Below are 98,824 nucleotides of genomic sequence, written 5' to 3' on the forward strand. Positions count from 1 at the left end.
GTGCCAAAGGTTTTATAAAGATCCTTGATTTCTATAACAGTTTCATTTGTTGCAGCAAGTGGAGCTTGGGGTGTTGTTTCTTGTATCATTTTAAAGAAATAAATCAGTTATTTGAACCGCTAACATATCAATAATAAATATTGTTAACGATGCAGTCACAACAGCTGAATTTGCTGCTTTTCCAACACTTTCTGTTCCATTTTCTGCATTAAATCCCTTGTAACAGCCAATCATTCCTATAAAAAAGCCAAAGAAAAATGTTTTGATCGTAGCTGGGAAAATATCTAAAAACGTAATAGATTCTAAAACTTGTGAAATGTACCGAAACATATTAACATCACTGTGAATATTTATTCCTACGTATCCGCCTACGATCCCAATACCATCGGCATAAATTACTAAAAGTGGTACCATAAGTGTAGTGGCCAAAATACGTGTAACTACTAAATATTTATAGGGGTTTATAGCTGAAACTTCCATAGCATCTATTTGTTCCGTAACTTTCATAGATCCTAATTCGGCACCTATACCAGAGGAAACTTTACCTGCGCAAATCAGTGCGGTAATAACTGGAGCAATTTCCCTTATTAAGGATAGTGCAACCATACTTGGCAACCAGGATTCTGCGCCAAACTTGGCTAATGTTGGTCTTGATTGTAATGTGAGTACTAAACCCATAATGAATCCAGTAATCGTTACTAATGGTAGGGATTTATACCCTATTACGTAACACTGTTTTACAAATTCTTTGAATTCATATGGAGTTTTTAATACTTCCTTGAAAAAACGCGCACCGAATATTGTGATTTTGCCCACATCATCGAAAGTTTCTTTCAGGTAGTTGGTTACACTTTCTTTTCTGACTGTTATTGTTTTATTCATTAAGAATTTTTTTTGAATGCGTATTAATTATCAATAATCTCCTGTTACGCTATTAGTACTACTCTTTGATATTGTATGCTATTGAGCTAGTATGTACAATAGTCTATAAAGTATTATTTTTAAAGGTCTTTTTGCAAATTTAATTAGGAATACCCCTATAGCTGTTACATAACTCTTGTCTATAGTTTCAATATTCACAGATGCAAAAAATGAAATTGTAACAGTACTATCAAGCCTAATGCTTTTTGCCAAAAAGTAATAACAAAAAAAAGGCTATTGTTAAAACAATAGCCCCAAATAAACAAAACCAAACTAACCTTTTATTTTTCGCAAATCATGAAATCTTTTCATTGTGAAAAAATTATTATGCTACAAGCATCTGTATTTTCTAACTTAAGAACTATGTTCTTGTATTGTGGTATTTTTTAGTAGTGAAAAAGAAAAAAATAAAACCATTAAAAAAATATTTATAGACTGTTTTTAACAACAGTTTCAAAAAGTGTTCAAATGGTTCTATTCAATAAAAAAACAGGGTAATTATTTCAGGAAAACACTATTTTTTGGTATTACTTAAAATCGGCCACTTAAATTAATTGTTACTTTGAGTTTCTGATTCTAGTACTAATCTTGGTACTTCAAAATTTCTTTTTGGAGTAATTTTACCTACTCTGCAATAACTTCTGGAAGCAATACATACTTCGTTTGTTGAATTTTCCATATAATTTTTATTATTATTCTAAATATCTTCTTAGTGTCCATGCCATTGTTTCGTGTGCTTCCATCAAGCCAGTCAAGAAATCAGCGGTACCGGCATCCTTATTTTCATCGGTGCTAGTATCAACATCTTTTCTTAAATGAACGATAATAGTTTCATGATCTCCTAATAATTCTTTTACCATCTCTTTTTGAGTTGGGTAGTGATTAGGCGACTCTTTAATGATTGTTAAATCGGCAAACTCTTTCATAGTTCCTATGGATTTTCCACCCAGCTTGCTTATACGTTCAGCAACATTATCAATTGATGCTTCAAGTTCTGTATATTGAGCTTCAAATAATTTATGAAATTCCATAAAACTCTCCCCACAAACATTCCAATGAAATTTTCGTAATTTTACGTATAATGTCATTTCATTAGCTAAAATCGACGATAAGATAGCAATACTGTTATTTAAATGTTCTTGTGTAATTCCTATTTGTAATTTCATAATTTCTGAATTTTATTAATGTTTAATTTTTGTCCTTAAATACGATTTAGTGTAATTCTTTTCTTTTGAATTCTCAAAATAGGGTATTGCAATTAAGACTAAAATTTTACATTACAAAGTTCATTTTATTCATCTGAAAAAAATTATAAAATTTATATAATAAGTTTCATTATTCACACACTATTTTTTTTCTTAAAAGACAAATATTCAATATTTATTAGGTGTGATCATTCTACTACAGTGTATTATGAATCGGATAATCAGTATATCCTTTTTCATCTGCCGAATAAAATAAATCCGTTTTAAGATCTTCGGATAAAGGCCAATCATTTTTAAATCGTTCTACCAAGTCAGGATTATTAATAAAAGGACGTCCAAAAGCAACAAGGTCGGTAAGCCCACTTTCAATGGCTGCCTCGGCGCTTTCTTTATCATAACCGCCACAAAGAATCAACGTATTCTTGAAATTATGACGAATCAGTTTCTTGATTTCCCTAGGAACAGCAGGTGCTCCCATTGCAGAATGATCTACAAGATGAATATAGGCAATGTCCAGTTTATTAAGTTCTTTAGTAAGGTAATCGTATGTTTCATGAATTTCTGGATAATGCGGCATATCACTGGCTACTCCGTAGGGAGATAAACGAATGCCTGTTTTTTCCTTTCCAATAGCTTGTGCAACTGCGGCAACTACATCAAGTACAAAACGGCATCGATTTTGAATGCTACCGCCATATTGATCCGTACGGATATTGCTTACAGGCGAAAGAAACTCTTCTAACAAATACCCGTTGGCACCATGCAATTCGACACCATCAAATCCTGCAAATAAGCCATTTTCAGCTGCAGCCACATATTCAGTTTTTGCATGTAAAATATCTTGTTCGGTCATCTCTTTCGGTACTGAAAAATCTTGTAAGCCTTTCAAGTCGGTCCACATTTGTCCAGCAGCTTTCACTTGAGAAGGAGCAAGAATTTGAGATTCTACAGGCATATTCAACGGATGACTTATTCTTCCGGAGTGCATTAATTGGATAATTATTTTCCCACCGTTTTCATGAACGGCTTTGGTTGTTTTTTTCCAACCCTCTACTTGTACTTTACTAAATATACCTGGAATTCTGGCATAACCAAGCCCATTTGGAGATGGAGAAGTACCTTCAGTTATGATTAATCCGGCATTGGAACGTTGTTTGTAATATTCGGCCATCAAGTCATTGGGAATATTGTCAATAGCTCGACATCTTGTCATTGGTGCCATAACAATTCGGTTTTTCAAATCAATAGACCCCAGTTTTTTTAATGTAAATAGCTCGTATGTTTTCATGTCTTTTTTTAATTATTTATTACTATCAAAATACTTGTGTTTTATTAAGTAAAAATACCGTCTAAATAAATTGAGGTATTGTAACAACACTATTAATTTTTATTTTTTTTGGAAAAACATTTTTTTAAAAATCTAATGCTACAGTTTTCTTTCTCTTTATTTGCATATTATTTTTACTGTTCATTTTAACGTCGCTAATTTCTCTACCAAAGATGAAATGTTGAACTAGCATGGTTTTTATTAAAAATAATTAAAACGAAATCTGTGTTAAATTTTATATTTCAAAACTTTAGTGATAAAATTATGTTAGGCAACATTCCTTTTTTATTCTGATTAACGGGTATCAAGCTCGTGTACCGCTTCGTTGGTCATAGGCGGAAGATTGGAAAACCCCTATGTTCTTGATGCCGTTACGCCAATCTGGCAAATCAGAAAAACGCTACCTAACAAAATAATTTTATATTCTTATAAAAACTACATAGGATTTGAAAGGCCGCTAATGCGAATGAGTTTCTTGTTTACAAATTCATGAATTCCTAATTCAGATAATTCTCTGCCGTAACCAGAATTTTTAGTCCCTCCAAAAGGCAGATCAGGTTGGGTGGAAGTTGGCTGATTAATAAATACCATTCCAGTATCAATTTTATCAGCGATACGTTTCCCTCGTTCTATATCTTGCGTAAATATGGAGCAACCTAGCCCAAAACTGGAATCATTTGTCAATGTTATTGCTGCTTCTTCATCGATGACTCTGTAGAAAGAAGCCACAGGACCAAATATTTCTTCATAATACGCAGGAATTTCTGGATTCAAATCTGTTAAAATAGTAGGTTGAACAAAAGCCCCAGGAAGATCAGAGCGAGTTCCACCAAGCAAAATGGTTGCTCCAGCATCAACAGATTTCCTAATTTGATCTACAATATGTACAGCAGCAGCTTCGCTGCTCATCGGTCCTAATTCTGTCTTGGAGTTCATCGGGTCACCAACAATTAAGTTGGACATTTTTTCTTTGAATTTTTCAAGGAATTCATCTGCAATTGCTTCTACAGCTATAAATCTTTTAGACGCTACACAACTTTCACCATTATTATTAATTCGACCTACAACTGCGCATTCTACAGCTTTGTCAATGTCTGCATCTTCAAGAATAATGAAAGCATCATTACCACCCAATTCCAATACTGATTTCTTTAAATATTTTCCGGCTTCAGATGCTATACTTGCACCAGCCTCCTCACTTCCGGTTAGTGAAACTCCCTTTATTCTTTTGTCTGCAACTAAAGCTGTTGCTCTTTTTCCAGAAATCAAAAGATTAGTATAAAGACCATTTGGCGCTCCAACTTCGTTAAACAAATCTTCAATAGCAATGGCGCATTGAGGAACCATTGATGCGTGTTTTACAACAATTGTATTTCCAACCATAATATTTGGAGCAGCAAAACGTGCTACTTGATAAAACGGAAAATTCCATGGTTGAACGCCCAATAGTACACCGATGGGACTACAACGGACGAGGGCACTTCCAAATTCAGGTTTTAACTCTTTGTCTGCTAAAAATTCTGAGGCGTGCGTGGCATAGTAATCAAAAATATCAGCACTCAATAGAATTTCACCCTCGGCCTGAGCAATTAATTTACCCATTTCCAGTGTTATTATTTTAGCTAGATATTCTTTTTTTTCACGCATCAAAGCAGCTACTTTGTGCAATATTTGAGCTCGTTGCTCATAACTAGTTTCTTTCCATGAATTGAATGTTTTTGCAGATTGTGCAACCAACATATCAACAGCTTTATCAGTCATTTCCTCAAAAGAGCGTACAACTTTATTGGTGAATGGATTAACGGTTTGAATAGCCATTATTTATTATTTGAAAGATTAATTGAATTTTTTTCGGGAGTTATTAAACCATACATTGCTTCATATTGTAGCATGATATGTTTTTCGCCAATGGAATTAAAAAAATCTTCCAAACGTTTGATATGTTCTATTGTAAATCTCAGATGCACTTTGAGTGCATCAGCTAGCTCATCAGTAACAGCATTTTTAATCAGTACGGGAATAGAGATAAGTAGTGCTTTTTCTGTAAAGTAAATTTCTTTTAGTTCCTCTACAAAAATATTTCGACAACCTTCACTTGTTTCAGGGGATGTTGTATTTGAATTTCCTTTCCCTTTTTCTAGCCTGACATTTTTGTCCGTTTTGGTTATGGTACTTTTCATTTGTTTTTAATTTATTAAAAAACATTAATTCTATAGTGTAAAGTTGGGATTATATTACTTTTAAGCTATTACACAATTACTCGTATGTATTACATCTTTCACATATTATTAAACTAATCTTTTAAAATTAATCAGCATGAAAACCTAACTATTTCATAGCTTGTCAAAGTATTTAGTTCATTTATATTTACTAAAATAATAAGAACAATTTTAGTGATACAACTTATAAAAGGGGATATATAAGTAAGTTTTTTTTAGAGGATTTTAAAAGAAAAGTTCTATAAATCTGGTGAGTTTATAGATTATTTTGAAATGTAATTAGTGTTCAGGGAAAATAATCTAGAAATAAATAAATAAGAGTAGTTGTAGGCGATAAAACAATCCGCTAAGAGTTATAAAAAATAGACTCGATATTTGATATTTTAAGGTCTGTAATGCAAAAAAAACGATAATTATATAAATAAAAAAACTTCCTTTTACATAGTGAAAAGGAAGTTCTAGATTGTAATCAATTTATTTGTGCTCGAATGGACTATTGCTTTAAAGAAAAAGAATCATTCAAGTGCTAATATAATTTATGACTCATCTTTTGTAGTACGTACTAAACTAATTCCAGATACAAAGAAAATAATTCCTAATATACCGTAGATAATTAGTGATTTGACATCTCTTGTTTCACCTGATGTTCCAGCAAATATAACCGCTGTATAAATAAGACCTCCTATTCCAAGAGCAGTTAGTAACGCTCCAAAGATTCGTTTTAAATTCATGATTTTTAGTTTTTATGATTTATATTTATTTTCATAAGTTTCTTATTATTAGCTAATTGTTTAATAATGAAACTTTCTAAACTATTAGAACCACCTTTTAATGTGGTACTAATTACATGACAAATGTATTCCGATTCGCTTTTGAAAGTCTTATACAATTGTTAATAAAACTTACATCTTTCACACTCTTTGCTAGGCAATACTAGTTATGAATGGATTAAATATAGCAAAATAGTTTTTTGCATTAAGCAAGAGATGCGTTGGATTTCTGCTTAATTTTATACTTTTTATTGTATTTTTATCACGAAGCAAAAAAGTAGAATAGGAGTGTATGAAGTTAAATTTCTTTGTTCAATATGAAAACTTGGTTAAGTAGCTCCTAGAGTTATTTCAAACTATTTTGTAGGGTATTAAATTCTTCTTGTAATTCAGAGCAAGCTTGCGTACAAATTTCATCTAATTGCGTTACTAAACTATAAATAGTATTGTTTTTATCTTTTGTTATTGTAAAATCATGAATTTTTTTGGCAACGTTTTCATGATCTGGATGGATTCCCATAATTGTAAAAGAAGGTAGCATTTTATGAACAGCAGCACCTAATAAGGTCCAATTCTCTTCTTTCAAACTTTGTTTAATTGTATTTAATAGGTGAGGAGTTTGTTCTAAATAAATTGAAATCATTTCCATCATTAGCTCAGGATTTGATTTGGTACGTCGGTTTAAGTACGTTAAATCAACATATCTTATTTCTTCTTTTGAATTTTCATTTTCTACTATGTCATCAATAACTTCTATAATTTTTGGCTTAGATAAAAAGCTCACTATTTTGCTGTGTAGTAGTTTTTCATCAACTGGTTTAACAAGATAATCATCCATTCCTGCTAATTTACATTTTTCTAAATCTACTGTCGTGACATCAGCTGTTAATGCAATAATTGGGATCGAAGATTTCATTGTATTTCTAATGTATTCAGTAGCTTCAAATCCATTCATTACTGGCATTTGCAAATCCATAAGTACAACATCAAACTCTTTTTCTTTCAATTTTTCAACAGCTATTTTACCATTTTCGGCAATCTCACAATCAAATCCAAAGTCATCTAATATGGTTTTCATCAACATCTGATTCAAAGTAATATCTTCAACAACTAATATCTTCACATTTTTCATTTGCGAATCGAGCTCCATGATTTCATTTTCTAGTTCTGCTACAGCGTTAGTTTTTTTGAAACTCAACATAAAACTAAAAGTAGATCCTACATGTAAAGTACTTTCAACACAAATGCTACCACCTTGTGCTTCGAGCAATTGTTTTACTATTGCTAGTCCTAAACCCGTACCGGCATACAATCTAGAAGTTCCGCTAGTTGCTTGTTGAAAATTTTCGAAAATACTTCCAATTTTATCCTCAGATATTCCGATACCAGTATCCTTAATAGAAAATTTTAAAACAACATTGTGTTCATCTTCTTGAAATAAATCTACAGCGACAGTAACTTTTCCTTTGCTGGTAAATTTAATAGCATTACTCACAAGATTTAGAATGATTTGGTGTAACCTAACAGGATCACCAATTATGAAATCGGGTATTTTATTATCGTATTCTTTAATTAATTGTAAGTTTTTTTCTAAAATTTTAGGTTCAAATAGTTGTAGCATTACGGAAACAGTCGACTTGATTTTGAAAGGAATTTTCTCAAATGTCATTTTTCCAGAATCTACTTTAGCAAGATCGAGAATGTCATCAATTAGTACAATTAAAGCATCACCACTCAGTTTGATAGCATTAAGGTATTCATTTTGTTTTGTCGTCAAATCAGTCCTCATAATCACCTTTGTAAATCCAATGATGGCATTCATTGGAGTACGAATTTCATGACTCATATTAGATAAAAATTGTTGCTTTGATTGCATGGCACCTTCTGCAACTCTAGTTGCTTTTTCTGCTCTAATTTTTGCCTGTTCAGCATGTCCTCTAGCAGATTCAGCCGAAATTTTAGCTTCAATTAATTCATTTGCAATGTGTTTTTGATCGGTAACATCTCTTGCAACAAGGACTACACCCAATACCTTTTCTGCATCATTTTTATATACAGATCCATTGAATAGTACATCAATCAAGTCTCCTTTTTTTTGTTTTAGAATTAGTGGACAATCTGTTACAAATCCTTTTTCAAATACAGTTTGATACACTTCACGGCCTTTTTTTGAATCAGTAAAATAATCATAAAAATCGGTCCCTATTAATTTAATTCGGGCTATTCCTGTTATTTGCACAGATGCATTATTTACATCCGTTATTTTCCCTTCGGGACTAACTGCAAATAGTGGATCATGACTCGCTTCAATAAGACTGATTGTATATTCTGAAAGTAACTTTTCTTGAGTAAGATCGGTATTTAATTTTTTTAGTTGTTCTGCTTGAACCAGTAGTTCTTGTGTTTTTAAATGTAAATCTACAAAAATAGCCACTTTAGCCTTTAAAATTTCTGGCGAAAGCGGTTTAATCATATAATCTACTGCACCTGCCTCGTATCCTTTAAAAATTTGTAACGAATTATCATTACTTGCTGTTAAAAAAATAATAGGTACATGTTTGAGTTTATCAATCTGGCGGATTAGATCTACCGTTTCAAACCCGTCCATTAAAGGCATTTGAACATCAATTAGTATGATGGCAAAATCTTGTTGGTGTATGAGTATCTTTAAAGCCTCATTTCCCGAGTTGGCTTTAACGCATAAATAATTTTCATTAGAAAGTATTACTTCTAAAGCAAATAAATTTTCGGGTAAGTCGTCAACTATTAAAATTTTGACAGGGCTGTTTATTTTCATTTTTAATTGTAAAATAAAAGTTTTGTTCTTAACTAATTCACATTGATTTTGTAAAATCAATTCTATATTAAATGTAGCAATAGTAGTAAATAAAGACTTTTTAAGGCATTTAAATTATTTACTTAACCAAACACGCATTAATGATAAAAGTCGGTCTACATCTATTGGTTTTGTAATGTAATCGTTTGCTCCGGCGTCGATACATTTTTGTTTGTCATCTTTCATTGCTTTTGCAGTTAATGCAATTACAGGTAATCTTTTGAATTTAATTTGAGAGCGAATTCGTTTCATAGCTTCATAACCGTCCATTTCTGGCATCATAATGTCCATTAATACGAGGTCTATATCTGGATGTAGCTCCAACATTTCTAGTGCATTCTTACCGTTTTCTGACTTGATCACTACGATTTCACGTTCTTGTAAAATTTTTGATAACGCAAAAATATTTCGCATGTCATCGTCTACTAGAAGTATTTTTTTAGCATGAAATATAGCATCCTTGTCGTGTATGCTAGTAATCATTTTTTGTTTGGATTTTGGTAAGTTGTTTATTGTACGATGCAGAAAAAGTGCCGTTTCATCGAGCAAACGCTCCTCTGATTTTACCCCTTTTATAATTATACTTTCAGCATATTTATGCAGTAAATCATTTTCTTCTTTAGAGAGTTCTTTTCCTGTGTAAACAACAATAGGAGGCATGTTATGCCCTTTTATAGCCTCTAATTTTTGAATAAGCTCAAAGCCACTCATATCTGGTAAACCAATGTCCAGAATCACACAATCTATTTCATGTTTCTCATATAGTTCCAGAGCAACTGCACCAGTTTCAGCTTCGAAACATTGTACGTCACCAGTACCAATGAGTATTTTCATGGCTTTTCTAGCATTCTCATTATCTTCGATGATTAATAGATTTTTTATTTTTCTATTAGCGAAATTTTCTATGCGATTGAAGGCGTCATCAAGGGCATCTTTAGATATTGGTTTTATTAAATATTCTACAGCTCCCTCGCGTATTGGCTCTAGCGATCGATCATTTGCAGAAATAATATGTACCGGTATGTGTCGTACGGATGTATTTGATTTTAGCTCTTGCAACACCTGTTTACCTGATATTCCTGGTAAACCCATATCCAAAATAATGGCTTGCGGATTGAATTTAGAGGCCAGTACAAGCCCATCTTCACCAGTAGCAGCTGTCAAGCATTTAAAACCTTTTATATTGGCTTGTTTTAAAAGTATGTGGGCAAAATTTGGATCATCTTCAATAATTAGCACCACTTTATCTGTAGGACTTAGGTTTGCCCTATCGTCTGGAATGGTAGCATAATTCAGAAAAGTAGTTTCATTTTTATCTATCGGAATATACTGTCTTGGTTGTATGGGTAAAGAATTAGATAGTTCCATTTCAGGCTGAATGGCAAGTGGAAGCACCAATGAGAAAGTAGCACCATGATTTAGACTACTAGAAACAGTAATCTTACCTTCTAATAATTTTGCTAACTCGCGTGATATAGAAAGTCCTAATCCTGTACCACCATATTTTCTAGAAGTTCCTCCTTCGGCTTGCTGAAAAGCTTCAAAAATGGCTGCTTGTTTGTCCTTAGCGATACCAATACCAGTATCAGTAACTGAAATATTTATTGATTTGTCTGTATCGGGTTTTACATGAATGGTAACACTGCCTTTCTTTGTAAATTTGATCGCATTAGAGAGTAAGTTTTTTAATATTTGATTTAAACGTTGCGAATCAGTTGTAATGAATTCGGGTACATTTTCAGCTATCTCACAACTAAGAAGCAATCCTTTTTGCTCTGCTAAATGTTTAAAATTTTGAAGTAGTTCAGCAGTGAGATTTATAATTGGTATCCTTTCAACATTTACAGACATTTTTCCAGCCTCAATTTTAGAAAGATCTAGTACTTCATTAATTAAAATTAGAAGATCATGACCGCTTTTATAAATAATTTCAGCACTTTCTACCTGTACATCATCTAAGTTTTTCTTCCTGTTTTCTGATAAATCTTTGGATAAAATAAGCAAACTATTGAGTGGTGTTCGCAACTCATGTGACATGTTTGCCAAAAATTCTGATTTGTATTTGCTGCTTATTTCAAGTTGTCTTGTTTTTTGTTCAATACTACTTTTTGATGCTTCAACTTCTTTATTTTTTTCTTCTAGGGATTGAGTTTGTTCTTCTAACTCGTCATTCGTCATTTGCAATTCCTCTTGCTGTTGCTTCAAATTTTGTGTTTGTTGTTCTAGTTCTTCATTCAATTGTCTAAGTTCCTCCTGTTGAATCTGAAGTTCTCCCGCTTGATTGGATAGTTCTTTATTGGCAGTATGCAATTCAGCGGCTCTTTTTTCTTTTTCTTCATTTTGGAACGCAAGTTCTTTAATAGCAATTCCTAATTCAGCAGCTCTTTTTTCTTTTTCTTCATTTTGGAACGCAAGTTCTTTAACAGCAATTCCTAATTCTGAAGCTCTTTTTTCTTTTTCTTCATTTTGAAATGCTAATTCGCTGTTGGCTATAGCTAATTCTGCAGCTCTTTTTTCTTTTTCCTCTGATTGTAGAACGGTATTTACACTAATTGCAATGCTACTCATAGAAACTGTGACAAATTCCTTTTCGGTTTCGCTAAAATCAGTAAACTTACCTATTTCTATAACACCTATTGTTTTATTGTCTAATATAAAAGGAGTAATCAATATACTTTTGGGTTGGGCATCTAGTACTGTAGAGGTAACACGAATTTGATCCTCTGCGGTAGTGTCAAAAACAATTTGTTTTTGTTCCCATGCAGCTTGTCCTATTAGACCTTCATTCAATTTAAAATATTCTTTAGTTTTTTTTGCAGGAGTAAAAGCAAATTTCCCACTTAACACAAGTGTTTTTTCTGTTTCATCTAGTAAATATAGAGCTCCTATATTGGCTTTCAGGTAAGTACATAAAAAGCTGATGGTATTATTGGCCAATTCAGTTATGTTTTGGGTTCCCAAAAGCTTTTCATTCAATGCTGCATTACCTAGAAGAAACCAGTTTTTACTATCATTTTCTAGTTGAGAGGCTTTAAGTGCCTTTAAATTTGCACTTACTATATTGTAAATTACAATCAGAATTAGTGCTATTATTAGTAACAGAATCACAAAAACAAAATTGAATTTACTAGCTTCTTCATCAGTGGCTTGTATCCTCTGGCTAAGCAAGATGGTCTCACTTTCCTGTGCTTTATTTACTATATTTCTTATTTCATCTTGAATTTGTTTTCCTTCACCTGATGCTACAAATTGCTGTGCTTTTTCATAATCTATTCGTCGAAGTGTAATGCAGTTTTTAAGATTAGCAAAACGCATTTTAATTTCATTGTTAAGCTCTGCAACATTATTTTGCTGTGAAGGATTGTCCTTTGTTAGTTCCTTTAATTTAGCAAGTTCCTCATTTACTTTGAGGTTTGATGTTGTAAAAGTTTCTAAGAAATCATCATTACCTGTAATAATAAATCCTCGTACACCAGTTTCTGCATCAACGGTTAACATTAAAATTTGTTCAAATTCGTACAATACTGAATTAGAATGGTTGACCAAGATAGTAGAGGCAATAAATTTTTCAGTATTTTTAAAAGAGAAAATGGCAACACCTAAAAGTACCATTGCGCAAGCAATAAACCCTGTTGCTATTTTTTTATCAAGAGTCATATTCATTTTTTGATGTAATTTATTAACTTTTTTGTTGTGCAATTTGTATTATATAATCTGCTATACCTTCTATTGTTCCCAAATAATCAGGAGTAACGGCTGCAATTGCCGATCGAGGCATGTAAGCTGATTCAGCTGTTTCTGGATCTTGAACAACTGCAAGACCTCCATAATCCTTTATCTTTTTAAGACCTTTTGCGCCATCATGATTAGCACCTGTTAAAATGATACCAATCAATGTGTTTTTATAGGCTTCGGCAGCAGATTCAAACAATACATCAATAGAAGGTCTGGCAAAATTTACGCGTTCATCAATAGTAAGCGAAAAAGTTTTGTTTTTTTCAATGAGCAAATGGTAATTGGGCGGTGCGATGTAAATAGTTCCTTTTTCAATTTTTTCTTTTTCATCTGCTTCTTTAATTTGAATTAGATATTTTGAATTCAAAATTTTAATCCATTCGCTATCGGAGTGTGGTCCTAAATGTTGTACTATAATTATTGGTAAACAAAAATCAACAGGTAAAGCTGAAAATATAATTTTCAAAGCACTCATACCACCCGACGAAACGCCTATTACAATTGCTTGGTACTGCATTTTAGTATTTTTTTTTGAAAATACGTTGCTTGGGGTCTAACTCACTGTAGTGCGCAAAGTAATCTGTAAACTGGATACTTTCCTTAGAACCTAAAGCTAAAATACCTCCATTAATTAAACTATCATAGAAAAGTGTCTGAACTTTATTTTGCAAATTTTGATTAAAATAAATTAACACATTCCGACACAACAATAAATTCACTTCAGCAAAAACGCTGTCTGTTACTAAATTATGATTGGCCCAAACAATATTTTTTTTTAATGATTGGTTCATAATTACATTATCATAATGAGAAGTATAATAATTTGAGAACGATTCTTTACCGCCAGATAATTGGTAATTTGCTGTATATTCTTTTATTAATTTATTAGAAAAAATACCTTCTTTGGCACTATTCAAAGCTGATTGGTTAAAATCAGTAGCGTATATTGTAGTTCGGTCATACAAACCTTCTTCTTGTAATAAAATAGCCATAGAATATGCTTCTTCACCAGAGGCGCAACCTGCATGCCATATTTTTATGAATGGGTATGTTTTTAAGATGGGAATTACTTTTTCTCGCAAAGACTTGTAAAAAACGGGATCCCTAAACATTTCGGTTACTGTAATTGATAAATCCTGCAAAAGTTCTGAGACGAATAGATCATCATTTAAAACCATTGATTGCATTTGAGCTATATCTTTAATACCCGAAATATTCATTCTATTGGTAATCCTTCGTCTAATATGAGCTTGAGAATATTCTCTGAAATCATAACCATATTTCCTAAAGATGGCTTCTAACAACAATGAAATTTCGAGATCTGATGTATTTGTATGGTGCATTTATAAATATTTTTGGTTTTATTTCAACCAAATCCCGGGATGATATTCATCTAAATAAAATTAAAATATGCTTTTTGTATAAAGCCTATTTTACATGCGATCCATGTACCAGTTCAATTCTTTTTGCATTTTTTGATACTGAAAAATTGAGGTTATAATTTTTTGTAAACGAACAAAAGCAGTTTCACTCTTTACCACATAATCAAAAGCTTTATGATGCATACAGTTAATAGCAACTTCTATTTTATCCTGAGAGGACAGCATAATTACAGGAATTTCAGGATTAAACTCTTTCACCTTATCTAAGGTTTCAAGTCCATTCATTGCATTGACTACAATTCCATCAAGTTGATAATCTAATATGACAACATCTGGATTATTTGATAAATTCGCAATACATAATTCTCCAGTGGGGTATGTTTCAATTAAAAAATCGGCATTGTCTAAAAAATCAATTTCTAAAGATTTTAAAAATAGTGCGTCATCGTCTACTAGGAAGATCTTTACTTTAGTTTCATTTTCCATTATATGGTATTTTTATTATAAGTGTATTTTTTTTGCTAATTATGCAACTTTTGTTTGTTTTCAATATAATTATAGAAGTACTAAAATAAAATTTCGACAATTTTGAAATCTACGAAATTAATGAACCTAGTTATCTACTTTGTAGTAAATACGAAATCGAGCATTTTTGTACTTAAATATCTTTATAGTTTAATGATTTTTTACTTTTCCATAAAAAAATCAAACTATTTTTTAAGACCAATTTCCTCTATTGGATTCCGTCTTTTGTCTTTTAGTTGTTTAAAATGTGACGGAGATAATCCAGTAACTTTTTTAAATTGGCTTGATAAGTGCGCTACACTGCTGTAGTTCATTTTCCAAGCAATTTCAGTAATGTTCAATTCACCATAAATAATCAATTCTTTTATTCTTTCCGTTTTATGAGAAATAATAAATTGCTCGATTGTAGTACCTTGAACTTCTGAAAATAAGTTGGAGAGATAGGTGTAATCATGATTCAATTGTTGACTCAGATAATCAGAAAAATTAATTTTTATATTTTCTGTCGAGTGATGAACCATTTGAATGATTACATTTTTGATCTTCTCGATTAGCATGGATTTTTTATCATCCATTAATTCTAATCCAGAGTCTAAAAGAGCCGATTTTAATTGAAGACGTTGATCCATAGTTATGTTTTCCATGATTTCAACCTCGCCTAAATCGACAACCATATAGTGTAAATGGAGTTTTTTTAACTCTTCTTTAACCGCCATTTTGCAGCGATTGCTTACCATGTATTTAATGTATAGTTTCAAATTTATTTTTTTAACAGATTATGTAAATTTCTAAAATAAGGCATTAAAATGACTTACATAACTTTAAGAATAATTTACAAAATTCACAGATTGTTAACAACAGAATTGTACCAATAGTATTAAGATTTACTAACGAAATGCAACTGCTTTTGATAAACTATTTTAAATCAAGATGAAACATAAGCGGTAAATACTTTGACAACAAAACAAGGCAGATAGCATTTAATAGAATTTAGTGTTGCATCAAGAATGTTTTTTAACAATTAAAAATAATTATTTATACAATTACTAATCAATACGTTGTTTTGCACTCGTATTTTATAGTACAGTATTTATTTTGAAAAAGAATCTACCCAATCGAGAGATTTAATAGCTGTAACTTTATTTTCTACATTCATTGAAACACGAAGTTCTTTATTGGCTACTTTTTTTGAATACATCGCTTTGTATCTAAAAATTGTTGTTTTATCGTAATTGTTTTTATACACTTCAACGAGTTCTAAATCTTTGAAAGTGCCATAATATTGACGAAATCGAGTACAGGTTTTTGTCAAGCGTTCCTCTGTTGTGTTTTGTATAACGGATGCTGTTGCCTCAGTTGTATTAAACGGTTTAAACTTTGATGTATTACAAGTCATCAAAACTCTCTTACCCAAGTCGTACGCTTTATCTTTTTGTAAATCATCTATTTCTGTAAAACTAATTTTTTCAAAATTAGCTTTTTTGGGTTCCTCTACGGCTGTTTTTTTTGATTTACAACCAATAAGCAGTAACAGACTGAATACAATAAGTATTTTTTTCATTTTAAGTAATTTTTAATAATAAGTTAGGATCTGGACAATTTTTTAGATAAAATGCCAAATTACTTTTACTACAAACTCCAGGATAATCTCCAAATGAGTTTGAGATGTCGGCAATAATTTGAAAATGCAAATGAGGCGCGTAATCTCCATTTACCGATGCATCACCTAAAGTCGCTATTTTTTGACCTTTTAGAAAAACGGTGCCAATCTCAATTCCATCAATACTTTCTAACGACAAATGCCCATATAAAGTATAAAATTTATGATCTTCAATTTTATGTTCTAAAATAATTGTAGGACCGTAGTCTCCTAATCCAGTATTATAATTAAAACTATGAACAAAACCATCTACAGCTGCTAGAACGGCAGTACCTGCTTTTATCCATAAGTCTAATCCAATGTGTATGTTTCGCTCTTCAGTTGTTGTATCGTTGAAAATCCCACTTCGTTTGTACAAATTTCTAATTTCATTGTACCCCCCAAAAGCCACTTTTGCATTATTTTCACTTAAATAATTTTCTATATAAGTTTCAAAATCAGTAGCATTATCTATGTTTTGTTTTTTAAAAATTTCATTATTTATAGAAATATCCAATGGAATATATTGATTATAATCAATTGTAGCATCTATAATTTTAACATTTTCAAGGTTTTGTAATATATTTTCTAGTACTTTCATTTATAATTTATTTTTTTAAAACACTAAATTAAAATAATAATGCCAACATAAAGAGATTACGTTGGCATTATTTAGTTAATTTACTTTTCTAATCTATCATTTTTCTCCTTTTTAAGTGAGAACGTTATTTACATTTCACTTTTCAAAAAAAAGCTAGCAGTTATTTTACAGCTAATAACGCTACAAATTCAATTACTGGATCTTTAGAGAGTAGGGTGCCAGCATTTGCCATCAATGCCTCAGCAATTTTGCCCTCAAGATGTGCTTTTCTTCCTTCTTCTGTTTCAAAAGTATCAAAAATTCCAAAAGTAGAAGTTCCTATTTGCCAACCGTACCAATTTACTGTTTCTGGCTCGTCCAAAACTAGTGGTAACGCGCTTTTTAAAAATGCAGCAACTTCCTCTTCTTTTCCAGGTTTAGCTTCTAGTCGAGCTAATAAGGCATATTTTTCCATTGTGTTTTTTTTAGAACTTAAAAATACAATTAATCCTTATCAGATTGAAATAGTTTAACTTTTGTTTACTACTATATTTATGCTTTATATGACTCCAAATCAGATAGAGGTAGCCATAAAAAATCCTAACTGTTGCCAGTTAGGATCATTCATTATTAATGTGGTCTAAACTAATATAAACTAGGAAACTTAACAGGATTTACTTCATTCATCATTTCATAAACTTTTTCAAAAATGTCTTCAGATGAAGGTTTAGAGAAATAATCTCCGTCTGTCCCATAAGCAGGTCTATGGGCTTTTGCAGTCAAAGTTTGTGGTTTGCTGTCTAAATAATTGTAGGCGTCTTGTTGTTCTATGATTTGTTGTAAAATATAAGCTGAAGCTCCACCAGGAACATCTTCGTCAATTACTAATAGGCGATTTGTTTTAGCAATACTTTTTACAACATCTTGGTTCACATCAAATGGGAGCAATGATTGTAAGTCGATAATCTCACAATCGATACCTACTTCTAAGAGTTCATTTGCTGCTTGCTGAACTAAGCGCAATGTAGATCCATAGGAAACTAATGTAATGTCTGTTCCTTCTTTTAGTGTTTCTACAACACCAATTGGCGTTTTAAACTCACCGTAGTTCAATGGCATTTTTTCTTTCAATCGGTACCCATTCAAGCATTCGATTACCAAAGCCGGTTCATCACATTCGAGCAAACTATTATAAAAACCAGCTGCTTGCGTCATATTTCTAGGTACTAAGACATGAATCCCTCTTATTGCGTTGATGATCATTCCCATAGGAGATCCAGAATGCCAAATTCCCTCTAAACGATGGCCACGTGTTCGTATAATTAATGGTGCTTTTTGTTTGCCTACAGTTCGGTATCTGAGTGTAGCTAAGTCATCACTCATGATTTGTATCGCATACAATAAATAATCTAAATACTGTATTTCAGCAATTGGTCGCAAGCCACGCAAAGCCATACCAATTCCTTGTCCTAATATAGTAGCCTCACGTATTCCCACATCGGCAACGCGTAACTCACCGTATTTTTCTTGCATTCCTTCCAGTCCTTGGTTTACGTCACCAATAGCTCCTGCATCCTCACCAAAGATTAGTGTTTCGGGATATTTGGTAAAAATAGCATCAAAATTATCGCGTAAAATCATACGTCCATCAGTATCTTCTTTTGCATTTTCTGGATATTCAGGTAATACTTTTTCTACAGAAAAAACATTTAAATCGGTTTCTGAAAAAAGATTGCTGCTAAATTTTTCTTGTGTTTTTGTAGTGTACGAACTAATCCATTGAGATAGTTCTTCTTTACCGTTTTCATTTTGAATTAATCGCAATACTTTACGTGCTACAACCAAAATTTCCTTTTTCAAAGGTGATTTAATCCCTTTTAAATCGGTGATAAATTGTACAATACGATCTTTATTTTTACTTGTTGCAGCTAGCTTTTCTAGCAATCCAACTAGTTGTTTTTGTTCTTCAACAATAGGTTCTATAAATGCATTCCATGCCGCTTTTTTAGCTTCTAAAACTTCTTTTTTAGCATTAGCATCAATAGCATCAATTTCCTCGGGAGAGGCAATGTTGATGGCGATCATCCATAGTTTCATTTGGCGAATACAATCGAAATCTCTTTCCCAAGCCAAACGATTGGCATCTTTATATCGTTCGTGAGATCCAGAACTTGAATGTCCTTGTGGCTGGGTTAATTCGTTGACATGGATCAAAACAGGAACGTGGTTTTCACGAGCAATTGCAGCTGCTTTCTCATAAGTAGCTACTAAGTCTGCGTAATCCCAACCTTTAACTCTCAATATTTCATAACCATTGGTCCCATCTTCTCTCTGATATCCTTTTAGAATCTCTGAAATATTTTCTTTGGTTGTTTGGTGCTTTGCATGTACAGAAATTCCGTATTCGTCATCCCAAACACTCATAACCATTGGTACTTGTAATACACCTGCAGCGTTTATGGTTTCAAAAAACAATCCTTCGGATGTACTGGCGTTACCTATGGTTCCCCAAGCAATTTCATTTCCTTGATCAGAGAAATTTGCAGCATTAGGAATTCCAGAAATTTGTCTGTATATCTTGGAGGCTTGGGCAAGTCCTAATAATCTTGGCATTTGTCCTGCCGTTGGCGATATATCTGAACTTGAATTTTTTTGTTGTGTCAAGTTTTTCCAGCTTCCATCTTCATTTAAACTATGAGTAGCAAAGTGGCCACCCATTTGCCTTCCTGCAGACATAGGTTCTTGTACCACATCAGTATGACCATACAAACCAGCAAAAAATTGTTGCATTGTCAACTCTCCAATTGCCATCATAAAAGTTTGGTCGCGGTAGTAACCAGATCGGAAGTCACCATTCTTGAAGGCTTTTGCCATGGCTAGTTGTGGTACTTCTTTCCCATCACCAAAAATGCCAAATTTAGCTTTTCCAGTCAATACTTCTTTACGTCCCAAAAGGCTGCATTCTCTACTCGTTATTGCTAACGTGTAGTCACTCAGTACTTCGGTTTTGAAATCTTCAAATGTCAATGTAGTATTGGTTTGTTCTTTTATCATAATTGAAAAGTATAACTTATTAAGGCAAATTTACTTAAAAACTAGTTATTTTCATAATTCTCTAAAAAAATAAAATTAAAATTTAGTAATTAATTCTAATAAAATGAACTGTATTTTTTTTACATGTGTAATTTTTATACCGTATTAATGAGAATAATTTAAAAAATAATTAAAATCTATATTGAATTAGAACCATTTTCGATTAAAAAGATTGATTAATGTTTTAGGAGAGAACGTTACTATGAATCGTATTTTCTCGTTGTAATTATTTTGTGCTATTTCCCATCCATTGGAAGAATATACCGGAAAATACAGCTCAAAGTAGTCTGTTACCAGATTCAGTCTTACGCCACTGTCGTAAATAAACTGCTCTTTTTGGTTTTTATTTTTTAGCAATCCAACATCTCCATAAATTTCAATCCAATTCCAAATACTCACACTAGCATTTAAACTGCTAATCCATTGATTTGCATAAGGTGTTTTTATTTTTGATTTAAAACCACCTTCTGCCAAAATGAATTGTTGACTATATAAACCAGTACTTTCTGAACGTCCTAAATAGTTATAATCAAACAAGTAATCAGTAGGTCGGTCTGCTGCATAACTAAAAAAATCAGATGCAGTTTTATTGTACAAGAAACTTCCAGCATAGAAGCGTAAATTAATTTGGCGGTTGTTTTCAAAAAGCTTTCTGTATTCAATTTCGCCATTTATTTTTCCAAACTCACCTGATATTTGAACATCAGTATTAAAATTAAAATGATTTGTAACCTCGGTTTTGGTGTTTAAATACCGCGCATTAAAAATAGAGTAGTTGGCAGGTCCGTTGTCAATTACAAAAGCGCTCTTTTCCCGATTTACTAGCACTTGTCTAAATAAAATTAATTGTTTTCTATTGTCTCTAAAATTAGGCTCTCGGATGCGCAATTGAACCATTGGATTTAGTTTAAGATAGGAAGCATCTTGTGCATAATGAAAGTAAGAACCACTCATGGAATACCTCACATTAAATAAGGTACTGTTTCGATAATTTTGATTTACTGCAATTGAACCTGATCCTGATACGTTATTAGACCTAGTAGAATAGGATGGATTAATATCAAAAGTAAAGGGTTTATCGAGAATTGTTTTATTATGCAATCGCAATCCGGGTGTTATTCCATCATACAAGTTATAAGAAATGGAGGGGACATACAATATTTGATTGTAATAGGGATCTTCTAAATCCTTCATAAAAACAAACTTTATGGGTCTATTATTCGGAAAAAAACCATTTAGTTTTTTCCAGTTATTTCTTAAATTAAATTCGGGAACCTCATTTTTTAGATTCAAAATTATTTTATCTGCCCCATTTCTCTTTAGCGTAAAAGTGCTATCACGTGTTGTTATATCCAACCATTCTTTAAAAACTACAGTACCTTTTTTTGTACCATAAACGGGGATTGGAATTAGAGTTCCTGTACGATTTTTTATTGAGAAAGTGATGCTGTCATTGGTTTTTGCTACACTAGAAAATTTATAATCTATAATGTCTCTGGAATCAATAATCGTTTTAAAAAACCAATTAATATCTTTATCTGTATTTGATTTTAGTATGGTTTCAAAATCTATTCTAGAAACTTGTTTGACCTGATTTTGAATATAAAATTGTTTGATGCTGTTAGGTACAACATTTTTTTGTGCATAGGAATCTAGAAATCGCAAACTCAAACCAGATCTATATTTACTGGCTATTTGTTCATTGAATTTGATCAAAGTATTCTTTGAATCTCCAAGTGGCTGATCCAAATTTCTTCGCGCCATTAACATATAAAAATAACTGTATTGCTCATTAAAACTAATATTAGCAATATTAAAACTATTTAAAAGACGCATATTAGATAGGCTGCCCATCATTTTAGCTTCAGGGTGATTTTCATCCATATATTTCATCATGGCATATACCTGCAAACCATCATAGATCCAGTTGTCTTTTCTTGGGTCTAATTTTAAACTAGTTTTAAGATATTCATTAAGATAGGTTTTCAGGAATTTAATTTCAAAAATAAATTCATCTGGAAACGGACTGATAAACGCTGGCAATTGATTCAAACCATAAAACGGATTTCTGTCATAATCTGTCTGCGAAACGATAATTTTGTCGTGAGGATATTTGCCTATTAATTCGTTTGCAAAATTCACAACTCGATCTATTACAATTGCTTTTTGAATGGCGTCTAACTTATTATTTTTTAAATTATTCAATACTTCTACACTGCTATTTTTAAAACTTTCAAAATTTAATTTAGGTTCAATGATAAGATTGAAATTGGTTCTATTTTCGCCTGATAATTGACAACTTGTAAACGTTGCGTAATTAACTGATTTACTGATATTTAAATCAGAAATAGCTTCTAAGTTTTTAGGAATATTTAATTCAATTTGAAAACTAGTGGTAGCATTAGCAATATCATCTAAATTAATATTGCTGTATCTTATAAATTGATGATTTTCATAACGGGCTGGAGTCAAAAACCAGTTTTTTAGAGTAATAACTCCATTAGAACTATATCCGTATTTTGTAAACTTATCACTAGGAATTTTAGTCAAGTACGAGAGAAATAAGGTGATTTTCTGATTGGGAAGTAGTTTTTCTTTCAATTTAATTTCAATTAAATCGGGATTTTTCTCGGTTCTTTCCCAAGATAAATCCATTTTATTTGCATCCAAAATAGAGATATTTGTGGTACTTCCTCGTTCTTCCTCTTTGGCCAAATGGAAACCTCTATAAAATTCATCCGAAAAACGTTTGGCTAGTGGTGTGTTTTTATTAGAATAGGCGTTGTTCCAATCGTTTAAAACAATCGACGTCAAAGTGTCATTCGATTGATTAAAAAATGTAATTTCTTGCTGTGTACGTATTGTTTTAGTACTGGAATTCAGTTCAACTACCATTTTAGAATGATGTTGTGCTTGCATTTTTATTGAAAATAATACAAGAAAGATATATATCGTAATTTTAAAAAGTAGATTCAAGTGCTTGGATAAATTATATTAAAAAATAAATATACTTTTTTTTAGATTAGAATTGGAAAAAAAATTACCACAAAAAAAAGCTGTCGATTGAGACAGCTTATTTGTTAGAAATTTGGAGATAAATTATACTTTTTATAAAACTTATCGAGGACGTCAACCACTTCATCTTCAGTATCTACAATTTTAAATAAATTCAAATCCTCGGCACTTACGGTGTGTTCTCTTTCTACCAAAACGGTTTTTATCCAATCCATTAATCCAGACCAAAAACTGGATCCGACTAATATAATTGGGAATTTAGCAATTTTTTTTGTTTGTATTAAGGTCATGGCTTCAAACAATTCATCCATAGTTCCAAAACCTCCGGGCATCACCACAAATCCTTGCGAATATTTGACAAACATTACTTTTCGAACAAAGAAATAATCAAAATTTAAATTTTTATCGTTGTCAATATACGGGTTGTAATGCTGCTCAAACGGCAGTTCAATATTCAATCCTACCGAAGTTCCGCCACCTAGATGTGCGCCTTTATTCCCGGCTTCCATAATTCCCGGTCCACCGCCGGTAATCACACCATAACCAGCTTTACTGATTTTATAAGCAATTTTTTCTGCTAATAAATAATATTTATCTTCGGGTTTTGTTCTAGCAGAACCAAAAATACTCACACACGGACCTATACGTCCCATACTTTCATACCCATTAACAAACTCGGCCATGATTTTAAAAATGGCCCAACTGTCATTGGTTCTAATCTCGTTCCAAGTCTTTTGTTTTAATCGGTCTTGGATTACTTTATCCTCGTCATTGTCAAAATCTTCTAATCTCATATGCTGTATTTTAATTATCTATTCTATTTTTTTTGGAGCTTTATCCTGCTGTCCGTTTTATCTTTTTATTTTTTAAAGAAAAAAATAAAAAGGATGCCACTTCCATCAGGGCTAAAAATCAAGCCTACTAAAGTAATCCTTTTTTATAACTGTAAAGAACGGTTCATGTAGTTTTTTATCTAAAGTTACTATTGCGACAATTTTCTAACTTTTTATTCCCCTCTTTTGGAGGGGTGCCCGCAGGGTGGGGTGGTTTTTAGTCCTACATTTTCAAAAGTTAATAGCTTAATTACCAAATTCTACAACAATATATTGCTCTAGCTCCTTCATCACATTATTCAAATCATGTTTTATCCTTAAATCAGATATTCGATACACCTTTAATCCTAAAGATAGTAGATATTCTTCTCTTTTTTGGTTGTATTGTTCTTTATTGTCATGGCTTGAACCGTCAATTTCGATTACCAACCCTAAGGTTTTTACATAAAAATCTACTATGTAGTTACCTATAATTCTTTGTCTGTCAAAATCTATTTTCCAAAATATACCTTTATGAACTTGCAACCAAAAAATTACTTCTGATAGCACTCCTGCTTTGCGCAGTGCTCTAGCCCTAGATTTTAAGTTTATGTTGTAGGGTAAGTTTTCGATGAAATTTCTATAAATGGGTTGTGAATTTATAGATGCAGTTATCTCGCGAGTACTTTCCATACGATTTGCTTTTTTCACATTCCCTTGATAGTAAAGGTTACAATTTAGTTGGTGCCATTACAAGACGTCAATTTATATAAAAAAGCTATTTTTTGCAAAAATTAAAATATTTAAAAACCACCCCGCCCGCCGCGGCGGGCACCCCTCCAAAGGAGTGGAATTACAGCAACTCTTTCTTTAAAAATTGTGCAGTATAGCTTTTTTTATTTTTTGCAACTTCCTCAGGAGTTCCTTTGGCAATTAGCTGTCCGCCACCTTTTCCACCTTCAGGACCGATGTCTATAATGTAATCGGCTAGTTTAATCACATCCATATTGTGCTCGATAATTAATATCGTATTGCCTTTATCGACCAGTTTGTTAATCACTTCCATTAAAACTCTAATATCCTCAAAATGCAATCCCGTTGTGGGTTCGTCTAAGATGTAAAAGGTATTTCCAGTATCTTTTTTAGACAATTCTCCAGCCAGTTTAATTCGTTGTGCTTCACCTCCAGAAAGTGTGGTACTTTGTTGGCCAAGTGTAATGTAGCCCAAACCAACATCTTGTATGGTTTTTACTTTTCTATATATTTTCGGAATCATTTCAAAAAACGGAACCGCTTCATCAACCGTCATATTCAACACATCCGAAATGGATTTTCCTTTGTATCGAATTTCCAATGTTTCTCTATTAAAACGTTTTCCTTGGCACGTTTCACATTCTACATACACATCTGGTAAAAAGTTCATCTCAATTGTTCGAACACCAGATCCTTCGCAGGTTTCACAGCGTCCGCCTTTTACATTAAAACTAAAACGTCCCGCTTTGTATCCCCGAATCATACTTTCAGAGGTCATCGTAAACAGATTTCTAATTTCTGTAAAAACTTCGGTGTACGTGGCAGGATTAGAGCGTGGCGTTCTACCAATAGGGCTTTGGTCAATATCAATAACTTTATCAATATGTTCCAATCCTTCTATTTTTTTGTACGGTTGCGGTTTTTTGACACCATTAAAATAAAAGGCATTCAAAATAGGGTAGAGCGTTTCATTGATCAAAGTCGATTTTCCACTTCCTGAAACTCCCGTCACACAAATCATTTTGCCCAAAGGCAATTCTATTGAAACATTTTTTAAGTTGTTTCCTGTTGCTCCGGTTAGTTTTAGGAATTTTCCATTTCCTTCACGGCGCTTTGCAGGAACTTCAATTTTCATTTCGCCATTCATGTACATCGCTGTAATAGTATGGTGTTTCAAGATTTCCGCAGGTGTTCCTTTACTGATGATTTCACCACCGTATTTCCCGGCTTTTGGACCAATGTCAATCACATAATCGGCGCGTTCAATCATGTCTTTGTCATGCTCGACTACAATTACCGAGTTTCCAATATCACGTAATTGTTCCAGCGAATGAATTAATTTTTCGTTATCTCTTTGGTGTAAACCAATACTTGGCTCGTCCAAAATATATAAAACACCTACCAACTGCGAACCAATTTGAGTTGCCAAACGAATACGTTGTGCCTCACCACCAGAAAGAGATTTGGAGCTTCGGCTTAAAGCCAAATAATTCAAGCCTACATTCATCAAAAAGTTTAGTCGATCCTTAATTTCTTTGATTACTTCCGTCGCAATACGCTTCTGTTTATCAGATAAATGACTGTCTAAATCATGAAACCAAGCCGTCAAATCCGAAATGTCCATATCGCACAGTTCGGTAATATTTTTTTCATTGATTTTAAAGAACTGCGCTTCTTTTTTCAAACGGGAACCTTCACAAACCGGACATTTTATTTCGTCCATAAATTCCTTTGCCCAACGTTTTATGCTTGTGGAACCACTTTCATCATGTTGGTTTTTTATGAAATGCGAAATCCCTTCAAAATCAATTTTGTATTCTCTCGCAACTCCTAAATCTTTAGAATTAATGGTGAATTTTTCTTTGCCACCATTCAAAATCATTTCCATAGCTTCCTCCGAAATGGTGTTAACTGCATCCGTCAATTTGAAGCCAAATTTTTCACCAATAATTTCTAATTGCTTAAATATCCAAGAGCTTTTGTATTCGCCCAATGGAGCAAAACCACCTGCTTTTATAGATAATTTTGGATTTGGAATAATCTTCTTTGGGTTTATTTCATTTACCGTTCCCAAGCCGTTGCAATGGTCACAAGCGCCTTTTGGTGAATTGAAAGAAAATAAATTGGGTTCCGGATTCTGATACGATATTCCAGTACTTGGACACATCAAATTCCGACTAAAAAACCGAACTTCATTAGAATCTTGGTCTAAAACCATCAATACATTTTCACCTTGATTCATGGCCGTATTGATGCTTTCTGTTAACCGTTTTTCGTTTTCTAGAGTATCATCAATCACCATTCTATCCACAACAATTTCTATATCGTGTGTTTTGTAACGGTCTAATTTCATTCCTAAAGTTATATCCAATACATCACCGTTTACACGAACTTTAAGGAAACCCTGTTTGGCAATTTGTTGAAAAAGTTCTGCATAATGTCCTTTTCTGGCTCGAATCACAGGCGCTAGTATATTGATGCGTTTTCCTGAAAAATCCTGAATAATCAAATCTTTGATTTGCTCGTCAGAGTAAGAAACCATTTTCTCGCCACTGTTGTAACTGTACGCATCGGCACCACGTGCATAAAGCAAACGTAAGAAATCATAAATTTCAGTAATCGTTCCTACAGTGGAACGCGGACTTTTACTAGTCGTTTTTTGTTCAATAGCAATTACAGGAGAAAGTCCGTCAATTTTATCAACATCTGGTCTTTCTAAACCACCCAAAAACTGACGCGCATAAGCCGAAAACGTTTCTACATAACGGCGTTGCCCTTCGGCATATATGGTATCAAAAGCTAAGGAGGATTTCCCAGAACCCGAAAGACCGGTAATTACAACCAGTTTTTCTCTTGGAATGGAAACATCTATATTTTTTAAGTTGTGCACGCGAGCGCCTTGAACTTCAATGGTATTGTCTTTGTCTAGCATAATTTTTTGCAAAAAAGCAAAGTTACCATTTTGAATTGTTCTTTTGATGTAACAGTTTAGAAGTTTGTGTTAAAATGGGAGATTAAAATTTATTCAATAGTCATTGATCTTAATTTTGTTCTATACGCTTCAAGCGCAACAGATTTAGAAATAAAGCCAAAATATTTTCCCTCTTTAAGCACAGGTAAAAAAGCTTTTTTTGATTTTTCAAATTTATTCATGACCATTTCCATACTGTCATCAGGAGAAATGATTTCTGTAGGTTCTGTCATTATTTCTCTGACCAAAGTGTATTTTACGCGATAAGTATTGAATATTATTTCTCGAATATCATTAAAATGAACAATTCCTAATAAGTTCTTTTCAGAATCAACGACTGCAAATATCACTTGATTAGAGTGAGATATTAAATCGACCAGTCTCTCTAAATTTTCAGTAGGGGAAACCGTCAAATAGTCGGTTTGTATGATAGAAGTAGTCTCTAAAGTCGAAAGGATATTGGTATCTTTATTGCTGGTAAACGCATGACCTTTTTTGGCTAAATTCTTAACATCCATCGAATGTTTTTCAAATCGTTTTGAAATTGCAAAACTAATGGAAGCCACAATCATCAAAGGAATCATCAAGTTATAGCCACCTGTAATCTCTGCAATTAAGAAAATTGCAGTCAAGGGTGCGTGAAACAAACCACTTAAAATCCCCGCCATTCCAACCAATGTAAAATTACTAACAGGCAATTTAGTAAGTCCTGTCAGATTTATAAATTTAGAGAAAAAGAAACCAACGTAAGATCCTAGAAATAGGGAAGGAGCAAAATTACCTCCGTTTCCACCGCTGCCTAAAGTAATTCCTGTTGCAAAAACTTTCAGCATCATAGTCAATCCTACAAATACCAATAAAGCCCAGCTGTTGTCTCGAAAACCACTAAATAATGTGTTCTCCAATAATTTCCCCGGATCGTTATCAGATAATGTTTTGATACTTTCATAACCTTCTCCAAAAAGCGTTGGAAAAATAAAAATAAGAATGGCTAAAATCGAAGAACCAAACAAGGCCTTTTTATAGGGTGATAATTTAAGACTTTCAAAAAATTGTTCCACTTTCTGGAAATTACGGGAATAATAAACAGATATGAATCCAGTAAATAAACCTAATAAGATATAGAAAATAATATTATGATAATCAAAATTTTGTTGCTGTTTGAACGACAATAAAATTTCTTCATCTAATGCAATTACAGAAACCAAAGCACCTGTTGCAGCAGCAATCATAATGGGGGTAAAGGCTGCAATACTCACATCTACAAGTAATACTTCGATAGCAAATAAAACCCCGGCAATAGGTGCATTAAAGGCTGCGGCAATTCCTGCAGCAACACCACAACCTATGAGAAGCGTTCGGTCCTTATAGCTTAATTTATATTTTTGGGCATAATTCGATCCAAAAGCGGCTCCTGTAATTACAATAGGGCTTTCTAAACCCGCTGACCCCCCTAAACCAACAGTTAACGAACTGGTTACAATTTGGGCATACATTTGTTTTTTTGGAATTATACTTGCTTTTTTGGCAACAGCATATAAAATCTGAGAAGTCCCTTTTTGGATCGTCCCTCCCAGAACTTTTTTGACTACCAATACAGTCAATACAATACCAATTATCGGCAAAATACTATTAAGGAATCCTAATTTTAATATTCCACTGACATACGTAGCAAACGAAAAAACCCAATGCGCAAAAGTTTTTAAAACAATTACAGCAAATGCCGCCGAAATTCCAACTAAAACCGCTGATAAAAAGATAAATTGCTTCGGCGTCAACATGGATTGCGCAAAAGCTATTATGGTTTCTAATTTGGAAATATATTTTTTGAACATGATACTTTTTAAAAGGGGTGCAAAACTACTATTATTTTAATTTCAGCAAATATTTTTCAACGCTTCTTTTGTACTTAATGGTTTTAAGGTATTCTTTTTCACAAATGCTGTTACAGCTTCTGGATTTGATTTGGCATATTCCCGTAATGCCCAGCCAATTGCTTTTTGAATAAAAAATTCTTTAGAATGCGCTTGTTTTAAGCATTCGGAGAATAAGAACTCAGCATTCGTTTTTTGTTTGTAACTCAATTGAAATAAAATAGCACTTCGGTTCAACCACATATTCTGTGAATCTGAAAATCGTTCTATTACATTTTTGGTTTCCAATGGAAATTCCAAAAGGTATTCACCTAAAATATACTTTGCAATCGTATCGACGCTATCCCACCAAGAATTGTCTCTTATCAATTTTTCAATCAGTTGGATGTCTTCTTTTATATAATTACCCTTAAGTTCTTTTATCAAAATTTCAATAGCACAATACTGAAATTCTCGTTCTGATTTTGAATAAAAATCTAATGCAATTCTCCTTGCGTTTGCTGAAACGGCTACTTTGTTTTCTTTCCAAATTTCCTTAAAAATGCGTCTTCGTTCCTCGGTTTTTATACCAAAAAACGGAAAATTATTTTTCATGTATTTTGCCATCGCAAAAGCATTTTCAGGATTTTTATTTGCTTTAAAAGCGTTTTCTAATGCAAGTGTAAAGTTCATAAATAGTAAATTTCAATGGCAAAATTCAAGTACAATATCAAAAAACAAAATTTAATCGTAAACATAAAATCTGCTTCTTAAATTTTATTTTTTCTATTTTCTAAAGTCTTATAAATGCTCTAAAAACCAATCGCTTTATCGTCTCCTCTAAAATCTGCACCACCTTCAAGTTTTTTATTTGGTAAAACCAAAATCGCATCTACTTTTCCTATTACGGGAGTCGTTTTTTCATTAATAATATATCCTTTCGATTTCAAGGTTTCAAAGGTTTTAGTGTCAAAAGTATTGGGTTCAAAAGTGATTAAATCAGGAAGCCACTGATGATGAAAACGGGATGCGTTTACCGCTTGTTGCATACTTAAATCGTGCTCATAAACATTTAATATGGTTTGCAATACTGATGTGATTATTGTAGAACCACCAGGAGAACCCACAACCATAAATAATTTTCCGTTTTTCTCTACGATAGTTGGCGTCATAGAGCTCAACATTCGTTTTTGTGGCGCAATGCTATTGGCTTCGTTTCCTACTAACCCAAACATATTGGGTTCACCAGGTTTGGCACTGAAATCATCCATTTCGTTGTTGAGGAAAAAGCCCAGTTCATCACAATAATATTTAGAACCATAGCCGTCGTTTAATGTTGTTGTTGACGAAACGGCATTCCCAAACTGATCTACAATTGAATAATGGGTCGTCTCCGTACTTTCATTATACGTTACTTTTCCTTCTTTGATATTCGATGATAAAGTGGCTTTTTCAAAACTAAAATTCGACATTCGTTGTTTCAAATAATCATCATCCATTAAAGCTTTTAACGGAATTTTTACAAAATCAGGATCGCCTAGATAATAACTTCTGTCGGCATACGCTCTTCTTTCGGCTTCTACAATAACTTGAATGGCTTCTGTAGAATTGTGTCCCATTTTTGCTAAGTCGAAAGGGGCAATCATTTTAAATATTTCTGCCAGACAAATTCCCCCACTGCTGGGCGGAGACATTGAGATTATCTTTAAATCCTTGTAATCAAAAGTAAGTGGTGCTCTCCATTTAGCTTCATATTTAGCTAAATCTTCTAAAGTAATTATGGCTCCTTTTTCCTGAAGGTATTTGACTAATATTTTAGCAGTTTCTCCTTTGTAAAATTCATCTCTGCCATTTATTGAAATTCTTTTTAAGGTAGTTGCCAATGCAGGATATTTGATGACATCATTTTCTTTGAAAGCAGTCGCAAATAATGTTTTATTGCCATTTACTTGTATGATTTTGTCTCGATACTCAGCTAATTTATCTTCTTGTTTTTTGGTAACGATAACTCCTCTTTCGGCTAATTCAATTACGGGTTTCAGAATTTCTTCGATAGGTAATGAACCCAATTTTTCATGAACTGCAAAAACGCCGGCAATCGTCCCGGGAACACCAATAGCCAGCGGAGATTCGGTGCTTTTTCCTTTTATTACATTTCCTTTTTCGTCCAGAAACATATCTTTAAAAGCTGCTAACGGGGCCTTTTCTCGATAATCCAAAGAACCAATTTCTCCGTTTGCTTTTCGATACACCATAAAGCCGCCACCGCCTATATTTCCTGCATACGGATAGGCTACAGCCAAAGCCAATTCGGTTGCAACCATTGCATCAAAAGCATTCCCACCTTTTTTCATAATTTCAACTCCAATTTTTGAAGCTTCTTCACGAGCTGAAACTACCATTGCTTTTGAAGTGACTAGACCAGTCGGTTCAAGCGTTTTTAAATTTGATTTGCAGCTAATAATGGCTAATGGAATCAGAAAAAGTATTTTTTTCATAAAGTGATAATTTTAGTTTTTGAGAATAGGATTAATTCTTGAAAAAAATTACTGAATTCATGTTCAAATTGAGAATAGAATTCGGAAAGTTCGTTTGTAGCAAATCGCATTTGAGATTGATTTTTAGTGCGACTATCCATTTGCGTTAAAATACGATGGATTCCCTCGATAGTTTGATAACTTACTAACCAATTGTGCGCTATCATGTAAGGCATTATATCTTTGGTTCTATCAGAAAGAATTTTGTTGTTATCGTACAAGGATTGGTAAAATCGTTCCACAAAATCTTCCAATTTTTCATCAGAATATTGATTCCAATTTTTAGCCAGAAAATGGTCGTAAAGTACATCTACAATTACACCCGAATAATGATGGTATTTCTCATGTAGTTTTTTAGTACTTTGTCTAAAAATGGGATGCGCATCGGTAAAAGTATCAATGGAACGATGCAATATTATTCCTTTTTGTACATCCAAAGGATAATTTTCAAAATGCTTCCCCCGAATGCCATCGGCCATGAAATTGCCAATTTTAATTAAATCATTATCCCCAGAAAGATATATGTGTGCTAGAAAATTCATTCGTCTAATTTAGGAATTTAAATGATGAATTTGAAATCGAATTGACTTTTATAAACCGTCAATTATTATATTTGTCAGCAATTTAAAATTTATACTTCAAAAATTAAAATAATAATCAATGACTTTAATAAAATCAATATCGGGAATTCGAGGGACAATAGGAGGGAAAGTAGGGGATAACCTTACACCTGTTGATGCAGTAAAATTTGCTTCGGCCTACGGGACTTGGTTGAAAAAATATAGTGGAAAAGAAAAATTGACTGTAGTTGTTGGTCGTGATGCTCGTATATCGGGGCCAATGATACATAATTTGGTGGTCAATACCTTAATTGGTCTAGGAATAGACGTAATCGATTTGGGACTTTCAACAACGCCAACTGTTGAAGTTGCTGTTCCGTTAGAAAAGGCCGTCGGTGGAATTATCCTTACCGCTTCGCACAATCCAAAACAATGGAATGCCTTGAAATTATTGAATGAAAAAGGGGAGTTCTTAAATGGAGAAGAAGGACTTAAAATTCTTGAAATTGCAGAAGCGGAAGCTTTCGATTTCTCGGATGTAGATGATTTGGGATCCATTATGATAAACGATGCCTACATGGACATTCATATTGATGAAGTGTTAAATTTGCCTTTGGTAGATGTTGATGCTGTAAAAGCTGCAAAATTTAAAGTAGTAGTAGATGGTGTAAATTCTTCGGGTGGAATTATTATCCCGAGATTGTTGGAATTAATGGGCGTTGAAGTAGTGGAATTGTACTGCGAACCAAACGGACACTTTCCTCATAATCCAGAACCGCTGAAAGAACATTTGACAGATATTTCAGAATTGGTGGTTAAAGAAAAAGCAGATTTAGGAATTGTGGTTGATCCAGATGTAGATCGTTTGGCTTTCATTTGCGAAGACGGTGAAATGTTTGGTGAAGAATACACTTTGGTGGCTTGCGCCGATTATGTTTTGAGCAAAACTCCAGGAAACACGGTTTCTAATATGTCCTCGTCTCGCGCCCTGCGTGATGTGACCAATTTACACAACGGAAGTTACGAAGCCAGTGCCGTAGGTGAAGTGAATGTGGTTGAATTAATGAAAAAAAATAATGCAGTAATAGGTGGCGAAGGAAACGGCGGAATCATTTATCCAGAGCTGCATTACGGACGCGATAGTTTGGTAGGAGTAGCATTGTTTTTGACACATTTGGCTAACAAAAAAATGACGGTTTCTGCTTTGCGTGCTTCGTATCCGGAATATTACATGAGCAAAAACAAAATCGAATTGACGCCACAAATTGATGTGGATGCTATTCTTGTTGCGATGACCGAGAAATACAAAAATGAAGATAGTACGACAATTGATGGCGTAAAAATTGACTTTGCTGATAATTGGGTACACTTACGTAAATCGAATACGGAACCAATAATTCGTATTTATACGGAAGCATCTTCACAAGAAAAAGCAGATGCTTTGGCACTCCGAATCATTGACGAAATAAAAGCAGTGGCTGGAATATAAGAGTAGTCTAAAAGATTAAATATAGCAAGCCTGTTCGATTAATTGAACAGGCTTGTTTTTTTGGTAATGTACTTAAAAATAGTTGGTAGATTTTACTAGAACTATTAATTCGTTATTTTCGTTTCATCCTCTTAGGTCCATACCAGAGCCAGAATCCTGTGATTGTAAATACTAAAAGTGCTAATCCCATTACGGTTGTATAAAATAATTTGAAGAAACCATTACCGGTTTTGAGGTAATCGTCGACAATTGATCCATCGTGTATTTTTTCAATAATATCAGATCTTCGTCTTTCAATATGCAATAATTTTCCTGTTGCTCCGTCTAGTTGAATGCCCCAATAATTCTCAGCAAAAATAAATTTCACCATTCCTTTATCTTTTTTTATTTCAATGCGCTCTAGTTCTAGAGTGCTATTTGCTGAAATAGAATCTTGTACAATTTTGCAAGCATTTTTATGCAAACTATCAATAGGAAGCCAGTCTTCTAATTGCACCGAAGTACCTTGATACGATTTTGATTGCAGTAGTCCGCCACTATTTTTTTTCCAACCTAATAGTAGTCCTGTCACAGAAACAATAAAGAAAAACACGAACAAAAAAGCACCAGTTGTTCGGTGCACTTTTCTAAAAATCCGGAGTAATTTAGCTTGTTGTTTTCTTGAATTATTTTCGGTCATTTTAATGCAATATTTTTTATGGTCATTTGTATTTTATTTTTCTATCAGCACATGATAAATAAATAACTATCATCTAACTATTGTGGTAGTTAATCCTTAAAAATTCACTCTGAAACTTATATTTGGCGTTAAGCCAAGGGATTTATTGTCTACTTGAATGGCATCATTCTGGTCATTTGGATTTACTTTGTAATAGCGATTGATATCATTATCTTGATTAGTAATATTCATTACCCCGGCAGTTAAGGATGCTTTAATAGATTCCGACAGATTAAAATTATAATTGAGAGAGGCGTCTAAACGCATGAAATCATCTAAGTTTTCACTGTTTGGTGAATCATAATTTACCATCGTATTATTTCCGTTTTGAACGGTTTCATTCCCTTCAATTGGTTTTGTATACGGTTGCCCATTTCTCCAAATACCACCAACGGCTATTTTTAGATTTTTAAGGATGTCATAATTAAAACCTAGCGAAACAGAGTGTCTTATGTCTGCATTATTAGGGAAAGTTGACGGGGTAAAAGTATCAAATGTATAGTCATTTTTGCTAAATGTGTAACTCACCCAAACGCTATATTGACGCGCTGTTTTATTGGCCAAAAATTCTAAACCTTTGGCTGTGTAACTGCCATTTGCGGTCTCATACTGAAAACTGTTATAGAAACCCTGATTAGAAGCTGTAATACCATCAACAATTTTATAAAAACTTGTAGCCTCGATATTTAGTTTGTTTTTATTGAATTCGACACCAAAAGAACCTTGTTTACTGGTGGCAATTGGAATGTCTTTATTGGTGACTAAAACCCAACGTCTTTTTTCGACACCAAGAAAATCATCTTCAAAATCCACGATTTGAGTAGTCGATTGATTTTTGAATTCCCCTTCTAATTTTAAAGCAAATTGATCTGATAATTTTTGTCGAATGTTTATTCTTGGTTCAACCAAAAACTTTTCGAATTTTTGAAAATAATTCAAACGCAATCCAACTCGTAAATATGTATTGTTTTTATTGTATTCTACTTCAGAAAATAAGGCGTGGTTCAACAAAACATCTTTTTTGGTACTAGAGTAAAATGGAGCACTAACGGTAGTTTGATTCAACATTCCTGTTTCATTAAATTGGTAGCCAAATAAGAAATTTAAGTTGTCATTTTTTTTATAATTAGTATTGATTTTAGCGCCAGTTTCCAGTACTTCATTAGCTTCTGTTAAGCGCTGATCCGTTTCTATTCTGTAATCAATAGCGTCAATATTGTATCTGGAAAAGTAAGTGATAAAATTTGAACTTAGTTTTGAATTCCACTGTGCCTTCCAATTTCCGCCGTAACCCATGTTTTTCTGAGATAAATTACTGGTTTTAGATTGGGTTTGGGTTGTATTGATGCGACGTTCCGAATAATCCAAAGCGTTATTGATGCCAATGACATTTGCTCTGAATTGATGTTTTTCGTTTAAATCAAAAAGTAATTTAGCGGTATAATCATAAAAATAAAAATCAGATGATGTGTCATGTTGGTCGCTATCTGCGTTGATTTCAGTGTCCTGAAAACTACGTTCAAAGTATTTCGCGTATGTAGGTGATTTCACCAAATCAGTAAGGGAACGACGTCCCGAAATATGAAGTTCTAATTTTTTAGTTATCGGAATTTCCAAAAAGGCATCGGCGCTAATGGAGTTAATTCCTGCACCACCAGAAAAGGTATTACTAATTAAATCTTTTGTATACATGTTGATAGTACTGGAAACGCCATCACTATACTCAGCACTTGTTCCGTTTTTGCTAACGATAACTTTGTTAGTTAGATTAGGGTTGTAAGGAGATATTAACCCGAAAAAATGACCAGAATGATACATTTTGATATTATCCCAAACTACTAAATTTTGATCGTTGGTTCCACCACGAACGTTTATATTAGCAATGCTTTCGTTAGTACTTTCCACACCAGGAAGTGCTTGAACTGATTGCAGAATGTCGGGTTCAATTAATCCGGGAAGAATACCAAATTTTTTAGTGTTTAAAACGGTACTTCCATCTAGATATTTTTGTAATCCTGACGTTAGATATACTTGAATCAAAACCTGATTCAACTCTTCATTTTTTGTATGAAGAACAATTTCCTTGCAATTGTTTTGTGCAGAAAATAATTCGTTAGCCGAAAATTGTCTGGATTCAAATCCAACATACGAAATGGTCAGCGTTGCATGTATTGGTATATTTTGTAATTTAAATGTACCATTTCCATCTGTAATTGTACTTCTTCCAATATTGTTTACAAAAACCGATGCGCCAACTAAACGAGATTTCTTTTCATCAGAAACAATTCCGCAAACTGATATTGTTTTGTTTAGCACCGATACAGTAACATACCTGTCGTCTAAAGCTTTAAAGTTCAAAAGCGTTTTCGAGTTTAGATAAGCAATTGTTTCTTGTAATGTAAAGGAAGTATTCGGCTTTTCAATTGTAATATTTGCCACATCTTCAACGGCATACGAAAACTTGATGTTGAATTGTTTTTCGAGGGAAATAATGACCTCAGTCAAAGGTGTTTTTTTAGTTGTATTTTGTCCAAAACAAAAACAGCCAATACAAAGTAATAGAAAAACCAGCCATTTATTTAACACCATAGTTGTAAAATATAATAGTTTTACCTTCAATCTTGTAACTTAATTTCAATGGAATTGTAACTGCTTGAAGCGCAATTTTTTTGTCGGTATGAGTAAAACTTCCTGTAAAAAGTTTTGAAGTATCGACACCTTCCACTTTAATTCTTATATCGTATTGACGCTCTAATTCTGCAATAACTTGTTCTAATGGAATCTGCGTAAAGCTCGATTCTTGTTGAATCCAAGAAGGGTTTTGGGCATTAAAATCTTCAACATTTTCGATGGTGCCATTTATAACTCGAAATGTTTTCCCGGGAGGTAATTTGATGGTTTTATTGTTATATGTAACACTCACCAAGCCTTCATAACAATGCACTTCAAAAAAGTTTTTACGTTCTTTTACATTAAATTGTGTTCCTAAAACCGTAACAACTCCAGCCGCGGTATTCACACTAAAAGTTTGCCCTTTCTGCACCTTGAAAAAAGCTTCTCCTTCTAGAGATAAAGCTCTTTGGTCAGCCCATTTTTTTTCGTTAAAACTAAGTTTTGAAGCAGCGTTCAATATCACTTCAGAATTATCTGGAAGCGTGACTGATTTTGTTTGTGCTATTTGAGTTTCAAAAGAGGTAATGTTATTAAACAACAAAAAATAACTAGATGTTAACAAAACGGCCACAACTGCGGCAACTTTATAGAATGCTTTGAAGTTTAAAGTTCTTATTTTTGTTTTGTTTTTAGAATGGTTTCTGGCCTTAAAAGCTTCCAAAGCAGCTTGCGCATCAATTGTTGGTGCCTGTAATTGTGATGCATAATGAGCAATCTTTTCCAGCGTTTGTAAATCTTCAGATTGTTTTAAATCCTCGATTTCTTGGCTTGAAAGCTCATCATTGAACCATTTTAATATTTCTTTTTCGTTTTCCATTTTCTATCTCTATGTTTATAAGACAACTAACTTTTAAATTACCCTATAGCTAAATGATTATTTATATATTTTCTATTTGGGCTCTCAATAGTTGTAGTGCTCCAGACATTCTTTTTTCAACGGTTTTTTGAGAAATATCGAGTAACTCAGCAATTTCTCTGTATTTTTTTCCATCTATTCGATTCAATAAAAATACTTCGCGCTGTGCTTCACTTAATGATGCGATCGCGTTGGTGAGTTTTTGTTTGAATTCTTCTTCTTCGAATAAATATTCGGGACTTTGATTATTGGTATCTAAGTTGGGCGCATCTTTGGCATATCTCAATACCACTTTTTGATGTTTAATGGTATTCAGGAATAAATTATTAATGCTGGTAAACAAATACGTTTTGACTTTACTAAAGTCAATCTTAGAACAATTTTCCCAAATCTTGGTAAACGCATCTTGTACCAGATCTAATGCAGCTTCATCGTCACCACATTTGTAATAGGCAAAATTAGTTGCTGATTGCACGTGCTTTAAGTAAAAGTCTCTAAAGTGATTTTCTTCGCAAAGGGTACTTTTTTCGTCGCTCATGGAGTAATAATTCATTTTTTGTAGGTTGTAAATGTAAAATATTTTTTCAAAAAGCAGTTGTGTTGCCGATGATTGCTTTTTGATTTAAAATATTTTATATTTTAATATATTGATTTTGAGTATTTTGAAATTTTTTTTAAATTTTTTTTAAAATTTACGTAGGGTAAAAATAAGCGTAGTTGTCTTACTAACAGAAAGGCGTTAAAAACATCGCTTGTAAATATAAAAATATATTAAATTTGAAAATTATGAAAAAATTAAAAATTGTTACCGGAATTGCATTGATGGCTATCTTAAGTTTTACATCATGCCAAAGCGAAGTTGATGAAGTAGAGGGAGAAAATCCAAATACAAACACTGCTAATTCAACGACAACGACTAATTTGAAACGTACTTCAATGTACGATGGTTCATTTGATGATTTCTTGGATGGAGCTTCATGCTCATCTATTGTCTTGCCTGCTACTGCAAAAGTTAACGGAGTTCAGGTTTCTATTTTAAGCCAAGTAGATTATCAACAAGTACTTTCTATTTTTGCTAAATTCAATGACGACCAGGATACTGTTGTTTTACAATTTCCTTTAAAAATTAAAACCAGTAATTATACAGAGGTTACTGTTACGAATCAAACCGAATATAATGCAATTCTAAATGCCTGTTCCTCTGCAGAAGCTTCTGGTCAAGATGCAATTTCATCTGTCAAGTTTTTCTTTCCTATTACAATTTTAACGTACAATCTTAGTTTACAGCAAACAGGTAGTGTTGTCATCACATCCGAAATGCAATTGTATACGTATATGACAAATATTAGCGCGTCAGAATTGTATTCAGTAAAATATCCTATTTCAGTAACAATTGCTGATGGAACTAAAACAACTGTTACAAGTGATGCCGAGTTGCAAGCCGCAATAAGCGCGTCTTTAAAAACAGAAGAGACAATTGCCTTAGCCGCTCAAAATAGAAAAAAAGTAGAAACAATTTTAGTAAATGGTAAGTTCAAAGTAGACTCCTATGTGAATGCAGGAGTTAATTCAGCAACGAATTACAAAGATTTCACGATTGATTTTGCAAATAATTTATCGGTAACTGCTGTAAATCTAGTGAATACAACAGTAAATGGAACTTATGCGGTAAGCTCGGAATTAAATGTTTTTCTAAAACTAAATTTTTCAGGTAACGCTTCGTTTACTTTATTGAATAATACATGGAAAGTAACTAGTTTTACTGCTTCGACTATTACATTGCAAAGTTCTACTAATGCAGCAGTAACATTAGTATTGAAACAAATATAGCTGGATTTAAGTTGGTAGTTTAGTAAGAACAGCTACCTTAAATTGTGTAGCTGTTTTTATATAAATAAACTTAATAACAAATATAATAATGAAAAAAGTACTTTCTCTACTCACGATTGGTTTGTTCCTTTCGGTAGCATCCTGTTCAAAAGAAGATGATCCCTTAGATAATCCAGTTGCTGTAAATCCGAATACGAATAAACAGCAAACAGGAAGCTCTGCTAACGATTTGTTATCGGATAAAAAGTTTAAGAGCATGGTAATCGAAGTGGTATATGTAGCTGGTTTTGAACCAAGCGCTCAATCGATTACCAATTTCGTGAATTTTCTTTCTGCACGAACTTTTAAACCAGGTGGTATTAGTGTGATTAAACGGTCTATTGCATCGCCGGGAAGTTCCCCTTATACTAATGAGGAGATTGTAAGTATTGAAGATGCTAATAGAACCAAATACAATACAGCAGACCAAATTGCAGTTTGGGCATTTTTTGCAGACGGAAAATCTTCGAAGGATACGGATACTTCGGTTATTCTAGGGACAGCTTACAGAAACACTTCTTTTGTTATTTATGAACAAACGGTTCATGGTTTGAGTGATAGTGCTTTTGAACCTAACAGAAGTTTATTAGAAACTACAGTAATTACTCATGAATTCGGACATATATTAGGTTTGACTAACCTTGGTACAGCTTTACAAAGCAATCACGAAGATGCAGAACATCCTAAACATTGTATTGAAAAGACCTGTTTAATGTTTTGGTCAGCAGAAATTGGTGGTGGTATCGGTAATATGGTTTCAAGCGGTTCAGCTCCACAATTAGACGCGCAATGCATTGCAGATCTTCGTGCCAATGGTGGGAAATAAAAGTATAATAAGATTAATTAAAACAGGATAAAGATGAAAATTAAACAGATAACAATAGCTTTATTTTTTGGTGTACTAGCAACAATGAGTGCACAAGACAAAGGAGCTCTCAAATCAACAGGTGGAATAAAAGGAGGTTATAATTTGGCTGCAGTACGTTTTGATGGAGACGGAGAAACAGAACAGCGAAGCGGTTTTCATGTAGGAGTTTATGGCGAGTCCTTTATTAGCGAAAGCTTTTCTATTCAACCTGAATTACTGTATTCTCAGCAAGGATATAAAATTACAAATAGCAGTGGTACTTTTACTCAAAAGTTGGATTATATCAATTTACCAATAATGTTGAAAGCGTATCCATCAAAAAATTTCTTTTTGGAAGCTGGTCCACAAATTGGATTAGCGATTATACACAAAGAGGAATATTCAGGCCTTTTTAGTGGCTCGCAAGAGTATGATCCTAATAATTTTGATTGGGGATTAAATTTTGGAGGTGGTTTAAAATTTGATTCTGGAATAAGTTTAGGAGTCCGTTATCATTTAGGATTAGGAGATTTGTACGATGAAGGCAAAGCTCAAAACAGAGTATTGCAATTTTCAGTAGGATTCGATTTATAATCTTAATTAGCTTTAGAAACAGAATGCCCAAGAAAATTTCTTGGGCATTTTTTTATGTGTTATCGAAAGTAAAAAATATAATTTATCGTTTAAAAAGAGACTTTGTAAATTATTCCAGCGGTGAATTCCCGCGTTAATCCGTCAGGGCGAACTTCTCGGACTACAAATGGTGTGGCTACAGATAATTCGATACTGTTTTTAGTGTTAATTGTATACACGCCAATTAGGTTTCCGTTTATGGTCAATCCATCTGAGTTTTTTATCGTTTCTCTCTGTCCAAAAGTATTCTGAAAACGATCTTCCCCTAAGTGATAAATGAATAATACATTGGGTTTAAAAGTGAACTTTTTATTAGAAGTTTGAAACGTATATGTAGTTCTAAACAAAGCATCTGATTTTCTTTCGAATAAATTAGTGGAAGGAAAATCATCAGTCCCAGAGAATTCTTTGAAATACGAATTTTTATTGTTGTTAAAAACAGGAATTTGAACGGCCGTATTAAAATCCCATTTTTTATAATTAAAATTCAGTCCTGCAATCAAATCAAAAGTTCCCAAGCTTGATTGATAGTCTAAAGGAAGTGAAAACTCATTTATTTTAAGATTTGAACTTGTAAAAGGGACTTTAAAACCCACAAGAGAACTCCATTGTGTATTCGTTTTTGGTTTCCAATTGTAATTTCCAATTAAATAAGCATCACCAAAAGCACCCCGTTGACCAAAACTGCCACTTGCAACTGAATACGTAATTTTAGAACTTAACGACAATCGTTCGTTTATAGTTCTGATGTAGGTGATGTAAGGTGAAATATAGGTGACATCAGCTTCGCCAGCACCAAAAATACTTCCTATTTCAATCCCGTTTTTTAATTCTTTATCTGTAGTTTGAAAACCGTTTCCAATGGAACAAATTCCGGCATCGCTGCAGCCTTGCGCAAAGGAGTGAGAGAATATCCCAATAGCGATAATTAGCAATAGATTTTTCATAAATCAGATTTTAATTTTGAGATAATTGTGCTACAGCAAAAAGATGACTGTATTGCTGGCAGTAAATCAGTACATATTTATAAGCTGAAACATTCACTTGTGTTGGAATTGCATACACTTTTGAAGATGTTAAATTGCCTAAATTCACAAAATCTGTTGGGGTAGCGTTTTTTGATAGGTATACTTTCAAATCAGGACCACTGGAAACACTAAAGTTTTCTAAACGAACTTCATTCTGATTTCCATTCAAGTAAATTTTAGCAGAACCGGTAACGTTAATTCCTGATGTTGGTATAAAATTACCTTCAGCAACAGGAGGAGTGTTTTCAGGAATTGGTGTGCTTAACACGGCATCACGGGTCAAATCGCCTTCAACTTCACACGATAGTAAAAGCAAGAAAATGGGTAGTATAAAAACAATTTTTTTCATGATGGAAATGTTTTTTGATTCGTTATCCAAATATAAAATGAATGAAAATTATAGTTTGTCAGCTACTTTACATTTGGAGCATGTTTATTTATAAATCAGTATTAACAAAATTTGAAAAAGACTATTTAGTAAAAATCAATATCTTTGAAGTCAAATTAGATATGATATGATCACCAAAGAAGCGCCAACACAATTAGAGCAATACTTTCAACAGTTTCGCGATAATATAATCGGAATAGATCAAGAATTTGAATCTCCTTACGGTCATAAACAAATCATTTACACAGATTGGACAGCAAGTGGTCGTTTATATCGTCCTATTGAAGAAAAATTAATGAATCAGTTTGGTCCTTTTGTGGCCAATACCCATACAGAGACCACCGTTTCTGGGACAGCGATGACAAAAGCCTATCATCAGGCGCGTCATATTATAAAACATCATGTGCATGCAAGTGCAGATGATGTTTTAATTACTGATGGTACAGGAATGACAGGCGTTGTCAATAAATTTCAACGAATTTTGGGTTTGAAAGTGCCCGAAAATTTAAAAAATTTCATCACTATTCCAGCCGAAAAGAAACCAATTGTCTTTATTTCTCACATGGAACATCATTCGAATCAAACGTCTTGGTTGGAAACTATTGCTGATGTTGAAGTTATTCCTTCTTCAGAAGATGGTTTATTCAGTATAGAAAATCTTGAACTTTTATTAGAAAAATATAAAGAAAGGCCTTTTAAAATAGCTTCCATTACCTCTTGTTCTAATGTTACGGGAATCAAAACGCCGTATCATGAAGTAGCAAAAATAATGCATCAGCACAACGGACTTTGTTTTGTAGATTTTGCTTGTTCAGGTCCTTATGTTAAAATTGACATGCATCCTGAAGATGGGGAGAGTTATTTGGATGCTATTTTCTTTTCGCCACATAAATTCCTTGGCGGACCAGGAACTTGCGGAGTTTTAGTATTTAATAAAAAATTATATCAAAATTTAGTTCCTGATAATCCGGGTGGTGGAACGGTAAGTTGGACAAATCCTTGGGGCGAACACAAATACATCGATAATATCGAAGATAGGGAAGATGGAGGTACGCCGGGCTTTCTTCAGGTGATAAAAACCGCATTGGCCATTCAGTTGAAAGAGCAAATGGGTATTGACAATATCTTAAAAAGAGAACACGAAATTGTAGATTACATTTTCTCGAAATTAGGATCGGTTCCAAATATTAAAATTCTTGCAGGACAGCATCAGGATAGGCTAGGAGTGATTTCTTTCTTTGTAGAAGATTTACATTTTAACTTGGGTGTAAAATTATTGAATGATAAATTCGGGATTCAAACGCGTGGTGGTTGCAGTTGTGCCGGAACATACGGACACTTTTTATTGCATGTGGACCAAGAAACTTCTCATCAATTAATTGACGAAATTACTCTTGGCGATTTAATCAGAAAACCGGGTTGGATTAGAATGTCTATTCATCCTACAACTACAAATGCCGAAATTGAATTTGTATGTAACGGAATCCTAGCTTTGGCAGAAAATCATAAATTTTGGGCTTTAGATTATGATTACAACCCAATTAGTAATGAGTTTGTGCATAAAAATGCAGCACCTTTAGAGGATGAACTAGTAAAAAGTTGGTTTTCTTTGTAATAAGATACCTTTTTGTAACTACCATTGTTTAAAAGCTAGTTTTTTTGTTAGTTTATGAAGACTACACTTGATTTAAAGAATTACTGTGATGTATGACTTAATTCCCTTTTTATGTCTTCTAAAGATGTATTGGTGAATATTAATTCATCAATAATCTGTTTTCTCAAAAGATCTAAATCATCGTATTCAAAATACTTTGCCCATGAAGTTAGATTAAGCAAATTACGAACTTGTTTGATTCGTTTTGTAGTTTCAAAAGTGGTTCTCAGTACTGCCAGATTATCATAATTTGGATTCAGTTTGTGTTGGTAAAGGACTGTTTTACTGCTGTAATCTACTTCTAGATAGTACAATTCCTCCTCTTGATTATCTGGATAAAAATTTGACCATGGAGCAAAGCCTAATTTTATTTTAGAATTTGTCTCTGGTTCTAGAGGCACTAAACGCCATTTACTGTTAGCCAAGCGTCCCCAGTGATTGGATACCCGATACATACCCATTTTTGTATAATAATACTTGCTTCCTGCCTTGCTATCATATTGCAATTCAAGTCCATCAATAGTGTCTAGAGACATTTCTTGAAAAACACAAAATGTATTTTTGAAAGATTTTGGACTGGGACGAAATATTTTTTCCATAAAACAAAGGTAATCAGAAAGTAAAAAAAGAGCAAGACAAAAATATATTTGACTAACTTTGTACTTTAGAATCAGTAAAAAAATAGGATTATGACTAAAGCATCTGAAGAAAGAATGTTACAAAAAGGAGTTTACACTGGAATTATGGAAAAAGATGAGAACAACAACTTTTTTTGTGGTGTTTATCTCTTAGACTATAAAATGGCTCAAAAACACGCACTTGGTGATTGGATAACAATTAAATCTATAATTGAAAATCCGAGTGATATCAGTTATAATAAATATCAAAAAAAGTCTAAAAACTTCGATAAAGCAAACAACAAACCACAGCAATAGTAGTTTTACCTTTTAATAAAAAAATAGCAACTAATTTCTTTTTTTGAATATTTTTTAGTCTCAAACAAAAAAATTAAAAAAAAGTGTACCTTTGCAAAAAATTTGTCGATTTTGAAATCAAATTATATTGATTAATTACTAAAAGACAAGTAGTTACCTTATTTATGAAAAAAATAGTTGAATACCGAAAACTGCTAAATGTAGATAAAACTGCAGAGCTAAAAGATTTGAAAACAATTTATCGCAACGCCATGAAAGAGGCACATCCTGATAAATTTCAAGGTGATGAAGCCGGATTAAAAGCTGCTGAAGAAAACAGTAAAAAAATAATTGAAGCCTACCATTTCTTGGTAAGCATCAATCCAGAGACAATCAAGCAAAATATGCCTGAGTATACTGAAACTATAGCTACTGCGACAATTACAGATTACAAGTTTGTAGAAGGTAGATTGATAATTAATTTTTCTAATGGTAGTGTTTATGAATACATCAGTGTGCCAAAAGCTACTTATGTAAAAATGGTAAACGCTGATTCACCTGGAAGATTTGCAAAAAGACACATCTTAAATGCTTTTGTTTGGAGAAAAACAACCAACCAAGACTAGTTTTGAAGTACATATCTTAAAAAGAAAAGCATCCTTATTACGGATGCTTTTTTTTGTTTTAAAATATATAAAAACTTCAAAATAAAGGTTTTAAATAAAAGGTTAATCACATTAAATTTGCATAATATGATGATTAAAAAGGATTTATATGGTTTAATCTCAGAATAGTTTTAGCGCGGAAGGTCCAGAATAACTCATCGTCTAAAATTTTTTAAAGATTTTTTTAGATTTAAATTTTTAAGAATAGTTACTATTTAATAGCATCTCTAAGTAAGGTGTTATTTACTCGTATTTATTTTTGATACTTCTTCCTCTAGGTTCATCTGCTTTGTGAAGTACAATTTCAGAATGTAGAAATGTTGCAGCATCTGCTGAATCTTTTACTTTGGAAGCACTACGTTCTATCATTTCAGCTTCAAATTTTTTTAACAGACTTTCTCGAATTCCAACTGTTCTCCATTGCGATAAAAGTCTGCATTCACTTGAAATGGATCGTGCTAAAGCTAGTGCATCTAGCAACGCTTGGTTTGCTCCTTGTCCTTTAAACGGACTCATGGGGTGCGCTGCATCTCCTATCAAAGTTACTTTTCCAGCATTTTTTAACAACCCTGAGTGTAGTAATTCGCGATCATATACAGGATATCCTGAAACATGCACTTCTTGTGTTGCAAGTAAAATTTGTGGAATAGGATCGTGCCATTGCGTTCTACGAATTGCTTCTTCTCTTAGCGCTTTAGGACCTTTTGCACTTAATTCTTTAGCCTCTTTTTCAGTCATTGGAAAACTCAATTGCCACATAACTGAATCTTCTTTGTAAGGCATAATATAAATTCGTTCCTTGCCATTGGCAGTTTGAAATACTGTAGCCGAATCCAATAACGAACTATTCATTTCTGCTAAAGCACTTAAAGGACAAATGCCCAATATTACGATACATCCTAAATACCGTAAAGGACTCCGCTCATCACCAATTATTAGCCTCCGAACAGTACTTCGAATTCCATCGGCTCCAACCACTAGATCGGCGTTTATAGTTTTTAGTTCTCCATTTACTTGAAATCTTAGTGTAACACCTTTACTTTTATCTTCTTTAAAATCCATTAATTGGTGACTCCATTTCACCCGTTCTGGATCACCCAATTGGTTTAATAATTCCATCCGTAAAGATTGTCTTGCAATATGGATATTGGATCGTTTTGTTTTTGTATTGTCGTCTCCCTGTATCCACTTTCTCACGCCCCATTCACCTACTACATTTCCATGAGTAGTATGAACCAAATGCCTTGTTGAATGTACTCCATCTTTTAATGAAAGTAGACCTAATCCCTCAATTGCTTTACTAGCTTGTTGTAAAGTGAGTCCGTATCCTTGAGAGCGAGTATCAAAATTTGCATCACGTTCGTATATAGTAAAAGGAATCCCCCGATGCAAACAAGCAACTGCTAGGGCAAAGCCGCCAATACCTGCGCCAATAATAGCAAGGTGCGGAAAGTTTTCAGTATCAGCTGCTGGAGGATTTACAGCTGGAATTAAACCCAATCCTGAACATTTTAAGCAGGAGTGAAGGTGTCCTTTAGGACGTATAGGAGCAGCTTCTTCACTATTTGTATTTTTAAAGTTGTCTAATGTTAGCTGGTATTGGAGTCGCGCTTTTTTAGTTAGCCCCCGACTTTTTTTTCCTCTACCTTGGCACGCTAAGCACATCGTCCAAGTTGCTTCTTTATTTTCCAATTTTTACTTCTTGTTTATTATAATTCAACAAATAATATCCTTACTAAAAAACGGAGCTGGTACAGTTGATGCCGTATTAAAAACTAAACTATTGATCATGGTCTTGGGTATTTCTGGGTAATCGAACTAAAGATATATTCATTTTAAGCATTTTAGTGCTTGTACTATTTGCATTATTTTATGACAATAGAATAACTGCGCAAAACTACTTTTTAAATTACAATAAAAAGACCTGCAAAACGCTATTTTTTAAAATTTCATGCAACTGTTCGAAAATGGTTTACATAAAGCGCAAACACATCAAAAGATCTTTGTTTACGATTTTTAAGTACGTTACAATTCCAAGTAATTACAACTATACAAGCCTTAAACTAAAATGCTTTATCGGCATAGGATACAAATGACAGCTATTTTATAACTACCTGTTTGATGAAATTTATCAATGTCTGTAATTATTTTCATCAGGTATGGAGCGGCAAAATGTAGTATTGCTTTCTGGAATTAAAAACCAAAGTGTTTTGCTATACAGTCGCTTTTACCTCAATATTTTATCAACTAAAGAGGTTTGTTGATGGGTAAAGTAAAATAAAAAGACGATCCTTTGCCTTCTTCACTTTCAACCCATATTTTACCATTATTTTTTTCTAAAAATCCTTTGACAAGTAATAGACCAATACCCATTCCTTTATTTTCTTTTACCGCTTTAGAAAGTGCTTTGACCTTAGGAGCAAAAAGTTGATCGATTATTTCTTTTGACATGCCTTTTCCTGAGTCTTTGATCACTATGATCATCATGTCATCACTTTGCTTAGCTGATAGCGTAATTTGGCCTCCATTATGCGAATGCTTGATCGCATTCGAAACTATATTTTGCAGTATAGAAAGCAACATTTTCTCATCGGCATACACACTACAATTTTTTTCAATTTCGTTTAGAAGGTTTATGGTATTGATGGATGCGGTTTCTTTTAAGGAATCAAAAACTTTTTCCACACAGTGTATCAATTCAATTGCGGCAGGTTTAAATGCTTCGGCAGCATACTTTATTCTTGCCCATTCGACTAGATAGTCTAACATGTTCAATTCATTTACCGCTGCTATGTGAAATTCTTTTAACAATTCTTTTGCTAAAGCTGGTTGTAGCGTGTCGAAATTTGCTTCTAAATATTGAGCACCCTGAATAATACCCGCAAGTGGGCTTCTTAAATCATGAGACAAAATCGCGAGTACATTTTCCTTGTGGGCATTTAGTTCTTCGAGCTCTTTTGCATATTTTTTTATTTCGTCCTCTGCTACTTTTTTGGCAGTGATATCGCGCAATATTTTCACAAATCCTATACCAACCTCATTTTCATTTTTTAATGGAAATACCAATCCATCTGCAAAAAATGTTTTCCCGTCCTTGCAGACATGCCATCTTATATCTACAGATCTCCCTGTTTTTGAAGCAATATCAATTTCCTTTTTCGGAATTCCAGCTTTTTTATCTTCTTCTGTAAAAATGGTTTCAAAAGGCTTTCCTATAATTTCATCTGTTTCATATTGAAATATATTTGTGGCCCCAGAATTCCAACTGTTTATATTTAAATCTGTGTCAACCGTAAAAATAGAATATTCCTCCAAACTGTCAATTATTTGGCTATAAAATTCTGCTGTAGGAACGTACTGTTTTTTTAGACTTTTCTTGTTTTGTGATGTTGACATTTTTTGGATTTTAGCGATAAGGGGTAAAAATTCTAAAAGCAAATATCTTTTTTTAACTGTAAAATTTGTTATACAATTCCATATAAATGTTATATAATTCATTTCCTATACTGTTGGTCTTTAAGGTATGTTTCATAAAATAAATGACACGTATTGTAGCCTTTTTCTATTTGTAAAAGCAAGAATTCAGCTATACGAATTTCTCTTTGGTACAACCAAACAAATAGTCAGATAAATAGTATGTCACTAATTGTAGTTGTCCTTTTTTAATAGTAAGTTTGGTAATTACCAATTCTGAAATAAACGCATGAATACACTACTGCTGGAACCGCGCAAAGCACTTAATAAAGCTTTTCTTAAAATCAAACCAAACCGTACTCATATTGAGGACTTTAAAATAAATTTGATTCAGATTTTAGATTCCATCAATGAAAAAGAAACCGAAGAGTTTCATAAAAACTTAGTGATTAATTTCCTCAAGAAAACCTATTACGATCCTAACTATTCTGTGAATACAAAGGGACGTAACGATTTAGTGATTCACAACGGGAAAGATGCCAAAACAAATGTAGGCGTTATCATTGAGGCCAAAAGTCCCAGCAATAAAAACGAAATGATTACCGTGGCCAACCTTAACGGCAAAGCCCTGCAGGAACTTGTTTTGTATTATATGCGCGAACGCATTACACATAAAAACACCGAATTAAAACACCTGGTTGTTACCAATATTTACGAATGGTTTGTTTTTGACGCGCAACTCTTTAATAAAGTTTTTGCAGAAAATAAGGCGTTTACAAAACAATTCACTGATTTTGAAGAAGGTCGCGCCTCAGGAAAAGACACCAAGTATTTCTACAATGATATCGCAAAACCTTTTATTGAAAGCATTCAAAACACCATAGAATTTGCACATTTCGATATTCGGAAATACGATAAACCGTTGCGCAATGCCAATAAAGAAGATGATAAACTCCTTGTGGCGCTGTTCAAATTACTATCGCCAGAGCATTTACTAAAATTGTCTTTTGCCAATGACAGTAATTCCCTCGACAAAAACTTTTATAGTGAATTACTGCACATCATTGGTTTAACCGAAGTAAAAGAAGGCGGCAAAAAACTAATTGAACGACATAAATCAGGCAAGCGAAACTCCGGTTCTTTACTAGAAAACGCCATTGAGCAGCTGGATAGCTTAGATAAAATATCCCGATTGCAAAACCCAAAACAATACGGCGAAACTAATGACGAACGGCTGTTTACCGTAGCACTGGAATTAACGATTACGTGGGTAAACCGTATTTTGTTCCTTAAATTGCTGGAAGCGCAGCTCATTACGTACCACAAAGGAGACAAAAGCTATTCGTTTTTGAATTCTGATTTGATAAAAGATTACGATAATCTCAACAGTTTGTTCTTTCAGGTTTTAGCAAAAAAACCAGACGAGCGCAACGATAGAGTGGCTACCGCTTTCGCAAAAGTGCCGTACCTGAACAGTTCCCTTTTTGAACCTACTGATTTAGAACATGAAACCTTGTTTATCTCGCAACTCGAGGACAACAACACCCTGCCGCTGCTTCCGGCAACGGTAATCAAAGACAATCAGGGTAAGAAAAATACGGGTACAAAAAAGGCATTGGATTATTTCTTCTCCTTTCTGGATGCGTATGATTTTGCCAGTGAGGGAAGCGAGGACATTCAAGAAGACAATAAAACGCTGATTAATGCCTCCGTTTTAGGATTGATTTTCGAAAAAATAAACGGCTACAAGGATGGTTCGTTCTTTACTCCCAGTTTCATTACCATGTACATGTGCAAGGAAACAATCCGGAGAGCGGTGGTACAAAAATTTAGTGCGCTGTCGCCAAATGGTGGCACGTTTGAAAATTTTGACGATTTAAAATCATTCTGTTTTCATCATTATAAAAAGGAAGTAAAGCCAAATTTAATGCGGTGATCAACCAAATAAAAATATGCGATCCTGCGGTGGGTTCCGGTCACTTTCTGGTTTCGGCATTGAATGAAATTATTGCGATAAAAAATGAACTGGGTATCCTAGTCGATAAAGATGGTTTGCAATTAAAAACCGATGTAGAAGTCGTAAACGATGAATTGATGATCACGGATGAGGACGGAATTCCCTTTTCCTACAATCCTAACAACAAAGAAAGCCAGCGCACACAAGAAACCTTGTTTCATGAGAAGCAAACCATCATAGAAAACTGCTTGTTTGGTGTGGATATTAACCCAAACTCCGTCAAAATATGCCGTTTGCGTTTGTGGATTGAGTTGCTTAAAAACGCGTATTACCGTGTTCCCGAAGGTGCAGTTAAAACCACCCCGCCCTACGGGCACCCCTCCAGCGGAGGGGAATTAGAAACGTTGCCTAATATTGACATTAATATAAAATGTGGCAACTCGTTGATTTCACGTTTTGGACTGGATACGGATCTAAAAAAAGCGCTCAAGCAAAGCAAATGGAATATAGAAAGCTACAAACTGGCCGTTGCTACGTACCGAAATGCCGAAAGCAAGGAGCAAAAACGACAAATGGAACGCTTAATAGGCGATATAAAAAGCAATTTCAGGAGTGAAATAGGCACAAACGATCCCAAGAAACTCAAACTAGAAAAACTAAAAGGCGAACTTTTTAATTACACCCAACAAGTAGGACTTTTTGAAAGAAGCAAAAAAGAACAAACCGAGTGGAACAAAAAAGTAAACGTGCTGGGCGCCGACATAAATACGCTGGACACCGAAATTGAAGAAATAAAAAGCAACAAGATTTACGAAAATGCTTTTGAATGGCGTTTTGAATTTCCTGATGTGTTGAATGATAATGGCGATTTTGTGGGATTTGATGTGGTGATTGGGAATCCGCCGTATATTGGATTGCAAAATAATAAGGTTGAATCTGAGAGCTTATCAAAATTAGGTTATGAAACATTTGATAAATCAGGAGATTTATATGTACTATTCTGTGAAAGAGGAAACCAAATACTTAAAGAAGATGGAGATTTATCTTTTATTATACCTAATAAATGGATGAGTGCCGGATACGGCAAGAATTTAAGGAAATATCTCGTTTCAAAAACAAATCCAACTAAAATAATTGATTTTGAAAAGGTTTTTGTTTTTAATGAAGCTGTAGTCTTTGTTTGTATTCTTGGTTTTATTAAGCAACCATTCGCTAATAATTTGAAAGCTGTCAAAATAATTGATAATTTACAAATGCTTGATTTTGAAAATCAATTTAATAATAGATCAATTGAAATCCAAAAATTTGATGATGGTGGACTGCAAATTGCATCAGATGAAATTAATGCTATTTCTGATAAAATCGAGAGAATTGGCGTAGCATTAAAAGATTGGGAGAATATTGAATTTTTTAGAGGAGTTACAACAGGATATAATGAAGCTTTCCATATTGATTTTGATACTCGAAATGAAATAATTAAAAATGATCCATTCAGTAATGAAATTATAAAACCTTTATTAAGAGGAAAAGATATTAAACGATTTATTTACACAGATCCAAATTTGTATATTATTTTTTCAAATAAAGGAATTGATATTGATAATTATTATGGTGCAAAGTCCCATCTAGCTAAATTTCAAGAAGAATTAACACCAAAAACAAATTTCAATATTGTCAAAGGAAGAAAGCCTGGAAATTATAAATGGTATGAAATTCAAGATAACACAGCTTATTTCAAAGAATTTGAAAATGAAAAAATAATTTGGATGGAAATTTCAGATAAAGGAAACTTTACATTAGATACAAATAAAATGTTTTTAACAAATTCAGCATACTTTATTTCGGGCAAAAATCTAAAATATTTATTAGCAATTTTAAATTCAAAATTATGCGATTTTTATTTTTTTCAAAAAACTGCTTTAATTGCAGGGGGTAGAAAACGATATACAAAACAATATGTTGAACAAAATCCAATTCCAGTTATCTCAAAAGAAAATCAACAACCGTTCATCGATAAAGTCAACGAAATCCTTTCTTTGAAATCCCAAGACCCAAAAGCAGACACCCAAAACCTAGAACAAGAAATTGATGTTATGGTTTATGAATTGTATGGCTTAACTGCCGAAGAAATTACAATTGTAGAGAATAGTTAAATTTGCGAAAGCGATAGAAAAAATTGCAATAAAGTTCAAGGTCATTTACTAGTTAGGAGATATTTTATGAAGACACCTATAATTCAATCATTAATGCAACATGGTACAAATTTAAATAGCAATGACATATTAGATTTATACGCTGATACTCCATTTGGTAATATGACACTAAAGTGGTTTGATATTGTTCAAAGAATGGATTGTTTAAACGACACAATTGTAAGTTTGTATGAAAACTTTACTAAACGAAATGACATTAGAGTTAATCAATTTAATTCAGGTATTTTAGTCAATCCGAAGTTATCATATATTCAAATCTATCAAACCGAAGAAATTATTTATTGGCTTCGTAAAACAATCGATGAATTCATTGGATTACTATATTTATCAGATTATAAAAAAACACGTGACAAATATCCGAGTAAAATAAAAATATCTTCTATTGCTGAATTTTTGCATTCTAATCAATCTTTTGATAATATATTAGATTCACATAAACCTTTTTTGGAAAATTTAAACAATATATCAAACGCTTACAAACATTCCTTTATTAATCATGAAGTTTTAAATTATTATGGTGAGAACGAGCCTCTTGTTATTGCATTAAGACTGGATTACAACAAGTTAAACAATGATCATCAATTTTATACTCTCTCATTGACAACGATTCTAAATGAGTTTGACATAATAATTGGAAAATTAAAACAAAAATTAGCTTCTGAATTTACGTATAGATAAAAACAGTTTCTATCAGGTACTATAACGGATTTGGGCAATAAGCTTAATGGAAAGTTGGTTTTGTATTTGGGTAAATTTGCTTCGCTTCTTCGCTACGGCTCGGGTGGCAAATCTTACAATAGGACTTAATCTAGTCCATAACGCACTATAATAACTTGAATAAAGAACTTATACCGCCAATGAACAAATCAAAGTAATTTTCAGATATTACTTTAATTTATTAACTATTTTCTCTTTTGTAATAACCACGTTGTTAAACCTTCTTTTGTTTCGATTTCTAAAACTTTGTCTAACTTTTCTTCCAAAGCTTGTAAATTTATCATAATTGAAAAATTAAAAGTTAATACTCTTCTCCTTTTTTAAGATTGCAAAGTTATTGATAATATTTGATTCATGTACTGCGAAAGTTTGCGAACGTTTTGCACCACAATAAAATTGAAATTCTAAATCGGTTTTTTGATCGATAAATTGTGCTGCTTTTTGGTACAAAAAAACCTGTAAGCAATTTGAATGTTGGATTTTGAATTTTTTATCAATCCAACGTCAATGCACCAAGAATTTCTTCGGACATAAAAGGTCCGCCGGGATATTTGGCAGTATAATCTAGATTCATCCAGATTTGTCCGCGCTCGTCAACGTGATAATGCAGTTTGTTTTCTTTACTTTCATTAACAAATAATACATTTTTTATAAGAAAGTTTACTTTTTCTAAATCAGTCTGAGTGCCTATGAGTATTTCTGGATAAATATGTCCTGTAGTATGAATCAATCGGGGAGTTCCACCAATAGACTTAATTGCGGCAGCCATTAATATGGAATGATCATCGCAATCGCCAGAGAAATAGAGTAGGGATTCTGAGGCAGAAGCAATATAATCTCTTGCTTTTGGATCACTTACATAGTTCCATTTGCTATTTATTTCTTTAAAAACAGCAAAGCATTGTATAATAGTCCTGTAATCAGAATAGCCTTTTACTTTTTTAAAATGTTTAGTTGTTGCCATAATCGCAAAATTCCTAATTTTTGGATTTTGATATTCAATTGCATTTACAATCTTAGATTTGTTTGGAAACGGAAGCAACTTGGCAATAATAATATCTTGTGGATAAGGATTATCAGACATGGTGTACATGATGGAATTATAATCTTCAAAAACACTATTAAATCCATAGTTTCCTATAGTTGATCCATATACTAAAACCAAAAAATAAAGGATGATACAAAAGAGAATTATAGTTCTTAAAAATCTAAGGATGATTTGAATACCTACAATCAACACCAAAAATAAAACTACCCGATCGATGTTCAGAAACCAATTTGGATTAATTAGATTTTGATGGATGATTATAAAAAGAGGAATTGCAATTAAAATGTTTAGTATAAAAATAATCACGTCATCCCAAGGTTTTTTTACCTGAAATCGTTGTTTTATACTTTGAAAATTAATTTCTTTTATTTTTATCATAGTAAAGATAAAAACAGCAATCTAAACTGTTTCTACAAGATCTTCAAAAGTACCTTTTTTATCGATAATTTTAAGTTGAATCAATTGATTTTGAATTTTGTTTAACATTTCTGCTTTTAATTGGTTTTGCGACCAATGAGTTACAGATAACCACTCTTGAATATCTTCAATTTTTTGATGGTATTTTAATGCTAATGTGGTATCAATACTTGGAATATCTTTAAAGTCAAAAGTAGTTTGATTTATAATGGATAAAATTTTTGAAATAACATCCGCTTGTTTTTCAAGAGCTTCTTTACGAACCGCAATCACAAAGCAAGGCCAAGGTGTTGGGCAATCACCAATACGTCTAAAAATACCTTGGTCTACTAATGGCTTAGTCATAAAACGTTCCCACATAAAATAATCTGCGGTTTTGTTTGTTAAGGCTTTAACGGCACCGTCAATGGTGTTTACAATTTCAAACTGAAGATCATCCGTTTTCCATCCCGAATGCAAACGGGACTGATTATCGGCATTGACATACGCCATTAATTGTGAGCCAGAACCCAATCGAGAAATGGCAGCTGTAGTGCCTTTCAAGTCAGTTAAAGTATTGTATTTTGAATTTGCTGCTACATGAATTCCCCAAATTAAAGGACTTTCAACGTATACTTGAACAATTTTGCTGGGATTTCCTGCAGTGATATCTTTTACAATTCCTTCGGTTAATATGACTGCAATATCAGTTTCGCCATCACGCAGCAATTGGCACATTTTACCGGTACCTTCGGGAACATCAGTCCATTGTAAATCGATATTTTCTTTTTCGAAATCGCCGCTTTCTATGGCTAAATGCCAAGGCAAATTGAAATGTTCTGGAACTCCGGCTATTTTTATTGTATTCATTATAGATTTGGATTTTTTAATTCGTACCAATTCCAAGAAACGCCATCCTCAAGATAGGTTTCAGTCATTTCTAGTCCAATTTTTTGTAAAATTCGATTGGAGGCGATGTTGTCTGTATGCGCAGCTGCTTCCATTACAGGAATTTTCATCACATTAAAACCATAATCCAACCAAGCAAAACTGGCTTCACTTGCATATCCTTTGCCCCAGAATTTTTCGCTTAATCGGTAACCAATGTCGTAAAAATGAATTTTGTTATTGACCATTTCGGTGTTGTATTTTAATCCAGCCCAGCCTATAAGCTCTTGTGTTTCTTTTAAAATAATAACAAAGCGACCTATATTATTCTGGGTGTACTGCTTTTTAACAGACTCAATAGTAGCGTAGACTTCGCTAATTTCTTTTACAGGTTTGTTCCAAAGGTATTGATGTACCTTAGGATTTCGATCCATTTCGAATAAAGCTTCAGCATCTGAAACGAGCATTTCTCGTAAAAGTAATCGGTCAGTTTCTAAAATAAGATTCATGGTGTACTAAAAATTTCATAGTTAACGATTTAGCCCTGATAGCGGTGGTTTTCTGTCATTGCGAGGAACGAAGCAATCACACATTAATATCTTTAAAATTATTCAATTTTGCATAACGTATCATATTAGTGAAAGCTTCCTGATCTAGTTTTGGTATTTCCAGAATGGAGTTCAATAAAGTCGTGTCATATTCGTTGGCAGCCGTTGTAAAATAAGGACTTAAATGCTTACCAATACTTTCATAATACAGTTTTTCAATGACGTTTCTATATGTGAAATTTAATTGATTTTGAATTAAAGTAAAATTAGTGTAACCTACTTCCTTCATAATCAATTGCAATCCTTTTATCATATTGAAGCTTTTAGTATTTACAATATTAAGCTGTTCAATATCGTCTCTTTCAAAGGTATTGACAATCACTTTTGCCACATAATCAACGGGAATAATATTCAAAACAGTGTCTTCATTGATGATAAAACGCACATTTTCTTGTTCCCCTTTTCGTTGAGAAGTAAAGTGAAAGAATTTTGCCAAAAGATAAAAAACCATATATTTTGAAATAAAATATGGATTTTCTGTTCCTAACATTTTTCCCCCAATAACACTTGGACGCAGAATTTGAAAAGGCAAATTTATTTTTTTACATTCTTGTGCTATAAAATTTTCCGAGTGAAATTTTGCGTTTTCATACGCATTGCGATGCTCTGGTTTGAATTCTAAACTATGAAAGTCATTGTCAATTAATCCTTTTCGGTTTCCAGATGAAAAAGCAGTTCCAATGTAAATAAACTTTTTTATGAAAGGATGAAATAAAGTGAAGAGGGATTTAGTGATTTTGGTATTTTCATCAAAAATCTTTTCCCGTTGTTTTTCGTCGGTAGATAGATTAACAAATCCAGCTGAATGAATAAAATAAGCATCTTTTATTTGGCTTGAAAAAGTATCTTGAATTTCAGCCAAATCAGTATCGATTATTTCAATGTACTCGTGCAGTTTTTCTATGCCTTTGTTCTTTATGATTTGTGGGGTATAACTACTCGATAATAGTTCGTTTATGCGATCTTGAGCAGTTTTTTTTCCTTTGTTTCGGGCAATTATAAAGAGTTTACCATCAATTTTAGTGTTGATGAAAAGCTCCAGAATTTCATACATAATATGAGATCCCAAAACTCCTGTTGCTCCTGTAAGTATTATTTTCATTATCGTTTTGTTCTAAAAGTAAAGGTAGTTTTAAATAGTAAATAGTTTAGGTTTAAGTATCATCGCGTTTTTGAAGTCACCAACCAATAATTATCAATCTTTTGCTTTCAAATCGGAAATAATAATTCTGAATCCATCGGGATCCAAAAACATTTTGCCTCTCGAAACTTCGGGATCATTCCAATATGGATTTTTTGAAGTAATAATAGAAGTGTTTGAATATAAAAGTTTGTTAATCATTGAATTATACTCCTTTCGCGTTTCGGGATAAAGAACTAGAATATCATCTTCATCAAAGTGATGTTCTGCGTTTTCATTTGATTGTGTAAACTCAAAATGCCAATCTAAGTTAGAATTACCTATTAAGATACCATCGTACAAATCATGATTATTAAAGCTGCCAAGCAGTTCAAATTCTAGAATAGAAAGGTAAAAAACCTTAATTTTTTCTAAATCATTTGTATGTCTGGCAACTCTGAGCTTCATGTTAGTTTTTTTTTTAGCCCTGATAGGAGCGGCATCCTCTTGTGGTAGCGCTAGCGAACACAAGAGATATAGCGGATAGCAGGAAATAGCTCCTAATCATATTATTTCTGTAATTGATTGGCCAGTTTATCTAGCGTATACGCTATCAATTCATCCACCGCTTTATAAGGATCTTCACTAAATGTTCCCGAAGCACGATTGGCAATTATCGCGTTTAATGACAAGGCTTGATGTCCTAAAAGTGCCGACAGCCCATAAATTGCTGCAGTTTCCATTTCAAGATTTGTGATTTGGTTGTCACCAAATTTAAAATTATCCATTTTAGAATTTAATTCTTCATCTTGAATATTCAGACGCAATATGCGTCCTTGTGGTCCGTAAAAACCTCCAGCAGTTGCTGTGATTCCCTTATGCATTTGGTCACTTTCTATGATTTTTTCTAATTTTTCAGAACAAGCAATTACATAAGGCTTTCCTTTTTTTAGATCCCAATTGGTATGTTGTACAAAAGCATCTTCCATTTCTAGATTCGAAACTTCGTCAATCAAATAGGAGCGGAGCATGTTGTCTAGTCCTAATCCAAATTTAGATAGTACAAAACTGTCTACAGGAATATCCGCTTGCAAAGAACCCGAAGTTCCGATACGAATAATGTTCAAGGAAGTCAAATTTTCTTTTGGTTGACGCGTTTCTAAATCGATGTTTACCAAAGCATCTAGTTCGTTGATTACGATGTCAATATTATCGGGACCAATTCCTGTAGACATCACGGTAATACGCTTTCCTTTGAAAATCCCGGTTTGGGTTTTGAATTCTCTTTTTTGAGTCGAAAATTCAATACTATCAAAAAACTGCGTGATTTTCTCTACTCGATTTTGATCTCCTACAAAGATGATATCGTGCGCAATATTTTCTGGTTTTAAATTCAAATGGTACACGCTACCGTCTGGATTTAATATTAATTCTGATGATTGTATCATTTGTTTTTATATTTTTTCCTCTCCCTTACCCTCTTCAAAGGAGAGGGAGCTAGTTGCTGATTTATATTCTATTTTTATATTTCAATTTGATTCCTCCCCTTTGGGGAGGTTAGGTGGGGATTATCCTCCCACACGTTTTACTTTGAATCCTTTTTCTTTTAAAATAATCATTATTTTATCGCGGTAATCTCCTTGAATGATAATAGAATCATCTTTGAAGGTGCCGCCAACACTTAGTTTTGTTTTGATTTCTTTGGATAGAATTTTAAAATCGGCGTCGGTGCCTTCGTAACCTTCAATTATGGTGGTCGCTTTTCCTTTTCGTTTTTCAAATTTACAAATCATTGGCTCTTTTTGAACGTATAATTCGTGTGCCGCCGCCTCCGTTTGCTCTTGTGGCAAAGGTTCATGATCTGGGAAAAGGTTTTTTAATTGGTCTTGTAAGTCCATCTTTTTTAATATTAATTTATTATAAAACCATTAAGAAGTTAAGGAAATTAAGTTTTTACTGCTCTTAATGCACCTTAATTACTTAATGGTAGTAAACAAAAAGACATCAAGCGAACTCGATGTCTTTCTTGAACTATTGAATTAAAATTTATTTTTTGATCAAACCTAAATCTACTAATCTTTCATACAAATAGTCACCTGCAGTAATGTCCTCAAACTGTTTTGGATTTTCGGCATCGATACAATTTTCTAAACAATTTAATGGCATATCGCTCACGGGATGCATAAAAAACGGTACGGAGTAACGCGAAGTGCCCCACAATTCTCTCGGTGGATTCACTACTTGATGAATGGTCGATTTTAATTTGTTGTTCGTGTGACGAGATAACATATCGCCCACATTAATAACTAATTCATCTGGTTCTGCAATGGCATCAATCCAATCCCCGTTGTGGTTTTGCACTTGTAGTCCTTTACCTTGAGCGCCCATAAGCAACGTAATCAAGTTGATGTCGCCGTGTGCAGCCGCTCTAATTGCGTTTTCAGGCTCTGATGTAATTGGAGGGTAATGAATAGGTCTTAAGATAGAATTTCCATCTTTGGCATAATTGTCAAAATAAAATTCATCTAATCCTAATCGTAAAGCCAAAGCTCTTAACACATACACTCCTGTTTTTTCTAACATTTGGTAGGCTTCTTTTCCCACCACATTAAAACGAGGTAACTCTTTTACTTCAACATTTTCAGGATATTCTGCAGCGTATTTTGAATCTGCAGACACATACTGTCCAAAATGCCAAAATTCTTTTAAATCTCCTTCTTTTCTGCCTTTAGCATGTTCTGTTCCAAAAGAAACATAACCTCTTTGTCCGCCAATTCCAGGGATTTCATAACTGCGTTTTGTTTCTAAAGGTAAAGCGAAAAAATTTCTGATTTCACCATACAATTCATCAACCAATTGGTCGTTTAAAAAATGCCCTTTGAGTGCTACGAAGCCAATATCTTCAAATGCACTTCCGATTTCATTTACAAATTTTTGTTTACGTGCCGGGTCATCCGACAGGAAATCACGCAAGTCAACACTAGGAATGTTTTGCATACTTTTAAATATTTTTTGATATTTTGCAAGATCAAAACCTTGCAATTACAAATGTAAAGAATAATTTTATATTTGAATTTTAATTTTCACAAACAACATGAAAAAATATAACAAAATAACACAAAACTGTTATATTTTTTTATCTTTGAACCATACAATAAAACCGTAACAATGATCTTCGACAGAAAAAATCTTACTGACAATCAATTATTAGATTTATATAAACGAATACTAAAACCGAGACTTATAGAGGAAAAAATGTTAATTCTTATTCGTCAGGGAAAAGTTTCAAAATGGTTCTCAGGAATTGGTCAAGAGGCTATTTCTGTGGGAGTTACCGCAGTTTTGGATTCAGATGAATACATTTTGCCTATGCACAGAAATTTGGGAGTATTTACTGGAAGAGACATTCCGTTGTACCGCCTTTTTTCGCAATGGCAGGGGAAAGCTAATGGTTTTACAAAAGGTCGGGACCGTAGTTTTCATTTTGGAACCCAACAGTACAAAATTATTGGTATGATTTCGCATTTGGGACCACAGTTAGGTGTTGCGGATGGAATTGCATTAGCCAATAAACTCAAGAAAAACGGTAAAGTTACGGCTGTTTTTACTGGAGAAGGCGCCACATCCGAAGGGGATTTTCATGAAGCCTTGAATATTGCTTCGGTTTGGGAATTGCCTGTTCTTTTCGTTATTGAAAATAATGGATATGGCCTTTCAACACCCACAAATGAGCAATACCGATGCGAAAATTTAGCTGATAAAGGCATTGGTTACGGAATGGAAAGTTATATTGTAAACGGAAATAATATATTGGAAGTTTTTAATTTATTATCTGAATTAAAGGCTTCAATGAAAGAAAATCCAAGACCTGTTTTATTAGAGTTTAAAACCTTTCGAATGCGCGGGCACGAAGAGGCGAGTGGAACAAAATATGTTCCGCAGGAATTAATGGATATGTGGGCTGAAAAAGATCCCGTAGAAAACTTCAGAAACTTTTTGTCAGAGAATAACGTTCTTACAACTGAGTTTGATGAAGCACTACGATTAGAAATTAAAAAAGATATAGACGAAAGTTTGGCTCTTGCCAATGCAGAACCTGAAATAGAAGCTTCCTTATCCGAAGAACTAAATGATGTGTACAAACCATTTGTATATGAAGAAGTTAAACACTCAAAAGAAAAAGAAAACATTCGTTTTATAGATGCTATTTCGACCAGTTTAAGACAATCAATGGAACGTCATGAAAACTCAGTTATCATGGGACAAGACATTGCTGAATATGGTGGTGCTTTTAAGATTACTGATGGATTTGTAGCGCAATTTGGTAAAGAGCGAGTGATTAATACACCCATTTGCGAAAGCGCGGTGGTTTCGGCAGGAATGGGTTTATCTATTAATGGTTACAAAGCGATTGTTGAAATGCAATTTGCTGATTTTGTTTCGACTGGGTTCAATCCTATTGTGAATTTATTAGCCAAATCGCACTATAGATGGTTAGAAAAAGCCGATGTTGTAGTACGAATGCCTTGCGGTGGTGGAACACAAGCGGGACCATTTCACTCACAAACCAATGAGGCTTGGTTTACAAAAACTCCAGGTTTAAAAGTAGTTTATCCAGCTTTTCCGTATGATGCAAAAGGCTTACTGAATGAGGCTATAAATGATCCAAATCCAGTGTTGTTTTTTGAGCACAAGCAATTGTACAGAAGCGTTTACCAAGACGTTCCTAAAGATTATTACACGTTACCATTAGGAAAAGCAGCGCTACTGAAAGAAGGGAATTCGGTTACTATTATTGCTTTTGGAGCAGCAGTTCATTGGGCTCTAGATACTTTATCAAAAAATCCTGAAATTTCAGCAGATTTATTGGATTTAAGAACCTTACAACCTTTAGATACCAACGCTATTTTTGCTTCTGTAAAGAAAACGGGAAGAGCTATTATTTATCAGGAAGACAGCATGTTTGGTGGTATTGCAAGTGATCTTTCGGCATTAATTATGGAACAATGTTTTGAATATTTAGATGCACCAGTAAAACGTGTGGCAAGTTTAGATACACCCATCCCTTTTACAAAAGCATTGGAAGATCAATATTTGCCAAAAGGTCGTTTTGAAAATGATCTGAAAGAACTCTTGTTATATTAGTTGTAATTTAATAGTTAGGTTATTTTTAGTATTTTAATTCTAAAAATAACCTAATATCCAATAAATAATTATAAAAATAAGAATGGTGCCAAAACAGCCACCACCTAGTTTTTTAGCACCGTAGCCCGCTATAATAGTTTTAAAAAATCCGTTCATGGTATTTATTTTTAATTACTTATGAATAATATGTTTTTGTTAAACGCATTATTTTTTTATATAGTATGGCATTTTAAATTTTTTTTAAATACAATGTTTAAAAATAAATTCGCTCCATCATTTGGGCGTTATTATTTGATATTTTATTTTTGAAAAATAATACTATCAAACTCTAATGAAGCCACTAAAAGAAAAATTACTCATTAAAGATGCCACCATTCTTAAAATTCAATTTGATAAAGAATGGTTTTACAAACTAGACGATATGGCTTTTTACCTGAAAGAAGATTTATCAGAAGTTGAATTTGTATTTTTGCCAATGATAATCGAAGGTGAACAAGAATTTGTAAAGTGTGCTGCATTTGATGATATTATTAGAGGTAGGAAAGAAATAGAATAGCATCTGTTTCCTTCTTAACGATTACTCAATTTTGCTTTTTCCTTAATGATATCGCTAATTTTTTTGTTTTCGATTTTGCTTTCTAGCCAAGAAATAATATCTAGATATAAAAAAGCTCTTTTTTCGTAGGTGTTTTTCTCTAGTTCGATAAAACGTGCTCTCATTTTTACAAACTCCTTTTTGATATCTGTTGGATAAATGGAGTTTAAACTTTTTAAAAACTTGATAATTTCTTTTTGCACTTCATGCAAATCATTCATTTTAAGTAAAAACTTGTACGTGTTTTTGAGTTGATTTTCTAAATAGTAATCCTTACCCAATTCATAATGTGCAATCAAACAAAGTAGTCTCGAAAAACACATTAAATCCTCTCGCATAGAAAGATTTTTGTTGTTGATGATTTTTTCTAAGTACAAAATACATTCGGCATATTTTTCGGTGCCAAAATAAATAGAGGCAATTTTGTAATAAAACAACATTTCGTGATGCTCATCAAGATGCTCACTATGCGTTTTTAATTTTGCTAAAATTTCAGGGATTAGGTATTCACTTTCTATAAATGTACCTTCTAGAATATGGAAGTTTAGTTTGTTATTGTACAAATATAAAAAGGATAGGGAAGCAATATTATCGTTTACTGGAAAGCGAGGATCTTTTGTTGTTTCTTCTAATAAAACCAAATATTTTTTGAACTTAGATTTGTATTTCAGCATGTACAAAGACTCCAACAAATAATGGTTCCCTTTTAGAAAAAATACAGGATTCAAATATATCATACTTGGAGTATCGTAAAAGAGCGTCACCCATTTTAAAGCATATTTGTAGCACGATAAAAAATCTTGTACCAAAAAACTTCGCCACAAATTGGCATTATAAAACCAGTATTTTTCACGGAAGCCAAATTTTGATTGATCGAATTTTGAACTATGTTTTCTAAAATAATCATCGATATAGGTGAATTCGGCATCCGTTTTTACATAACCAGTTTTCAACATAATACCATACAGTTGCAACGATAAATTAGACAATTTACTCGAAATAGTATTTCTGTAATTTAATTCCTTGGCTTGCACCACTAATTCGTCAGCACGACCTTGAATACTTCGGGTAATATATTGTGATTCGATTAGTTTTTCGAATTCTACAATTTCATATGCCATTAGTTTTTCGTCATTTTCTAAAGCGAGGATTTTAGTTTTATCTAAAATTTTTAGACTTTGCCTATACAATCCTTTGTTGTATAAAATAGTTGCAAAATCAATTTGTTCACGAATTTGGTAACGCATATTCTGACTCGGAATATTCAATCGAATACTCACTAAAATTTGCTTGTACAAATAGGATTTTAAATTCGATAATTGCACTTTTTTTATGATACCACTTTTCAAAATTAGCTTCTCATCATAGGCATCCGATTTGTCAAGAATATTAAATAGTTCAATAAATTTTGTATTTGAACTAGTTTCTAATCTACTGGCAAAAATCTTGAATTGTCTTTTTTCAGATTTTGAAAGGGATTTAATTAATACGAATAAGAAATCTTTTTGATGGTTAGCCATTGTAAAATAAGTTAGCTTAGTTTATTGATAATAAGGTATTTATAAGCTTAACAATTGCTTTATAAGCAGTATATTTCATTAAATGGAGTTTCTTAATAACTTAATGAAAGATATTTTTGTTTAGGGTTGTGAAATTACACTAAATAAATGAAAATGAATAGAGAGAAAGTTCAAATTTTTGATACCACTTTAAGAGACGGCGAACAAGTTCCAGGATGTAAGTTAGATACCAACCAAAAACTAATTATTGCAAATCGATTAGACGAAATGGGAGTAGATATTATTGAGGCTGGTTTTCCGGTTTCAAGTCCAGGAGATTTTTTATCCGTTTCAGAAATTAGTAAAGTAGTTAAAAATGCCATTGTTTGCGGCTTGACAAGGGCCGTTAAAAATGACATAGATATAGCTGCTCAAGCTTTAAAACATGCTAAAAGACCTAGAATCCATACCGGAATTGGCACCTCTGATTCACACATTCGATACAAATTAAATACTACCCGAGAAGACATTATTGCTAGAGCCAAATATGCTGTTTCACATGCTAAATCCTACGTTGAAGATGTTGAATTTTATGCTGAAGATGCAGGTAGAACTGACAATGATTTTCTAGCTCGAGTCTGTGAGGAAGCGATTAAATCAGGTGCTACTGTTCTTAATATTCCAGATACTACAGGATATTGCTTGCCAGAGGAATATGGAGCAAAAATTAAATATTTGAAAGAAAATGTTAGAGGGATTGATAATGTGGTCTTGTCTTGCCACTGCCACAATGATTTGGGAATGGCCACAGCAAATTCTATTGCTGGAGCTATAAATGGTGCCAGACAAATAGAATGTACCATCAACGGAATAGGAGAAAGAGCAGGTAATACGGCACTTGAGGAAGTAGTTATGATTTTTAAGCAACATCCTTACTTAAACTTGGATACTAATATTAATACACGTCAGATTAACGAAATGAGCCGATTGGTGTCTGAAAGTATGGGAATGATGGTGCAACCAAATAAAGCAATTGTTGGAGCAAATGCATTTGCACATAGCTCCGGAATTCATCAAGATGGTGTCATCAAAAACAGGGCAACCTATGAAATAATGGACCCAAAAGAAGTAGGAGTAAACGAATCCTCAATAGTTCTAACGGCCAGAAGCGGTCGAGCAGCATTAGCCTACAGGGCCAAAAAAATAGGATATGAGTTAACAAAAGTGCAACTTGATATTGTTTATAAAGAATTTTTAAAGTTTGCTGACATAAAAAAAGAAGTTATAGATAATGACATTCATCAAATCGTTACAGCTTGTAAAATGAGTAAGGAATTACTTTTGAATTAAATTCTGATATTAAAAATATAAATCGTAATAATATGAACTTAAAAATAGCAGTACTAGCAGGAGACGGAATAGGTCCTGAAGTAGTTTTACAAGCCAAAAAAGCATTGTACGCCATAGGTGTCATTTTCGATCATGAATTTATTTTTGAAGACGCTCTTATTGGTGCAATTGCTATCGAAAAAACTGGAAATCCATTACCAGAACAAACTTTAAATCTTTGTCTAAATACTGATGCCGTATTATTTGGTTCTGTTGATGATACGAATTTAAATCCCATACAAGGACTTTTAAAACTAAGGCAGGCGCTTGGTTTATTTGCAAATATTAGACCTATAAAACCGTACACTGATTTATTGGATTTGTCCCCTTTAAAAAGAAAAATTATTGATGGTACTGATTTTATTATTTTCAGAGAAATTTCAGGCGGTTCGTATTTTAGTGAGAAAAAGATCAATGAGCAAGGCACTTTTGCCTCTGATTTATGTGAATATTCAGAGGAAGAAATCATTAGAATCACTCATTTGGCTTTCAGAACGGCACTAAAAAGAAGAAAAAAAGTCACTTTGGTCGATAAAGCCAGTATACTTGAAACATCTCGATTATGGAGAAAAGTAGTAACCGAAATTGCACAAGACTACCCAGATGTAGTTTTAGACTTTCTTTTTGTTGATAATGCTGCGATGCAAATTATTATTAATCCAAAACAATTTGATGTGATTCTAACCGAGAATTTATTTGGAGATATTTTATCTGATGAAGCTAGCGTAATTACTGGTGCAATAGGATTACTGCCATCGGCATCGTTTGGTAATTCAACGGCACTTTTCGAACCTATTCATGGTAGTTTTCAAGAAGGAAAAAGAAAAAATATTGCAAATCCGATTGCTTCAATACTATCTGCTGCTATGCTTTTGGAACATTTTGGACTTCACAATGAATCTCTTAAAGTGCATGAAGCGGTAGATAAAGCTATTGAATTGAATGTCGTCACACCTGATTTGAATCCGTATTCAAAATTTGGAACCAACGAAGTAGGAGATTTTATTGCTAATTATATTTTAAGCAAAGACGATCTCTATTTTAAAAGTGATAATGTTTACATCGGACAATCTACTATTGTTTAAAATCTAAAGGGACAGCGAAACAGTACTATAAAAGAGAAAAATGGAATTAAATAAATACAGCAAAACCATAACGCAAGATGAAACGCAGCCCGCTGCACAAGCTATGCTATATGGAATTGGTTTAACTGAAAACGATTTAAAGAAAGCTCAAGTTGGAATTGTAAGCATGGGCTACGAGGGAAATCCTTGTAACATGCACCTGAACGATTTGGCAAAAGATATAAAAACAGGGGTTTGGAAAGAAGATTTAGTAGGGTTAATTTTTAATACTATTGGTGTGAGCGATGGGATGTCTAACGGTACAGATGGAATGCGTTATTCATTGGTTTCGCGAGATGTTATTGCCGATTCTATTGAGACGGTAGTAGGAGCACAATGGTATGATGGACTAATTGCTATTCCAGGTTGTGATAAAAATATGCCTGGATCTGTTATGGCAATGGGTAGATTAAATCGCCCTGCAATTATGGTATATGGTGGCAGTATTCATTCTGGAAAATGGAAAGGAGAATCATTGAATATTGTTTCGGCTTTTGAAGCTTTGGGAAAAAAATTCAACAATACCATTTCACCCGAAGATTTCAAAGGCGTTATTCAAAACTCTTGTCCCGGAGCAGGCGCTTGTGGCGGAATGTACACCGCGAATACGATGTCCTCAGCTATTGAAGCTTTAGGAATGAGTTTGCCCTACAGTTCATCTAATCCTGCATTAAGCCCAGAAAAAAAGCAAGAATGTCTTGAAGCTGGTAAAGCCATTAAAATTTTATTAGAACAAGATATCAAACCAAGAGACATCATGACACGTGAGGCCTTTGAAAATGCTATTACAATGGTAGCTGTTTTAGGAGGTTCTACAAATGCAGTAATGCACTTGATTGCTATGGCTCATTCTGTAGATATCGAAATTACATTAGATGATTTTCAAAGAATTAGTGACAAAACGCCTTTGCTAGCCGACTTAAAACCAAGCGGAAAATACCTTATGGAAGATTTACATGCGGTGGGTGGTGTTCCAGCTGTAATGAAATATTTACTAAAAGAAGGTTTATTGCACGGACATTGTTTGACCGTCACTGGAAAAACAATTGCAGAGAATTTAGCAACTGTTCCTGATTTGAATGATGGTCAAGATGTGATTCATAAAATTCAGAAAGCATTAAAAAGTACAGGAAATATCCAGATCCTTTACGGAAATCTAGCCACAGAAGGTTGTGTTGCAAAAATTAGTGGCAATGAAGGGGAATATTTTGAAGGTGATGCCATTGTTTATGAAAATGAACACGATGTAATAAAAGGAGTTCGTGGAGGAGAAGTCAAACCAGGAAATGTTGTCGTCATTAGGTATTGTGGTCCTAAAGGTGGTCCGGGTATGCCTGAAATGCTAAAGCCTACATCAGCCATTATGGGCGCTGGTCTAGGAAAAAGTGTTGCTTTAATTACTGATGGTAGATTTTCGGGTGGTTCACATGGTTTTGTTGTAGGTCACATAACGCCTGAGGCGTATGATGGAGGTGGAATAGCATTAGTCAAAAATGGAGATATTATCACCATTGATGCAGTTAAAAACACCATCAACCTCAAAATTTCTGATGCAGAATTTAACACTCGAAAAGCGCTTTGGGTGCAACCCGAATCCACTATTAAAAAAGGAGTGTTACTTAAATATATACGTTCGGTCTCAAGTGCCTCTGAAGGATGTGTAACCGATAAATAAAAACCAATTGCAATTTCAAAAGTCAATATCAATATCAAAAAAAAGATTTTGATTGTTAGTACCACGAATTTTGAAATTGCCATTGAAATTGCTATTGCCAGGGAATTTTAAAAAAGGCAATTGCTTAATAAAAATAATAGATGAAAAATTATAAAATATCAGGAGCAGAGGCAGTTATAAGATGCTTATTAGCGGAAGGAGTTGATTTAATTTATGGATATCCAGGAGGCGCTATAATGCCTGTTTACGACGAACTATATAAATTTAAAGATCAAATGCATCATGTACTCGTACGTCATGAGCAAGGTGCAACCCATGCTGCGCAAGGGTACGCAAGAGCAACAGGAAAAGTAGGAGTGGCCATTGCAACTTCGGGTCCGGGAGCAACAAATTTGGTTACCGGGATTGCTGATGCGCAAATCGATTCGACTCCTATGGTTTGCATTACGGGTCAAGTTGGGAAGCATTTATTGGGATCTGATGCGTTTCAAGAAACGGATATCATTGGAATTTCAACCCCAGTAACCAAATGGAATTATCAAATCACAGAGGCTTCAGAAATTCCGGAGATTATTGCTAAAGCTTTTTTTATTGCTAGATCTGGTCGCCCAGGTCCTGTATTAATTGATATTACAAAAAATGCGCAATTTGACGAAATGGAATTCAGCTATAAAAAATGTACCAGTATTAGAAGCTATAATCCAAAGCCAACTTTAAATCTTGAAAAAGTAGCAGCAGCAGCTGAATTAATTAATACTGCCAAAAAGCCATTTATCATATTTGGTCAAGGTGTAATTCTTAGTGAAGCAGAAGCCGAGTTAAAAGCCTTAGTTGAAAAATCAGGAATTCCAGCTGCTTGGACTATTTTAGGACTTTCAGCAATGCCAACAGATCATCCATTAAATGTAGGAATGTTGGGTATGCATGGTAATTATGGTCCTAATGTTTTAACGAATGAGTGCGATGTTTTAATTGCTCTAGGAATGCGTTTTGACGATCGAGTGACAGGAAATTTAGCTACTTACGCCAAACAAGCCAAAGTAATTCATTTCGAAATTGATCCTGCAGAAGTCGATAAGAATGTAAAAACTACTGTAGCAGTTTTGGCTGATCTAAAAGAGTCTTTAACAGCTTTACTTCCTTTAATTGAAAGTAACTCTCATGAATCTTGGCACAATGAATTTAAACAGAAATATGAAATAGAATTAGAAGCGGTAATCAATGATGAGTTAAAACCTAAGAGAGAGGGAATTTCGATGGGAGAAACGATTGAAATGATTAATAAACATTCTAAAGGTGATGCCATTATGGTTTCGGATGTGGGACAACACCAAATGTTTGCGTGTCGCTATGCCAAATTCAATTCGACAAAAAGTAATGTAACATCTGGTGGTTTAGGAACTATGGGATTTGCTTTACCTGCTGCAATTGGTGCCAAAATGGGAATGCCAGATCGTGAAGTAGTTGCCATTATTGGAGATGGAGGTTTCCAAATGACCATTCAAGAATTAGGTACTATTTTCCAAACCAAAGTTCCCGTAAAAATTGTGGTCTTAAACAATGAGTTTTTAGGAATGGTGCGCCAGTGGCAACAATTGTTTTTTGATAAAAGATACGCTTCTACAGAAATGATCAACCCTAATTTTATAGCCATTGCAGAAGGTTATTATATCAAAGCTAAAAAAGTAACTAAAAGAGAAGATCTTGATGCTGCCGTTGCCGAAATGATGGCTTCAAAGGATTCCTATTTCCTAGAAGTTATGGTAGAAAAAGAAAATAACGTATTCCCAATGATCCCAACAGGAGCATCGGTTTCGGACATTCGGTTGTCCTAAAATAGTTTAAAGTTTAAGGTTTAAAGTTGTTGAAACCTAAAAATAATTTTGCGCAACTTTAAACCTTAAACATAAAAACTTTAAACATAAAAAAATGGAAAATAAAACATTCACCATTTCTGTTTATTCAGAAAACAACGTTGGCTTATTAAACAGAATATCAGGAATATTCTTGAAACGCCATATCAATATTTTGAGTTTAAATGTATCCGAATCTGAAATCGAAAATGTTTCCAGATTCATCATTGTAGTTAATACAACAGAAAAATGGGTACAAAATATCGTGGGACAAATAGAAAAACAGATCGAAGTCATCAAAGCATTTTACCATATTGATGAGGAAACGATTTTTCTTGAAAATGCATTATTCAAAATTGAATCGAGCTTGCTTTTTGATGAAAAACAAATTCAGAATATAATCAAAGAAAGTCATTCCGAAATAGTCACGGTTGCGAGAGACTTTTTTGTAATTTCAAAATCAGGACAACGTATTGAAATAGAAGCGCTTTATAAAAAATTGAAACCCTTTGGAATCATGCAATTTGTGCGCTCCGGAAGAATATCTGTTTCCAAAGCAAAAATGGAAATTTCAACATTATTAGAAGAACTTTCATAGAGTATTCAGTTTGCAGTGTTCAGTTGCTTTGTAGTTTCTCATTTTGACAAAGGAGGAATCTCAACACTAGCAGCATTAACTATTACAATTATTAAATTTTACAATCATTAAAAAATATAAAATGGCAAATTATTTCAATTCATTACCACTTCGATTACAATTAGAACAATTAGGCGTTTGCGAATTCATGGACCAATCTGAATTTATAAATGGAATACAAGCTCTAGAAGGAAAAAAAGTAGTCATTGTAGGTTGTGGAGCACAAGGATTGAACCAAGGATTAAACATGAGAGATTCCGGATTGGATATTTCTTATGCTTTACGAGCAGATGCAATTGCAGAAAAAAGAACTTCATTTTGCAATGCCTTCGATCATGGTTTTACCGTTGGAACCTATGAGGATTTAATTCCTACAGCTGACTTAGTTTGTAACCTTACCCCAGATAAACAACATACTGCAGTAATAACGGCTATCATGCCATTGATGAAAAAAGGTTCCACCTTAGCATATTCTCACGGTTTTAATATAGTAGAGGAAGGAATGCAAATTCGGAAAGATATTACTGTAATTATGTGTGCGCCAAAATGCCCTGGATCAGAAGTTCGTGAGGAATACAAGCGTGGTTTTGGCGTGCCAACGCTAATTGCAGTTCACCCAGAAAATAATCCAAACGGCGCAGGTTTTGAACAAGCAAAAGCGTATGCAGTAGCCACTGGTGGTCACAAAGCAGGAGTATTGAACTCATCATTTGTTGCCGAAGTAAAATCGGATTTAATGGGGGAACAAACCATTCTTTGTGGAATATTGCAAACAGGTTCTATTTTATGTTTCGATAAAATGGTTGAAAAAGGAATTGAGCCTGCTTATGCTTCAAAATTAATTCAATACGGTTGGGAAACAGTTACGGAAGCTTTGAAACATGGTGGAATTACAAACATGATGGATCGTTTATCAAATCCAGCAAAAATTGAAGCAAACCGATTAGCCGAGGAATTAAAAAATATCATGCGCCCGTTGTTTCAAAAACACATGGATGATATCATCTCGGGTGAATTTTCAAAAAATATGATGATTGACTGGGCTAATGATGATGTTAATTTATTGACTTGGAGAGCGGCAACTGCTGGTACCAACTTCGAAAAAACAGCAGCAACAGCTTCACCTATTTTAGAGCAAGAGTATTTTGATAACGGTGTGTTGCTGATTGCCTTGGTAAAAGCTGGGGTTGAATTGGCTTTTGAAACCATGACTAAAACCGGGATCATTGAGGAATCAGCCTATTATGAGTCGTTGCACGAATTGCCTTTGATTGCCAATACAGTGGCTAGAAAAAAACTATATGAAATGAATAGAATCATATCTGATACAGCAGAATATGGCTGTTATTTATTCGATCATGCATGTAAACCTTTATTAATAGATTTCATGAAAACAGTCGATACAAATGTAATTGGCAAACCCTTTTCTACTTTAAATGGAGTGGATAATGAAGTGCTAATTGCAGTAAATAAAACCATTCGTCAACACCCTATTGAACAAGTAGGAGAGCGGTTGAGAGCTTCTATGACCGCAATGAAAAAAATAGGATTATAAAATAGGAATTACCACACGAGGAAGTGTGTTGTCATTAGCACTATAGCATTAGATTTCATAATATTTCGAATTAGTTAGAAACGTATTATTAATGCATAATGAGTATGGATGCTTTTACATTCACTTAATTTTTAATCCGTTAAAAATTAAGTGAAGTAATCCCTATTTAACATTTTGGGAACTAGTAAAAAAATCGATATTCAATTTTTATAAACTATACTTTAGCAAGTCGAACTAGTCTTCTTTTTTGGAACGAAATAGTTTTGGTAAATTTCAATTCAAAAAATCATCGTTATTAATTTTGTAGTTACGTTAGGAGCTATAGTTTTTTGGCACTCTCGTCCTTTTGTGTTTTTCTATTAGTCTGAAACTACAAAAAATAGATAAATTGGTATTAAAATTCTTTTTTATTTACAAATCAATTTCATTTTAGTGGTATTTATGATTTAAATAATTTTAAGAATCACGAGAGATTTAATACTTTTATAAAAAATTATAACATGAGCTATTACAAAATTGATAATCTAGAACAATACTTTAAACATTATAATAAATCAGTTCGTGAACCTAGAAAATTTTGGGGTAAGATAGCAGAAGAAAACTTTACTTGGTACCAGCAATGGGATAAAGTGGTAGAGTTTAATATGGCTGAGGCCGAAATTAAATGGTTTACCGAAGCCAAAGTAAATATTGCAAAAAATTGTATTGATAGACATCTTGCAAAACGCGGTGAAAAAACTGCAATTGTTTTTGAGCCAAATGACCCTTCGGAAGCAGCATTACATATAACTTATAATGAATTGCACCAACGCGTTTGTAAAATGGCAAACGTATTGCGTGAGCAAGGTATAAAAAAAGGAGATCGAGTGTGTATTTATTTACCGATGATTCCTGAGCTAGCGGTTTCTATACTTGCTTGTGCAAGAATTGGAGCCATACATTCAGTTGTTTTTGCAGGATTTTCAGCCTCGGCAATTGCGAGTAGAATTAATGACAGTTCATGCAAAATGGTTATCACTTCTGATGGTGGCTTTCGCGGCAATAAAACCATTGATCTAAAAGAAATTGTAGATGAAGCACTAGAAAAATGTCCTTGCGTTGAGAAAGTATTAGTAGCCAAAAGAATTCACTCTAATATCATGATGCTTGAAGGTCGAGATCAATGGTTACAATCGCTATTAGATCAAGCCTCAGATAATAATGTAGCTGAAATAATGGATGCCGAAGATCCATTATTTATATTGTATACTTCTGGCTCTACAGGAAAACCAAAAGGTATGGTTCATACTACGGCAGGATATATGGTGTACACGGCTTATACGTTTAAGAATGTATTTAATTATGAAGAAAATGATATTTTTTGGTGTACCGCTGATATTGGTTGGATTACTGGACATTCGTATATTCTTTATGGACCTTTATTGAACGGTGCTACCACAGTTATTTTTGAAGGTGTCCCTTCGTATCCTGATTATAGTCGTTTTTGGGAAGTAATCGAAAAGCATAAAGTTACACAGTTTTACACTGCTCCAACCGCTATTCGTGCTTTGGCAAAAGAAAATATAGAATTTGTACAAAAACATCCATTAAAGTCGCTTAAAGTGATAGGATCAGTTGGTGAACCCATTAATGAAGAAGCATGGCACTGGTACAATGATCACGTAGGAGATAAAAAATGTCCTGTAGTAGATACGTGGTGGCAAACTGAAACAGGTGGAATTATGATTTCGCCAATTGCATTCGTAACACCAACAAAACCTACATATGCAACCTTACCGTTACCAGGGATTCAACCGGTATTAATGGATGAAAAACGAAATGAGATAGAAGGGAATCAAGTCGTTGGAAGTTTATGCATTAAATTTCCATGGCCAGGTATTGCACGAACTATTTGGGGCGATCACCAGCGGTATAAAGACACGTATTTTTCAGCTTTTCCAGGTAAATATTTCACTGGTGATGGAGCCTTGCGAGATGAAGTAGGATATTACAGGATTACAGGTCGTGTAGATGATGTGGTAATTGTATCGGGACATAATCTAGGAACAGCACCAATTGAAGATGCTATTAATGAACATCCAGCTGTTGCCGAGTCTGCTATTGTAGGTTTTCCGCATGACATTAAAGGAAATGCTTTGTATGGCTTTGTTATTCTAAAAGAAACTGGAGAAACTAGAAATAAAGAAAATCTGTATAAAGAAATTAATCAACATATTTCAGATCACATTGGACCAATTGCCAAGTTAGATAAAATTCAGTTTGTTAGTGGTTTGCCAAAAACACGTTCTGGAAAAATTATGAGGCGTATTCTTAGAAAAATTGCCGAAGGAGATTATTCAAATTTTGGAGATATATCAACCCTTTTAAATCCAGAAATTGTTGAGGAAATAAAAAATAATAAGGTTTAGAGTAATTTAAGGTTGAAGATCTGCTGAAAGATTTTCAACCTTATTTTTATTTAAAAATAAATAGATTAAATAAAAAGATGTAAAATGCAATACTCTGTCCATTGTATTCAAAACGATGTGGTCAATAAAATACGTTCCAATTGCAGCAAATACATCGTTAAAAATTAAGGCGAAAGTGCCAAAAAAATAATAATAAGCCCTTTTATCTCCATATTTGGCTAAATGCATAACCGCAGTGGCACCCAGAAAAACGGTTATTATAGCATTAAAAACTATAATAATTTCGAGGTAAATATCTCCAACTGCTGATGTTAGAAGGTATAAGACAACCAATAAAAAAATACAATTTATTCCAAAAATGATAAGAGAAAATCCTTTAGGTAAGGTATACAGCTTTTTCTCTTTAAGCGAGTTGTATCCTAAAATAAGCAACGCAGAATAGCAAAAAAATGAGGCAACCATAGCAGTTCTAAACAATTGTATAGAGTTTTCATAGAATAATAGCAATACTTCATTTACATAAAAAAAAAGAACAAATAAAATATAGATTAAGTTAAGCTTCTTAAAACTAGTTGCTGCTGCATACACCATAAAGGTTGGAATAATTAATGGCTTAATGTAAATAACTAGAGCTTGATCAAAAAAAATCCCTGCACAAAAGTAAATTGCTAGTAATGCAATTGGGATTAATAATAACAGCCTCTTGGTTTTGATTACATTCATAAACAAACATAGCATTTTAATTTTTCTTTACAAAAAATATGTAAATTTTTTATAGAATTTAGAAAGAATTTGTTATTGTAAATTATTAAATTTACAAAATATGAAACAAGATTCTATAGTTATTGTTGGTGGTGGTTTAGCCGGACTTATTGCGGCCATTCATCTCAAAAACAATAATTATGATGTTATTGTGATAGAAAAAAATGAATTCCCAAAGCACAAAGTTTGTGGTGAATATATTTCCAACGAAGTTTTACCTTATTTAAAATCATTGGGACTCGACATTCCGTCGTTGGGTCCTAAACATATTGATAAACTATTCTTTTCAGTTGTTTCTGGAAAATCATTAAATAGCACATTGCCTTTAGGCGGATTTGGGATTAGTAGGTATCAGTTAGATCAGTATTTATTTAAAGAAGCGCTTAGTCGTGGTTGCCAAATTGTAAAAGAAACGGTTTCTGATATCGAGTTTTTGGATAGTAAATTTAAAATAACTACAAATTTAAACACGTACACTGCTCCAATTGTAGTAGGTGCCTTTGGGAAAAGATCCAATCTTGATATCAAGTTTAAACGGCCTTTTATTCAAAAAAAATCACATTGGCTAGGTGTTAAAGCGCATTACAGGGTAGATTTCCCTGATGATCTTGTTGGTTTGCATCATTTTGTAGGTGGGTATTGTGGCGTTTCTAAAGTTGAAAGCAATCTAGTGAACATTTGTTATCTCGCTAATTATGAAACCTTTAAATTGCATAAAACTATTGAAGAGTATCAAGAAAATGTAGTTTGTAAAAATCCGAATTTAAAAGATATTTTTAAAAAAGCCGTCATACAGTTTGAAAAACCCTTAACTATTAGTCAAGTTTCATTCGAAAAAAAAAAATGTGTAGAAAATCATATTTTAATGATCGGTGATACCGCAGGATTGATTCATCCTTTGTGCGGCAACGGAATGGCAATGGCGATTCACAGTGCAAAACTAGCAGCTGAAAATATAATACTTTTTCTAGAAAAAAGTATTGATCGAGGAACTTTAGAAAGTAAATATTCAAAAGATTGGAACAAAAATTTTAAAAAAAGATTGCAAATGGGACGTATTTTAGGACAACTATTGCAGTACGAAAAAACAGCACAAGCGGTATTAAAAATTTTAATTTTATTTCCGGCTCTATTGCCCATAATTATAAAAAAAACACATGGTAAACCTATATAAATGGCTATAAATACAACCCATAGAACTAGCGCATCTGAAATTATGGATGACTTTGAGCTCGAAGGAGAAGAACTAAAAGATGCCTTAGATAAAATAGCCAAAATTAATCAGCTTTTAGGTGGCAATCGGTTAACTTTAAAAGGAGTACAAGAACTTCTTAAACAATCTAAAAAAGTAGAAATTGTTATTGTAGACGTAGGTTGTGGCAATGGTGATATGTTGCGAACTCTAGCTGATTTTGGAAAAAAAAACAATTTGAAATTTCAATTAATAGGTATAGATGCTAATAACTTTACAGTCAAGCATGCACAAAAATTATCTGAAAATTATTCTAATATTAAGTATCGCTGCGAAGATATTTTTGATCAAGAATTCAAGGTATTAAAATATGATATCTTATTATGTACATTGACTTTACATCACTTTAACGATGATGAAATTATGTATTTGCTAGATGTATTTTATACTAATGCAACTACTGGTATTGTCATCAATGATTTGCATCGAAATCTAATTGCTTATCGATTGTTTCAAGCATTATGTTTTGTATTTCGATTAAATACTATGTCACGTGAAGATGGATTAACCTCGATTTTAAGAGGTTTTAAAAAAGAAGAACTGCTACAATTATCAAAAAAATTAAATTTTAAAAACTATAAAATTCATTGGAAATGGGCTTTTCGCTACCAATGGATAATTTCAAAAATATGAGTGTAAAAATCAAAACCGTAGCAAAACAATTACCAAAATATTCTAGAACAACCGAAGAAATTCTTCCTTTTTTAGATACTTGGTTGATAGGACAAGACGAACGATTTATCAGGAAAGTGAAAAAAATTTTTGAAGGTGCAGCAGTTGATAAACGGTATTCCATTATGGATCCAATTGAAGTGTTTACCGAAACTTCATTTGAGGAAAGAAACGATATTTATGTTCGTGAAGTGATTGATTTAGGAGAAAAAGTATTGGAAAAAGCCTTGCAAAAAGCCAATTGGAACCCTAGAGATTTAGATTACATCATCACGGTAAGTTGCACCGGAATTATGATTCCGTCGCTAGATGCCTATTTGATTAATTCATTACAACTACGTCAAGATATAGTGCGGCTTCCTGTTACTGAAATGGGTTGTGCGGCAGGAATTTCAGGTATTATTTACGCTAAAAATTTCTTGCAAGCCAATCCGGGAAAACGTGCAGCTGTGATTGCAGTTGAAAGTCCAACTGCAACTTTTCAATTGGATGACTTTTCTATGTCCAATATTGTGAGCGCCGCCATTTTTGGTGACGGAGCTGCTTGTGTTTTATTATCTTCACATGAAGACGATGAAGGGCCAGAAATACTTGCAGAGGAAATGTATCATTTTTATGATAATATTCACATGATGGGTTTTAAACTGACCAACTCGGGCTTGCAAATGGTGCTGGACATTGAAGTTCCAGAAACTATAGCATCTCACTTTCCGGATATTATTCATTCATTTTTAGAAAAAAATAATTTAAAAATGGAAGACATTGATCACTTAATATTTCACCCCGGTGGAAAAAAAATTGTACAAACGGTTGAAAGTTTATTTTCGAGTTTGGGTAAAAATATAGACGAGACAAAAGAGGTTTTACGATTGTATGGCAATATGTCCAGTGCAACAGTGTTATATGTTTTAGAACGAATAATGGACAATCAGCCTACGAAAGGGGAGAAAGGGTTAATGTTGAGTTTTGGTCCAGGTTTTTCAGCGCAAAGAGTTTTATTACAGTTTTAAAATATATTTTATGACAGGCGCAAATAAAGAAGATATTTATCCTTTAAAAAACTATGAACGGCTTTGTTTTTTAAAGAATATCATAAAAAATCCAAATATAGTTGTAGGTGACTACACGTATTACGATGATTTTGAAGATACTACAAATTTTGAGAAAAATGTAAAGTACCTATTTGACTTTAATAATGATCAATTAATCATTGGAAATTTTTGCATGATTGCCTCCGATGTAAAATTCATAATGAATGGTGCCAATCACTTGACGGATACAATTTCAAGTTATCCATTTTCTATATTTGGAAATGGCTGGCAAGAAGCTATGAAGGGCAAAGAATATCCAAATAAAGGGAATATTGTCGTTGGTAATGATGTTTGGATTGGATATAATGCCACAATTATGGCAGGCGTAACAATTGGTGATGGTGCAATAATAGCTGCGAATGCCACAGTAGTAAAAAATGTAGAGCCTTATACAATTGTAGGTGGAAATCCAGCGAAAATCATTAGAAAACGATTTTCAGAAACACATATAAAGTTATTATTAGAAATTCAATGGTGGAATTGGAGCATAGAAAAAATCACTGAAAATGTGCAGTTATTAACTAGTACTACTGTTGAAGATTTGAAAAAATTTGCAAATAAGAAATAGGATATGAACAAAGAGCAAATTATTTTAAAATTACCGTATTCTAAACCGTTTTTATTTGTCGACGAAATAATCGCAATTGATGAAAATGGGGTAGAAGGAACTTATACTTTTGATCCAAATTTAGACTTTTATAAGGGACATTTTAAAGACAATCCAATAACGCCAGGAGTAATCCTCACAGAGGTTATGGCACAAATTGGGTTGGTTTGTTTAGGTATATTTTTATTAAATGATGACTTGAATAAAAATACATCAATTGCCTTAACATCAACGGATATTGAATTTTTAAAACCTGTTTTTACTAATGAAAAAGTGAATGTGATTTCAAAAAAAATATACTTTAGATTCGGAAAATTAAAATGTAAAGTCATCATGAAAAATGAACAAGGAGCAGAGGTTTGTACAGGAATAATTGCAGGAATGATACTTTCTAAATAATGAAAAAAAGAGTTGTTATTACAGGTCTAGGAGTTGTTGCCCCAAATGGAGTAGGACTTGATGATTTTACGCATGCTATCAAAAATGGAATTTCGGGAATTAAGCACGACCCAGAATTAGAACGACTACAATTTTCATGTCAAATTGCAGGGAAACCTGAGATTTCTACTGAATTTGCGTTGCGCTATTTCTCTGAATTAGAGTTGCGTAATTTCAATTCTACTGGGATTTTGTATGGTGTAATAGCTGGGATTGATGCTTGGAAAAATGCCGGATTATCTTTAGAAATAAATGAAGAACCCGATTGGGATAGCGGAACTATATTTGGTACTGGAACTTCTGGAATTGATAAATTTCGCGAAAGCATTTATAAAATTGATGATTTTCAAACCAGACGATTGGGTAGTACAGCAGTAGCACAAACCATGAATAGTGGTGTAAGTGCCTATTTGGGCGGGAAATTAGGTTTAGGAAATCAAGTCACCACAAATTCGTCAGCTTGTACAACGGGAACCGAAAGTATTTTAATGGCATATGAACGCATCAAATCAGGCCAAGCCAAACGTATTTTAGCAGGAAGTACAAGTGATTCAGGACCCTATATTTGGGGTGGCTTTGATGCTATGAAAGTATGTACTTTTAAACATAATAATTCACCAGAACAAGGTTCAAGACCAATGTCAGCAAGTGCTTCCGGTTTCGTACCAGGCAGTGGAGCAGGCGCAATGGTTTTAGAAGATTATGAAACGGCTTTGGCCCGTGGAGCAACCATTTATGCCGAAGTTTTGGGTGGAAATGTAAATTCGGGCGGACAACGTGGTTTAGGAACAATGACAGCACCAAATCCGGTTGCAGTACAAAAGTGCATACAAAATGCTTTGAAAAATGCAGGAGTTGGCGCTACTGAAATTGACACAATCAACGGGCATTTGACTGCCACAACAAAAGATAGTTTAGAAATTCAGAATTGGTGTGAAGCCTTGGGCCGAAAAGGTAAAGAGTTCCCCTATATAAATTCGCTAAAATCAATGGTAGGCCATTGTTTATCAGGTGCTGGGTCTATTGAAAGCGTTGCCACAGTATTGCAATTGTATCACGGATTTATTTTTCCGAATACCAATTGTAATGATTTAAATCCTGAAATTTTGGGACTAATTGATGCGTCACAAATACCACAACAAGTATTAGAAAAAGAAATTCAAATCGCAGCCAAAGCTAGTTTTGGTTTTGGAGATGTAAATGGCTGCGTTATTTTTAAGAAATATTCTCCATCAGCTATTCGATAATTAAATTCACAAATATTAATAAAATGAACAAAGAACAAACCCTTCAAGAACTAAAAAGTATTATCAAGCCTTACATTCAAAATCAAGAAGCATTTGAAGTACTTACAGAAGATACCGATTTTATAAATGATCTCAAAATTAATTCGGCTAATCTAGTTGATGTTATTTTGGATATTGAAGAAAAATATAACATAGTCATTGACAATGAGTCAATGGAGCGCATGGTCAATGTCAAAGCTGCGTTGGAAATTATCGATACAAAATTAGCAAGTAAAAGTTAAGTATTTACAGTAAAACCAATGAGAAATGATTGGAAATGACGTAGTAGATTTAGCTGTAGCAAAAAAAGAAAGCAATTGGCAACGAAAAGGTTTTTTAGATAAAATTTTTACCCAAAAAGAACAATTACTTATTACTTCTGCCATAAGTCCAGAAATAATGGTTTGGAATTTATGGTCGCGAAAGGAGGCTGCATATAAAATTTACAACAGAGAAACAGGTATTAGAGGGTATTTCCCTTTGCAAATAGCATGCAACTACGATGATGAAAATTCGGGTTCAGTTGCAATAAAAGGCAGGCTTTATTTTACAAAAACCAGTATTTCTTCGGCTTGTATACACACTATTGCCTTAACAAATAAAGACGACTTTTCGAGGGTTGAGAAGCTAAATAGTACTGACGCTATTGTAAAAACAAACGGAATACCTTTTGTGGTTTGTAAGAACTCAACTGTAGTTAAACCAGTTTCCATAAGCCATCACGGAGCGTTTTGGGAAGGAATTACATTAATAGATTGACGTTAAAATTATTTAATCCCCAATCTTGATTTTAATTTTAAAAATAATAACGCAGTTTTATATGCATCTTCGGCAGCAGAATTTCGTTCACTTAATGGTATATTATAAGCTGTAAAAAGTTGGTCTAGTGAAAATTGTTTATCATTGGTGTCATGTAATTTGCGGTGCATAATATCAACATCTAAAGCCTCGTTTTTCAATCTTCCGCACGATAATCTTTCTAATGCGGCATTAATCATATCCACATCAAAGTCAATATGATGTCCTACCAAAACTGAATTTCCTATAAATTCAATTAAAGAAGTTATGGCCTCGGGTTCGCCTAATTTTTTCATTTTACTTTCTACCAAAAAATCATTGGAAAGTCCATTGTCATGGAGGAATTTATATTGCAATAGCACTGCTTCGAAACTATCACCAATGACAATACTGTTATCGATTACTGCAAAAGAACCAATGGATAAAATCACATCTTTTTCTACATTCATTCCAGAAGTTTCCGTAGATAAAACCACAAAGCGTGTTGATTTTTTATCAAATTTAGAGACATAATTTTTCCAAAATTCAGGATGTTCTTTATTGATATTCTTTAACCAGTCTAACATAATTATGAAAATTGCGTAAGTTGAAATTTATTTTTTATTAATTCTTCTAACTCTTTCATGGGTGTCAAAGCATTTTTTAATTTTTCTTTATCAATTTTAGATAGTTCATTTAAATTGATGAATTGTCCTGAATTATCGTTTTTTAAACCTTCTAAAGTTCTGAATTTTGATAAAATTAAAAAGGCTTCTGCACAATTGAGATATACTTCAGCATGCTTAGCATCCGTAATGGCAAGTTGTTTGAATCTTTGGAATGTATTATTTATGCCACGAATATCAAAACTTAAAGTAAACAATCGGGCTCCGTCAATTAATGGCATTAAACCGCGCGTTTTTATATCAAATTTATCTTTTTCGGGTCCTTCTTCTTCCACATTGAAATTTTTGAAAAAGGTTAGGGGTGAATTTTTTCTCAAAGCATCATTGCCCAAAAAGTCAAAGAATAGCGTGTTGTTTTTTGCATTTTTAAAAACAACGTTCCCAATGGCATCTTCTATTCGTTGCTCACCAAAAGTGATTTCGTAATCAAAGAAAATACTACTCAAATCAGTACTATTTTCTCCTGGAGTATTCATCCAACTGTCGTATTGTTTAGTCCAGTCAGTCAATGATTTACACCAAAGCATATTGCTTCCCATATGTCCGTTTGGACAAAATTCAAAACCAATTTTTTCAAGCGAAGCTGTTGTCTTTTTCCCTAGTTTTATAAAGTAATCTTTTACCTCTCTATATTTATCTGGGGCAACATCTTCAAAAATTAAGATACTATCTTGATCCGTTAAAAGTAATTGTTCTTTTCGACCTTGACTACCAATACTTAACCAAGCAAAACGAGCAGGAGGTGAGCCCAAATCTAATATAGACAATTCTACAGCGCGTTTAATTATTGCTAAATTAATTTCACTAGCAATATTGAATACATGTGATAGCGGTATGTTTTTGGAAATTGAAGTCTGGATCAAATCTGTTAAACGTTCGCGTATTTGTTTTAGTTCCTTTGGATTTTGAGATCGTTTGATTTCTTTGATCAATACACCAGGATTATTTGCTTGTGCAGCAATTAAATCATGCTCTGAAATTACACCTTTTAAATCCGATTTATCAGTACCGTCCTGTGTGACACATAAATGAGTGACATTGTGCTTTAACATCAACAATTGGGCTTCGGCCAAAGATACATTCTCTACAACTGTAATTACGGGCGAAGACATTATTTGATCTATTGAAGCAGCTAGTGGAAATCTCCCAGTTGCAATTTTTGAACGCATATCACTATCTGTAATTATTCCAATAGGAAAATTAGCTTCGCAAATAACAACATTATTTTTTAAGGTTTCAGTCATTAATTGAGCAACTTCTTTTACTATTGCTGTACTTGTCGCTGTAAGTGGAGAATGATTATACGCTAATGACTGAAAATATTGCATCTCAGACTGTTGGTCTGAATAAAAAACATTATCAGAAATTAATTTGCCAACTAAATTTTCTTTATCCTTAGGATTTCTAGTGTTTACAGCAAAACTCTCCAATAAAAAGTTTAAAACATCTGAATTATTAACAACAAATGGTCGGAAGGTGTCAATTGGAATGGCATAAACGACACTTTCTTCTCGTGCTTTAGCCGTCATCATGTAATTGTTCTTAGCAAAAAAAGGGCGTAATCCAAATATATCTCCTTCGGTACATTTGTTCAATAAAGTTTCCTCGGCATCAGATATAACGGCTAAGTTAATTACACCAGATGCAACCACATAAAAGCTATCGTGCAAAATATCATTTATTTGGAATAAAGTCTTATTTTTCTCTAAATTCACGACCCGAATATTTGTAGCTATTTGAGATAATTCTCCAAATGTTAAGTGATTAAATGGTGGATATCCTTTTAAGAAATCAGCAATATGTTCCGCAATTGTGTTCATAATTTTAGATAGATATGTATCGTTGGTAAAAATAACAATTTTAAAAATACTTTTGTTGGCAATACTCTTGTAAAATAATTAAATTATACAAAACTTAATTTTTTCATAAAATAGATCGGTTAATAGTGAAATAATTACTTCTTGTTTTACTTTTATAAATGAATTTAAAATCTACATTATGAAATCGATTAGAAAAATACATTTTTCGTTCATAGCTTTATTCCTTGTGAATTTGATTGCTGCTCAAGGAAAACCAACCAGTAGTAAAGAAGTTGCTACGGGAAAAATTAATGAAGCTACAATTACCATTAATTATGGGAGTCCTTCTGTAAATAATAGACCAATTTGGGGAGCATTAGTACCATTTAATCAAGTATGGCGTGCAGGAGCAAATGATGCAACAACATTTGAAACAGATAAAGACCTAACTATTGAAGGTGCTAAATTACCAGCAGGTAAATATTCTTTTTTTGTGATTCCAAATGAAAAAGAATGTATCATTATTTTTAATAAAGAAGCCAAACAATGGGGCGCTTACAAGTATAAAGATAAAGAAGATCAATTGCGCGTTACGGTTAAGCCACAAGTTGCTAAAGTCGCAGTGGAGAAATTGGTGTATACAATCAATAAGAAAAATGTTGTTCTAAGTTGGGAAAAATGGAATATTCCAATCTCAATAAAATAACTTACATTCATTATAGATAGAAGCATTACTGAGACGTAATGCTTTTTTTATTACATGTAATTAATGACTCATCTTAATTTCAATAAATTCTATTTTACATAATATAAATTATAGTGCATTTGATTAGTGCACAAAAGAAAGCCAATTCGAATATTATATCATATAATCACGGTTGACTACAATTCTTTTAAATTAGATAATATTAAATGTGTTGTTGGTTCTCCATACACCAAAAGTCTATCGATGAATTGTTGCAGATGCAGTTGATCAATTAAAACTACTTTCATAAAAATATTATGTGTTCCAGTAATTCTATAAACTTCATTAATTTCTGGAAACTGATCTAAATCATCACAAAAAATTGTAAGCTTTCCGCTGAATAATTTGAACATAATAAATACTTCAAGTCCAAAACCTAATTTTTTGGTATTGAGTTGTACTGTATATCCTTTAATAACTTCGGTATCTTCTAGTTTTTGAACGCGTTCTCGAACCGATGATGGCGACAGACCAATTTGCTTGCCTATTTCTACAAAGGAAGTTCTTGAATTGATTTTTAGATTTTCAATTATTTTTGAATCTAGTGTATCTACCATAAATAAAGTTTTAAATATAGCTAAATTACATTTATATTATGGAATATCGACATTAAATCCGTTGAATCCGTTTTAATATAATTGGATGTTATTTTAATTTTGCAAAATGAATACAATGATAGTGTTGCTTACAATTGGAATTTTTACTGGTTTTTTCGTTCAAACAATAACGGGTTTTGCCGGAGCTTTAATCGCTTTACCTTTTTTACTGTTTGTAATGCCACTACCCGATGCCATTGGTTATTTATCTATTTTTTATATGATTTCAACTCCTTTTCACGTCTATAAAGAATGGAAATATATTGATAAATCGCTGCTTAAAAAATTAGCTTTGTCCTCTTTTTTTGGTCTTTTAATTGGCATTATTGTTTTATCGTACGGGCAACCCACTATATTAAAAAAAGGTCTTGGAATCTTTATTTTACTTTTTGTTTTACATAATATATTGTCCAATAAAGAAATACAAATTGTATCCAAAATGAAGTTCTTTTTTGGATTCCTAGGTGGTTTTTTTTCTGGTGTATTTTCAACTGGAGGTCCATTGTATTTGGTAATTGTAAAAAATGAAACATCAGATGTAAAGATCATGCGCGCCACCATGTTTGGCGTATTGGGATTGATAACTGTTATGCGCATTCCAGTTCTTGCTTTTGAAGGAATTTTAACGGTTGATCAATTGTATAATTCACTTTATGTGTTGCCTTTTTTTATATTGGCTTTGGTTTTAGGCAAAAAAGTCTATTTAAAATTAAATGAAATGATATTAAAGCGAATAATGTTAGGGCTTTTATTTCTCTCTGGTATGGTATTGGTTTTTAAAAATTAATGAATTTAACCGTTCCATTTTTTGAGTTTTTTAATTTGATATAGTCTACAACTGATTTGTATTTTAAATTTTACCTTTGCACCAATTAAAAAAAAATTTATGACAGTTGCAGAAATGCCAAAAGCAAAATATTTTAAATTAATTCTAATTTTAGGTTCACTTACTGCACTCGGTCCTTTCTCTATTGATATGTATTTGCCAGGATTTGCAGGAATTGCCAACGATTTGAATACAAGTGTTGCAAATGTTTCTATGACATTGTCGAGTTATTTTATTGGAATTTCTGCAGGACAATTACTGTATGGACCTTTATTAGACCGTTTCGGACGAAAGAAACCCTTATTTATTGGATTATTAGTTTACATACTAGCTTCATTAGGTTGTGTTTTCGTAACCGATATCGATACATTCATAGGATTACGTTTTGTTCAAGCTATTGGTAGCTGTGCAGCGACCGTTGCATCGGTATCTATGGTTCGAGACTTATTTCCTGTCAAAGATATTCCAAAAGTGTTTTCATTATTGATGCTGGTTGTAGGGCTTTCGCCAATGTTAGCGCCAACTGTTGGAGGTTATGTCACTGAATATTATGGTTGGCACGTGGTCTTTTTTATACTGATGTGCATGGGAATTTTAGTTCTTTTGGCAGCTGAAATTGGCTTACCTACTACTTTCAAGCCGGATACTTCTATTTCATTAAAACCTAAACCTATTATTACAAACTTCCTTACCATCATCAAAGAACCACAATTTTATACGTATGCTTTTGCCGGTTCTATTGCGTTCTCTGGATTGTTTACCTATGTGGCGGCCTCCCCTATTTTATTTATGGATATTTTTAAAGTTGATGCCAAAACCTACGGTTGGATATTCGCTTTTATGTCATTGAGTTTTATTGGTGCGAGTCAATTAAATTCTTTTTTGTTGAAAAAGTACAGCAGTGAACAAATGATTTTTGGGTCATTAATTGTTCAAACTTGTGTCAGCATTTTATTTCTTGCTTTGGCAATGAATTCACTTTTAGGTTTGTATGAAACCATTACCCTATTATTTTTATTTCTAGCTTGTTTAGGAATATCAAATCCCAATACCGCTGGACTCACACTAGCGCCATTTTCAAAAAATGCAGGAAGTGCATCGGCATTAATGGGTGCTATTCAATTGGGATTAGGTGCTTTGGCTTCTTTTGCAGTAGGTGTTTTTGTTAAAAATTCGATGTTGCCTATGGTTTTAATTATGACTGTTTCAACCGTATTAGCACTTATTATTTTGATTCTTGGAAAACGAAACATAAAAAAAACCATCACAACTTCTCTAAATCAAGAAATGGTGACAGTTCATTAAATGTTGCTTTAGTTTACTCTTGTTTAGGTTCTGTTTTTACTTTTTTATCAGGTCTGATAATCATACGCAACGATTGATCTTGTGCAAAGTAAGCTATCATCCAATTGAAAAAGGTTTTAACTCTGTTGCGATATGTTATCAAGGAAATCAGGTGAATAAACAACCATATTATCCACGCAAAAAATCCTTTGAAATGCATTTTTGGTTTTGGTAAATCAACCACAGCCTTATTTTTTCCAATAATAGCCATCGATCCTTTATCATTATACTTAAAAGGTTTTAATGATTTGTTGGCACTCATTCGCTTAAAATTTTCAGCTAAATTAATTCCTTGCTGAATTGCAACTTGTGCCACTTGCGGATGACCGTTAGGAAACTCCATATCCGTCAGTTGAATACAAGTATCGCCTATTGCAAAAATATTTTCGGTATGTATTACTTTATTAAAAGCGTTTGTGGCCATTCTTTTTCCACGTCCGTAACTTTCTAAAGGAATTCCTTCGAAAACTTTGGCGGAAACTCCAGCTGCCCAAATTAAATTTTTAGTTTGAATGGTTTCTCCGTTACCAAAATACACAATGTCATCCTTATAATCGACAACGGTCGTGTTTAATTTCACAACAACCCCTAATTTAGTTAGTGCTTCCAGTGTATCCTCTTGTGAAGCCTTGCTCATGGTTGATAAAACAGCATTGGCACCATCAACCAGATAAATATTGCTTGCGGTGGTACTTAATTCCGGATATTCTTTTAGAAGAATATTTTTACGCATCTCAGCAAACATTCCCGAAACTTCAACGCCAGTTGGGCCACCTCCGGCCACAACAATAGTTAAGTGTTTTCTGCGTTCCCGCATGTCTTTGCAAATGGCCGCTTTTTCTAAATTTTTCAATAAAGTATTGCGCATCACAATTGCATCATTGAGTGTTTTCATTGGAATAGCATTTTTCTTTACGTTTTCCATTCCAAAATAACTCGTTTCGGCACCCGTAGCAAAAACCAAATGATCGTATTTCAATTCACCATTATGAAGGATTATGGTGTTTTCTAAAGGATTTACTTTTAATAAATTACCAAGTCGGAATTTTAGATTTTTTTTACCCGAAAAGAATTTTCGAAAAGGATAACTAATGCTGGACGGTTCCAAAAATGCTGTACCTACTTGATAGATTAACGGCGCAAAGAAATTGTAGTTGTTTTTGTCAACAAGCGTTACCGTTATTCCTTTTTCATTTAGCAACTCTTTTGCAAGGTTTAGCCCTGCGAATCCTCCCCCTATGATAACAATTTCCATATTTTTATATTTATAAAATAATCATTCTAAAAGTACGAATTTAAATAACAATTTGTACAATTTAAAAACCAAAGAGTAGACTTAAATTCAAATTCATAAAGGTTTTAGATTGTGCTCGAACAGACAGTAGAATTATTGAGTTTTCTGCATTATTAGATTTGCTATTGTCGCACAAACTAAAGAGTTTCTTTGTTAATCCACTTTGTAACTAGTGGCGCTTGATACTTTTCCATTATATCGAGTAATTCATCGATAGTATCGCTAATCAAAAGCATCTTTTGGTTGCTTGGTTTCAAAAATCCTTTGTCCACCATTGTCTGAATTAAAACCAATAATGCATCGTAAAACCCGTTTGTGTTTAAAATCCCTATTGGCTTTTTATGAAGTCCAAGTTGTGCCCAAGTCAACATTTCAAACAATTCCTCCAAAGTACCAAAGCCGCCAGGCAAAGCAATTACTCCATCACACAAGTCATTCATTTTTGTCTTTCTTTCGTGCATAGTGTCCACTAAAATGAGCTCTGTTAAATTGTAGTGAGCCAATTCTTTGGATTGCAAAAAAACAGGAAGGACACCAATTACTTTTCCGCCATGCTTTAGAGCGCCGTCGGCTACAGCTCCCATTAGTCCAACATTGGCACCACCATATACTAACTCGATATTTTTTTTAGCTAATGTTTGCCCCAATACAATAGCTTGTGTGAGGAAAATAGCATCGGTTCCTGAACTTGAACCGCAAAAAACTGTTATTCTTTTCATTGTGATTGTTATTTTTATACTTCTGCTGGCCTTTTTTTCTTGATTAAGCAAGCCAGCATTACTCTAATATTATTACGATTTAGATAGTAAAAATTATTAACAAGATTATAATTATACCAAATACAATCACTCCAACTCCGTGGTTGGTCGTATTATTTTCATATTCTTTTTGGTTTGGACTCCAAATTTTTCTGAATGTTGTGTATTCGTTAAATCCTATTAATCAACATGTGTTCAGATAGATGTATCTAATACATGCGCCAATAAGCTATAATAAATAGCGACCAACTAAAATTTGTAAAATATCCATTTATTGTTCTTTGATGATTTTATCAATCAGTTTTTATGCTTATCGCCAAAGTCTGTCTGTAAAAAACCTCGGTTGCACATATACCAAATATAACAAAATACGAGAGTAAAAAAGAAGATTTTTCGTGTTTTAAAGAATTATGAAAGGTCGTATTTGCTAAGAAACCTTTTGGAAATACAAAGTCGGTGGTGGAGTATTTGGGACGTTACACCCATAAAATTGCGATTAGCAACCAGAGAATTAAAAGTATTGACGGGCAAAATGTGACTTTTGATTACAAAGATTACCGAGTAGCAGTTGCAAAAAAGAAGATGACACTGACACATCAGGAATTTATTAGGCGGTTTGCGTTGCATATTTTGCCCAAACGTTTTACTTCGTCAGTTCGCCCTCTAGGCTCGGGTGTAAAAATAAGGCATTATGTTTTTTTGAGCAGTATCCCGAAAAAAAGGGATATGATCTGTAAATAGCTATAAATAAAGTTTTTACAAGAGAAAATCCAAATAGAAGTTTTAGAAAAAGCAGAAAAAAAGCAATTTTTACCTAAATGTCCGTGTTGTATCCTCCGTGGCGGACAGGCGGGCAATTTACATCGGATAGCGATTTTTGACCAGCGTGGTCCACCTCCCGAAGCGTAGGGATGGTATATTGGCGGTGGCCAAAACTCCTTTCCCTGTAAAAGCTAATTTTGTGGGTAAGGGCACGTGTGCCTAATCCCGAAACTTCGGGAAAGGAAAACACGTAAAAACCATCTTGATTTTACCGCACAAAAAAAGAGGCTCACTTGCCTCTTGAAATTCTCTCTCTAAACTTTACGATAACTCCATAAGTGTTGACGGCATATAATCGGTTCATTCAACACAGGTTTCATTGTTCGGCTTGCAGCCGCAACGACACCTTATCTGTTGTGTGATGTACAATTAGTTTTCAATTTTATTTTTTATCTCTTGTACACCACCTTTTGTGTAAACTAATTTTTTTGTTTTACCTTTTTTATTATAAATAAATTCAACTGTGCGATCATTGTTATTTTTGCTAAAAAACTTTGTATTATTTTCGGGTATAAGTTCGTTTTCAATACTATTGAGATATAGCTTACCATCTTTACTAATTATATTGATATTTTCTTTTTTTCCTAAAATATTTTCATATATCCCTACAAATCTATTTAAATCAAATCCGCTTGCAGAGACTTCTTTGTGTTCATAAGGTAATTCGACTTCTTTTCCAAATATTATTCCCGCCAGACCATAACTTATTATATTTGATTCTGATTCATTATTAGATAGAACAGCTATAAAGACATTATCTTCGGGATAACTATCATAGGTTGTCATTGTTCCATAAAAACTTCCATTGTGAGTTAATAAAAATCGGTTGTGATTGTAATAGGGATTAACAACAATTCCGTAGCTATATGAAGCAAAAAATCCAATGTCTGGGTATATTTTATTGTATTGAGTCGTCATAATTGATTTTGACAGATTTGAAAGAAGTTGTTCTCCATGAAATGCTCTTTGTAATTTATATAAATCATCAACTGTTGAATAGATTCCATCTAAACCTGCATTTATATTCCAATTAATATAAGGATTATGCGCGTAGCTTGTACCATTGCGATAATAAACTTTTGCTTTTTTTAAAATGATTGAATCATTATTACAAACTCCACTATTCGACATATTTGCTTTGTAGAATATATTTTCTTTCAAAAATATTTCAAAGGTTTGATTTGATACTTTTTCTACTATCTGAGAAAGCAAAAAATATCCTACATTACTATATTTGCAATTTGTTCCAGGATTAAAAAGATACGGTTTGTTTTTAATATTTGCAATTGCTGAATCTTTAGTTATAATAGTAGAATCCAAATATAATTCTAGCATATCTTCTGGAAGTCCAGCTGCATGTGTCAGCAGCATATGGATAGTTACTTTTTCACCTTGCGGATAATCTGGGAAAAATTTATTTAGTTTATCATCTAGTGATAGTTGTTTGCTTTCTACCAATTGCATAATGGCGATTGCTGTAAAGTGTTTAGAAATTGAAGCTAATACAAATTTTGTGTCAACCGTATTATTAACTTTCCATTCTAAATCGGCATAGCCATATGCTTTTTTTAAAAGTACAGTATCATTTTTCATGACGAGAACTGTTCCACTAAATTTGTTAATATTGTGTTGCGCATCCATATATTTTTCAACTTTATCTATGGATTTTTTCTGAGCAAATAATAAACTGGGAAATAATATTAGAAATACAAATTTCATATATAAATGATTCATCTTTATTTTTTTGTCGTTTCGTTTTTTGTGTATAGCAACCAACGTCAGTCTGTGAAAAAACTTCCGTTTTATTATGCTCAAATATAGCAAAAAACTGGTATTATAAGAAGATTTTTCGCATTTTTAAGCATGCAACACATCACAGGTATTTCTCGACAACAACTGCGGTTTTCAAGTTTAAGAGTTACTATAAGTCCTAATAATCAGTAGCGATTTATAGATTCCTTTGTTGAGTATGTTGATCGCTCTAAATTGAATTTTGCAGTAAAAACGCTCAATACTAAAACCCCTCTTGTCATTCTCTTGTAAAACTTTATGATAAGTGCATAGTTCCTGCAGTGACCGGTTCTCCCGTAAAAACGGTACAAGCTATTCAACCAGTTTTTCATTGTTCGTGCTGCGCACGCAACGAATCTCTAGCTGTTCGCGCTAGTACTATTAGTCGTAATGATGTCTACATTTCAAAATTTGGATTTCATCATCGATAAACCTGTAAATTAATCTATGTTCATCATCAATTCTTCTTGACCAAAATCCAGCATACTTGTGTTTCAATGGTTCTGGCTTTCCTATTCCTTCAAAAGGATTTCTTGAAATATCTTTAAGTAGATAATTTATTTTTTTAACTTTCTTCTTGTCATTTTTTTGCCAATACAAATAATCTTCCCAAGATTCATCAACAAATACATATTTCATTCTATTCCTCAATTAAGTCTTTAGAAAATGACTTACCACTCTTAAATTTATCAATAGCAGAATCCAACCTTCTTTCGTTAGTTCTGTTTGATAATTCATAATTTGTTGCAATTAGTGAATTATATTCTTCAAGTGAAATAACAACAATACCTGAATCTTTTCCACGATTTATAATTAGAGTTTCAAAGTTTATTGCTACTCTATCAAAGTAAGATTTAATATCTTTTCTGAAATCTGAAATATTAGTAACTACCATAATTATTATAATTTGTACAAATGTATGTACAATATTTTTATTTTACGCAATATTCGTCAAATCATTACTACTAACAGATAAGATTTCGTTGCGGCTGCAAGCCGAACAATGAAACCTTATCTGTTAGCGGCTGCCCTGCAATTCGTTCGGAGTTTGTCTGCCTGAGATTCCGATAAAGTTTGTTCGAAGCGCTTTAAATCCAATGCTAGTTTGTGTTAAATGGTGTTGGTGCAGAAATAAAAATTGCTTGCAAATGCGTTAACATTTACAAGCAGAAATTTACCTCTTGCTGAAAATAAAAACAAGATTGATGACAATTTAATTATGCCACTACTGCAAGCATAGCTTTACATTCTGCTGCACATTTACGACAAGCATCAGCACATTCTTTGCAATGTTTCATGTCAGAATGTTTTTCACATTCAGTTGCGCAAGCATTACAAGCTTCTTCACATTTTTTGCAAAGTGCATCAAGGTTTGAATCGGTTTTACTTGCAGCAACTAAAGCGTTGCAAGCATCAGCACAAGCGATGCAAAGTTTTTCGGAATGTTCCATTCCCGCTTTACCTTTGTTTTCTGTTGAACAAGTTTCGCATGCGTCTGCACATGTTATGCAAGCATCAATGCAGTTTTGAATTTTATTATTTTCCATTTTGATATAATTTTATGTTGTAACTGAATTGTTACTTCGTCATAAAGGTTATACTTATAATGGACTAAAGGCTTACATAATTAATAATATGAGTTGCATCATTCGCACATTTAGCGAAAAGAAGTTAATTTTTTTGTCTAACTTTTTCATCAAACGATGGGTAACGAATGATATTATTTTCCTTGTCACAAATAAAGTCATCACAATATATTTCTATAAGTTGGATGTTGAGTTTGGAAAAACAAATTATACTGTCCGTATTTTGGTTTTAGCAATAAGTAACTGCAATATTAAAGTCATTTTTATTGATTAAAATTGCGTTAGATTCTCGATTCTGCGATAGGGTTGCCACTAACGTCAGTCTGTGAAAAAACTTCCGTTTTATTATGCTCAAATATAATAAAAAACTGGTATTAAAAGAAGATTTTTCGTATTTTTAAGCATGCAACACATCATAGGTATTTCACGTCAGCAACTGTGTTTTTCAAGTTTAGAAGATACAATAAGTCCCGATAACCAGGTGCGATTTATAGATGCCTTTGTTGAGTCTATAGATCTTTCTAAGCTAGGTTTTAGGGTAAAAACGCTCAAGGCCGAAACCCTTCTTGTCATTCTCTCGTAAAACTTTATGATAAGTGAATAGTTCCTGCCAGTGACCGGTTCTCCTGTAAAAACGGGTCAAGCTGTTTAACACAGGTTTCATTGTTCGTGCTAAGCACGCAACGAGACCTTATCTGTTAGTGGCTGGCTTTATTTTGTTTTAAAGTGTGTATTTAAATATTCGTATATAAGTTTGAAATTTTCCAATGGTGCAATATGTCCACCATTTAATTTAATGTGGGAATAGTAATGTTTAAAATTATTTTGTTGTAATCGCTTAACAATTTGGTCAGACATTTCGGTGGCTGGCCATTGATCGTCTTTTATACCTGATATAAGTAAAATCGAACCATTAATGTTTTCAACTTCGATTTCTGCTTTTTTAACGGCTTCTTTATCTTCGAGCATCATGCTAAATGCTGTATAATGGTCACCTTTGAGTGCTGGTGAAATTGTTTTTAAAGTAGCAGGAACATAAGGAACTTCTTCACTTTTATAGCTCCAAGCCGAAGTGTTTGACGACCAAGTAAGTGCTGGGAAACTTACATTTGACGCTGATATAGCAATTACACCCGTGAAATCTTTATATCTACTTGCTAAATTCAATGCCAACTCGCCACCACGCGAACCGCCCATTAAAATTATTCTAGACTTATCAATTTTTGGGTTTTTTGCTATAGATAAAATAGAATCGCGAATTGCGTCTAGTGATATTCTATCCAAACTTGATGGTGCGCCATTTGAATTGAAATATCCAATTGCTAATAAGGCATAACCCTTATTGTTAAGACTATCTCGTTTTACTTTTACGTAATCTCTGCTCCAGTCATTTCCACCGCCGCCGCCGCCAAATGCAACTATCAAAGGTTGTTTTTCACCTTTACCCAAAAACAATGTTGTATCTAAGATTCCATGTTCTTTTGGAATAGGTGGAACATAAGTGAAAACATATACAAGACCGAAGCACAAAGTACTCATAATTAAAATTAACGCTATTTTAGTTTTTTTTGACATTTTAAAGTTTGTTTTAAAATTTGAGTAAATGTAAGTTTTTGGATTCTATAAACTTTTGACCTATATCAAAAAATCATTTTTCAGCTCTTATTCGGCTCAATGTTTCCTGCGTAATGCCTAAATAGGAAGCAACCATTCCAAGCGGAATTCTGTGATGAATATCGTGATACGTTTCTACAAAATGGTTATATTTCTCTTTAGCTGTCGTAAATCGCATAGATTTTATTCTTTCCATAAAGTGACCAAAAATTGTACCCATTGACAATCTTGCATAACGTTCCATTTCTGGAAAATTTTCAAATAAATACATTAAATCATTTACATCTAAACAAAACGTATCTGAATTTTCAAGTGCATCTATGTTGTATATGTCTAATTTTCTTGTTCTAAAACTTCTTGGCGAATTGCACCATTCTCCTTCCGCTGGAAAATATTCGCTAATTTCTTTTCCATCTTTAATAAAATAGGTGCGAAATAAGCCTTTTTGGATAAAATAGGATTTTGTACATACATTATTTGCATTATGAACTATTTCACCTTTATTAAAAGTTACAAAACTAACTTTGTCAATTAACGCAATTTTAAGTTCATCATTTAGATTGATGTACTTTTCAAAATGTCTAAATAATGTTTCTTTTTGTTCGATTATTTTTTGTTTTTAGTGTTACTTTTTCTGCGTTTTGGGAAGCTTGCCACTAACGGCAGTCTGTGAAAAAACTTCCGTTTTATTATGCTCTAATATAGCAAAAAACTGGTATTAAAAGAAGTTTTCTCGTATTTATTAGTACTCAAATGGATTGTTTTTGCTAAGAAACCTTTTGGAAATACAAAGTCGGCGGTGGAGTGTTTGGGACGTTACAACCATAAAATTGCCATTAGCAACCAGAGAATCAAAAGCATTGACAATGAAAGCGTAACTTTTGATTACAAGGATTACCGAATGGCAGGTGCAAAAAAGTAAATGACGCTGACGCATCAGGAATTTATTCGGCGTTTTGCGTTGCATATTTTGCATAAACGTTTTACTTCGTCAGTTCGCCCTATGGGCTCGGGTGCGAAAATATGGCATTACGGTTTTTTGAGCAGCATCCCGTAAAAACGGGACAGGCTATGGAAACGGCAAAAACTAAAGCTTTTACAAGAGAAACTCATCGTAAAAGTGCTAGAAAAAGTAGAAAAGAAGCCTTTTTTACCTAAATGTCCGTGTTGTATCCGCCACGGCGGACAGGTGGGCAATTTACATCGGATAGCGGTTTTTGACCAGCGTGGTCCGCCTCCCGAAGCGTCGGGATGGTATCTTGGCGGTGGCCAAAACTCCATTCCCTGTAAAAGCTAAATTATGGGTAAGGTCACTTGTGCCTAATCCCGAAACTTCGGGAAAGGAAAACACGTAAAAACCATCTTGATTT

86 protein-coding genes and 2 pseudogenes (1 of these 88 running past the window's edge) are annotated in these 98,824 nt (G+C 33.3%); 32 read left to right on the forward strand and 56 right to left on the reverse strand.

What is annotated here, in order from left to right:
* The 26 genes from AC061C_RS00985 to AC061C_RS01110 form a co-directional block, all read right to left on the reverse strand.
* Window positions 1-89, reverse strand: partial view of an ABC transporter ATP-binding protein gene (locus AC061C_RS00985; RefSeq protein ID WP_478289646.1) — the beginning only. Its footprint begins 682 nt before the window's first position; 89 of the gene's 771 nt are visible here — the first part of the coding sequence; its start codon is at window positions 87-89; its stop codon lies off the left edge, out of view.
* 1 nt (window position 90) lies between these two features.
* Window positions 91-882, reverse strand: coding sequence for an MlaE family ABC transporter permease (locus AC061C_RS00990; protein WP_478289647.1), 792 nt, complete (start codon window positions 880-882; stop codon window positions 91-93).
* Window positions 883-1,471: 589 nt separating this feature from the next.
* On the reverse strand, window positions 1,472-1,600 hold the full coding sequence (locus AC061C_RS00995) for a hypothetical protein (protein ID WP_478289648.1): 129 nt from the start codon (window positions 1,598-1,600) through the stop codon (window positions 1,472-1,474).
* Window positions 1,601-1,613: 13 nt separating this feature from the next.
* Window positions 1,614-2,087 (reverse strand): Dps family protein, encoded by a 474-nt coding sequence (locus AC061C_RS01000; RefSeq protein ID WP_478289649.1) that lies wholly within the window; start codon window positions 2,085-2,087, stop codon window positions 1,614-1,616.
* 235 nt (window positions 2,088-2,322) lie between these two features.
* Window positions 2,323-3,414: an alkene reductase gene (locus tag AC061C_RS01005; RefSeq protein WP_478289650.1), complete on the reverse strand. Its 1,092-nt coding sequence runs from the start codon at window positions 3,412-3,414 to the stop codon at window positions 2,323-2,325.
* Window positions 3,415-3,888: 474 nt separating this feature from the next.
* Window positions 3,889-5,271 carry an NAD-dependent succinate-semialdehyde dehydrogenase gene (locus AC061C_RS01010; protein ID WP_478289651.1) on the reverse strand — a complete coding sequence of 461 codons (1,383 nt, stop codon included), beginning with the start codon at window positions 5,269-5,271 and terminating at the stop codon, window positions 3,889-3,891.
* Entirely contained in the window at window positions 5,271-5,633 is a 363-nt protein-coding gene (locus tag AC061C_RS01015) for a DUF892 family protein (RefSeq protein WP_417971291.1), read from the reverse strand. The genes AC061C_RS01010 and AC061C_RS01015 overlap by 1 nt, the downstream gene beginning before the upstream one ends.
* Before the next feature lie 575 nt (window positions 5,634-6,208).
* A complete protein-coding gene (locus AC061C_RS01020) occupies window positions 6,209-6,403 on the reverse strand; it encodes a hypothetical protein (RefSeq protein ID WP_073355583.1) in 195 nt (64 codons plus the stop codon).
* A gap of 385 nt (window positions 6,404-6,788) precedes the next feature.
* Window positions 6,789-9,239, reverse strand: coding sequence for a response regulator (locus AC061C_RS01025; protein ID WP_478289652.1), 2,451 nt, complete (start codon window positions 9,237-9,239; stop codon window positions 6,789-6,791).
* Between the two features lie 114 nt (window positions 9,240-9,353).
* Window positions 9,354-12,941: a response regulator gene (locus tag AC061C_RS01030; RefSeq protein ID WP_478289653.1), complete on the reverse strand. Its 3,588-nt coding sequence runs from the start codon at window positions 12,939-12,941 to the stop codon at window positions 9,354-9,356.
* Between the two features lie 16 nt (window positions 12,942-12,957).
* Complete coding sequence (locus AC061C_RS01035) at window positions 12,958-13,530, reverse strand: chemotaxis protein CheB (protein WP_478289654.1); 573 nt, start codon at window positions 13,528-13,530, stop codon at window positions 12,958-12,960.
* 1 nt (window position 13,531) lies between these two features.
* Window positions 13,532-14,356, reverse strand: a complete 825-nt coding sequence (locus AC061C_RS01040; RefSeq protein ID WP_478289655.1) for a CheR family methyltransferase — start codon at window positions 14,354-14,356, stop codon at window positions 13,532-13,534.
* A 90-nt stretch (window positions 14,357-14,446) separates the two neighbouring features.
* Window positions 14,447-14,881 carry a response regulator gene (locus AC061C_RS01045; RefSeq protein ID WP_478289656.1) on the reverse strand — a complete coding sequence of 145 codons (435 nt, stop codon included), beginning with the start codon at window positions 14,879-14,881 and terminating at the stop codon, window positions 14,447-14,449.
* Window positions 14,882-15,105: 224 nt separating this feature from the next.
* The gene (locus AC061C_RS01050; protein WP_309755739.1) at window positions 15,106-15,657 is read right to left on the reverse strand and encodes a helix-turn-helix domain-containing protein; all 552 of its coding nucleotides are present in this window, start codon (window positions 15,655-15,657) and stop codon (window positions 15,106-15,108) included.
* A 353-nt stretch (window positions 15,658-16,010) separates the two neighbouring features.
* The gene (locus AC061C_RS01055; protein ID WP_478289657.1) at window positions 16,011-16,481 is read right to left on the reverse strand and encodes a hypothetical protein; all 471 of its coding nucleotides are present in this window, start codon (window positions 16,479-16,481) and stop codon (window positions 16,011-16,013) included.
* A gap of 1 nt (window position 16,482) precedes the next feature.
* Complete coding sequence (locus AC061C_RS01060) at window positions 16,483-17,160, reverse strand: peptidoglycan DD-metalloendopeptidase family protein (protein ID WP_478289658.1); 678 nt, start codon at window positions 17,158-17,160, stop codon at window positions 16,483-16,485.
* Between the two features lie 160 nt (window positions 17,161-17,320).
* On the reverse strand, window positions 17,321-17,614 hold the full coding sequence (locus AC061C_RS01065; RefSeq protein WP_417978697.1) for a putative quinol monooxygenase: 294 nt from the start codon (window positions 17,612-17,614) through the stop codon (window positions 17,321-17,323).
* 170 nt (window positions 17,615-17,784) lie between these two features.
* Window positions 17,785-20,193: an alpha-ketoacid dehydrogenase subunit alpha/beta gene (locus AC061C_RS01070; RefSeq protein WP_478289659.1), complete on the reverse strand. Its 2,409-nt coding sequence runs from the start codon at window positions 20,191-20,193 to the stop codon at window positions 17,785-17,787.
* A gap of 186 nt (window positions 20,194-20,379) precedes the next feature.
* Window positions 20,380-23,151 carry a gluzincin family metallopeptidase gene (locus tag AC061C_RS01075; protein WP_478289660.1) on the reverse strand — a complete coding sequence of 924 codons (2,772 nt, stop codon included), beginning with the start codon at window positions 23,149-23,151 and terminating at the stop codon, window positions 20,380-20,382.
* 161 nt (window positions 23,152-23,312) lie between these two features.
* Window positions 23,313-24,041, reverse strand: a complete 729-nt coding sequence (locus AC061C_RS01080; protein ID WP_478289661.1) for an LOG family protein — start codon at window positions 24,039-24,041, stop codon at window positions 23,313-23,315.
* 285 nt (window positions 24,042-24,326) lie between these two features.
* On the reverse strand, window positions 24,327-24,752 hold the full coding sequence (locus AC061C_RS01085; protein WP_478289662.1) for an endonuclease domain-containing protein: 426 nt from the start codon (window positions 24,750-24,752) through the stop codon (window positions 24,327-24,329).
* 160 nt (window positions 24,753-24,912) lie between these two features.
* On the reverse strand, window positions 24,913-27,744 hold the full coding sequence (uvrA, locus tag AC061C_RS01090; protein ID WP_478289663.1) for an excinuclease ABC subunit UvrA: 2,832 nt from the start codon (window positions 27,742-27,744) through the stop codon (window positions 24,913-24,915).
* 89 nt (window positions 27,745-27,833) lie between these two features.
* Window positions 27,834-29,618, reverse strand: coding sequence for a chloride channel protein (locus AC061C_RS01095; RefSeq protein ID WP_478289664.1), 1,785 nt, complete (start codon window positions 29,616-29,618; stop codon window positions 27,834-27,836).
* Window positions 29,619-29,660: 42 nt separating this feature from the next.
* Entirely contained in the window at window positions 29,661-30,329 is a 669-nt protein-coding gene (locus AC061C_RS01100) for a DNA alkylation repair protein (RefSeq protein WP_478289665.1), read from the reverse strand.
* A gap of 119 nt (window positions 30,330-30,448) precedes the next feature.
* On the reverse strand, window positions 30,449-32,134 hold the full coding sequence (ggt, locus tag AC061C_RS01105) for a gamma-glutamyltransferase (protein ID WP_478289666.1): 1,686 nt from the start codon (window positions 32,132-32,134) through the stop codon (window positions 30,449-30,451).
* Window positions 32,131-32,715: an acyl carrier protein phosphodiesterase gene (locus AC061C_RS01110; RefSeq protein WP_478289667.1), complete on the reverse strand. Its 585-nt coding sequence runs from the start codon at window positions 32,713-32,715 to the stop codon at window positions 32,131-32,133. Before AC061C_RS01110 ends, ggt begins: the two co-directional genes overlap by 4 nt.
* 118 nt (window positions 32,716-32,833) lie before the next feature.
* On the opposite strand from AC061C_RS01110, the gene glmM reads away from it, so the two are divergent.
* A complete protein-coding gene (gene glmM / locus AC061C_RS01115) occupies window positions 32,834-34,222 on the forward strand; it encodes a phosphoglucosamine mutase (RefSeq protein WP_478289668.1) in 1,389 nt (462 codons plus the stop codon).
* Window positions 34,223-34,334: 112 nt separating this feature from the next.
* Here the strand turns inward: glmM and AC061C_RS01120 are convergent, their stop codons facing one another.
* The 4 genes from AC061C_RS01120 to AC061C_RS01135 all read right to left on the reverse strand — a co-directional run bounded on the left by AC061C_RS01120 (window position 34,335) and on the right by AC061C_RS01135 (window position 39,007).
* A complete protein-coding gene (locus AC061C_RS01120; protein ID WP_478289669.1) occupies window positions 34,335-34,901 on the reverse strand; it encodes a PepSY domain-containing protein in 567 nt (188 codons plus the stop codon).
* 96 nt (window positions 34,902-34,997) lie between these two features.
* Window positions 34,998-37,529 carry a TonB-dependent receptor gene (locus tag AC061C_RS01125; RefSeq protein WP_478289670.1) on the reverse strand — a complete coding sequence of 844 codons (2,532 nt, stop codon included), beginning with the start codon at window positions 37,527-37,529 and terminating at the stop codon, window positions 34,998-35,000.
* Entirely contained in the window at window positions 37,516-38,430 is a 915-nt protein-coding gene (locus tag AC061C_RS01130; RefSeq protein ID WP_478289671.1) for a FecR family protein, read from the reverse strand. Before AC061C_RS01130 ends, AC061C_RS01125 begins: the two co-directional genes overlap by 14 nt.
* A 61-nt stretch (window positions 38,431-38,491) precedes the next feature.
* The gene (locus AC061C_RS01135; RefSeq protein ID WP_478289672.1) at window positions 38,492-39,007 is read right to left on the reverse strand and encodes an RNA polymerase sigma factor; all 516 of its coding nucleotides are present in this window, start codon (window positions 39,005-39,007) and stop codon (window positions 38,492-38,494) included.
* A 248-nt stretch (window positions 39,008-39,255) separates the two neighbouring features.
* Between AC061C_RS01135 and AC061C_RS01140 the strand changes: the two genes are divergently transcribed.
* The 3 genes from AC061C_RS01140 to AC061C_RS01150 all read left to right on the forward strand — a co-directional run bounded on the left by AC061C_RS01140 (window position 39,256) and on the right by AC061C_RS01150 (window position 41,779).
* Window positions 39,256-40,299 carry a hypothetical protein gene (locus tag AC061C_RS01140; RefSeq protein WP_478289673.1) on the forward strand — a complete coding sequence of 348 codons (1,044 nt, stop codon included), beginning with the start codon at window positions 39,256-39,258 and terminating at the stop codon, window positions 40,297-40,299.
* Window positions 40,300-40,387: 88 nt separating this feature from the next.
* Window positions 40,388-41,164, forward strand: coding sequence for a membrane metalloprotease (locus AC061C_RS01145; protein ID WP_478289674.1), 777 nt, complete (start codon window positions 40,388-40,390; stop codon window positions 41,162-41,164).
* Window positions 41,165-41,197: 33 nt separating this feature from the next.
* Window positions 41,198-41,779: a porin family protein gene (locus AC061C_RS01150; RefSeq protein ID WP_478289675.1), complete on the forward strand. Its 582-nt coding sequence runs from the start codon at window positions 41,198-41,200 to the stop codon at window positions 41,777-41,779.
* 89 nt (window positions 41,780-41,868) lie between these two features.
* Here the strand turns inward: AC061C_RS01150 and AC061C_RS01155 are convergent, their stop codons facing one another.
* Together AC061C_RS01155 and AC061C_RS01160 are read right to left on the reverse strand one after the other, a co-directional pair.
* Window positions 41,869-42,765 carry a hypothetical protein gene (locus AC061C_RS01155; protein WP_478289676.1) on the reverse strand — a complete coding sequence of 299 codons (897 nt, stop codon included), beginning with the start codon at window positions 42,763-42,765 and terminating at the stop codon, window positions 41,869-41,871.
* 10 nt (window positions 42,766-42,775) lie between these two features.
* Entirely contained in the window at window positions 42,776-43,195 is a 420-nt protein-coding gene (locus AC061C_RS01160; RefSeq protein WP_478289677.1) for a DM13 domain-containing protein, read from the reverse strand.
* A gap of 166 nt (window positions 43,196-43,361) precedes the next feature.
* Between AC061C_RS01160 and AC061C_RS01165 the strand changes: the two genes are divergently transcribed.
* Window positions 43,362-44,849: an aminotransferase class V-fold PLP-dependent enzyme gene (locus tag AC061C_RS01165; protein ID WP_478289678.1), complete on the forward strand. Its 1,488-nt coding sequence runs from the start codon at window positions 43,362-43,364 to the stop codon at window positions 44,847-44,849.
* A gap of 80 nt (window positions 44,850-44,929) precedes the next feature.
* On the opposite strand, the gene AC061C_RS01170 is transcribed toward AC061C_RS01165, so the two are convergent.
* Window positions 44,930-45,487, reverse strand: coding sequence for a hypothetical protein (locus AC061C_RS01170; protein ID WP_478289679.1), 558 nt, complete (start codon window positions 45,485-45,487; stop codon window positions 44,930-44,932).
* 90 nt (window positions 45,488-45,577) lie between these two features.
* Between AC061C_RS01170 and AC061C_RS01175 the strand changes: the two genes are divergently transcribed.
* Together AC061C_RS01175 and AC061C_RS01180 are read left to right on the forward strand one after the other, a co-directional pair.
* The gene (locus tag AC061C_RS01175) at window positions 45,578-45,823 is read left to right on the forward strand and encodes a hypothetical protein (protein ID WP_309759571.1); all 246 of its coding nucleotides are present in this window, start codon (window positions 45,578-45,580) and stop codon (window positions 45,821-45,823) included.
* Between the two features lie 164 nt (window positions 45,824-45,987).
* A complete protein-coding gene (locus AC061C_RS01180; protein ID WP_309759570.1) occupies window positions 45,988-46,428 on the forward strand; it encodes a KTSC domain-containing protein in 441 nt (146 codons plus the stop codon).
* A gap of 282 nt (window positions 46,429-46,710) precedes the next feature.
* On the opposite strand, the gene AC061C_RS01185 is transcribed toward AC061C_RS01180, so the two are convergent.
* Both AC061C_RS01185 and AC061C_RS01190 read right to left on the reverse strand, forming a co-directional pair.
* A complete protein-coding gene (locus AC061C_RS01185) occupies window positions 46,711-48,132 on the reverse strand; it encodes an FAD-dependent monooxygenase (protein ID WP_478289720.1) in 1,422 nt (473 codons plus the stop codon).
* 582 nt (window positions 48,133-48,714) lie between these two features.
* Window positions 48,715-49,863, reverse strand: coding sequence for a PAS domain-containing sensor histidine kinase (locus tag AC061C_RS01190; RefSeq protein WP_478289680.1), 1,149 nt, complete (start codon window positions 49,861-49,863; stop codon window positions 48,715-48,717).
* Between the two features lie 307 nt (window positions 49,864-50,170).
* On the opposite strand from AC061C_RS01190, the gene AC061C_RS01195 reads away from it, so the two are divergent.
* The 3 genes from AC061C_RS01195 to AC061C_RS01205 all read left to right on the forward strand — a co-directional run bounded on the left by AC061C_RS01195 (window position 50,171) and on the right by AC061C_RS01205 (window position 54,729).
* On the forward strand, window positions 50,171-51,817 hold the full coding sequence (locus tag AC061C_RS01195; protein WP_478289681.1) for a type IIG restriction enzyme/methyltransferase: 1,647 nt from the start codon (window positions 50,171-50,173) through the stop codon (window positions 51,815-51,817).
* On the forward strand, window positions 51,814-53,991 hold the full coding sequence (locus tag AC061C_RS01200; protein ID WP_478289682.1) for an Eco57I restriction-modification methylase domain-containing protein: 2,178 nt from the start codon (window positions 51,814-51,816) through the stop codon (window positions 53,989-53,991). Before AC061C_RS01195 ends, AC061C_RS01200 begins: the two co-directional genes overlap by 4 nt.
* 66 nt (window positions 53,992-54,057) lie before the next feature.
* A complete protein-coding gene (locus AC061C_RS01205) occupies window positions 54,058-54,729 on the forward strand; it encodes a hypothetical protein (RefSeq protein ID WP_478289683.1) in 672 nt (223 codons plus the stop codon).
* 532 nt (window positions 54,730-55,261) lie between these two features.
* On the opposite strand, the gene AC061C_RS01210 is transcribed toward AC061C_RS01205, so the two are convergent.
* From AC061C_RS01210 to AC061C_RS01245, 8 genes are all read right to left on the reverse strand, one after another.
* Window positions 55,262-56,194 carry a transglutaminase gene (locus AC061C_RS01210; RefSeq protein WP_478289684.1) on the reverse strand — a complete coding sequence of 311 codons (933 nt, stop codon included), beginning with the start codon at window positions 56,192-56,194 and terminating at the stop codon, window positions 55,262-55,264.
* A 21-nt stretch (window positions 56,195-56,215) separates the two neighbouring features.
* Window positions 56,216-57,082 carry a substrate-binding domain-containing protein gene (locus AC061C_RS01215; protein WP_478289685.1) on the reverse strand — a complete coding sequence of 289 codons (867 nt, stop codon included), beginning with the start codon at window positions 57,080-57,082 and terminating at the stop codon, window positions 56,216-56,218.
* Window positions 57,082-57,609, reverse strand: coding sequence for a GNAT family N-acetyltransferase (locus AC061C_RS01220; RefSeq protein WP_478289686.1), 528 nt, complete (start codon window positions 57,607-57,609; stop codon window positions 57,082-57,084). The genes AC061C_RS01215 and AC061C_RS01220 overlap by 1 nt, the downstream gene beginning before the upstream one ends.
* 76 nt (window positions 57,610-57,685) lie before the next feature.
* A complete protein-coding gene (locus AC061C_RS01225; protein WP_478289687.1) occupies window positions 57,686-58,810 on the reverse strand; it encodes an SDR family oxidoreductase in 1,125 nt (374 codons plus the stop codon).
* 93 nt (window positions 58,811-58,903) lie between these two features.
* Window positions 58,904-59,296 (reverse strand): VOC family protein, encoded by a 393-nt coding sequence (locus AC061C_RS01230; protein WP_478289688.1) that lies wholly within the window; start codon window positions 59,294-59,296, stop codon window positions 58,904-58,906.
* A gap of 101 nt (window positions 59,297-59,397) precedes the next feature.
* Window positions 59,398-60,276, reverse strand: coding sequence for a nucleoside phosphorylase (locus AC061C_RS01235; RefSeq protein ID WP_478289689.1), 879 nt, complete (start codon window positions 60,274-60,276; stop codon window positions 59,398-59,400).
* Between the two features lie 120 nt (window positions 60,277-60,396).
* Window positions 60,397-60,726, reverse strand: a complete 330-nt coding sequence (locus AC061C_RS01240) for a translation initiation factor (RefSeq protein ID WP_478289690.1) — start codon at window positions 60,724-60,726, stop codon at window positions 60,397-60,399.
* Between the two features lie 148 nt (window positions 60,727-60,874).
* Window positions 60,875-61,825 carry an isopenicillin N synthase family dioxygenase gene (locus AC061C_RS01245; RefSeq protein ID WP_478289691.1) on the reverse strand — a complete coding sequence of 317 codons (951 nt, stop codon included), beginning with the start codon at window positions 61,823-61,825 and terminating at the stop codon, window positions 60,875-60,877.
* A 171-nt stretch (window positions 61,826-61,996) separates the two neighbouring features.
* On the opposite strand from AC061C_RS01245, the gene AC061C_RS01250 reads away from it, so the two are divergent.
* Both AC061C_RS01250 and AC061C_RS01255 read left to right on the forward strand, forming a co-directional pair.
* The gene (locus tag AC061C_RS01250; RefSeq protein WP_478289692.1) at window positions 61,997-63,973 is read left to right on the forward strand and encodes an alpha-ketoacid dehydrogenase subunit alpha/beta; all 1,977 of its coding nucleotides are present in this window, start codon (window positions 61,997-61,999) and stop codon (window positions 63,971-63,973) included.
* Between the two features lie 331 nt (window positions 63,974-64,304).
* A complete protein-coding gene (locus tag AC061C_RS01255; protein WP_417945791.1) occupies window positions 64,305-64,529 on the forward strand; it encodes a hypothetical protein in 225 nt (74 codons plus the stop codon).
* Window positions 64,530-64,543: 14 nt separating this feature from the next.
* On the opposite strand, the gene AC061C_RS01260 is transcribed toward AC061C_RS01255, so the two are convergent.
* Window positions 64,544-66,088, reverse strand: a complete 1,545-nt coding sequence (locus AC061C_RS01260) for a hypothetical protein (protein WP_478289693.1) — start codon at window positions 66,086-66,088, stop codon at window positions 64,544-64,546.
* A 153-nt stretch (window positions 66,089-66,241) separates the two neighbouring features.
* Between AC061C_RS01260 and AC061C_RS01265 the strand changes: the two genes are divergently transcribed.
* The 7 genes from AC061C_RS01265 (at window position 66,242) to acs (ending at window position 76,708) form a co-directional block, all read left to right on the forward strand.
* A complete protein-coding gene (locus AC061C_RS01265; protein WP_478289694.1) occupies window positions 66,242-67,417 on the forward strand; it encodes a 2-isopropylmalate synthase in 1,176 nt (391 codons plus the stop codon).
* A gap of 32 nt (window positions 67,418-67,449) precedes the next feature.
* Window positions 67,450-68,541 (forward strand): 3-isopropylmalate dehydrogenase, encoded by a 1,092-nt coding sequence (leuB, locus tag AC061C_RS01270; protein ID WP_478289695.1) that lies wholly within the window; start codon window positions 67,450-67,452, stop codon window positions 68,539-68,541.
* 40 nt (window positions 68,542-68,581) lie between these two features.
* Window positions 68,582-70,255: a dihydroxy-acid dehydratase gene (ilvD, locus tag AC061C_RS01275; protein ID WP_478289696.1), complete on the forward strand. Its 1,674-nt coding sequence runs from the start codon at window positions 68,582-68,584 to the stop codon at window positions 70,253-70,255.
* A 140-nt stretch (window positions 70,256-70,395) separates the two neighbouring features.
* Entirely contained in the window at window positions 70,396-72,090 is a 1,695-nt protein-coding gene (gene ilvB, locus AC061C_RS01280; protein ID WP_478289697.1) for a biosynthetic-type acetolactate synthase large subunit, read from the forward strand.
* Between the two features lie 94 nt (window positions 72,091-72,184).
* Complete coding sequence (ilvN, locus tag AC061C_RS01285; protein WP_478289698.1) at window positions 72,185-72,706, forward strand: acetolactate synthase small subunit; 522 nt, start codon at window positions 72,185-72,187, stop codon at window positions 72,704-72,706.
* 121 nt (window positions 72,707-72,827) lie between these two features.
* The gene (gene ilvC / locus AC061C_RS01290; protein WP_478289699.1) at window positions 72,828-74,300 is read left to right on the forward strand and encodes a ketol-acid reductoisomerase; all 1,473 of its coding nucleotides are present in this window, start codon (window positions 72,828-72,830) and stop codon (window positions 74,298-74,300) included.
* Window positions 74,301-74,800: 500 nt separating this feature from the next.
* Entirely contained in the window at window positions 74,801-76,708 is a 1,908-nt protein-coding gene (gene acs / locus AC061C_RS01295) for an acetate--CoA ligase (protein WP_478289700.1), read from the forward strand.
* Window positions 76,709-76,714: 6 nt separating this feature from the next.
* Here the strand turns inward: acs and AC061C_RS01300 are convergent, their stop codons facing one another.
* A complete protein-coding gene (locus AC061C_RS01300) occupies window positions 76,715-77,431 on the reverse strand; it encodes a hypothetical protein (RefSeq protein ID WP_478289701.1) in 717 nt (238 codons plus the stop codon).
* 100 nt (window positions 77,432-77,531) lie between these two features.
* Here AC061C_RS01300 and AC061C_RS01305 point away from each other — a divergent pair, with 100 nt between their 5' ends.
* From AC061C_RS01305 to AC061C_RS01340, 8 genes are read left to right on the forward strand one after another with little or no spacing between them, the layout of a single operon-like run.
* On the forward strand, window positions 77,532-78,644 hold the full coding sequence (locus AC061C_RS01305) for an NAD(P)/FAD-dependent oxidoreductase (protein WP_478289702.1): 1,113 nt from the start codon (window positions 77,532-77,534) through the stop codon (window positions 78,642-78,644).
* Window positions 78,645-79,355, forward strand: a complete 711-nt coding sequence (locus tag AC061C_RS01310) for a methyltransferase domain-containing protein (protein ID WP_478289703.1) — start codon at window positions 78,645-78,647, stop codon at window positions 79,353-79,355.
* Window positions 79,352-80,404 (forward strand): type III polyketide synthase, encoded by a 1,053-nt coding sequence (locus AC061C_RS01315; protein ID WP_478289704.1) that lies wholly within the window; start codon window positions 79,352-79,354, stop codon window positions 80,402-80,404. The genes AC061C_RS01310 and AC061C_RS01315 overlap by 4 nt, the downstream gene beginning before the upstream one ends.
* A gap of 10 nt (window positions 80,405-80,414) precedes the next feature.
* Window positions 80,415-81,053 carry a CatB-related O-acetyltransferase gene (locus AC061C_RS01320; RefSeq protein ID WP_478289705.1) on the forward strand — a complete coding sequence of 213 codons (639 nt, stop codon included), beginning with the start codon at window positions 80,415-80,417 and terminating at the stop codon, window positions 81,051-81,053.
* Window positions 81,054-81,056: 3 nt separating this feature from the next.
* Window positions 81,057-81,491 carry a 3-hydroxyacyl-ACP dehydratase FabZ family protein gene (locus AC061C_RS01325; protein ID WP_478289706.1) on the forward strand — a complete coding sequence of 145 codons (435 nt, stop codon included), beginning with the start codon at window positions 81,057-81,059 and terminating at the stop codon, window positions 81,489-81,491.
* Entirely contained in the window at window positions 81,491-82,777 is a 1,287-nt protein-coding gene (locus AC061C_RS01330; RefSeq protein WP_478289707.1) for a beta-ketoacyl-[acyl-carrier-protein] synthase family protein, read from the forward strand. The genes AC061C_RS01325 and AC061C_RS01330 overlap by 1 nt, the downstream gene beginning before the upstream one ends.
* Before the next feature lie 23 nt (window positions 82,778-82,800).
* Window positions 82,801-83,058 carry an acyl carrier protein gene (locus AC061C_RS01335; RefSeq protein WP_309757483.1) on the forward strand — a complete coding sequence of 86 codons (258 nt, stop codon included), beginning with the start codon at window positions 82,801-82,803 and terminating at the stop codon, window positions 83,056-83,058.
* A 25-nt stretch (window positions 83,059-83,083) separates the two neighbouring features.
* A complete protein-coding gene (locus AC061C_RS01340; RefSeq protein WP_478289708.1) occupies window positions 83,084-83,575 on the forward strand; it encodes a 4'-phosphopantetheinyl transferase family protein in 492 nt (163 codons plus the stop codon).
* Window positions 83,576-83,583: 8 nt separating this feature from the next.
* Here the strand turns inward: AC061C_RS01340 and AC061C_RS01345 are convergent, their stop codons facing one another.
* Together AC061C_RS01345 and AC061C_RS01350 are read right to left on the reverse strand one after the other, a co-directional pair.
* Window positions 83,584-84,180, reverse strand: coding sequence for a 3'-5' exonuclease (locus AC061C_RS01345; protein ID WP_309757479.1), 597 nt, complete (start codon window positions 84,178-84,180; stop codon window positions 83,584-83,586).
* A gap of 2 nt (window positions 84,181-84,182) precedes the next feature.
* Entirely contained in the window at window positions 84,183-86,099 is a 1,917-nt protein-coding gene (locus AC061C_RS01350) for a DUF294 nucleotidyltransferase-like domain-containing protein (protein WP_478289709.1), read from the reverse strand.
* Between the two features lie 178 nt (window positions 86,100-86,277).
* Between AC061C_RS01350 and AC061C_RS01355 the strand changes: the two genes are divergently transcribed.
* Window positions 86,278-86,784 carry a DUF2911 domain-containing protein gene (locus tag AC061C_RS01355; protein ID WP_478289710.1) on the forward strand — a complete coding sequence of 169 codons (507 nt, stop codon included), beginning with the start codon at window positions 86,278-86,280 and terminating at the stop codon, window positions 86,782-86,784.
* A gap of 176 nt (window positions 86,785-86,960) precedes the next feature.
* Here AC061C_RS01355 and AC061C_RS01360 read toward each other — a convergent pair whose 3' ends face one another.
* A complete protein-coding gene (locus tag AC061C_RS01360) occupies window positions 86,961-87,380 on the reverse strand; it encodes an Lrp/AsnC family transcriptional regulator (protein WP_478289711.1) in 420 nt (139 codons plus the stop codon).
* Window positions 87,381-87,486: 106 nt separating this feature from the next.
* On the opposite strand from AC061C_RS01360, the gene AC061C_RS01365 reads away from it, so the two are divergent.
* Together AC061C_RS01365 and AC061C_RS01370 are read left to right on the forward strand one after the other, a co-directional pair.
* Window positions 87,487-88,206, forward strand: a complete 720-nt coding sequence (locus AC061C_RS01365) for a sulfite exporter TauE/SafE family protein (RefSeq protein ID WP_309757471.1) — start codon at window positions 87,487-87,489, stop codon at window positions 88,204-88,206.
* A gap of 114 nt (window positions 88,207-88,320) precedes the next feature.
* Window positions 88,321-89,550 (forward strand): multidrug effflux MFS transporter, encoded by a 1,230-nt coding sequence (locus AC061C_RS01370; RefSeq protein WP_478289721.1) that lies wholly within the window; start codon window positions 88,321-88,323, stop codon window positions 89,548-89,550.
* A 13-nt stretch (window positions 89,551-89,563) separates the two neighbouring features.
* Here AC061C_RS01370 and AC061C_RS01375 read toward each other — a convergent pair whose 3' ends face one another.
* Together AC061C_RS01375 and AC061C_RS01380 are read right to left on the reverse strand one after the other, a co-directional pair.
* Window positions 89,564-90,844: an NAD(P)/FAD-dependent oxidoreductase gene (locus AC061C_RS01375; protein ID WP_478289712.1), complete on the reverse strand. Its 1,281-nt coding sequence runs from the start codon at window positions 90,842-90,844 to the stop codon at window positions 89,564-89,566.
* A gap of 176 nt (window positions 90,845-91,020) precedes the next feature.
* Window positions 91,021-91,602, reverse strand: a complete 582-nt coding sequence (locus AC061C_RS01380; protein WP_478289713.1) for an LOG family protein — start codon at window positions 91,600-91,602, stop codon at window positions 91,021-91,023.
* A gap of 456 nt (window positions 91,603-92,058) precedes the next feature.
* On the opposite strand from AC061C_RS01380, the pseudogene AC061C_RS01385 reads away from it, so the two are divergent.
* Window positions 92,059-92,550: pseudogene (locus AC061C_RS01385) on the forward strand (transposase); the annotation flags it as partial.
* Window positions 92,551-92,832: 282 nt separating this feature from the next.
* Here the strand turns inward: AC061C_RS01385 and AC061C_RS01390 are convergent.
* The 6 genes from AC061C_RS01390 to AC061C_RS01415 form a co-directional block, all read right to left on the reverse strand.
* Window positions 92,833-94,197 (reverse strand): serine hydrolase domain-containing protein, encoded by a 1,365-nt coding sequence (locus AC061C_RS01390; RefSeq protein WP_478289714.1) that lies wholly within the window; start codon window positions 94,195-94,197, stop codon window positions 92,833-92,835.
* Window positions 94,198-94,635: 438 nt separating this feature from the next.
* Window positions 94,636-94,893 (reverse strand): Txe/YoeB family addiction module toxin, encoded by a 258-nt coding sequence (locus AC061C_RS01395; protein WP_478289715.1) that lies wholly within the window; start codon window positions 94,891-94,893, stop codon window positions 94,636-94,638.
* Window position 94,894: 1 nt separating this feature from the next.
* A complete protein-coding gene (locus tag AC061C_RS01400) occupies window positions 94,895-95,149 on the reverse strand; it encodes a type II toxin-antitoxin system Phd/YefM family antitoxin (protein WP_478289716.1) in 255 nt (84 codons plus the stop codon).
* Window positions 95,150-95,471: 322 nt separating this feature from the next.
* Window positions 95,472-95,801, reverse strand: a complete 330-nt coding sequence (locus AC061C_RS01405) for a four-helix bundle copper-binding protein (protein ID WP_478289717.1) — start codon at window positions 95,799-95,801, stop codon at window positions 95,472-95,474.
* A gap of 750 nt (window positions 95,802-96,551) precedes the next feature.
* Window positions 96,552-97,415, reverse strand: coding sequence for an acyl-CoA thioester hydrolase/BAAT C-terminal domain-containing protein (locus AC061C_RS01410; RefSeq protein ID WP_478289718.1), 864 nt, complete (start codon window positions 97,413-97,415; stop codon window positions 96,552-96,554).
* A gap of 73 nt (window positions 97,416-97,488) precedes the next feature.
* Entirely contained in the window at window positions 97,489-97,725 is a 237-nt protein-coding gene (locus AC061C_RS01415) for a cyclic nucleotide-binding domain-containing protein (protein WP_478289719.1), read from the reverse strand.
* Window positions 97,726-98,208: 483 nt separating this feature from the next.
* Here AC061C_RS01415 and AC061C_RS01420 point away from each other — a divergent pair.
* A pseudogene (locus AC061C_RS01420) lies at window positions 98,209-98,751 on the forward strand (transposase); the annotation flags it as partial.
* Window positions 98,752-98,824: the final 73 nt, after the last annotated feature.

Source organism: Flavobacterium sp. GNP010 (assembly GCF_056428945.1).

Bases quoted from the DNA above. Each gene is read 5' to 3' on its own strand.
- AC061C_RS00990 (WP_478289647.1), bottom strand. From the start codon at position 882: ATGAATAAAACAATAACAGTCAGAAAAGAAAGTGTAACCAACTACCTG.
- AC061C_RS00995 (WP_478289648.1), bottom strand. From the start codon at position 1,600: ATGGAAAATTCAACAAACGAAGTATGTATTGCTTCCAGAAGTTATTGC.
- AC061C_RS01000 (WP_478289649.1), bottom strand. From the start codon at position 2,087: ATGAAATTACAAATAGGAATTACACAAGAACATTTAAATAACAGTATT.
- AC061C_RS01005 (WP_478289650.1), bottom strand. From the start codon at position 3,414: ATGAAAACATACGAGCTATTTACATTAAAAAAACTGGGGTCTATTGAT.
- AC061C_RS01010 (WP_478289651.1), bottom strand. From the start codon at position 5,271: ATGGCTATTCAAACCGTTAATCCATTCACCAATAAAGTTGTACGCTCT.
- AC061C_RS01015 (WP_417971291.1), bottom strand. From the start codon at position 5,633: ATGAAAAGTACCATAACCAAAACGGACAAAAATGTCAGGCTAGAAAAA.
- AC061C_RS01020 (WP_073355583.1), bottom strand. From the start codon at position 6,403: ATGAATTTAAAACGAATCTTTGGAGCGTTACTAACTGCTCTTGGAATA.
- AC061C_RS01025 (WP_478289652.1), bottom strand. From the start codon at position 9,239: ATGAAAATAAACAGCCCTGTCAAAATTTTAATAGTTGACGACTTACCC.
- AC061C_RS01030 (WP_478289653.1), bottom strand. From the start codon at position 12,941: ATGAATATGACTCTTGATAAAAAAATAGCAACAGGGTTTATTGCTTGC.
- AC061C_RS01035 (WP_478289654.1), bottom strand. From the start codon at position 13,530: ATGCAGTACCAAGCAATTGTAATAGGCGTTTCGTCGGGTGGTATGAGT.
- AC061C_RS01040 (WP_478289655.1), bottom strand. From the start codon at position 14,356: ATGCACCATACAAATACATCAGATCTCGAAATTTCATTGTTGTTAGAA.
- AC061C_RS01045 (WP_478289656.1), bottom strand. From the start codon at position 14,881: ATGGAAAATGAAACTAAAGTAAAGATCTTCCTAGTAGACGATGACGCA.
- AC061C_RS01050 (WP_309755739.1), bottom strand. From the start codon at position 15,657: ATGGTAAGCAATCGCTGCAAAATGGCGGTTAAAGAAGAGTTAAAAAAA.
- AC061C_RS01055 (WP_478289657.1), bottom strand. From the start codon at position 16,481: ATGAAAAAAATACTTATTGTATTCAGTCTGTTACTGCTTATTGGTTGT.
- AC061C_RS01060 (WP_478289658.1), bottom strand. From the start codon at position 17,160: ATGAAAGTACTAGAAAATATATTACAAAACCTTGAAAATGTTAAAATT.
- AC061C_RS01065 (WP_417978697.1), bottom strand. From the start codon at position 17,614: ATGGAAAAATATGCCTTATTAGCTCGACTAGAAGCTAAACCTGGAAAA.
- AC061C_RS01070 (WP_478289659.1), bottom strand. From the start codon at position 20,193: ATGATAAAAGAACAAACCAATACTACATTGACATTTGAAGATTTCAAA.
- AC061C_RS01075 (WP_478289660.1), bottom strand. From the start codon at position 23,151: ATGCAAGCACAACATCATTCTAAAATGGTAGTTGAACTGAATTCCAGT.
- AC061C_RS01080 (WP_478289661.1), bottom strand. From the start codon at position 24,041: ATGAGATTAGAAGATTTTGACAATGACGAGGATAAAGTAATCCAAGAC.
- AC061C_RS01085 (WP_478289662.1), bottom strand. From the start codon at position 24,752: ATGGAAAGTACTCGCGAGATAACTGCATCTATAAATTCACAACCCATT.
- uvrA (WP_478289663.1), bottom strand. From the start codon at position 27,744: ATGCTAGACAAAGACAATACCATTGAAGTTCAAGGCGCTCGCGTGCAC.
- AC061C_RS01095 (WP_478289664.1), bottom strand. From the start codon at position 29,618: ATGTTCAAAAAATATATTTCCAAATTAGAAACCATAATAGCTTTTGCG.
- AC061C_RS01100 (WP_478289665.1), bottom strand. From the start codon at position 30,329: ATGAACTTTACACTTGCATTAGAAAACGCTTTTAAAGCAAATAAAAAT.
- ggt (WP_478289666.1), bottom strand. From the start codon at position 32,134: ATGAAAAAAATACTTTTTCTGATTCCATTAGCCATTATTAGCTGCAAA.
- AC061C_RS01110 (WP_478289667.1), bottom strand. From the start codon at position 32,715: ATGAATTTTCTAGCACACATATATCTTTCTGGGGATAATGATTTAATT.
- glmM (WP_478289668.1), top strand. From the start codon at position 32,834: ATGACTTTAATAAAATCAATATCGGGAATTCGAGGGACAATAGGAGGG.
- AC061C_RS01120 (WP_478289669.1), bottom strand. From the start codon at position 34,901: ATGACCGAAAATAATTCAAGAAAACAACAAGCTAAATTACTCCGGATT.
- AC061C_RS01125 (WP_478289670.1), bottom strand. From the start codon at position 37,529: ATGGTGTTAAATAAATGGCTGGTTTTTCTATTACTTTGTATTGGCTGT.
- AC061C_RS01130 (WP_478289671.1), bottom strand. From the start codon at position 38,430: ATGGAAAACGAAAAAGAAATATTAAAATGGTTCAATGATGAGCTTTCA.
- AC061C_RS01135 (WP_478289672.1), bottom strand. From the start codon at position 39,007: ATGAGCGACGAAAAAAGTACCCTTTGCGAAGAAAATCACTTTAGAGAC.
- AC061C_RS01140 (WP_478289673.1), top strand. From the start codon at position 39,256: ATGAAAAAATTAAAAATTGTTACCGGAATTGCATTGATGGCTATCTTA.
- AC061C_RS01145 (WP_478289674.1), top strand. From the start codon at position 40,388: ATGAAAAAAGTACTTTCTCTACTCACGATTGGTTTGTTCCTTTCGGTA.
- AC061C_RS01150 (WP_478289675.1), top strand. From the start codon at position 41,198: ATGAAAATTAAACAGATAACAATAGCTTTATTTTTTGGTGTACTAGCA.
- AC061C_RS01155 (WP_478289676.1), bottom strand. From the start codon at position 42,765: ATGAAAAATCTATTGCTAATTATCGCTATTGGGATATTCTCTCACTCC.
- AC061C_RS01160 (WP_478289677.1), bottom strand. From the start codon at position 43,195: ATGAAAAAAATTGTTTTTATACTACCCATTTTCTTGCTTTTACTATCG.
- AC061C_RS01165 (WP_478289678.1), top strand. From the start codon at position 43,362: ATGATCACCAAAGAAGCGCCAACACAATTAGAGCAATACTTTCAACAG.
- AC061C_RS01170 (WP_478289679.1), bottom strand. From the start codon at position 45,487: ATGGAAAAAATATTTCGTCCCAGTCCAAAATCTTTCAAAAATACATTT.
- AC061C_RS01175 (WP_309759571.1), top strand. From the start codon at position 45,578: ATGACTAAAGCATCTGAAGAAAGAATGTTACAAAAAGGAGTTTACACT.
- AC061C_RS01180 (WP_309759570.1), top strand. From the start codon at position 45,988: ATGAAAAAAATAGTTGAATACCGAAAACTGCTAAATGTAGATAAAACT.
- AC061C_RS01185 (WP_478289720.1), bottom strand. From the start codon at position 48,132: ATGTGCTTAGCGTGCCAAGGTAGAGGAAAAAAAAGTCGGGGGCTAACT.
- AC061C_RS01190 (WP_478289680.1), bottom strand. From the start codon at position 49,863: ATGTCAACATCACAAAACAAGAAAAGTCTAAAAAAACAGTACGTTCCT.
- AC061C_RS01195 (WP_478289681.1), top strand. From the start codon at position 50,171: ATGAATACACTACTGCTGGAACCGCGCAAAGCACTTAATAAAGCTTTT.
- AC061C_RS01205 (WP_478289683.1), top strand. From the start codon at position 54,058: ATGAAGACACCTATAATTCAATCATTAATGCAACATGGTACAAATTTA.
- AC061C_RS01210 (WP_478289684.1), bottom strand. From the start codon at position 56,194: ATGATAAAAATAAAAGAAATTAATTTTCAAAGTATAAAACAACGATTT.
- AC061C_RS01215 (WP_478289685.1), bottom strand. From the start codon at position 57,082: ATGAATACAATAAAAATAGCCGGAGTTCCAGAACATTTCAATTTGCCT.
- AC061C_RS01220 (WP_478289686.1), bottom strand. From the start codon at position 57,609: ATGAATCTTATTTTAGAAACTGACCGATTACTTTTACGAGAAATGCTC.
- AC061C_RS01225 (WP_478289687.1), bottom strand. From the start codon at position 58,810: ATGAAAATAATACTTACAGGAGCAACAGGAGTTTTGGGATCTCATATT.
- AC061C_RS01230 (WP_478289688.1), bottom strand. From the start codon at position 59,296: ATGAAGCTCAGAGTTGCCAGACATACAAATGATTTAGAAAAAATTAAG.
- AC061C_RS01235 (WP_478289689.1), bottom strand. From the start codon at position 60,276: ATGATACAATCATCAGAATTAATATTAAATCCAGACGGTAGCGTGTAC.
- AC061C_RS01240 (WP_478289690.1), bottom strand. From the start codon at position 60,726: ATGGACTTACAAGACCAATTAAAAAACCTTTTCCCAGATCATGAACCT.
- AC061C_RS01245 (WP_478289691.1), bottom strand. From the start codon at position 61,825: ATGCAAAACATTCCTAGTGTTGACTTGCGTGATTTCCTGTCGGATGAC.
- AC061C_RS01250 (WP_478289692.1), top strand. From the start codon at position 61,997: ATGATCTTCGACAGAAAAAATCTTACTGACAATCAATTATTAGATTTA.
- AC061C_RS01255 (WP_417945791.1), top strand. From the start codon at position 64,305: ATGAAGCCACTAAAAGAAAAATTACTCATTAAAGATGCCACCATTCTT.
- AC061C_RS01260 (WP_478289693.1), bottom strand. From the start codon at position 66,088: ATGGCTAACCATCAAAAAGATTTCTTATTCGTATTAATTAAATCCCTT.
- AC061C_RS01265 (WP_478289694.1), top strand. From the start codon at position 66,242: ATGAATAGAGAGAAAGTTCAAATTTTTGATACCACTTTAAGAGACGGC.
- leuB (WP_478289695.1), top strand. From the start codon at position 67,450: ATGAACTTAAAAATAGCAGTACTAGCAGGAGACGGAATAGGTCCTGAA.
- ilvD (WP_478289696.1), top strand. From the start codon at position 68,582: ATGGAATTAAATAAATACAGCAAAACCATAACGCAAGATGAAACGCAG.
- ilvB (WP_478289697.1), top strand. From the start codon at position 70,396: ATGAAAAATTATAAAATATCAGGAGCAGAGGCAGTTATAAGATGCTTA.
- ilvN (WP_478289698.1), top strand. From the start codon at position 72,185: ATGGAAAATAAAACATTCACCATTTCTGTTTATTCAGAAAACAACGTT.
- ilvC (WP_478289699.1), top strand. From the start codon at position 72,828: ATGGCAAATTATTTCAATTCATTACCACTTCGATTACAATTAGAACAA.
- acs (WP_478289700.1), top strand. From the start codon at position 74,801: ATGAGCTATTACAAAATTGATAATCTAGAACAATACTTTAAACATTAT.
- AC061C_RS01300 (WP_478289701.1), bottom strand. From the start codon at position 77,431: ATGAATGTAATCAAAACCAAGAGGCTGTTATTATTAATCCCAATTGCA.
- AC061C_RS01305 (WP_478289702.1), top strand. From the start codon at position 77,532: ATGAAACAAGATTCTATAGTTATTGTTGGTGGTGGTTTAGCCGGACTT.
- AC061C_RS01310 (WP_478289703.1), top strand. From the start codon at position 78,645: ATGGCTATAAATACAACCCATAGAACTAGCGCATCTGAAATTATGGAT.
- AC061C_RS01315 (WP_478289704.1), top strand. From the start codon at position 79,352: ATGAGTGTAAAAATCAAAACCGTAGCAAAACAATTACCAAAATATTCT.
- AC061C_RS01320 (WP_478289705.1), top strand. From the start codon at position 80,415: ATGACAGGCGCAAATAAAGAAGATATTTATCCTTTAAAAAACTATGAA.
- AC061C_RS01325 (WP_478289706.1), top strand. From the start codon at position 81,057: ATGAACAAAGAGCAAATTATTTTAAAATTACCGTATTCTAAACCGTTT.
- AC061C_RS01330 (WP_478289707.1), top strand. From the start codon at position 81,491: ATGAAAAAAAGAGTTGTTATTACAGGTCTAGGAGTTGTTGCCCCAAAT.
- AC061C_RS01335 (WP_309757483.1), top strand. From the start codon at position 82,801: ATGAACAAAGAACAAACCCTTCAAGAACTAAAAAGTATTATCAAGCCT.
- AC061C_RS01340 (WP_478289708.1), top strand. From the start codon at position 83,084: ATGATTGGAAATGACGTAGTAGATTTAGCTGTAGCAAAAAAAGAAAGC.
- AC061C_RS01345 (WP_309757479.1), bottom strand. From the start codon at position 84,180: ATGTTAGACTGGTTAAAGAATATCAATAAAGAACATCCTGAATTTTGG.
- AC061C_RS01350 (WP_478289709.1), bottom strand. From the start codon at position 86,099: ATGAACACAATTGCGGAACATATTGCTGATTTCTTAAAAGGATATCCA.
- AC061C_RS01355 (WP_478289710.1), top strand. From the start codon at position 86,278: ATGAAATCGATTAGAAAAATACATTTTTCGTTCATAGCTTTATTCCTT.
- AC061C_RS01360 (WP_478289711.1), bottom strand. From the start codon at position 87,380: ATGGTAGATACACTAGATTCAAAAATAATTGAAAATCTAAAAATCAAT.
- AC061C_RS01365 (WP_309757471.1), top strand. From the start codon at position 87,487: ATGAATACAATGATAGTGTTGCTTACAATTGGAATTTTTACTGGTTTT.
- AC061C_RS01370 (WP_478289721.1), top strand. From the start codon at position 88,321: ATGCCAAAAGCAAAATATTTTAAATTAATTCTAATTTTAGGTTCACTT.
- AC061C_RS01375 (WP_478289712.1), bottom strand. From the start codon at position 90,844: ATGGAAATTGTTATCATAGGGGGAGGATTCGCAGGGCTAAACCTTGCA.
- AC061C_RS01380 (WP_478289713.1), bottom strand. From the start codon at position 91,602: ATGAAAAGAATAACAGTTTTTTGCGGTTCAAGTTCAGGAACCGATGCT.
- AC061C_RS01390 (WP_478289714.1), bottom strand. From the start codon at position 94,197: ATGAATCATTTATATATGAAATTTGTATTTCTAATATTATTTCCCAGT.
- AC061C_RS01395 (WP_478289715.1), bottom strand. From the start codon at position 94,893: ATGAAATATGTATTTGTTGATGAATCTTGGGAAGATTATTTGTATTGG.
- AC061C_RS01400 (WP_478289716.1), bottom strand. From the start codon at position 95,149: ATGGTAGTTACTAATATTTCAGATTTCAGAAAAGATATTAAATCTTAC.
- AC061C_RS01405 (WP_478289717.1), bottom strand. From the start codon at position 95,801: ATGGAAAATAATAAAATTCAAAACTGCATTGATGCTTGCATAACATGT.
- AC061C_RS01410 (WP_478289718.1), bottom strand. From the start codon at position 97,415: ATGTCAAAAAAAACTAAAATAGCGTTAATTTTAATTATGAGTACTTTG.
- AC061C_RS01415 (WP_478289719.1), bottom strand. From the start codon at position 97,725: ATGTATTTATTTGAAAATTTTCCAGAAATGGAACGTTATGCAAGATTG.